Genomic DNA, 115,343 nt, shown 5'->3' with positions numbered 1-115,343 from the left:
CGTGATTTTTTCTAAAGAAGAATTAAATTCAGGAAAAGTACTACAAAATGTAATTCAATTTGAACCGGATTTAATTGTCTTAGCGGGATTTTTATTAAAATTTCCAGATGATTTAATTAAAACTTATCCAAATAGAGTCATAAATATACATCCTGCCCTGCTGCCAAAATTTGGCGGAAAAGGAATGTATGGAATGCATATTCACAAAGCAGTAGTAGAAAATAAAGAAATTGAAACTGGAATTACTATTCATTATGTGAATGAAAATTATGACGAAGGGAATATTATATTTCAGCAGCATGTCAGTCTTTTTGAAAGTGATACACCAGAAACGGTTGCTGCAAAAATCCATGAACTGGAACAAAAACATTTTCCTGAAGTTATAGAAAAACTGCTTCTTAATAATCTTTAATTACCGCTCTTGAATTACGACGTACATATATATACAGACGGCGCTGCTAAGGGAAACCCCGGAAATGGAGGTTACGGTGTTGTTATGGAATGGGTTGGGAAACCTTATAAAAAGGAGTTTTACGAGGGTTTCAGGCACACAACCAATAACCGGATGGAATTGCTGGGAGTAATTGTTGGTCTTGAAAAACTAAAAAAAGAGAATACAGCCGTTCTGGTTATTTCGGATTCAAAGTATGTTGTGGATTCGGTTCAGAAAAAATGGGTGTTTGGCTGGGAAAAAAAAGGTTTTGCCGGAAAGAAGAACCCTGATTTGTGGAAACGCTTTCTGCTTGTTTATAAAAAGCATCAGGTTGATTTTAAATGGATAAAAGGGCATAATAATCATCCTCAGAATGAAAGATGTGATGAACTGGCTGTTATGGCTTCTATGCAGAAACAGCTTTCGATAGATGCCTTTTATGAAAAAGAAGAGGGCAAACTTTTATGAAAACTTTGCAAAATACACCCTTTGCAATATTGCAACTTATAAACTATCTTTGCACCCTAATTCGAAACTCATATAATGAATAAATTATTGATTGTTGGAACAGTAGCTTTCGACGCAATTGAAACTCCTTTTGGGAAAACAGACAAAATTCTAGGCGGAGCAGCAACTTATATAGGAATATCGGCTTCTTTTTTTAATGTTAAATCGGCAGTAGTTTCTGTTGTTGGAGATGATTTTCCACAGGAATATTTAGATTTGTTAACAGATAGAAATATTGATATTTCTGGAATCGAGGTTGTTAAGGGAGGTAAAACTTTCTTCTGGAGCGGATTGTACCACAACGATTTGAATTCAAGAGATACTTTGGCAACTGAATTAAACGTTTTGGCAGATTTTCAGCCGAAAGTGCCTCAGGATTATAAAAATGCCGAAATTGTAATGTTAGGTAACCTGCATCCATTGGTACAAAGCAGTGTTTTGGACCAAATGGAAACCAAACCAAAATTAGTAGTTCTTGATACTATGAATTTTTGGATGGATTGCGCCTTGCCAGAATTATTAGACATCATAAAAAGAGTAGATGTTATTACTATAAATGATGAAGAAGCGCGTCAGCTTTCTGGAGAATATTCTTTAGTTAAAGCAGCAGCAAAAATTCACGAAATGGGACCAAAATATGTGGTAATCAAAAAAGGTGAACATGGAGCTTTGTTGTTTCATGGAAAAGAAATTTTCTTTGCACCGGCATTACCGTTAGAAGAAGTTTTTGATCCAACTGGTGCTGGAGATACTTTTGCAGGAGGATTTTCAGGATATATAACACAAAGTGAAAATGTTTCTTTTGAGAATATGAAAAACGCAATTATTTACGGTTCGAATTTAGCTTCTTTCTGTGTAGAGAAATTTGGAACAGAAAGGATGATTGGTTTAGAAGAGGATGAAGTGGTCTCAAGACTTAAACAGTTTAAATCTCTGACCCAGTTTGATATAGAATTATAATGTTCTAAAGCCTCGATATGAGGCTTTTTTTAATTAACACAGTTAATATTTATAAGAAACAGTACGAATTTGCTTCGTATTTGGTTTAAAGAAAAGTTATACAGACACCAATAAATACCAACAACTACAAACAACAAAACAATGAGCGACGCTTTAAAACACGAATGTGGAATAGCTTTAGTCAGACTTTTAAAACCTCTTGAATTTTATAAAGAAAAGTATGGTACCGCATTCTATGGTATACAGAAAATGTACCTGATGATGGAGAAACAGCACAACCGCGGTCAGGACGGTGCTGGTTTTGCAAGTATTAAAATGGATGTAGAACCGGGTGAAAGATACATAAGCCGTGTCCGTTCTAATCATGCACAGCCTATTCAGGATGTTTTCAAACAGATAAACGAAAGAGTAAACGAAGTGATGGCGGCTCATCCTGAATATTCGGATGATGTTGCACAGCTGAAAGCAAATATTCCTTATATAGGAGAACTGTATTTAGGACACGTCCGTTATGGAACTTTTGGTAAAAATAGTATAGAAAGCGTACATCCGTTTTTGCGTCAAAGCAACTGGATGCACAGGAATTTGATTTTGGCTGGAAACTTTAATATGACTAACGTTAAAGAACTTTTTCAGAATCTGGTTGAATTAGGACAGCATCCAAAAGAAATGGCAGATACTGTTACTGTAATGGAAAAAATCGGCCATTTTTTGGATAAAGAAGTAATGCAGTTATATCAGGACTGTAAAGCCGAAGGTTATTCTAAAAGAGATGCTTCTCCAGTAATTGCAGAGCGTTTGGATATCGCTAAAATACTTATGCGTTCTGCCAAAAATCTTGATGGAGGATATGCTATGGCAGGTCTTTTGGGTCATGGAGATGCATTTGTATTTAGAGATCCTGCAGGAATACGTCCGGCTTATTATTATCAAGATGATGAAATTGTGGTGGTAGCCTCTGAACGCCCTGTGATTCAGACAGTCTTTAATGTTCCGTTTGAAAAAGTAAAAGAAATTGATCCTGGTAATGCTTTAATCATCAAAAAAAATGGAGATATTTCGATGAAAGAAATTTTAACTCCAACTGTAAAAAAAGCATGTTCATTCGAACGCATCTATTTCTCAAGAGGAAGCGACGCAGAGATTTATCAGGAAAGAAAAGATTTAGGGAAATTGATTTTGCCTGCAGTATTAGAGTCTATTGATAACGATACTGACAACACTGTTTTTTCATACATACCAAATACAGCAGAAACTTCCTTTTATGGTCTGGTAGAAGCGGCTCAGGATTTTTTAAATCAAAGAAAGAAAAATTTTATTCTTGAAAATAAGGATACATTAACAGTTGATTCTTTAGAAAAATTACTTTCAGTAAAAATTAGAACTGAAAAAGTTGCTATAAAAGATGCTAAACTTAGAACTTTTATTACCGAAGACAGCAGCAGGGATGATTTAGTGGCTCACGTTTATGATGTAACTTATGGAGTAATCAAGCCAACGGATAATCTTGTTATTATTGATGATAGTATTGTAAGAGGAACAACTCTTAAAATGAGTATCATTAAAATGATGGATCGTTTAAAACCAAAAAGAATTGTAATCGTTTCGTCTGCACCGCAGATACGTTTTCCTGATTGTTATGGAATTGACATGGCAAAATTAGAAGGACTTGTTGCATTTAGAGCAGCTTTAGAGTTATTGAAAGAAAGAAATCTGTATCATATTGTTGATGAAGTGTATGCTAAATGTAAAGCGCAGGAAAATTATCATGATACAGATGTTGTAAATTATGTTACAGCAATATATGATTCTTTCACTTCCCAGGAAATCTCAGATAAAATTGCCGAAATGCTTAGTTCATCAGATATTAATGCTGAAGTAAAAATTATTTTCCAAACAGTAGAAGATTTACATGTAGCTTGTCCAAAAAACCTAGGAGATTGGTACTTTACAGGTGATTATCCTACTCCAGGCGGTAATCGTGTAGTAAATAGAGCTTTTATGAATTTTTATGAAGGTAAAGACGCCAGAGCATACTAAATTGTCCGATTATCGGGTATGTAGGTACTTTGTCGAATTTATTTTAAAAATCATTAATATCAAATTATGTTTGCTCTACCATAATTTAGTAGGTTAAGTTTATGGTAGATTTGGGGCAAAAAGGGTGAAAGTAACATTTCACCTTTTTTATTGGAATAAAGTCAGGTTTTTGCTTTTTATGATTCTGTTTTATATTGTACAAATAGAATATTCAATAATAAGATTTACTGAATATGGGTAAATTCTTTAGTTAAACGACTTTATTGGGCATTTATCGAGAATAATTTAGAAATACATTTTTACAAAGTACATTTGAGTACCATAATTTTTAGTAGGTTAAGTTTATGGTAGATTTGGGGCAAAAAGGGTGAAAGTAACATTTCACCTTTTTTATTGGAATAAAGTCAGGTTTTTGCTTTTTGTGATTCTGTTTTATATCGTACGAATAGAATATTCAGTAATAAAATTACTGAATTCTGGCAAATTCTTTAGTTAAACGACTTTATTGGGTATTTATCGAGAATAATTTAGAAATACGTTTTTATAAAGTACATTTGAGTACCATAATTTTTAGTAGGTTAAGTTTATGGTAGATTTGGGGCAAAAAGGGTGAAAGTAACATTTCACCTTTTTTATTGGAATAAAGTCAGGTTTTTGCTTTTTATGATTCTGTTTTATATCGTACAAATAGAATATTCAGTAATAAAATTTACTGAATATGAGCAAATTCTTTAGTTAAACGACTTTATTGGGTATTTATCGAGAATAATTTAGAAATACGTTTTTATAAAGTACATTTGAGTACCATAATTTTTAGTAGGTTAAGTTTATGGTAGATTTGGGGCAAAAAGGGTGAAAGTAACATTTCACCTTTTTTATTGGAATAAAGTCAAAAAAAGAAAATAGAAATAAAATTAAAAGTGTCTTAAAAAAAAATAGACGAACAAACTCTAGGTTCGTACGTCTATCATGTATTGTATGTCCTTTATTCTATTTTCTTACTTCTCTAAAGCAAAACGTCTAGATACTTCAGTCCAGTTAATTACACTGAAAAAAGCTTCAATATAATCAGGTCTTCTGTTTTGATAATTCAAGTAATAAGCGTGTTCCCAAACATCCATACCTAAAATTGGAGTTCCTCCGCAGCCTACTTCAGGCATTAATGGATTGTCTTGATTTGGAGTACCGCAAACGTCTAATTTACCTCCTTTTTGCACACATAGCCAAGCCCATCCAGAGCCAAATTGTGTAGCACCAGCTTTAGCAAATTTTGCTTTAAATTCTTCAAAAGTTCCAAAAGAGCTTTCGATAGCCTCTAACAGTTCACCAGTTGGTAATCCGCCTCCATCAGCTGACATAACAGTCCAAAATAAGTTATGATTGTAAAAACCACCACCATTATTACGAACAGCAGCATTAGATTTATCTAAGTTAATCAAGATATTTTCAATTGTTTTTCCTTCCAAATCAGTTCCTGCGATAGCTGCATTCAAATTTGTAGTGTAAGCGTTGTGATGTTTTGAATGGTGTATTTCCATTGTACGGGCATCAATATGTGGTTCTAATGCGTCATACGCATAAGGTAATTGTGGTAATTCAAAAGCCATAGTATAGTTGTTTAATGATTTATAAATAATTTCAAAATTAAACATTTAACTTTGGAATTGAAAATTCTATTTTGTTATAATTTTATCAAATAAAATGATAGTTCCTTTTGGCGGTCAAAAAAACAGTAATTTGGAGCTGTTTCCCGCTATTCGTTTCAATCTTTTTATCTCGTCCCAAAAGCCGAGACAAAAAGGATTTCCACTTCTATCGGGGCTTGGGATTTTGTGATTTCAACAAAATTTGTTTTCAAAAATAAAAACAGTACTTAATATATGGAAAGACCATCTTTCGCCATTTATGATGCCTCAGCAGGTTCCGGAAAAACATATGCACTTGTCAAAGAATATCTAAAAATTATTTTAACGGCAAACAAGAATGATGCCTATCGAAATATTCTTGCCATTACTTTTACCAATAAAGCGGTTCATGAAATGAAAAGCCGTATTGTAGGCAGTTTGTCCGAATTTGCTAAAGATGAACCAAATGCAAAAGCATCAGATTTAATGCAGGATTTATCCGTAGATACCGGACTTTCTATAATTCAGATTAAGACCAAATCACAGCAGATTATCAAGCATATTATTCATAATTATGCAGCTTTTGATATATCCACGATTGATAAATTCACCCACAAAGTGATTCGGGCTTTTGCACACGATTTGGGACTGCCTATGACTTTTGAGGTGACTTTGGATACCGAAAATTTATTAATCGAAGCCGTGGATGCGATAATTGCACAAGCGGGCGAAGATGAAACGCTAACCAAATTACTTATCGATTTCACAATGGAAAAAACCGATGATGATAAATCTTGGGACATCTCGCGTGAAATTCTGGAAACAGGAAAATTAGTACTCAATGAAAATAACCGAAACGAAATTGTCCATTTTCAAGATAAATCAATAAGTGATTTTATAGCTGTAAAAGATAAATTAGTTCAGGTCTGCAAAGATTTGGAAAAAGAAAATGCGGCGTGTGCTAGTGAATTGCTGCAATTAATTGATAAAAACGGAATTGATTTGAAATCATTCTCCAGAGGAACTTTTCCTAATCATCTTCAAAGCATAACGGATGGAAGATTTAATTCCAAGAATAAAATGTTTCGGGAGTTTGATGATATTGCAATTAATAAAACGGCAAAAGACCGCGCTTTAATAGAAAATATTATTCCTGATTTACTGCAGAGTCTTTCGGGAATTTACAAAAACTTCGAAAAACGAAATTTCTATAAAGCTTTCTTGAAGAACATTACACCTTTGTCATTGTTGAATACGGTAAGTAATGAATTGACAAAAATTCAAAACGAGCAAAATACGTTGTCTATTACCGAATTCAATGCTATTATTCACCGTGAAATCCAAAATCAGCCGGCTCCTTTTATATATGAAAGATTGGGAGAGCGCTACCGTCACTTTTTTATTGACGAATTTCAGGATACTTCCGAAATGCAGTGGCAAAATTTGATTCCGCTTATTGATAATGCGCTTGCTGGTCAGGATGATTCCGGCCAAAAAGGAACTTTGATGATAGTTGGTGATCCAAAACAGTCTATTTATCGCTGGCGTGGCGGTAAAGCCGAACAGTTTATTGAGCTTAGTAAAGATCAAAATCCGTTCAGTAATCCTGAAAAAAAATTAGAACATTTAGATAAAAATTATAGAAGTTATTCGCAGGTAATCGAATTTAATAATAGTTTTTTTAAATTGTTATCAGGTGAATTCGATAATCCAGATTACAAAGATCTATACGAAAACCATAGTCATCAAAAGATAAATAATAAAGTAGGCGGTTATGTGAATATTTCATTTTTACCCGAAATAGAATCTTCGGAAGATGATGAAGAAACTCTCGATAAATCAGAACTATATGTTTTGGCGACATTAAATACGATTCAAAAAGTATTAAAAGAGGGTTTCGAATATAAAGATATTGTAATCCTGACTCGAAAAAGAAGTCAGGGAATTGCAGTTGCCAATTATTTGACGGAACAAGGGGTTCCGCTTTTGTCTTCCGAAACACTGATGATTCAAAATGCAACTGAAGTCCGGCTGATAATCCATATTCTGAAATATTTAAAAAACAGCTCCGATTTAGAGTCGAAAGCCAATTTTTTGCAGTATTTGGCACAAAATAAACAAAATGAATTGCCTGTTCATGATTTCATCGCCAAAGGAATGGAATTGAAAGAAGAAACAACTTTCGAAAAATGGCTCGAGAACTGTAATATTGAACTCTCTTTTCAAAATATTAGAAAAAAATCTTTGTATGAAGCAGCTGAAGTTATTATTTCTAAGTTTCTAACAATGAATAAAAATGAAGCAGATCAATCTGTAGGGACAGCTTATGTTCAATATTTTTTGGATATTGTTCTTGAGCGTGATGTTCGTAATCAGGCAGGGATTTCAGATTTTTTGAATTATTGGGATAAAAACTCCGAGAAATTCAGCATTCCTTCTCCCGAGGGAACAAATGCGGTAAGGATTATGACCATTCATAAATCGAAAGGGTTGGAGTTTCCGGTCGTGATTATGCCTTTTGCTGAAGAAGATTATAATAGAAAACCAAAAGACAAGTTATGGCTCAATTCTGAAGAGCAAGATCTTAATATGCCGAAAGTATTGGTAGATAACAGCAGTGCTATTGAGGAATTTGGTGAGGAGGCTTCTGCTGTTTATAATTTAAAAAAACAGGAAGAACTGCTGGATAATATTAATGTGCTGTACGTTGCTTTGACAAGGGCAGAAGAACAATTGTATATTATTTCTCAAAATGTAAAGCCTAGAAAAGATGGTGAATATCCAAGTAATATGGCTTCTTTTTTTATAAAATATTTGATGCAGCAAAGACTTTATGAGGAGAATAAATTAGAATATCAATTTGGTAATTCAACAAAGTTATCAGATAAAGAAATACATATTGAAACTACCAAAAATATTCCTGCAGTTTTGGAAGTCCTGAATCCTAAAAACATAAAAATAGCTCAAAGAGAAACATTAATGTGGGGTACTCATCAGTTGGAGGCAATTGAGTTTGGTAATGTAATACATGAAATACTTTCTTTTATATCGACAAGAAACGATGTTGAATTGGCAATTAATAAAGCAATCGAAAATGGGTTAATTACGATACTTCAAAAGGAAATAGTTTATAATGCAATAACTGAAATAGTAAATCATCAGGATTTAGCTGAGCATTTTGCTGAAGGGAATGAAGTTTTAAATGAAAAAACGATTATTCAAAAAGAGAGTGGTACTATTAAACCTGACCGGATTGTGATTAATAAAGCAAAAGAAGTTTTTTTGCTGGATTATAAAACAGGGCTTCCTAATCAGAAATATAAATATCAATTAGAAAATTATCAAATGGCTATTGAAAAAATGGGCTTTAAAGTATTAAAAAAAGCACTGGTATACATTGGAACCAAAATCGATATAGTACATTTGTGAAAAACAAATAATTTATCAAATAATTAAATTTAAGACTTATTTGTCTTTAGATTTTTAAAAATTAATAAAAATGTACGGTAAAATTCAGCAACACTTGCAGTCGGAGCTTCAAACTATTGAAGAAAACGGAATTTTTAAAAAAGAAAGAATTATAACTTCTGCACAAGGAGCAGAAATTACCATTTCGACAGGAGAAACTGTTCTAAATTTTTGTGCCAATAATTATTTAGGACTTTCTTCTCATCCCGAAGTGATTCAAGCCGCAAAGGATGCGATGGATACTCATGGTTTTGGAATGTCATCTGTTCGTTTTATTTGCGGAACGCAGGATATTCATAAAACATTAGAAAAAAAGATAGCGGATTTTTATGGAACAGAAGATACTATACTATATGCTGCAGCTTTTGATGCAAATGGAGGTGTTTTTGAGCCTTTGTTTGGAGAAAATGACGCTATTATATCAGATAGTTTAAATCATGCTTCTATTATAGACGGAGTGCGTTTGTGTAAAGCAGCTCGGTATCGTTATGAGAACAGCAACATGGAAGATTTAGAACAGCAGTTAATTAAGGCAAATGAATCAGGAGCCCGTTTCAAAATAATTGTTACTGATGGTGTTTTTTCTATGGACGGATTGGTAGCTCCATTGGATAAAATTTGCGATCTGGCTGATAAGTATGATGCTTTGGTTATGGTTGATGAATGCCATGCGGCAGGGTTCATCGGAGCGAAGGGAAAAGGTACTCTCGAAGCTAAAGGAGTGATGGGTCGCGTTGATATTATTACTGGTACACTGGGAAAAGCTTTGGGAGGTGCTATGGGAGGTTATACAACAGCCAAAAAAGAAATAATTGAGTTGCTGCGTCAGCGTTCCAGGCCGTATTTGTTCTCAAATTCATTGGCGCCAGCTATTGTTGGTGCGTCTATAAAAGTATTTGAATTATTGGAAGAGAATACAGTTTTAAGAGATCAATTAGAGTGGAATACTAATTACTTTAAAGCGGGTATGAAAAAAGCTGGTTTTGATATAGTAGAAGGAGATTCGGCTATAGTGCCAGTAATGTTATATGATGCAAAATTAGCTCAAACTATGGCTAATGAGCTGCTGAAAGAAGGAGTGTATGTAATTGGATTCTTTTTTCCTGTTGTTCCTAAAGAGAAAGCGAGAATACGAGTGCAGTTATCAGCAGCACATACAAAAGAACATTTGGATAAAGCAATAGATGCTTTTATAGTCGTAGGACAAAGACTTGCTGTAATATAATTGTTAAAATTTCAATTTGAGAAGCGTTTTATTTAACAAATTATTTTGATATTACAGAAAATCATGCTATTTTTGTTTGAAATTAACTAATTGTAATTAAAATAACAAAGTATGAAACATCTTAACAAACTTTTAGTTGCTGTAACGATGGTGATGGGGTTAAGCTCTCAGGCACAGGACAGTAACAATAGATGGGCAATCGGTTTTGGAGTAAATGCGGTTGACTACAGATCTAGTGCTGGTGATGGCTTTAAGAGTCATTTTGATCAGCCATTTAATGTAAGTGATAACTGGAATATCCTTCCTTCTGTTTCTTACATAAACGTTTCTAGATATGTGGGGAGTAATTTTATTGTAGGGCTTACAGGTTCAATCAATAAGATTGATAAATTTGTAACTGCTCCCAATGTTGTTGTAAATCCTGGTGATTTGATGTACTATGGTATTGATGCAACAGTTACATATAGCTTTATGGAGTTGATTAAGTCTAAAGTATTAGAGCCTACATTAAGTGTTGGAGCTGGATATACTTTCTTAGGAGATGAGAGCTACGGTACAGTTAATCCAGGAATTGGATTAAATATTTGGTTTACTGAGAATGTTGGTCTTTCATTGCTAGGTACATATAAAACATCTTTCGGAGACAGAACGTATGCTGACGGAAAAACACCGGACTCTCCATCTTATTCTCAATATTCTGCAGGTCTTACTTTCAAGTTTGGCGCTAAAGATACTGACGGTGACGGAATCTATGATAAAGATGATGCTTGCCCAGAAGTTGCTGGTTTAAAACAATTTAACGGTTGTCCAGATACTGATGCTGATGGTATCGAAGATTCTAAAGATAAATGCCCTACGACTGCAGGTACAGCAGAATTCCAAGGTTGTGCTGATACAGATGGTGACGGTGTAGCAGATCCTGATGACGCTTGTCCTTCAGTTGCTGGTTTGAAACAATTCCAAGGTTGTCCTGATACTGACGGTGACGGTGTTACTGATGCTTCAGACAAATGTCCTACTGTAGCTGGTCCAGTTTCAAATGGAGGATGTCCTGAATTAGATTCTGATAAAGACGGTGTAATTGACAAAGAAGATGCTTGTCCTACAGTATCTGGTCCTGCAAGTAATAAAGGATGTCCAGAAGTAACTGAGCAAGTATTGCAAGAACTAAAAGTTCAAGCTAGAGCTGTGTATTTTGTAACTGGTAAAGCAGTTCTTGAAACAGCTGATAAAGGAGCAACAGATGGTAGATTAGAAGCGATTAAAGAAATCCTTAAAAACTATCCAAATGCTAAATTCGCTATCGAAGGTCACACAGATAACACTGGTAGCGCTAAAGTGAACCAAAAACTTTCTGAAGACAGAGCAAAAGTTGTTATGGATAAGTTAATCGAAAAAGGTGTTAATCCTGCTAACTTAACTTCAGCTGGTTTTGGATCTACTAAGCCAGTTGCTGACAACAAAACTAAAGAAGGTAAAGCATTAAACAGAAGAACTGAAATTAGACACATTGGTACAATATCCGAAGGTAAATTGTAATCAATTATCTAAATAATTTTAAAAAGCCATTCTTAATTGAATGGCTTTTTTTATATTTATAAAATGACAAATACTTCTTTTTTAGACAAAATAGCAACGGTAATACTACAAGATTATAATGATAAGCTAACTGAAACAGTTATAGTTTTACCTAATAAACGAGCAAAAATATTTCTTGTAGAAGCATTAAAAAATCAAACAGAAGAGAATATATTTTCACCTGAAATTATAAGTATTGAGGATTTTGTACAAGATATTTCCGGAATAAGAGCAATTGATCCCATAGAATTGTTATTTGAATTTTATGCAGTCTATTTGTCTATTACAGAAAAAAACCAACAGTCTTTTGAGCTTTTTGCCAATTGGGCAAAAACTTTACTGCAAGATTTTAATGAAATAGATCGCTATTTGTTAGATCCAGATCACGTTCTTTCTTATTTAAAAGATATTGAGGACATCAAGAAATGGGGTATTGAAGTTGAAAACAAGACCCAATTATTGGAAAATTACATTGATTTCTGGAAACTATTGCCTAAATATTATAATTCTCTCTATGATCATTTACTGGAAAAAGGCATTGGTTATCAAGGGTTAATATATAGGGAGGCAATTAAAAATAGTAATAATTTTTCAAAATCGATAACGGGCAAACAATTTATTTTTGCTGGATTTAACGCTTTGAATGCTTCTGAAGAAAAAATTATTCAGCATCTTATCGCTTCAGATCAGGCAAAAATTTATTGGGATGCTGATCAAACATTTCTCAATGATCCTTATCATGATGCTGGTTTATTTGTCCGCCGTTTTAAAGAAAGCTGGAAACATTATAAGTCAAACCCTTTTGAATGGATAGCTGATGATTTTTCGAATACTAAAAATATTCAAGTTATCGGTACTCCAAAAACAATTGGTCAAGCCAAAATAGCTGGAAGTATTATAGAAAGCATCAATAAAGATAATCCAAGGGAGTCTCTAGATAACGTGGCCATTGTTTTGGGTGAGGAGAATTTGTTAATTCCGCTGTTATATTCATTACCTACTACAGTTAATGCGTTAAACATTACTATGGGTTATTCCGGTAAAAATAATCCTGCACAAATTTTAATTGCCAAGTTGTTCAAAATGCATACCAATGCACTGTCCAGAACAAACAGCAGTTATGTTTTTTATTATAAGGATGTTTTGGATGTGTTAACCCATCCCTTGATCGAGCCTTATGCAAATACAAAAGCATTAGTTGGAATTATCAATTCAAATAACTATACGTTTATCAGCCATCACAAATTATTGGACTTAAACAATAATGCTAATGATTTATTTTTGCTTTTATTTCAAAAATGGGAGAACGGTTCAATTGCCGTTCTTGAAATTATTTCTAGTTTGCTGTTAAAGGTTAAGAATAATTTAAATAATGAAAATGAAGAGGAAAAAATAGCCAAAACTTTTGTGTATGCTATTTTTAAAGTGATTAACAAACTTATTAATTACTTTTCCAAATACAATGTAATTGATTCAATCGAGACACTTTATGCAATTTATAAACAAATAATTGATTTAGCAGAAGTCTCTTTTGAGGGAGAACCTTTAAATGGATTACAGATTATGGGTGTGCTTGAAAGCAGGGTTTTGGATTTTGAAACCGTGATTATAACTTCGATGAATGAAGGGAAATTTCCAGCGGGTAAATCGCAAAATTCATTCATTCCTTATGATGTAAAGCGAGAGTTGGGCTTGCCTACTTTTAAAGAGAAAGATGCCATTTACACCTATCACTTTTATCATTTGTTACAACGAGCTAAAAACATTTATTTGCTTTATAATACGGAAAGTGATGGACTTGATGCAGGAGAAAAAAGCCGTTTCATTACCCAATTGGAAGTTGAAAAACAGCCAAAACACAATTTGTCTCACGAAATCTACAATGCAGTTTTACCAGAAACAGCGTATTCGCCAATGGTGATTCCAAAGTCTGAAAAAGTAATGATGCGTTTGAAGGAAATTGCCGAAAAAGGATTTTCGCCTTCAGCGTTGACGAGTTATATACGTAATCCTATTCAGTTTTATTTTCAAAAGATATTACGGATCAGTGAAGTCGAAGAGGTAGAGGAAAATATTGCGCTGAATACTTTGGGGACAATTATTCACGAGACTTTGCGTGTTTTGTATGAACCTTTTATTGGCAAATTTATTTCGGAAATCGATATTAAAAATTGTATCGAGAAAATTGATTCCGAAGTTTTGATTCAATTCAAATTGGTTTACAAAGAAGGTGAAATAAAAAAGGGGCGAAATTTATTGGCTTTTGAAGTGGCAAAACGCAATGTCTTCAATTTCCTGAAAATGGAATTGGAAAGCATTAAAAGTGGAGATGCCATAAAAATTCTCGAGCTTGAAAAGACTTTTGAAAGGAAGTTAGAACACCCAAGTTTGCCATTTCCGGTTTTGATAAAAGGGAATGTGGACAGAATTGAAGAACGCAACGGAAACATCAGAATCATTGATTACAAAACCGGTAAAGTTGAAAAAACGAATGTTACCCTTAAATCTTGGAAAGGATTGGCAGATGATATTAAAAACGATAAAATTATCCAAGTTTTGGCTTACGCTTACATGTATGAAGCAAATGCTAATGGGAAACCAATAGAAGCCGGAATTGTCTCTTTTAAAAATTTAAAATCTGGTTTTCTGCCTTTTAATATTAAAGAAGAAAAAGAAAGCACTGCTATTATCAACAGTGAAATTCAATCGAATTATTTGGAGCAGATTGTTTCGTTATTGAGTGAAATATTGGATCAGACGATTCCTTTTGAGGAGAAAATTGTATAAAAAATGAGTAAGAAATGGTTCAACTTATTTGAGTTTTTCAAAAGCACAATTTCAATTAATCTTGTGGCTAGTTTTTTTGTTTTTCTTTTTGGAGGATCTATCGCTTTTAATTATTCAATTCTCAGTTTTGGTTTTGTTTTAAGTCTGCTTTTTAAAGAAGTATATTCTAAAAATGAATACGTGTTTTATTTTAACAATCAAATTTCCAGAATACAGCTTTGGGTTTCATCATGGTGTATTACGTTTGTCTTTTTATTGATTTCTGTGTGTGTTTTTAATCTAATAAAGCTATTGTTTTGAAAAAGCATTTATTGGAGATAGACAGTGTTCAGAAAACTTTTGAGAATAAAAACATATTGTCAGATGTTTATTTGAAATGCGGGACAAGTGATATCATTGGCCTTTTGGGCAGAAATGGCTCAGGCAAATCAACTTTGCTAAAAACCTGAACTCGATTAATAAAATACAGCCAATTGGTTAGTTTTAATCGTTTCGTATTTCAAAGAAGGTTTTTTAGGCAGAAAATTATAAGCAATTATTCCAGCGATAAGATTTGACAAAAAGTTGGTAAATGAACGATGTCTAGAATGTTCAACTTGGCAAATATTTTTAAGTTCATCGTTAACCGTTTCTATTATTGAACGTTTACGGAGTAAAATTTTATCACTCATTTCCATCAAACTATTTTTCATATTATTTCGAATACTTGTAATTAATTGGATTCCATCAACAAATAATAATTGAGAGAGTTTCTCGCTTATATATCCTTTATCACCAAATAGTTTTCCGAAAATAGCATTCAAAAAGCCCTCATTTTTCAGTGGCTCTCTATCATCTACGTTGGCTTGAGTTACAGCAAAACTTAACAATTCTCCTTTGTCATTAATGATGATGTGGAGTTTAAACCCATGAAACCAGCCCATTGTAGATTTCCCTGTAGTGGCAATACCTTTAAAAACTTTGTTTCTACTGATTCGTTTGTTTTTACAAACTCTAATTGGTGTTGAGTCTACAAACGAAATGCCTGTGCAATTGCCTAAGCAACAGGTTTTGGCAAAAATTGTCATTGGCAAAAGAACACTTTGCATTAGTTCTAAAAAGCGATTATAAGAAACTGTATTAGGAAATTCATTTTGCATATGCTTTTGGACATAAAAAATGTAATAATGCTTGAAACAGCGAAAACCACTCAAATGAAAAAGTAAATAAATTGTAATTACTTCTGATTTTGACATAATCGAAGGACGTTTGGAAGGTTTTCCTAGCAGAAAAGACTGTGTGGTTTTATCAAAATCTTTGCAAAATTCATCAACAATAGAAAAAATATCTGTAATTTTATCAAAACAAATCATAAGGTAGAGTTTAGTTAAATATTTAATTGTCAGAAATTTAAATATACTAAATTTTACCTTTTTCTACAAAATTTTCAACCAAAATTATTAATCGAGTTCAGGTTAAAAATTATTTTCGGAATTGAATCTGCCGATTTTAAATTTGTTAGAATTGATGGCAGTGTAAAAACTAAGACCAAGGATTTGTTTAACGAGATTAGTTATTTGCCACAGGACAATTATATTCCTAAAGTATTTTCAGTAAAAAAAGCAATAGAACTGTCCGTTACCAAAGATAGGATTTCTGAGTTTTATACTGATCAATTGATTAATACGATGGTAGAGAAGAAAATCGCCCATTTATCTGGTGGTGAATTACGGTATTTAGAAATTAAAATTATTCTCAATAATTCTTCAAAATTTATTCTGCTCGATGAACCTTATAATGGGCTATCACCTTTAATGGTCGAAAAGGTAAATGAATTGATAATGGAGAATTCAAAAATAAAAGGGATAATCATTTCCGATCATAATTATGAAAATGTAATCAAAGTGTCAAACAGATTGATTTTGCTCAAAGAAGCCAAAGCACACCATTTGCTTTGCAAAGAAGAATTGATTGAAAAAGGATATCTAAAAAAAGGAATGCTTTAGATTGTTTTGATAAAAGAACTTAAAACTGCAAGTAATTCTTCTCGGTTTTCTATCGAACTCATGTGACCATCACCAAAAGTCACCAATTCGATATGGGTACCTTTTATTTGCTCGAGATTTTCTTCATAATTGAGAACAGGATCTTTTTTTCCTAAAATCAATAATTTTGGATAAGTGGTTGTATGCAGCAGAAATTCCCTGTCTTTACGGATTTTCATTCCTTCTAGAGACGCTACTATTCCTTGTAAAGGTGTTTTTAAAGCCTGAATTTTTACTTCTTCGATTTTTTTGATTAGTTTTTCTCTATTGTCTTCACTGAATAAATTAGCGATGGAAAGCCTGATGAAAGTTTCGTAATCTTTTTTGACCGCTTTGATGGCACGGTCTCTGTTTTTCTTTCTTTCGGAGCTGTCTTCTTTGGAAGTGGAATTGAGCAACACCAATCCTTTCATTTTCTCCGGATACAATTCGGCGAAAGCCAAAGAAACATAGCCACCCATCGAATGTCCTACAAGAATTGCTTTTCGAATTTTTAATTTGGATAAAACGGCATGAACCACATCGGCATTTTCTTCCATGGTTTGGATGTAGCCCAAACTTTCGGTTTCTCCGTGACCTAATAAATCGATGGTTATGATTCGGTTTTTTTTACTTAATTCGGAAACATAAACATCCCACATCGTTTTATTTTCCAAAAATCCATGAAGCATGACTACTGCAGTGCCTTTTCCGTTATCAGTATAGGATATTTGTGTGTTTTTGTAGAGAAGCGTTTCCAATGGAATGAGAATTATGTTGAATATTTCAATTGCAAAATTAATTCTTTATAATCCAAAATACGATTTTGCGTATAGCATTTTATAAAATAATTACGGCTCACCAATAAGTAAGCCGTAATTATTTTTAAATTTAATTTATTTTAAAACCTATTATCACCATCCAATAAATTCCCCAATCCGCCAAGTAAACTTCCTTCATCACGACTGTTTCCGCCTGCTCTTGGTGCTGAAGCAATAATACGATCCGCCAATCTGGAGAAAGGCAATGATTGTATGTAAACCGTTCCTGGTCCTTTTAAAGTTGCATAAAACAAGCCTTCGCCTCCAAAAATCGAATTCTTGATGCCACCTATAAATTCGATATCATAATCAACATCTTTGGTAAAACCAATGATACAGCCCGTATCGACTTTTAGGACTTCACCATGAGCTAATTCTTTTTTGGCCATTGTTCCTCCCGAATGTACGAATGCCATTCCGTCTCCTTCTATCTTTTGCATGATAAAACCTTCCCCGCCAAAAAGACCACGTCCTAGTTTTTGAGAGAATTCTATTCCGACAGAAACACCTTTGGCAGCGCAAAGGAAAGAGCTTTTTTGACAAATAAATTTCCCTTGAAACTGCGTTAAATCAATAGGAAGGATTTTTCCGGGATATGGCGAGGCAAATGAAACTTTGCTTTTAGTGTAGCCTTGGTTTAGGAATGCCGTCATGAACAAGCTTTCGCCAGTAAGGACTCTCTTTCCTGCGTTTAAAAGCTTGCCAAACAAACCCGAACCCTGCTGTTGTGAACCATCGCCAAATATGGTTTCCATTTGTATGTTGTTTTCCATCATCATAAAACTTCCCGCTTCGGCAATTACTATTTCCTGCGGATCCAGTTCTATTTCGACATACTGCATTTCTTCCCCAAATATTTGATAATCTATTTCGTGTGCTTGCATGATTTCTGTGTTTTGATTTTATGAATGAGTCGGGAATGAATTTATAATGTTACAAAACAGCATGTGAATTAATTTCAAAATTTCTTATGATGAAATTATTTCACAGAGACACACAAAGAAAAATGAAGATTCTCAAAGAAAGGCTTCTTTAAAATATTCACATTAATTCTTTGTGTTTCTCTGAGTGTTCTTTGTGAGACTTTGTGAAACAAATAATACAGCAAATAGAAAAAGTGGTTAATTCAAATGAAAAATTTGGGTTTATTGAAAAAAAAACGGCTCGCATTACCGCAAGCCGTCTATTATCTAAAATCTATATTCTATTTTCTATAAAACTAAGAATTCATCAAACTTTCGATTTCTTCCACTTCAATCGGAATATTTTTCATCAAGTTGAAAGGTTCACCTTTTTCCTGAACAACCACATTGTCTTCCAAACGGATTCCGAAGCCTTCTGCCGGAATGTAAATTCCTGGTTCAACCGTAAAAACCATATTAGCTTTCATTGGTTCGTGCAACAGTCCGTAATCATGCGTATCTAAGCCCATGTGGTGCGAAGTTCCGTGCATGAAATATTTCTTGTAAGCCGGCCAATCTGGGTTTTCATTTTGCACATCAGCTTTATCAATCAATCCCAAACCAAGCAATTCCGATGTCATGATTTTACCCACTTCTACATGATATTGTTTCCAGAGTGTTCCCGGTGTGAGCATTTTGGTCGCTTCGTTTTTAACTCTCAAAACCGCATTGTAAACCGCTTTCTGTCTGTCAGAATAACGTCCCGAAACTGGAATTGTACGTGTTAAATCACTCGAATAATTGGCGTATTCGGCGGCAACGTCAAGTAATACTAAATCACCTGCTTTGCATTGCTGGTTATTTTCGATGTAATGCAGAACATTGGCATTGTTTCCAGAAGCAATAATCGGCGTGTAGGCAAAACCCTTGGAACGGTTACGTATGAATTCGTGAATTAATTCAGCCTCAATCTCATATTCGGTTACGTTTGGTTTTACAAATGAAAGTAATCTTCTGAATCCTTTTTCGGTAATATTACAGGCATTTTGAATTAAATCTAATTCTTCCGATTCTTTTACAGAACGAATGCGCTGTAATATTGGATTACTTTTCGCAACCTGATGCGCAGGATATTTGTCTTTCCACCATTTTACAAAGCGTGCCTCACGGGTTTCCGTTTCGACCGAAGCACGGTAGTGTTCGTTGGTATTGATGTACATTATTTCTGCGTAAGTCATCATTTCGTTCAGAATTTTCTCGAAATCCTGCAGCCAATAAACCGTTTTAACTCCCGAAACTTCAAAAGCGCGCTCTTTGGTTAGTTTTTCGCCCTCCCAAATAGCAATATGCTCACTGGTTTCTTTTAGGAATAAAATTTCTCTTTGGTTCTCATACGGAGCATCTGGAAAAAGCAGTAAAACGCTCTCTTCCTGATCAACTCCCGACAAATAAAATATATCGCGATGCTGTGCAAAAGGCAGGGTGCTGTCGGCAGAAACTGGATAAATATCGTTAGAATTAAATACAGCTACACTATTAGGTTTCATTGCAGACATGAATTTTGCTCTGTTTTTAATAAAAAGAGCAGAGTCAATTTGATGATATTTCATAAGAAAATGATTTTGGGTATTTAATCTTCAAAAATAGAAACTTTTATAACGAAATTAGTTCTTTGAGTGATTTTTTTAAGGTTTTTATAACGGACTTTTAATAATGACAATAATTTGATTGTTAATTTTTTTGAAGCAGAAAGCTTGGGTCATTTTTAGGAGATATGGTTCCCGCTGTCCGCTGCAATCTTGTGGGCTGAACCCCAGCCCACAAGGATTTTCACTTCCATCGGGGCTAAAAATCAACATTTTGCTTTTTTAGAATTTGAAAAAAAAGCAATGATTCGAGTTCGTAATCTGCCGCCAGATTTAAAGAATTTCCATCAACTAATCTGTGGCGACTATTTTTAGAATCCAAAATATTTAATTTTATAAGCCGATTGCTTTTTTCTGTTCACTGCTTTGAATGGAAGCCTCGATAATCTGCATTACACGTGTGCCGTCCTGCGCTGTGACAGGTTCGAACGAATCATTTACAATCGACTGATAAACACCATCAAAATAATCATAATAATTCCCTTGAAGTGTTGGAACTTTTTTCTTAATGATTTCGCCATTAATTTCGGTATGCAAAAAGCCTTCCAGTTCCTTTGGTTCGGTTCCCCAAGTATCCAAGTTTGGTTTTTTGCCCAATTTCAATTCGTCTTCCTGCACATCACCGCGAGGTTTCAGGAACGAACCTTTTTTGCCGTGAACAACATAGGCCGGATTGGCTTCTCTAACAAAAAAACCAGCTTTTAATCTCACTCTAAAATCCGAATAAAAAAGCAGAATATCAAACCAATCATCTACCAACGAATGTTCTCTCGTTATGCGGATATCGGCAAAAACACTTTTTGGAAATCCAAATAAATACAATGCCTGATCAATGATATGCGGTCCTAAATCCTTTAGAATTCCAGCTCCAGCATTAGCTGTTTCTTTATGCACTTTCGGACTCAAAATTGGATTGTAACGATCGAAATGAAACTCGGCTTCGACTAATTCTCCAAGAACGTCGCTCGAAACGATCTGCCGTACGGTTTTTAAATCACTGTCCCATCTACGGTTTTGAAATACCGAAAGTTTCAATCCTTTTTCTTTGGCTATATCTGCCAATTCCTGAGCTTCGGCAACCGTAGTGGTAAATGCTTTTTCGACAATGGCGTGTTTTCCTGCTAGTAAAACCTGTTTTGTGTAATCGAAATGAGTGCTGGTTGGCGTATTTACAATAACCAAGTCAGCATCACTTTGAAGCACTTCTTCAAACGTGGCAAAACTTTTTACATTTGGGTAGTCCAATTGTATTAATTGTTTGCTTCTTTCCCAAGAACCAAGCAACTCAAATCCTTCATGCAGTTCTAAAAATGGCGCATGGAAAACTTTTCCAGACATCCCGTATGATAATAGTGCGGTTTTTATTTTTTGCATATATTTTATTATTAGTTTGCAATCCTGCAAGGTTTTGGAAACCTTGCAGGAAAATTACTTATTGCTTTTTTGCTCGTTCGTATTGTTTCGGCCATTGAACATCAACTCCTAATTCACGGGCAAAATCCAAGCCTATATTTGGGTTTCTTAATGACTCTCTGGCAAACAAAACTAAATCTGCTTTACCGCTTGCTACAATATCTTCAGCCTGTTGCGAAGTAGTAATCAAACCAACGGCTCCTGTCATTATTTTGGATTCCTTTTTTATTTGCTCGGCAAAAGGAACTTGGTAACTTGGTCCTAAAATAATCTGCTGATGCGACACCAATCCGCCTGAAGATACATCTATTAAGTCGACTCCCTTTTCTTTTAAGATTTTGGATAATTCAATAGATTCTTCGACATTCCATCCGCCTTCAGCCCAATCGCTAGCGGAGATTCGTACAAGTAATGGTAATTCTTTCGGCCATTCTGATTGTACTGCTTTGAGAATTTCTAGTGTAAATCGGATTCGGTTTTCAAAACTGCCTCCGTATTCATCAGTTCTTGTATTTGTTAAAGGAGACAAAAACTGGTGCAGTAAATAACCGTGTGCTCCATGAATTTCCAATACTTGATAACCTGCAACAACTGCTCTTCGGGTGGCCAGTTTGAAATCGGTGATTACTTTTTGAATGCCTTCTTTGTCCAAGGCTGTAGGAGCCGGCACATTGTCATGATAACCAATAGCACTTGGAGCAAAAGTTTCCCACCCGCCTTGATTTTGAGCTAGTTTTTTATTACCGTACCAAGGTGATGAAACACTGGCTTTTCGGCCGGCATGAGCGAGTTGAATTCCGGGAACGGAGTCCTGACTGATAATAAATTTGGTGATTTTTTTTAACTTTTTGATGTGGTCATCGCTCCATAAACCCAAATCGGAGGGAGAAATTCTGGCTTCGGGAGAAACGGCTGTCGCTTCCTGAATGATTAAACCCGCACCTCCTGTGGCACGGCTTCCAAGATGTACTAAGTGCCAATTGTTGGCAAAACCCTCATCGGCGGAATACTGGCACATTGGGGAAATTGCTATTCTGTTTTTGAGCGTGATACTCTTTATTTGCAGTGGAGAAAATAATTGTGATGCCATAAATGAAATTATAGTTAGTACTTAAACCTGAATTTAATTGTAATTGTAGATACTGGCAAAAAGGCAGTATGTTTATCTTTAGCCCCGATCGAAGTGGAAATCCTTTTTATTTTTTCTTTAAAAATAAAAAGATTGTAACGAAGAGCGGGAACCATTATTCCTAAAATGCCAAATCTTTCAGCTCCTAAAAAAATATAAGAGCCCAGTTGTAACAAAGTTATTGCACTAACGCCAAATTAAAAATGAAAAATACATTAATTAACAAAGTTTTAAAGCGATACCAAAAAATATTGCGTAATTAATAAAATAGAAAACAGTACTTTTGTCCGTCATTAAAGAACCGAAAATTAAAAAATGGAAATAGTTATCAAGCTTTCTCAATTTTTATTGAGCTTATCATTACTTATTATACTTCACGAATTAGGGCATTTCCTTCCCGCCAAAGCATTTAAAACCAGAGTTGAAAAATTTTATTTATTTTTTGACGTAAAATATTCACTGTTTAAAAAGAAAATTGGTGAAACCGAATACGGAATCGGATGGCTGCCTCTTGGTGGTTACGTGAAAATATCGGGAATGATTGACGAAAGCATGGACAAAGAACAAATGGCCCTGCCTGCACAGCCTTGGGAATTTCGTTCTAAACCGGCTTGGCAGCGTTTGATTATTATGCTGGGCGGGGTAACAGTAAACTTTATACTGGCTTTCATTATATATATAGGTATGGCTTTTGTTTATGGGGATTCCTACATTGCGAATGCTGATATGAAAGACGGTCTTTTGATAGAAAATAAAGCCTTGATAAATGCAGGATTTAAAACTGGGGACAAAGTTGTTGCTGTTGACGGTGAAAAAATTCTAAAGTTTGACAGCGATATGCCTATGAAAGTCTTGACTGCAAAACAAGTTTTGATTGAAAGAAACGGTGCAGAGCAAACGATAAAAATGCCAATCGATTTGGTAGATAAATTATCGAAAGAAGAAAAAGGATCATTGTTTTCTATTAGAATGCCATTTGTTATTTCGGATGTTTCATCATCACAAAATAAACAATTGAAGGAAAAAGACATTATGCAGACATTAAATGGCAAACCAGCCAGATATTATGATGAAGTCACTTCAATTTTAAAGGAAAATAAAGGAAAAACACTATCAGCAACGGTTTTACGAGACAATAAAGTAGTTCCAATTGAGGTGAAGGTTACCAAGGAAGGTAAACTGGGCGTTATGCTAAATCTTGATTTGGATTCTCTAAAAAAATTAGGTCTATTTAAAGTTACTAAAATAGAATATAGCTTTGCTGAATCAATTCCTGCAGGATTGAAAAGAGGAAAAGATCAATTCTTAGGATATGGGAAACAATTAAAAATGATGTTCAATCCAGAAACCAAAGCTTATAAACAAGTAGGCGGTTTTCATGCTATTTACAAAGCTTTTCCAGACACATGGAGTTGGGAAATTTTCTGGAAATTAACAGCATTTTTATCTATTGCCCTTGGTGTAATGAACTTATTGCCTATTCCTGCGCTTGATGGCGGTCATGTAATGTTTTTATTGTTTGAAATCGTAAGCGGTAAAAAACCAAGCGACAAATTCCTTGAAAATGCCCAAATGGTTGGTTTTGTACTTCTTATCTCATTGCTTTTGTTTGCTAATGGGAATGATATTTACAAGGCAATCGCAGGCAAATAAAAATATTTAAAAAAAGAGTGAAAATATTTTTGGAGAATTAAAAATTCGACTATATTTGCACTCGCTAAAAAGAGCAACAACTTCCTCCTTAGCTCAGTTGGTTAGAGCATCTGACTGTTAATCAGAGGGTCCTTGGTTCGAGCCCAAGAGGGGGAGCAAACTTTTTTAGCAAACATACATACCTTTAAGGTGATTCCTCCTTAGCTCAGTTGGTTAGAGCATCTGACTGTTAATCAGAGGGTCCTTGGTTCGAGCCCAAGAGGGGGAGCAAAAAAGACTATCAGAAATGATGGTCTTTTTTTTGTTTATAATTGAACGAAAAAAAAATTACCTCCAAATTCATATCCTAAAAACAGATACTTAATATCATAGTTAATCAAATACAGTTCCAATTTTTTTTCTCTAAACTCGGAATTGAAATACATTAAGTCTACAAATTTAGCATCCAATTTTTCAAATACGACAGAAGCCTAATATTGAACATCTGATTAAAAAACATATTCTCATGGTCAAATATCAAGCTTTTATAACATTTTTTCATATTGCAGCCCTATTATTTCAACAATTTTGAATTATCCAATGACTAGAACAATTTCAGCCCTATAAATTATTCGGCTGATAAAACAGAACCTAGTCTTTGAATACACTATTAATTCTAAAAAATAATATCATGTTAAAACGTAAAGACTTTGCTGATGAGATAAATTTACCTCAAGTAGCCAAAAATTTGGATATAAACAAAAAGGAAGCATTATTTGAAACTGCCCAAGACAGCACAGGTATATTAGAAAATCTGATGTCAGGATATACAAAACTTGTAATTGAAGATCCTATAAGGCCATTCAATGAAGACAAACTACAACAAGTAGTAAACAATGTGGATTATGGTATTTTAAATGCATTAGAAGGTACATGGGTCAGCTACAACCACAATGGACAAAATAATAATAAATCAATCGGAAGCGGCATCCATACTACCATTCTGCCTTCTCCAGGAACAAGCCAAGGCACCATTCCTGGGAAATATAGTTTTGCATGTGAGGAATATATAGAAAAACTAACTTTTGACTTAGTCGAAGGAGGAGTTCGCAATCGTGGGGGTGCAAACGAACAATTTTGCGGTGCGGTAAAGTACGAACAAAGCATTAAAAGCGTAAATAAGGTATCAGACGAAAATTCCTTAAAATACACCCCAATCCACGAAGAAAACGGAATGTATTTATGGCTTAGTGATGTGTTCAATTATGCAGCTACCAATAAAACGATTACAGAAGACCGCGGTATTCATCCGATAGCACCAAATAATCCAAATAAAGATTTATATAAAAGCGGTTTCCAAGATGAAACACTTTTCTTGATTGTAAATGATAAAGGTGAAAAAGAATATGTAACTCTGGAGAATTTAAACGGACGGGAATATCTTGAAATTATTGCAGCCAAAGAGCTTAAATCCGGAGCTGGCCAGACAGGACCATATTTTATACCTGATTATTCTATTTCCCGAAGTGGGGTAATTCCACATGGAAGCACAATAACTTTATTGGGAGATTTGGTTCAATTAGGACCAACGTTTTTGAATGAAGGCTCTCCACAATTTCCTAAAGGTGATGCAGCCTGGAAATACGACCATCTTTCGATTTCAAGAACTATGGGTGGAGCCGGTGCAAGTGAAACTCATCCCATAAATCTTGACAAACCAGCACCAGCATGGGTGTTTGAAGATCTTAACGATGAAAATGATCCAGGAGAAAATAAAATTTATACACAACGGATACTGGCCCATCCTTTATATCCTTATTCCGTGAGACCAGATTTACGCCTTCGCGACAACAACACTGGAGAAAATATAAAAAATTATGTACTTATTCAGATGTCATCCAAAAACAAAACGGGAGCACAAGGAGGTATTTTAAATATTCCTTTTGTAAATCGATTTGTTCCCACAGTGGAAATGAACATGAAAATGTGGATTGAAACGGTTGTAGAAGACGGAAAGGAAATCCTTCAGCTGCAATACGAACAAATCATATTTTTTGAATTTGATTTTGGAGATGACGGTGGCACGACAAGCTGGCCACACATACAGGTAAATACGCTTCGTAAAATTGAAGATGTTTCCTTGGATCAGAGACGTTTAATAGAGGAACAGTTTTGCTCAAATAAAACTAAATCTTCTGCACAGGCTTCAGGATGTCCTTATCATAAAGAATAAAAAAAAGCCACAGTGTTTTTTGTGTTGAAACACTGTGGCTTTTTTGGTATTTACCAATTACTGATTTAACTAAATAACGTTCAATGTAATAAGTTTTACTTGCTATCAAGCACCATTTTTATTATTGACAAACAAGTATCCAAATCTTTATTTATCTCATTAGTCCAAAAGCGAAGCACTGTCCATCCATTTTCTGTGAGGAATTTGTTAACCTCTAAATCTCGTTCCATATTACGGACAATCTTCTTATGCCAAAACTCGGCATTTGTTTGAGGCTTCTTGATGGTTTCTCAATCTTTGCAATGGAAAAACTCGCTGTCTACAAATATTGCAATCTTCCTTGTTTTGAATGTAATGTCTGGTCTGCCAAAAACAGTCTTATTGTTTTTGCGGTAACGGTATCCTAAATGCCACAAAGCTTTCTGAATCCTTATTTCAGGTTTTGTTCCCGTGCTTTTTATGGCACGCATAATCTTTGAACGCTGTTGTGGAGTCACGATATCCATTTGAAAAGTATTTTTTTGGATTAACCAAAATTACAATACTTTCAAAAAAACATGTTTCAAGATACGGCAGTAAAAATTCAACATTATAACATACAAGTAAATAATATACTTCCTGTTTCATTTCTCTTGTTTCCTGGTAAAAACATTGGTCCCAAAAATATATTCCATTCGTTTATTAAAACAAAAGATCTTCTGGTTTCCAAAACTTTATAATGCGAATTCTAAAAAAAATGCAATCAAAAAAATTAGAATTATTAAAAAAAAACAGCTTAAAACACAAAACAACATAAATTAAAAAATAATCACACAAATATCATTTTTACTAATAATAATTTAATAACTTAGACCAAAGACTAGGCAAAATAGACCCTTTTACACAAAATTGTTAATTATTTAATACTAGGGAAATATGATGAAACTGATGCCGCAATTAAACCCAAAAGGCTGGGACGAAATGTTCTCTAATGAAGGAGTAAGAAATTCTTATACTCAAGTACTGCATACTCTGCAAAACTTAAGTCAGGAAAATTTAAATGACAAACAGCTGCAAGCTTCAGATTTATTCATGAACCAAGGGATAACATTTACTGTTTACAGTGATGACAACCAAGGAATAGAACGAATTTTCCCCTTTGACATTATTCCCAGAATCATCACAAAAGCGGAATGGAGCGAAGTAGAAGCAGGAATCAAACAGCGGTTAAAAGCACTTAATTTATTTTTGGAAGATGTTTATAACGGACAGCATATTATAAAAGCAGGAGTAATTCCCGCTTCATTAGTTGCCTCGTGCCCACATTATATACAAGAAGTTCACGGAATAAAAGTGCCTCACAATATACACGTCCATATCGCTGGAATCGACTTAATACGCGGTGCCAAAGGAGAATTCTATGTTCTGGAAGACAATCTCAGATGCCCAAGCGGTGTAAGCTATATGCTGGAAAATAGAGAAATTACAAAACGTATTTTCCCTGACATGCTTGCAACCAATAAAGTAAGCACTGTTGGAAACTATCCAAATATTTTCCACAACATATTGATTTCGCTTTCACCTCGAAATGTATCTAAACCCAATGTGGTGCTGCTTACGCCTGGCGTTTATAATTCGGCATACTATGAACATACTTTTCTGGCAAGACAAATGGGAATTCCGCTTGTAGAAGGAAGGGATCTAGTGGTTAATAACAATAAAGTCTATATGAAAACCACTTCGGGCTTACAGCAGGTGGATGTGATTTACAGACGTCTGGATGATGATTATCTCGATCCATTGGTTTTTAAACCCGAAAGTACACTGGGAGTCCCAGGACTAATCAGCGCCTATCGTCACGGAAATGTAGCTCTGGTAAATGCTGTAGGCAATGGTGTTGCCGATGACAAGGCTGTCTATGCTTATGTTCCGGATATGATAAAATATTATCTCAACGAAGAACCCATTCTTAAAAATGTTCCAACATACCAAATGGAAAACCCAGAAGAAAGAGAACTAGTATTTGCCGACATGGAAAATATGGTAATCAAAGAAACCAATGGAAGCGGCGGATACGGAATGATTATGGGAAACAAAGCAACACAAGAAGAACTTGAAAATGGAAAAACTGCCATTCTTGCAAACCCTAGAAATTTTATAGCACAACCTATTATTCAGCTTAGCACTGTCCCATGTTTAATCGACGGCCAATTGAAATTACGCCATGTTGATTTAAGACCTTACGCTTTATGCGGACCCAATGGAGTAGAAATTGTACCTGGAGGCCTTACTCGAGTCGCACTAACCGAAGGTTCATTGGTCGTAAATTCTTCGCAGGGAGGAGGGAGTAAAGACACTTGGATCATAAAGTAATTTCGTTTTAATTTTTTAAAATGAATCAAAATGGAAAAGAATACAACAAACACAGAAAAAAAAGACAAAACAATGTTTGCCTTTTTACCAGAGATGGTTATTGAACATATAAATCATCCTGAACCAAAAAAAATTAAAGTCATCACTAATGATGCAAAAGATGATGAAACCTCAAATGCAACATTATCACAAAATATAGTTTTTGATCCTCTTGCAGATCCTTTTGACGGAATAAATATAGAAATAGAACCGCGCAAAAAAAAAGCAAAAAAAGCAAAAAAAATAAAAAAGCAGAAAATAAAGTTTACTGAAACGGTAACTGTACCAAAATTGGAAACTATCACAACCACCACTTCAGAAAATAAAATCATAGAATTTGTAAAGAAAATCAAATGCAGCTTTTTTAATTTTTAAACAGCAATAAACCAAAACAGTATTTCAATATAAATTATAACCAATAAATTTTTTATCTATGAAAACAATTATGACAAGCGGAGCTACAAACGGGATGTTTTTACTCAACACAGAAACCTCAATCATTTCAAATCATTCGATGAAAAAAGAAATAACAGTTAAAATGGAATCGCATAATCCAATTATAGAATCCATTATCGAAACTATAGTCGAACCGATTATATACAAATGCTAAAGCAAAGGATTGGTTTTAGCTTAATTTTCTTCTGATGAATCTAGTTTGAAACATCAGAAGAAAATACAATCATACGATTTCTAAAAATCTAACGCAATTTATCCCAATTTTAAAAATCGATTCTAATGAAAGCAAATATGCTAAGCCGTGTTGCAGACGGAATGTTCTGGCTCAACAGATATATGGAAAGAACTGATGGCATGCTGCTTACTCTTAACACAAGTTACATACTGTCATTTGACAAAGAAACCGATGATTGTCAAGGTTACAAACCCCTGTTAAACTATTACACCAATTTAACGTACAATCAGATAGAAGAAGTACAAAACGATACTGCCTTTATTTTAAAATATATTATTTGTGACAGTCAAAATCACAATTCGGTTAAAAATCTGGTTGTAAAAGCACGTGAAAATGCAAGAGGATCACAGGATAAAATTACCAAAGAACTTTGGGAGCATATCAATTCGCTCTACCATTATATGAATTCACCCGATCTTCCTAGAAAACTGGAAAGCTCTGACGCTTTAAAGGTTGTAAACAAACTTAATAAAGAACTATTGCTTTACAACGGTATTTTCCATGTTACAATGCCTAGAGGACTTGGCTGGAGTTTTTCGAATATTGGAAAACTAATTGAACGATGTCTGCAGACTATTTCCATGACGCAGGCCTATTATATTCCTATCAATTACAATCTGGACGGAAACGAAGATGTAATGTACTGGAAAAGGCTCTTGCTTTCATTATCTGGCTATGAACTGTATCTGAAGAGCTACAGCAACATTAAACATAACCGAAAAATAGTTGAACATGTTATTTTTAATTATGATTTTGCACATTCTGTAATTTTTACATTGGACTTGATCAATAAATATTTGGACAACCTTGTAAAAGACAGCGAAATAAGTGAAGCCCGAACATTGTACAATCAATTTGGAAGGTTAAAAAGCTACATCGTTTATACGGATTATCATCACATGACCAACAAACAATTAGAAGAGGTTTTAGAAACTACCAAAACACAGCTCAATCAGTTTTCTGTCGATTTTTCAAAATTATTTTTCTCCTATACTTAACATTTTATGGCAATATTTAAAATAACACATATCACTAAATATCAATACAGCTTGCCTATAAAAGAAAGTATAAACGAAATCCGTTTATTTCCTCATCATTTTAAGGATCAGGAAGTACTTGACCATCAGCTCTTGATTTCACATGATCCCGAAATAGCTTATTTTAGAGATTATTACGGCAACCTAGCCGCTAATTTCAATAATCTGGAATCTCATAATGAAATGGCTATCGAATCCCGAATGACTGTCAAGGTAAACCATTCGCTCAAAATTCCCGAAATCGATGCCATTACTGTAAAAGATTTAGAAGAAGAAAAAAATAACGACATCACCTTATTAAGACTCAGCTATCCCGAAACGATCACAAAACAACAGGATATAGACACTGTTTTGGCAGGTTTTGATCTCGCCAACAGCTCAATTATTACCGTTGCCCAGTTGTGCAATGAATATATATTTAACCATTTTACCTATACCAAAGGAATCACCAATATAGAAACAACTATAGATGAAATTTTGGAGTTAAAAAAAGGTGTCTGCCAGGATTTTGCTCACATCTTACTGCAGTTTTTAAGAACTGCCGGAATTCCTTCCCGATATGTAAGCGGTTATGTATGCCCCAACGAAAGCGGGCTAAGAGGTGAAGGTGCCACACATGCCTGGGTCGAAATTTATTCCCCAATCCAAGGCTGGCTTGGACTGGATCCGACCAATAATATCTGGACAATGGACAACCATGTTAAACTATCTGTGGGCAGAAATTTTTATGATTGTACTTTAATCAAAGGGACTTTCAAAGGATTAGCAAGACAAACCCTGTCCGTTAGTGTTTCAATAGGATACGAAGACGGGCGTCATTATGAAGAAATGAATGATGTTCAGCTCGAAAAAATCCCGCAGGAAATAAACGAGCAGATAAGTTATATCGAACAGCAGCAACAGCAATAAAGAAATTCACAGCTTCGGCTAGAAATCAAATTTAAGCTGTACCACAATTGTTTTCTTGATTTCAGTATTCAAATTGCTCAAAGAAATACCTAACAGCCGTACCGAATCCTTCATTCTTTCCTGATACAATAACTCTTTGACTGTTTCAAAAATCAATGATTTATCAGAAATAAAATAAGGCATGGTTTTACTGCGCGTCTGCTGGGTAAAATCGCTGTATTTGATTTTGAGAGTGACTGTTTTTCCTGAAATTTTATGCTTTTTTAAACGGCGTTCCAGTTCAGATGCTATTTTCTCGAGTTTTTCCACCATAAATATCTCTGAAGAAAGGTTGCTGTCAAAAGTGTATTCGGCCGCAACCGATTTGGCGATACGATTGGATTTAACTTCACTGTTGTGAATGCCCCTCACTACATTATAATAAAAACTTCCCGATTTGCCAAAGTGCTTTTCTAGAAATTCGATAGGTCTGTTTTTAAGATCCAAACCGCTAAAAATACCAAGCTGAAACATTTTTTCGGCCGTGACTTTCCCTACTCCATAAAATTTTTGAATAGGCAGCTGTTCTAAAAAAGCAATAACTTCATCAGGATTAACCGTTTTCTGCCCATTTGGCTTATTATAATCACTTGCTATTTTGGCAACAAATTTATTAACCGAAATCCCAGCCGAAGCTGTTAAACCGACTTCATTAAATATCCGCATCCTAATTTCCTGTGCCAATAATGTAGCACTGGGATTTCCTTTTTTATTTTTGGTTACATCCAAATAAGCTTCATCCAGAGATAAAGGTTCTATCAAATCTGTATAATCTTGGAAAATCTTATGTATTTTTTTTGAAATTTCTCTGTACCGATCAAAACGGGGTCTTACAAAGATAAGTTCAGGACAGTTTTTTTTGGCCAAAACACCGCTTATAGCACTCCGAACGCCAAACTTCCGAGCTTCATAACTTGCTGCCGAAACTACTCCGCGGTTTTCTTCACCTCCAACAGCAATAGGCTTTCCACGCAATTCAGGATTATCCATCTGCTCCACCGATGCATAAAACGCATCCATATCGATGTGTATAATCTTTCTATGTGGAATTGGTTCTGGCATATCACAAATTTAGAAACGTTTTAAACGAAATAGAATGATAAAACTGTTAAAAAATAAATGAATACCTTTGAGCTTTTACACGGCATTCGCATTTAAAAAAGATAAACACGAATTTCACCAATTAACACTAATTCTTATCAAAATTGAAACCGAATTTTACAATTTTTTACAGTTTTGAATATTTTGTGTAATTAAACAGCAGCCTTAATTCTGTAATTCGTGTCAGAAACTTTTAAAAGCGAATGCTCTGGAACTTTTACTAGTCCAGATGCAAAATTGCTTTCGCAATTACCTTTTTATTTTAAAAAAAAAGACATAGTGTACAGCTGGATAAAACTCCTAAAAAAATATTCAAAATGATAGAAATAGAAAGAAAATTTTTGGTTACATCAGACGCATTTAAGGCAGAAGCTTTTGCTCAGAACCGAATAAAGCAAGGCTATTTGAGTTCTGTTCCCGAAAGAACTGTTCGGGTACGTATAAAAGGCAGTAAAGGTTTTTTGACTATAAAAGGAATTTCTAATGAATCTGGCATGTCACGTTTTGAATGGGAAAAAGAGATTCCTGCAGCCGATGCCGAAAAATTATTGCTATTATGCGAAACAGGCGTAATCGACAAAACCCGATTTGAAGTAAAATCGGGCAGTCATATTATAGAAATTGATGAATTTTATGGTGAGAACGAAGGTTTAATTATGGCCGAAATCGAATTAAGGTCAGAAACTGAATCTTTCAAAAAACCAATCTGGCTGGATAAAGATGTTACCAGTGACAAAAGATATTACAATGCTTATTTGAGCAAAAATCCGTTTAAAAGCTGGCTGCATCCTTAGTAATTAGTTTTTCATAAATCACTAAAAAACTATCATTTTCGTAACTCTTCAATTTTTACGATTACGGCTCCGCTGCTTTTATTGGATGCAATTTCCATAAAAGCTCTTTTGCTTAAGTCGATTTCTCTTCCTCTTGCAAAAGGACCTCTGTCAATTACCTCCACAATTACAGATTTACCATTGGCTTCATTGGTAATCCGCAGTTTGGTTCCAAAGGGGAATTTTCGATGTGCAGCTGATAACTTTTGGTTATCAAACCGTTTTCCGCTGGCCGTTTTTTTACCATTAAATTTATCATGGTAATAAGAGGCGTGGGCATCTTTTTTAAAAAATACAAACTTTCCAGTTTCAACAATTACAGTATCTGGGGCGATAGCAACTGGTTCAATAACTTTTTCTGCAACTTTTACAGTTTTTTTTACAGTGTCTTTATTAATGGAAAATTTTTTGCTTGTAATAATAGTACTTTGACTGCTTACTACCCAAACATTGGCTAGTAAAAATGAAAGTGTGATTATTTTTTTCATTTATAGTTTATTAGGTGAAACTTTGAAAGGCAAAAAAAATATGGGTAAAAAAAAATCCTTTTCAGGATTTTTAAATTTGGTTTATAACCACAATGACCAAGGAATCCTGCTTAAAATAAGCAACAATCCTAAACCATAAAAAATAGAAAAGGTTTTAAATTTTGATTCGCTTGAAGTTAATTTTTTATGTTTTGACCAGCCAATTGTAATTAGGGCGACTGCAATTAAGTTGATCAGCGGGTGTTCTAAAGAAGTTAAGCGTAAAGCTTTGTCAGACATTTGTCCAAAAGATGCCAATCCTAGCGGAGAAACAAAATAAAGTATTATACCAGCTAGTAATTGAACATGTATTCCAATTAATCCGAATAAGCCAATTTTTCTGTCTTTTGGGGTAAATTCTTTTTTGGATGACATTCCTATTATAGCATTAACAACTGCAATAACAAGAACTAACAATGCAATATAAGCCCAGCCTGAGTGAAATTTTTGTAAAATATTATACATAAAAAGTTTTTTAATTTAAACAAATATAACAAAAAAAGCATAAAAAAACCACGTTTTGCAACGTGGTTTTAAAATCTAGCCATTCTAAATAAATATTATTTTCCAAATATATATCTAAGTGTAAACTGTGCTTGCCAAACATCTGAAACTGAAGTATTTTTTTGGTAAGTATCTTTAATCAAGAATCTATTTCCATCAGCATCTGTTTGTGTAGCAAGAGTATACTGGGGAACATTTGCTGTTGTTGCAGAAGAAAAAGCTAAAACGTTAGAATTTGTTGCTCTTTGAGATACTCCCCAATCTTTATTTAGCATATTTGTAAAGTTTAAGATATCTGCTCTAAACTGGAAACTATTCTTTTTACCTGCTATTTTTACATAAAAATCTTGAGTTACAGACAAATCTAATCTATGTAACATCGGCAAAACAGATTCATTTCTTTGAGCATATTGACCTCTTCTTGTACGTAGATACTTGTCTTGATCGATATAAGCATCAAATGCAGTTCTTTGTTCCGCCTCTGTATAAGTTCTAGTTGTTGTAACTCCAGTTACGGTATTAGTACTAGTTACTACAAGAGGAACAAAACGAAGCTCATTTGCACTATTTGGCACATAGATTAAATCATTTGCACTAACTCTATCTCCATTCATATCACCACTATATGTGTAAGAAAACGGATTTGCTTGTTCTCCAATATATCCTAAATTTATCGAAGTTGCACCACCTAGACCTTTACCATATTCAATTCTATAACCAATAACACCTACTAAACGATTTGGCGTATTGTTATTTGAATTTGACACTTCTAAATCATTATTACCATTTACAGATCTAGCACCAGTCCAAGAACCAGAAGCAACTGACCCTGGAGAAATTAAATCAGTAGCTTTAGAATGAGTATAGGCGAATGATCCCCAAAGTCCTTTTTGGTATGGATATTCTAATTTAAATGTAGTAGAATAAAAATATCCTTCATTAGAGTTTGTTAAAACGATTCCATTTGAAACATTATCATTTACACGTACACCATTATCATTACGAGCATATCTTGGTCTGTTGTCAGTACCACTGAAAGTTCCTACTGGAGCATCAAAGTTGGCATTGTAATAGTGAATAGCATTAATGTTTTTTTGAATAATTGCCTCAACAGTACCTGTAAATCCATATAGAAGCTTTTGATCAACAGCCAAAGTAGTTTTCCAAACCTGAGGAGATTTAAATTTTTTATCATTAAAAGATAAATCATAAAAAGATGGAGCAGTAGGTGTTGCTGGAGTAAAATAATCAGCAGGTCTTGGAGTAAAACCATATCCTCCCGCTACCAAAGCAGCACCACTAGCATCTACTGAACCTGTAAGTACACCATTATTACCAACTTGATTTGATATATATACTGCAGGAGATCTACCAGTAAATATACCCGAACCACCTCGAACTATTGTAACAGCATCTCCTTTTAAGTCAAGATTGAAACCAACTCTAGGTTCAAATAAATATGCTGCATCCGGCATATCACCTGTATTCAATTTTTCACCATTAGCAAAAGTCATCGCAGTTACTGTTGGATTCTCTAATGCTGTATCAGCATACCAAACTCTTGAAACTCTTAAACCTACCGTAAATTTGAATTTGTCACTTAACTTCATTTCATCCTGAGCATATAAATCTAACTTGTTAGATTTTAATATTTGCCAAGGTTCTGCACCACCTGGTAAGGCAGAATATTTGTATTGAAAACGTGCAGGTGAAGTAAGACTTACAGATGATGGAGCACCAGCATTTGCAACAGACTGATTAGCAGCCGCGTAAAAATCAGTTAACGAGTTAAAGATGTAAACACCGTTTGATCCTGAGAAAAATAAATTTTCAGATTTAAAATATTCGAAATTTGCACCAAATACTAAAGAATGTTTTCCGATAGTTTTAGTCAAATTATCAGTGAAGTGTAAAGTTGAATAATTAAGTTTATTCCCTTGAGTAAAAGGATCTAAACCAACTGAAATGTAAGTTGCCGATCCTTGTTTAATATCGATAGTTGGGAACAGACCTCCTCCTTGTAAACCTCTGTCTTCTATCTGCTTGTCGTAACCTCCAATAAAGTTATTGTACCAAGAATTGCTTAATTTACTGTTTAACTCTATTACAATAGATCTAGTATTGTCTAAAATAGTATAACCGCTATTTTGGAATGACATAGCCAAAGAACTTGTTCTTCTATTTCCAAAACCTAATGAATTTGAATTAGATGTTAATTCATCAGACGAAGAATCATGATGAACGTATCTTGCAGTAAGCTTATGATTATCATTAATATTCCAATCAATTCTACCTAAGAATTTTTTTGAACTTTTTTTGGCATCATAATTTTCCCATGCGCCTGTATCATAACCAAATTTCTCTTTCATAAAATTAGAAAGAGTCTGCATTTCAGTATACGTTGGAAGAGAAATTTGTCCACTTGGATTAGGAGATCCTGTAGATGTCCAGTTTGTAGCAGGGCTAATATTTTCAATTTTTTCAAAATTTCCAAAAAAGAATAATTTATCTTTAATGATTGGCGCTCCAATACGAGCTCCCCATACCGTTTCGTCAAATTTACCTGAAGTTACTTTCACATCACCAGCGTGATTCCCAATATAGTTTTTACCATTATTTCTAAATGAGTTATAAACAGATCCTTCAATTTCATTTGTACCACTTTTAGTCACAGCATTAATTCCTGATCCTAAAAATCCTGACTGACGAACATCATATGGCGCCACACTTACTTGCAATTGTTCAATAGCATCTAATGAAATTGCCGTTGAACCTGTTCTACCTCCAGCTTGAGAATCGCTCCCTAGTCCAAATCCATTATTAAATACCGAACCATCAATAGTAAAGTTATTTAATCTTGAATCCTGACCACCAAAAGTTCCGTTTGCACCTGCATTAGCATTATATTTAGTAACCGAATTTATAGAACGAGCTCCTAATACTGGTACAGCTGAAATCTCTCTATTAGAAAATTGTTGTGATGCACCTGTTTTTCCTTTATTAAAATTGCCTTTTGTTTTTGTAGTAACCACAACTTCTTTAAGGGCACTTGATTCTTGTTGAATATTTACATTCACAGTAAGGTTATTACCTAAACCTACATTGACATCAGTAATCTCAGTTGTCTTATAACCAATATAAGTAACTTTAACTGTATAAGGCCCTCCTGGTCTTAAACCTTGCGCAGCATAACCACCGTCATAACCTGTATTTGAAAAGTATTTTGTCCCTGTTGGCTTGTGAACAATTTCAACAGTTGCTCCTGGGAGTCCTTGCCCCGTTTCTGATCTAACTGTTCCAGAAATTGCCGAACTCGTAACTTGAGCCTGACCTAAAACCGAGAGAAAAATAATCAAAATAAAAATAATTTTTTTCATTTTCTTGAATGTTTGTGTTTTGTTTTAGTTTAAATATTTTTGGCAAAATTATAACATTTAAACGAATAAATGTTAACAATGCTTTAAGAAATTGCTTCTTTTACTATACATGCATACTAAATAACCATATCCGTATTTATTAATTAATATTTTAGTTTTTATCTATAATTTAACTAAAATAAACAAGAATGTCATAATTAAAATTTCAATAACAATCGTTTTGATTTGAATTATTTAAAAAAAAACTCTTTTGAAACCAATAAAAAAAGCCCCGATATTCGAATATCAGGGCTTTTTAATTTCTTAACGTGATACTAAAGAATCTACTTGTTTTTTAAAAAATGGTTAAGTAAAAAAGTAGTCGAACTATCATGGGTTTTTACCGTTTTAGAATTAATTTCCTCTAAAATAGAATTAGCTAACTGCTTCCCTAGTTCAACTCCCCATTGGTCAAAACTAAAAATGTTCCATATAATTCCCTGTACGAAAATTTTATGCTCATACATGGCAATCAATGAACCTAAAGATTTTGGCGTCAGCTTTTGAATCAAAATTGTATTAGTTGGTTTATTTCCTGTAAATACTTTGAAAGGCAAAAGTGCACTTGCCTTTTCTGCGCTTAATCCTTGTTTATCAAATTCTGCCTGAACCTGTTCTTGAGATTTTCCATTCATCAAAGCTTCTGTCTGCGCAAAAAAGTTCGACATTAATTTGTCATGGTGATCTTCATCTCCGTATAATGGTTTTACGAATCCAATAAAATCCGAAGGAATCAATTTAGTCCCTTGGTGAATTAACTGAAAAAACGCGTGCTGTGCATTGGTTCCTGGTTCACCCCAAATAATGGTCCCTGTTTCATAATTTACAGGCTTCCCGTCACGGCCAACACTTTTACCATTACTTTCCATTGTTCCCTGCTGTAAATAAGGAGCCAGTTTCTGTAAATATTGTGTATAAGGAATCAAGGCTTCACTTTCGGCTCCAAAGAAATTATTGTACCAAACGCTTAACAATGCTAATATTACTGGTATGTTTTTGTCAAAATCAGCTGTTTTGAAATGCTCATCCATTTCATTAGCTCCAACCAACAAATCATTAAAGTTATCAAAACCAACTGCCAGACTTATTGAAAGACCTACTGCACTCCATAAAGAAAAACGTCCTCCAACCCAATCCCACATTGGGAATACGTTTTCTGGGTTGATACCAAATTCAGTTACTTTTTGAATATTAGTAGAAACAGCCACAAAGTGTTTAGCGACATCTTCCTGCTTAGCTGATTTTAAAAACCAAGCCTTTATAGTTTCTGAGTTAGTTAAAGTTTCCTGAGTTGTAAAAGTTTTAGAAACAATAACAAATAAAGTAGTTTCAGGATTTAGTTTTTTAATGATTTCATTTACGTGATCTCCATCAACATTCGATGCAAAATGTACGTTTAAATGATTTTTATAGTATTGCAGAGCTTCAACAGCCATAACTGGCCCCAAATCAGAACCGCCGATACCTATATTAACAACATCAGTAAATGCTTTTCCTGTATAACCTGTTCTTTGTCCTGAAGTAACTTCGTTAGTAAACGATTTTACTTTATTCTTTACTTCATATACTTCTGGCATCACATTCACGCCGTCTACATTGATTACAGCAGATGCCGGAGCTCTCAAAGCAGTGTGCAGAACAGCTCTGCCTTCCGTTTGATTGATAATTTCTCCGCCAAAATAATCAGCAACAGCACTTTTCAAACCAGTTTCATCTGCTAATTCAAGCAGCAAATCAATAGTTTCTTGACTAATTCTGTTTTTAGAGTAATCAACTAAAAAATCATTCCATTTCAAATGAAACTTTTCGGTTCTTGATGAGTCAGCTTGAAACATTGCTGCCATTGAAGCATTTTGTATTTCAGTATAGTGTGCCTGAAGTTTTTTCCAGGCAGAAGTTTCGGTTGGGTTTATTGTATTTAAAGCCATTTTATTCTTATTTTTTATGTTGTGCAAATTTACTGAATTAAGTTTGAATGGACTAAAATCAGACAATTATATAACAATAAAAAAACAGCCTCAGATACACAAATTTTAAATCCTTTTTAATCTGTGAATCTGTGGCTAAAATATTTTTCGAAAGTGAGAACACTTAAACCCCCTAAAAATAAATTCAATTTGAGAATAACAATTTAACTCTTGAAATACCCTGAAATTTTTTATTACAAATTAGATACGCTATCCAATTCAAATTTTAAATGCTCTATTTTCTTCAAAAATCTTGCTTTATTTTTTGGATTCATTGGTTCTCCATTAGGCAATTTTAATCGTAAAGCATCGACTTGCACTCCATTTTTCCAAAAACGGTAACATACATGCGGTCCTGTAGCCAGCCCTGTACTTCCTACTAAACCAATAGTCTGTCCTTGAGTCACATGTTGTCCGCGTCGCACTAATATTCTGGACATATGTAAATATTGAGTCGAATAGACCTTATTATGCTTCACTTTTACAAAATTTCCATTACCCGCAGTATAACCTGTTTGCTCTACAATACCTGCTGCTGTAGTTGAGATAGGTGTTCCATATGGTGCTGCATAATCAGTTCCTTTATGCGCTTTCCAGATCTGCTGTACAGGATGAAAACGATTAGCACTAAAATGAGAGGTAATGTGACTAAATTTAATTGGTGTCTTAAGAAAGAAATTCTTCAGTGTTTTTCCATCTTCATCATAATAATCGACACTTCCTGACCCTTGATTTTGTTCGAATGGAAAAGCATAAATAATTTTGCCTTTATATTCAAAAAAAGCTGCCTGAAGACTGTCAACACCGTCATAAATAGAATCGTTAATATAGCGCTCAGTAAAAGTCAAACCAAAACGGTCTCCTTTTTTAACTTTAAAGAAATCAATAGACCATGCAAAAATCTTAGAAATTTTACTCGCTAGAGCACCTTCCACTTTTGCGTTATCTAAAGTTTCAGATAAGGACCCTTTTAATACACCGCCAATGGTTCTGCGTTTTAATGTTAAAGGTTTTGTTTTTTTAGAAGCTTTTGCAATTGAATCCCTTAAATCTATTACATAATAATGAAGCGCATCGGGCTGGTAGATAAAAACATTTAAAGTGTTCGTTTTATTCTTGGAACGAAGCAGTGTATACTTTTTATTAATTCTAATGGTACGCACATCAAAAGTATCTTTTACCTGAGCTACAATATCAAATACTTTTTTATCGCCAATATTTTGATTCTGCAGAATGCTTCCAAAAGTATCTCCAGGTTTTACCGAATCCAGAACAACATTAAAATCCGAAAACTTAAATCCAAAATCACTTTTTTTAGATTTTGGAATCACATGATTTTCTACAGCTTCCTTATCTTTATCACAAGAAATTAAGGAAAAAAGGACTGCCGCAATTACAATTATCTTTTTCAAATTATCTCTTTTTATCTTTAGTTTTCTACACCCCAATTAGCTAGTTCTTCCTTACTCCAAAGCTCAGGAAAAAAAATCCTTCTTTGGTATCTAGGGTGCATATATTTTTTCCAATCGCTCCCGCCGGTGGCTTCACCGTCTCCTTTACCGTTATCAATATATTTTCTGGCAGCATTCAGATGTCCCATAACCCAAGTAACATTTACTGTATGGTCATAATGACGCATCGCCTTAACTAATTCGGGATTTTCACGGTCAGTATCTGGCAGCTGTTTGAATTTCTGCCAAAGGTTTATCGTGTTGTATTCTTTCATTTGAGTTATAAATGCCGCTTTGTATTTACGTTCAAATTCTAAAAGTAAATAGGACTTCTCGCCTGTTTGATGATCCTTTCCTGCAGCCTGCCAATACATATGATCCAAGGCGTGTTCATAAGGCGTATTTCGGTCAATAGTGGAACGAAAACGGTAATCGATAAGATTAATTAAATCCGTGGAAGCAATCTCTATCATTCTGTACTGTGCGCTTTGAAAACCGCTTGCCGGAGTCAGCGTATTTCTAAACTTCATGTATTGCTCTACCTCCATTCCATCGCCCATAATATCAAAAGAAGTGGTAAGCATATCAAAGTATCGGCTGATTCTCATTAACCTTTCGGTAAAAAAAACTGCCGTCAATTTTTCAGCATAGGAAATCTGATGCATTTCCCAAAGTATCATTTTAAAAAGCAGTTCATTGACTTGATGATACATTATAAAAACCATTTCATCGGGCAGTGTTGTTCTCTGAATCTGCAGATTCAATAAAGCATCTGTCTGTATATAATCCCAATATGTTATTGGTTTTGACCAAAGCAATCCTTCAAGATGGGTTTCCGTTTTTTGATTAATCTGCTGGAATTTTTGATCAATTTCATCTAAAATTGATGCTGTGGTATCATTTATTGTCATTTTGCTTTTAATTTAAACGGATTATTTAACCCTTTGTAATCTTCCAAATCCGCTTTTAAAGACCCTACCAAAAGTGTTGCTTTTATCCGAACGGGGATCTTATTATAGTCGTCTGAAATCCATAAAGTTAAACTTTCCTCTTCTTTAAATATACGTCCAGACTGCACCAAAGGTCTAAAAATCATGGTCGAAACGACTCCAAATTTAGTTTTAATATCTTCTCTACCTATAAATTTTAACTTAAATTTTGTAATCTCTCCATCAAAAAACATGTCGATAATAACAGATTCTCCAGCTTTTATTTTATTGATATTGGGATAATTGCGCAGATAATAAAATGAGGAAAGAATATCCTGCGCGTTTTTGGGAAAATCGAAAGCCTTTTCTGTTTTGTGTTTATAATCTTTTACCAATATCCTGTTAGTTCTCTGATTGAAAAATCCTTCCTGATTTTTGGTATAACCGCCTTCATTGATTTTTCGAACAAAACGATACGGGTTCCTGGTTTCTTTGTCTATATAGCTTTCATAAACATCCTCAACTTCAAAAAAGAATTTGGTCATACCTGTAGAAAAGCCTTTTCCTATTACATGAAAAACTGGCTCATTATTCAGTGTTTCATCCTTAACTTCGATAGTTGCATAACCTGCATTTATAATACCGTAATGAACTCTAAACTTTAGAAATTCGCCTGCAGCAAAAGCTTCCTCCTTTTGTGTATCGAAACCTAAAGTGATAATCACTAACAAGAAAATTATAATTTTTTTCATTGGATTTCGATATATTATAAAAAATAAATCTCAAATGTATTAAAACAAAAAAACTCAGTCAAATTAATGACTGAGTTTTTATGCTATTAACTAACCAAAAAACTATAAATTATGAAAATTTATATGAAACTAAGAAGGAAACCACCCCTTCGTTGTTTACAGGTGCAAAGTTATTGCATAAATCGAATTATTTTTAGCAAAAAACCAAGTTTAACACAACATTTGCACCTTTAAGGGTTCTTTAACTATTATTTTTTTTGATAATGTAAAAATAATTGAATTTTACAGAGTTCCTCGTAATTCCTGTTCACGCTCAATAGATTCAAAAAGTGCTTTAAAGTTCCCCGCACCAAATCCTTTGGCTCCCATTCGCTGAATAATTTCAAAAAACAAGGTAGGACGGTCTTGAACAGGTTTGGTAAAAATCTGCAATAAATAACCGTCTTCATCGGCATCAACCATAATCGCCAGTTTTTCTATTTCATTCAAATCTTCTTTCATCATACTCATGTGTACGCCCAATCTCTCGGGAATAGCTTCATAGTAAGCGTGAGGAGGGGACGATAAAAACTCCACTCCTCTCGCTTTCAACTCCGAAACTGTTTTTATAATATCGTCAGTAGCAATGGCGATGTGCTGAATTCCTGGTCCTCCGTAAAAATCCAGGTATTCTTCGATTTGCGATTTTTTCTTTCCTTCGGCTGGTTCATTGATAGGGAATTTGATTCTTCCGTTGCCATTGGACATTACTTTACTCATCAAAGCTGAGTATTCGGTATTGATTTGTTTGTCATCAAATGACAGGAAATTCACAAATCCCATCACATCTTCATAAAATTTAACCCAAGTATTCATTTCGTTCCAGCCCACATTTCCTACCATGTGATCTATATATTTAAGCCCCGTTGGTTCTGGATTATAATCGGATTTCCACTCTTTGTAACCTGGCAGGAAAACACCTTTATAATTTTTTCGTTCCACAAAAATATGAACCGTTTCTCCATACGTATAAATTCCAGAACGCACTACTTCTCCATACTCATCCTGCTCTACTGTTGGTTCCATAAAAGAACGAGCGCCGCGTTTCATTGTTTCTTCATAAGCGCTTCGGGCATCTTCTACCCAAAGTGCGGCTACTTTTACGCCGTCTCCGTGCTTTTTCAAATGATCATGGATTGGAGAGTCCTGCGTTAAAGGAGTTGTCAAAACAATTCGGATTTTGTCTTGTTTCAAAACATATGAAGCTTTGTCTTTTACGCCCGTTTCCAGTCCGGCATAAGCCAATGACTGATAACCAAAAGCGGTTTTATAATAATGAGCCGATTGTTTTGCGTTGCCTACGTAGAATTCTACATAATCGGTTCCTAATAACGGAAGGAAATCCTGTGCTCCTTCAAATATTTTCTCTAATCCGTATTCTACTGATTTTATTTCTTTACTCATGATGTTTATTTGTTTAATCGGTCAATCGTTTATTTGACGAACCGAAATATTGTTGTAGATTGTGTTTTTCTTACCGCAGAGAGCGCAAAGTTTTACGCAAAGTTCCGCAAAGCTTTGTGTTCTTTGCGTGAACTTTTCTTGAGTTCTTTGCGGTAAAATATTTTTTTTATTCTGTCCAAGATTTATAATACTGTCCGTCATCAATTCCCATGGCTTCTTCGGTCACCATAAGCGGGTGAAAAGTATCGACCATTACGGCTAATTCCTGAGTTTCCTTATGTCCGATGCTTCGCTCCATCGCGCCGGGTGCTGGTCCGTGAGGAATTCCTTTTGGATGCAGTGTAATGTGTCCCTGCTCGATATTATTTCGGCTCATGAAATCGCCGTCTACATAATACAAAACCTCATCGCTGTCAATATTGCTGTGATTGTATGGCGCCGGAATGGATTTTGGATGATAATCGTATAATCTTGGCACAAATGAGCAAACCACAAAAGTTCCCGTTTCAAAAGTTTGATGAACTGGCGGCGGCTGATGTACGCGTCCAGTTATAGGCTCGAAGTTGTGTATACTGAAACCGTATGGAAAATTATAACCATCCCAGCCCACAACATCAAAAGGATGCGTGGCATAAACCACTTCGTGCATCATTCCTTCCTTTTTTATTTTGATAATAAAATCTCCTTTTTCGTCATGAGATTCTAGTTCGTTAGGCAAAATAAAATCGCGTTCGCAAAAAGGCGAATGTTCCAAATGCTGTCCCGATGCATTTTTGTAACGTTTTGGCGTGTAAAACGGAGAATAGGATTCTACATAAAATAAGCGGTTTTCTTCTGTGTCAAATTCAATCTGGTAAATAATACCGCGCGGAATAATCAGATAATCGCCGTACTCAAAAGGAATATTTCCAAGCATAGTGCGGAGTTTTCCTTTGCCTTTGTGAATGAAAATCATTTCGTCGGCATCAGCATTTTTATAGAAATATGCGGTTAGGGATCTTCTAGGCGCGGCCAGTCCGATGATGCAGTCTCTATTGACCAGCATGGGCTTACGGCTGTCCAAAAAATCGTCTTCGGGTTTTAATTCGAAACCTTTTAATAATAGTGATTTTATGTTTTTCCCAATGGCTATTTTGGGTTCGACTGAATATGATTTTAAAATTTCCTTGACCTGAGTAGGTCTGTGAATATGATATGACAATGAAGAATTGCCATGAAAACCCTCTGTCCCAAAAAGCTGTTCATAATACAGTCCTCCTTTTGGATTTTCAAATTGGGTGTGCCGCTTTGGAGGGATATTTCCCAGTTTATGATATATTGGCATGACTTTTTAAATTAGAAAATTAGAAAATGTGTTAATTAGAAAATTATAACAATTACTATATCATTGAAAAAAGAAATGAAAACAATTAAAAACTGTTTTTACAAATCAGATCTCCTTATAGAATTATCTAATTTTCTAATTGAAGAATTAACCAATTAAAAAAAATCACTCTGGATTTCTCTTGATTAAGAATTGAAGATATTCTAATAAACCTTTCCAATTTGCTTTCATAATTACAAATGTCGTAATTTTTTTTAATAAAAAATGTAAATCAAAAAATAAATCCAACAGAAAACCAAAGATAAGAATTGGAAATTTCCGGTGACCATGAATATTTTATCTCAACTGGTCCAATAACAGTTTCCAATCCATAACCCAAAGCATATCCTGAATACTTTGGCAAAGAAATCCAATCTAACGATTTATAAAGATCATCGCCTAGATTAGCATAATTAGCAGAAAAATTAATATGGTTTTTTTTGAAAACTTCATAATCAAATGTAATGGTTGATTCCAAATAACCGCTTCCTGAAATACTTAAGAAATCATAACCATAAAAATACTTGAAATTGTTGGTATTATAATATCCATAACCCCCTAAAATAAAATCGAAATAAGGTATGCTTTTATCACCAACAGGTGTTCCTGCCTCGGTTTGAAATTTAATGGTTGCATTTTTAAAAACTGTTTTTGCAATACCTGCTTCGCCTTTTACTATAAAAAAAGGATTAAAATTAGCATCACTCTCTGAAGAAAACATATAAAACTGAGGGTTTGCTGAGAAATACCATCCCTTTTTTGGGAAGTATTTATTATCGTAGGAATCGTATTTAATATACCCGAAAACACTGCCGTATGTACTCTTTGTAATATTTGAATTCAGCTCAAGTGTTTCCGAAGAAATGTCCAGATATTCGAACTCTGCTCCAACACCAATAAGAAATTTTTGCGCAAATAAGGATTGAATGTATACTTGATTTGACAAATTTAAATAATCAATATTTATAGAATTTATACCGTTAATGTTGTATGTTATTACGCTGACAGGTACATTTTTATTAAACTGGTTCAATTGTGATTTAAAACCATAACTCAATTGAAATCCGTTATCAATATAATAATCAAAATAATACCTTAGGTTATCTCCCAAAACCAAATCGGCAGATAAAAAGTCATTTTTGAAAAAAGTTTTTTTATTGGTAATATTAGCAAGAACAGCACTTTTGTACAAGCCATCGTAATGCAGTGCAAATTTTAAATTTGTCTTTACAGGACTTTCCGTTAAAGTAAGAACCAAGTCATCGTATTCTCCGTTTTTGTCAAAATAATAACTGACATTGCTAAAATTCTGTGTAGCATTCAGGTTATTTATTCCTGTTTCCAAATCTCTAAAGCTAATTTTAGACTTGGGCTTAAAATTTAATTTACCAATAATATAATCCCTTGAATAATTTTTGAGTTCATTTATTTTTATGCTGACAATATTCAAGCTGTCGGTCTGCACTTTCAGTTTGGGTTTGTGATATGGATTAGCCTTATCTACCAAAAGATCTATTTTTTCATATATAGAAAAAGCAGCGTCCTCGCCTTTTTTAATAATTTCTGCCGCTTTTTCAAAAGATACTACTCCATAATTTTTAACATCAGGCTTTATATAGATTTCAGTCAGATTTGCATTTGTTTTCATTCTTTCAATCATCTGCAGATTGGTAATCTGAAAAAAAACTTTTGAGGCACTTCTAAGTTCATCTTTACTCAATAATCCAGATTGAACATCGACTCCTATTATAATATCAGCACCCATCTTACGAACCTCATCAATCGGATAATTATTAATTACGCCTCCATCAATAATTAGATTGTTATCAATGATAATAGGCGCAAATATGGAAGGAAGGGATGCACTGCCTGTTATGGCCTGAGACAAAATTCCTTTGTCAAAAACCACCTGCTCTCCTAGAGCGATATTGGTTCCAACACATACAAAAGGAATTGGCAGCTCATTAAAATTACGAACATGCCTTACAGGAAATGTCAAACGGCTCAATAAATTAAAATTGTACATTCCTTTGGACAATCCCTCGGGAGTACCAATACTAAATTTATTGAATGGAAGTATTAAAGCATACAATTCATCATTTCGTTTTTCATAGAAATTTTTGGAAGATCGAGGAATAAAGTCATTAATAACATTACTAAAATTAGTAGTATCAATAATAGAATCAATCTGTTTTGCATTATATCCCATAGCATAAAGACCTCCAATTACAGCCCCCATACTGGTCCCGCCAATGTAGTCTATTTTTATTCCGGCATCTTCCAATACATTTAAAACTCCTATATGTGCAAATCCTTTGGCACCTCCTCCACTTAGCACCAAACCTATTTTAGGTCTTTTGGGTGCATCCTGAGCGTTTGAGGCAATAGGCAATAAGCAATAGGCAATGAGAAAAAAGGCTTTTAATATAAAAAACAGGCTGCTGCCAACCTTTGCCCATTCAATGCAGACAAAATCAATTTTTACTTTTGGCTGTTGCCTTTTGGCTGTTGCCTCAATTCTCATATTAAGTATTTTTATTGTAAAAGTCGGTAATTTTTTTGGCTTTTGATACACCTACAACCTCCGAAATTTCTTTTTCTGTCGCCAGTTTCAATCTTTTTACACTTTTAAAATGCTGAATCAAGGTAAGCATTGTTTTTTCGCCGATTCCCGGAATGCTTTCAATCGAAGAATTTAGTGCCGATTTACTTCTTTTATCCCTATGAAATGTTATCCCAAAACGGTGTGCTTCATTTCGCAGCTGCTGAATAACTTTCAAGGTTTCCGACTTTTTATCTAAATACAATGGAATGGAATCTCCTGGATAGAATAATTCTTCAAGTCTTTTTGCAATTCCTATAATAGCAATTTTACCCCGCAGTCCCAAAGCATCAATACTTTTTAAGGCCGATGACAATTGTCCTTTTCCACCGTCAATGATAATCAGGTTAGGCAAAGGTTCACTTTCATCCAGCAGTCTTTTGTAACGGCGATAGACAATTTCTTCCATCGAAGCAAAATCGTCAGGACCCACTACGGTTTTCACATTAAAATGCCTGTAATCTTTCTTACTGGGTTTTCCGTCCTTGAACACCACACAGGCAGCAACAGGATTAGTTCCCTGAATGTTCGAATTATCAAAACATTCTATATGTCTTGGTTCTACCGGCAAACGCAGATCGCTTTTCATCTGTGCCATTATTCTGTTGGTATGACGGTCTGGGTCTACTATCTGTAATTGTTTCAGCTGTTCAATTCTGTAGAATTTGGCGTTACGAATCGACAAATCCAATATTTGTTTTTTATCCCCCAGCTGCGGTACCGTAATCTTTATTTTTTCACCTAAATCTACTTCAAACGGAACAATAACTTCTTTGGATAGTAATTGGAAACGTTCTCTAAGTTCAATAATTGCCAATTCTAATAATTCTTCATCCGTTTCTTCAAGTTTCTTCTTGATTTCCATTGTATGGGATCGAATGATTGAACCATGTGATATCTGAAGAAAATTGACAAAAGCTGCACTCTCATCCGAAACTATCGAAAAAACATCAATATTGGTAATCTTAGGATTTACAATAGTAGAACGGGATTGATAATTCTCGAGAATTTCTATTTTTTCCTTTATTTTCTGTGCTTCTTCAAATCGCATATCCTGCGCCAGACTGGTCATCAAACGTTTAAAATCTCTCATGCTCTCCTTGAAATTTCCTTTTAGTATTTCACGGATGGCATCAACCTGCTTTTGATAATGTTCTAATGTTTCAAAACCTTCACAAGGTCCTTTGCAATTACCGATATGAAATTCCAGACATACTTTGAATTTACCATTGTCAATATTACTCTGATTCAAATCATAGTTGCAGGTTCTTAACGGATAAAGTTCCTTTATTAAATCCAGAATCGTGTGCACTGTTTTGAAATTGGTATAAGGTCCAAAATATTCCGATCCGTCCTTGACCATTCTTCGGGTGGCAAAAATCCGGGAAAAAGGTTCTTTCTTGATACATAGCCAAGGGTAGCTTTTATCATCTTTCAATAGCACATTATATCTTGGCAAAAGCGTTTTTATCAGATTATTTTCTAATAAAAGCGCATCTGTTTCTGTAGGCACAACTATGTGTTTGATAGTAACAATTTTCTTTACAAGCACATTGGTCTTTGCCGTATCATGAATTTTATTAAAGTAGGAAGCAACCCTTTTTTTAAGATTCTTGGCTTTTCCGACATATAAAATTTTCCCTTCCTTGTCATAATATTGATACACCCCGGGACCATCGGGCAGGGTTTGTATTTGCAGGGCTACATTAGAGTTGATCATTGGATTTTATGAATGCAGATTAACTTTCAGTATACAAATATAATCATTAATCTTTTTTGGTTCGAACTCTGACTTTGCCAAAACATTCATAAGATGTTTCAGAAAGATATATCAATAAATAACGCCATTTTTTAATTTTCATTATTAAAATATTATTAATCTTATTTAAAATTTTAATAATAAATTTCAATTTTTTAATATCTTAAATTAAAAATTTAGTTACTTTATTTAAAATTTTTAATTATAAACAATAAATATTATAATGTAATATTAAAATTTTAAATAATTTTTATAATTTTAGATAAAATATTTAAATTCAATACAGTATGCCGATAGATAATTTAGGCAAAGTTCATTTTTCGAATACACAGATTGAGGATATAAATCAAGCCTTGGCAGTCTTAACGGCTGCTCTAGAGAATATGTCTGTAAATCTGAGCCCATCAGAGCATCAAAAATATGGACGCATAAAAGAGAAAAACAAATTACTCATTGACAAGGTAAAAAACTACCATGATAACGAACCACAATTGAGCTCTCCCGAGGTGGACTGGGATGAGTTTAATCGTGATTATAACAATCGTTTCCAAGTTTCGCAGATGCTATCCAAAATTAAATCTATCGAAAACCAGCTCATAAATATTAAAATACTGGGCGATTACGACAATTATAGTGATGCCCTGAGAGATTATCAATATGCCAAATACAAAAACAGGTTTGCTTCTGAATATGGCTATGAAAGAAAAATTGAAGATATGATAGGTTTTTTCCCCCGGACAGGAATAACCAAAAAGAAGATCTAAAAGCTCCTATGACAATCAATTCCTTGCCGGAGTTCATATTTTTTAACTTTTTTAAATATTTATGTTTCTATCTGTAATCTGGTAATTTGGCCTAAAAATAATTTCTATATTTAGGCTTTTATTTTACAGGATGAAAGACACAAAACCATTAATAATTTTTGGCGAAATTGTTTTGCCGGGAGAAAGCAAAACCATTCAGCTGGAAATAGCCCGATTGCATACCACTACCAAACTGACGATTCCAATAATTGTAAAACGTTCCAAATTAGAAGGACCTGTAGTGCTTTTTTCGGCAGGGATTCATGGTGACGAGTTTAATGGGATCGAAATCGTGAGACAGCTCATTACAAAAAAAATAAATAAGCCCAAAAAAGGAACCATCATTTGCATACCCATTGTAAACATTTATGGCTTTATCAACAAATCCAGAGAGTTTCCGGATGGAAGAGATTTGAACCGTGTTTTCCCTGGAAGTAAAAAAGGATCACTGGCCAGCCGGTTTGCCTATCATATTCTTTCCGACATTATGCCTCTTGTAGATTATGCTGTCGATTTTCATGCTGGCGGTGCAGGCCGCTTTAACGCCCCTCAGATCAGGCTTACGCCAAATAACCCCAGCGTGCAGCTATTAGCCGATGCTTTTAATGCGCCTTTTACCTTATTCTCAAAAAATATAGCGGGTTCGTTTCGAAGTGCAAGCGAAAAACTGAATGTGAAAATGCTGCTGTTTGAAGGCGGGAAATCATTAGACATAAATCATGAGGTGGCACAGGAAGGCATCAATGGAGTAAAGCGTCTTTTGAAACATTTAGATATGCTGGATTCAAAACATCATGCTCCCACACAAAAAAAACCAACAATTTATATTGAAAAATCGGGCTGGCTGCGTGCTAAATGTTCGGGTCTGCTCATCGATAATAATCTGGTTGGAGAATTTGTAAAAAAAGGAACCGTTTTAGGAATGATAACCGATCCTTTTGGAAAATTTGAACGAAAAATAAAAGCTCCAAATGACGGTTATGTACTCAATGCCAATCACTCACCCATCGTGTATCAAGGAGATGCTATTTACCATCTTTCGAACACTGCCGAAGAAGACAGCGAGTAAAACCTAACAATTATCATATTTTTCAACAGTCAATACTCTTATTTTTGAATAAAAATAGAGATTATGCTGTATTGGAAAAAGTTATCCCAAAAAGAAAGACAAGCCCGAATCGAAAAAGCCCTTGAAGAAAACGTAAACTTTACTTTGGATACTTCTTTGGGTTATCCAGCTTCAAAATTAGACAGTAAGGTATATTATGAGGAAGCCTCATTCTTAGCCGATGCACCTACTTTAAAAACATATGTGGCCAATCCAAACCATATTGGATGCCACACTTTAGGCAGTTCAGAAAAAGCATTCAAAGGCACTCAGGAAATGGAACGCGAAGTACTGGATGTCCTTGCAGCAGATATTTTTAAGGCTCAGCCAAAATCCTACGATGGGTACATTTCACCAGGAGGAACCGAGGCCAACATTCAGGCCGTCTGGATGTACCGCAATTATTTTATTGACAAACTTGGCGCAAATCCTTATGAAATTGCGATTTTAGCATCTGAAGACACCCATTACTCCATCCCAAAAGCATCTAACATATTGATGCTGGACTGGCTGAAAGTACCTGTCGATTTTGAAACGAGAGAAATTGATACTTTTCGATTGGAAAACATCATCATAAAGGCAAAAAAACAAGGAAAAAAATATTTCATCATCATCTCAAATATGGGAACTACTATGTTTGGGGCAATTGACAATCCAAATGATTATGTCCAGGTTCTGGAAAAACACCATCTCATTTATAAAATACACCTTGATGCGGCCTATGGCGGTTTTATCTATCCTTTCAGCAATCGGGATTCAGAGCTGAATTTCGAAAATCCAAAAATCAGTTCCATAACTATCGATGCTCACAAAATGTTGCAGGCACCTTATGGAACCGGAATTTTTCTTTGCCGTAAAGGATTAATAGAAAACGTTTTGACCAAAGAAGCAGAATATATAGAAGGAATGGATCTAACCCTTTGCGGCAGCCGGTCAGGATCTAATGCAGTTGCAACATGGATGATTCTGTTCGCTTACGGACCCTTCGGATGGTGCGAAAAAATACGGGTTCTGCAAATGAGAACACAATGGCTTTGTGATCAATTGGACGAATTAGGCGTTGCCTATTTTAGAGAGCCATTTATGAATATCGTTACTATTCAGGCGCAATTTATCAAAGAATCTTTGGTCAAAAAATTTGATTTAGTCCCACAAAAACACAACGGAGAAAATTCATGGTATAAAATTGTGATTATGGATCATGTAGAAGTAGATCATTTGAGTACTTTTATAGACGATCTAAAAAAAACACTTTATGTTAAAAAAAACATTACGGACAAAGTATAAAACACTGCGAAATGAACTATCTGAAATTGAAATAGAAGAAAAAAGTCTGGCTATTGCCAATGAAATACTTAAACTCCCAATTTGGGACAAAACCTATTTCCATGTTTTTTTATCCATTGAAGAACAAAAAGAAGTCAATACCGAATTTATTCTTCACCTCCTTTCTGGAAAAGATAAAGAAATCGTGATTTCAAAAAGTGATTTTGTGACTAGGGAAATGACTCATTTTCTTTTGACAGATAATACCAAAATCAAAAAAAACGAATACAATATTCCCGAGCCAATAGACGGACTGGAAGTACCTGCTACAAAAATCGATGTAGTTTTTGTACCGCTTTTGGCTTATGACATAAAAGGAAACCGTGTGGGTTACGGAAAAGGATTTTATGACAAATTCCTCTCACAATGCAAACCCGAAACCATTAAAATTGGCTTGTCTTTCTTTGAACCGGAAGAATCAATTCTGGATCTTTTTGAAAATGACATTTTGCTGGATTATTGTGTTACTCCAAATGGAATATATCGGTTTTAAGGTATTATATAGTAAAATTACTCTCATTAGCTGGCCAATTAGCTATCGTACAGATTTTGTGAATTAATTTTTAAGTGATTTTATATAGGACTCATACATAAATAAAAAAATAGGCTGCTCATTACGAACAGCCTATTTTTTTTATGATTCAAAAAAGTATTTATGGATGTTTCTGAAAAGCTTTTTTATTAAATACTATCAAAATACCAACTCCAGTAGATATGGCCATATCGGCAATGTTGAAAATGGCATTAAAAAAAGTAAAATTACGTCCGCCAAAGTAAGGAACCCATTCCGGCATTGGATAGTCCTTTACAAAAGGAAAGTAAAACATATCAACTACCTGCCCGTTCAGCCAGGTTCCATAAGGATTGTCTGAAAACAGAGTAGCGAGCTGCTGATGACTGTTATCAAAAATAACTCCGTAAAAAACGGAATCAATTATGTTTCCTAATGCACCTGCAAATATTAAAGCTATGGCAACAATAAGATAATTTGAACCTTTCTTTCTTTCTGCAGAGTCCCACAGCCAATAGCCAATTCCTGTTACCGCAAAAAGCCTAAAAACAGTCAGGATTAATTTTCCATATTCTCCAGGTATTTTAGTTCCCCAAGCCATTCCTTCATTTTCGATAAAATGAATCTGAAACCAATTGAATACATGAACCTCTTCCCCTAAAATAAAATTTGTTTTTACATATATTTTAGATACTTGATCTACTAACAATATAAGAACAATAAGTAAGTATGCTTTTACTAATGACATCTATAAAAATTTAAAGGCGTAAAAATAATAAATTAAGAAAAAAAAACGCTCCTAAAGGAGCGTTAATTATTGTTAAGAACAGATACTAAGTGACTGAGATACTAAGTTTCTAAGTTTCTTTAGGTTTAACGATAGTTTTTTAAAATTATCTTCCAAAATCTTAGCAACTTAGCGACTAAGAATCTTAGCAACTTTTAAAAAGTCTTTTTTATCTCTGAAGATTTTTTGCCTCGATGCTCATTGTAGCGTGAGGAACAATTTTTAGTCTTTCTTTTCCAATTAATTTTCCGGTGATTCTGCATACACCGTACGTTTTGTTTTCTACTCTGAATAATGCACTCTTCAAATCCCGTATAAACTTTTCCTGACGAATGGCTAACTGCGAGTTAGCTTCTTTAGACATTATTTCGCTCCCCTCTTCGAATGCTTTGAACGTTGGAGATGTATCATCCGTACCGTTGTTAAGGTCATTCATGTAGGCGCTCTTAATCAAATCCAAATCAGCCTGAGCCTTTACGATTTTATTCTGAATGATTTCCTTAAACTCTGCTAAATCAGCGTCAGAGTATCTTGCTACTTCATCTACCATAATACTAATTTTTTGTAATTATTATACTTGTTGTTATTCCATCAAAGTCAATTTCCGTGCCACTTTCTATAACATTTTCGAAAACAAGCGTTTCTGTCAGTGTTTCCGATTTAATGTAGTCTTTATTGGCGTTTACTGCTATTTCCAAAGAATCATTTTTCTGCAAATGAACTTTAATTTTATCTGTAACTTCAAATCCCGCATCTTTACGGATGTTTTGGATCCTGTTCACCAATTCCCTTGCAATCCCTTCTTGTTTTAATTCATCTGAAATTGTGATATCCAGCGCAACCGTTATTCCATTTGAGTTGGCAACCAGCCAGCCCTCAATGTCCTGTGACGATATTTCTACATCTTCTAATGATAAAATTACACTATTTCCCGCAATTACAATGGTTAAGGCCCCCTCTTTATCAAATTGTGAGATTTGTTCACTGGTTAAATTCTGTATCTCTTTAGAAATCAATCCCATATCTTTTCCAAAACGTGGCCCTAAAGCTTTGAAATTCGGCTTGATCTGCTTGATTAATATACCAGAAGCATCATCAAGGAGTACGATTTCTTTTACATTAACTTCTGCTTTGATTAAGTCAGAAACTGCTTCAATTTCAAGTCTCTGATTCTCGTCAAGTACTGGTATCATTACCTTTTGCAATGGCTGACGCACCTTGATCATTTCCTTTTTTCGCAGTGATAAAACAAGAGAAGAGATTGTCTGCGCTTTCTGCATTTTGCTCTCTAACATTTTATTAACATACTTTTCAACTGAAACTGGGAATTGAGCTAGATGTACCGACTCAAATTTTTCTGTTTCAGCAGCTTTTGTCAGGTCTCTGTAAAGGGAATCCATAAAAAACGGAGCAATTGGCGCACTTAGTTTACTGATACTTACTAAACAGGTATAAAGCGTTTGATAAGCAGCAATTTTATCTTGTGCATATTCGCCTTTCCAAAAACGGCGGCGGCATAAACGAACGTACCAGTTACTTAAGTTCTCCTGTACAAATTCGGATATGGCACGAGCAGCTTTCGTAGGCTCATAATCCGCATACGCTTCATCTACTAATTTTATCAATGTATTCAATTCCGAAATAATCCATTGGTCGATTTCAGGTCTCTCATTTACCGGAATTTCCGCTTCGGCATATTTAAATCCATCGATGTTAGCATATAACGAGAAGAATGAATACGTATTGTAAAGTGTTCCAAAGAATTTACGGCGAACCTCAGCAATTCCTTCAATATCAAACTTTAAGTTATCCCACGGATTTGCATTTGAGATCATGTACCAGCGTGTGGCATCAGGACCATATTCTGCAATCGTTTCAAAAGGATCAGTTGCATTTCCTAAACGTTTAGACATTTTTTGTCCATTTTTGTCCAGAACCAAACCATTTGAAACTACATTTTTATAAGCAATTTTATCAAAAACTAAAGTTCCGATTGCATGTAAAGTGTAAAACCATCCACGTGTCTGGTCTACTCCTTCAGCGATAAAGTTTGCCGGGAAATCTTTATTCTCATCAATTTTGTCTTTGTTTTCAAAAGGATAATGCCATTGTGCATAAGGCATTGCTCCAGAATCAAACCAAACGTCAATTAAATCACTTTCACGCTTCATTGGTTTTCCTGAAGCAGAAACTAAAGTAATTTCATCAACAACATTTTTGTGCAAATCAATTAAATCATAATTTGATTCAGACATGTTTCCGATTTCAAAACCTTTGAGTGGATTTTCTTTTTGAAAACCAGCTTCGATAGATTTCTCGATCGCATTGTACAATTCTTCAACAGAACCAATAAGAACTTCTTCTTTTTTATCTTCAGTTCTCCAAATTGGCAACGGAATTCCCCAATATCTAGAACGAGATAAGTTCCAGTCGTTGGCGTTTTTCAGCCAGTTTCCAAAACGCCCTTCACCAGTAGATTTAGGCTTCCAATTGATAGTTTCGTTCAGGTCGAACATTCTATCTTTTACATCGGTTACTTTAATGAACCAAGAATCTAGTGGATAATATAATAACGGCTCATCTGTTCTCCAGCTGTGTGGATAACTGTGTACGTATTTCTCAACTTTAAATGCTTTATTTTCTTCTTTTAATCGAATAGCGATTTCAACATCTACAGATTTCTCCGGAGCCTGTCCTGCATCGTAATATTCGTTTTTAACGTATTTACCGGCTAAGTCAGCTAAATGAGAAGTGAATTTTCCTTGTAAATCTACTAAAGGGACTGCGTTTCCATCTTCGTCCAAAACCAACATTGGCGGTACTTCCGGCTTTGCTTCTTTGGCTACTTTAGCATCATCTGCACCAAAAGTCGGAGCCGTGTGTACCACTCCAGTTCCGTCTTCTGTAGTAACGAAATCTCCGGCGATTACTCTAAATGCATTTTCGGCATTTTCGTATGGTAATACATAAGGCAATAATTGCTCGTAACGGATTTCAACTAAATCTGCTCCTTTTGCTTCGGTTAAGATTTTGTACGGCAATTTTTTATCACCGTTTTTCACATTGTCAAAATCAGCGTCATCTTCACTTAAGAAAAATCCTTTTCCGAATTGTTTTCCAACTAAGTTTTTAGCCAAAACAACATTGATTGGCTCAAAAGTATATTGATTGAAAGTTTTTATTAAAACATAATCGATTTTTGGACCAACTGTCAAAGCTGTATTTGACGGAAGTGTCCAAGGAGTTGTCGTCCATGCTAAAATGTGAATATCTCCAAAACCTTGTAAAAACGAAGGCAATGTTTCAGGTAAAGTTTTAAACTGCGCTACAATTGTAGTATCCGTTACATCGCGGTAAGCCCCCGGCTGATTTACTTCGTGAGAAGACAATCCTGTTCCTGCTTTTGGTGAATATGGCTGAATCGTATATCCTTTGTACAACAAACCTTTATCATAGATTTGTTTCAAAAGCCACCAAACCGATTCCATATATTTTGGTTTATAAGTAACATACGGATCTTCCATATCTACCCAATAACCCATTTTTTCGGTCAAATCATTCCACACGTCGGTATAACGCATTACGGTTTTTTTACACGCTTCGTTATATTCTTCGATAGAAATTGTTTTACCAATATCTTCTTTTGTAATTCCTAATTCTTTTTCGGTACCCAATTCAACAGGCAGACCGTGAGTATCCCATCCGGCTTTTCTTTTAACCTGAAAACCTTTTTGAGTTTTATATCTGCAAAAAATATCTTTAATCGCACGCGCCATCACGTGGTGAATTCCTGGTAATCCATTAGCCGAAGGCGGACCTTCAAAAAACACGTAAGGCTCTGCTCCTTCGCGCGTGGTTACACTTTTTTCAAATATATTTTCTTTCTTCCAAAAATCCAGAACTTCTGATGCCACTGTAGGCAGGTCAAGTCCTTTGTATTCAGTAAATTTTGTGCTCATTTTATCCTTTTCTTAATCGAGGTGCGAAAGTAATAAAATTAAGTCGAAAGTCGAAAGTCAGAAGTCAAAAGTTACACTTTACGGCTTTTTATTCCTTCCTCACAATTTTAAGAAGCTTTACATTAATTAATAATAATACTTATAATGAATTCACACAAAGCACTTTACGTATCAAAAAACAGGTATTTCTACGCTCATTTGATTTTTAAAATATTTGTAGGTTTGAACCTCTTAATCAGCATGTTAAACCAATAACAACTCATGAATTTAACTAAGATACTAGACAAACTTTGCAAAAAAATCACTACTGAAATTGCTGTATTGAATAATGGAGTTGCCGTAAGTATCGAATTGACAAATGTTGCCACATTAAATGACGGAGATAATTTTATACAGGAAAAATCTTCAATGATCCTTTCTGTAGTAAATATTGAAGAAGACAAAACACTAAAAAATCAAAGTCTATACAAAGAATATTCTGGAAATGGCAGCTCCATTGAAAAATACAAAAAACCTGCTCAAAATCTGATTTTGTCTCTATTGTTTACTTCGTACAATAAAGATCAGGCAAAATATGCAGAAGGTCTTGACAAATTAGAATACATCATCAAATGCCTTCAGTATAACAATGTGTTTTATTATGATACTACTAATTTGTTTGAACAAACCGAAGTTTCTGAAAATCAGGCTAAGTCTATGAATAAAATCATATTAGATCTGGTAAGCCTGAAGCCAGAACATCTCAATCAGATGTGGTCTTATCTGGGAAGCAGATATATGCCCTCAGTATTATACTCCATGCGGATGATCCGCATACAAAATGAAAACAGCCTGCCAACGGATCCTGTCATCAACAATGCAAAAGCCCAATTATGGACTAATGACAAAAGTGATATAACGGGGGAAATAGAAGCCAGTTCCTTTCTATTAGATTAAAATTAATATTCCAATAATTTTTAAAAACCAATAAATAATAAGTCATGAATATTAGCTCTATCAAAACACCTGGAGTCTACATCAATGAGATTGATGCATTCCCGCCTTCTGTTGCTCAAGTAGCGACTGCAGTACCAGCATTTGTGGGTTTTACTGAAAATGCACCCACTCCAAACATTCCAACCAGAGTATCTTCTTTTTTGGAATTTGAACAACTCTATGGCGGAGCTCCCCGACCAACTGGTATTACAGTCGATTTAGATACTAATCTGCTTCCAACCGATAATTCAACGGTTCTGGAAAGCCAGTTTAAACTCTATAACAGCTTACAATTATTTTATGGCAACGGCGGTGGAGAATGTTATATTCAATCTATCGGGCTGTATTCAGATGCTCCTGCTTTTGACGCTGCTACCAAAACAAAATTCATTGCAGGTGTTGCTACTCTGGAAAAATTTGATGAGCCAACATTGCTTTTGTTCCCCGACGCTGTGAATCTGAACGCTGCAGATCTTGGCGAGGTTCAAAAACAAGCATTAATGCAATGCCAAAAGCTCATGGACCGCTTTGTTATTATGGATGTAAAATATGATAAAGCAAAAACAGCTCTTGCTGATAATGCTGATTTTAGAGAAAATATCGGAACTAATAATCTAAAATATGGCGCTGCTTATTATCCGTATTTGACATGCAGTTTTCCGCAGTCCTTTAGGCTGTCCGATATTAGTACTGCATTAGCTTCTACAGGCGGTTTCAAACAATTTTACCCTAATGACACAAATCTTAAAGCGAACATCACTTCATTCGAAGCACTTCATACAGATGTTTCTGGTTTAAAATCAAGTCATAAAGATGCAATTAGTGCCAATAAATTATTGGATTGGACACCAACAGTAAATGCAGCAAAACTGAATGCCAACTTAATAAAAAGCTGGAATCTCATCAAAGTTTTTGCAAAACCAAATGATTATACTAATTCAGATTTGGTCACTTATGTCAATGCAGATTTGGTTTCGATTTCTTTGAAACCAGTGGTTCAAAAATTAATCGATTTTAGAAAAGCATATGAAAAACTAAAAAAAGTCGATGGTACCACTAATGTTGATCCTTTGCCATTAGCAACAATTCTTGATGCAAACTTTAATGGCAATTGGGGTGCCATTACGGCAATTACAGAATCTCCAGTAAACGAGTATGATGGCAAATTGAGCAATCTGATTCCCGTAGCCGGACCAGTTCCAGCTCATAATGAACCTGACTTTATAAAAATTCAGGCTGAGCTTAATAAATTACATACTCTCGTAATAAATACATTAGACACTGCTGTAAATGCTGTCTACAAATACGAATTAGTGCAAGAAAACAACCTCATCGCACAAATGCCAATTTACGGAAGCATTATTTCTAAATTATCACAAAGTATGAATACGGTGCCTCCAAGTGGTGCCATAGCTGGTATTTATGCACAAACCGACGGCACTAGAGGCGTTTGGAAAGCACCAGCCAATGTCAGTATCAATGGAGTTATTGGATTGACCAGAGATATCAACGACTTTGACCAGGAACCTATGAATATTCATGAAACTGGTAAATCCATCAATGCCATACGCAAATTTACTGGCAAAGGATTTTTGGTTTGGGGCGCCCGCACACTCGATGGAAACAGCAATGATTGGCGATATATAAATGTAAGACGTCTGGCCATTATGGTTGAAGAATCGGTAAAAAAAGCCTGTATGCGTTATGTTTTTGAGCCTAATGTTTCTCAAACATGGGTCAACGTAAAAGGTATGATTGAAAATTATCTGACCTTGATTTGGAATGATGGTGCATTGGCTGGAGCCAAACCAGAACACGCTTTTTTTGTAGCTGTGGGAATCAACCAGACAATGACTGCCCAAGATATTCTGGAAGGACGATTGATCGTAAAAATAGGATATGCTCCATCCAGACCTGCAGAGTTTATTATTCTTGAATTCAAGCAGATGCAGCAAAAATCATAACGCCTCACAAAAGAGAAATCATTTCGGAAAATAGTTTTTTACTAATTAATTTAAAACATAAAATCATGCCTAATACAGACTTTCCAATACCAAAGTTCCATTTTAGTGTTGAATGGGGCGGTACCAAAATAGCTTTTACCGAGGTTTCGGGTTTAAATAAAGAAATGGATGTTATAGAACACCGAGTGGGTTCCAGTCCTGAATTTTTCAAGAAAAAAATGCCTGGCTTACAAAAACTAGGTAATATTTCCCTTAAAAGAGGTGTTTTTGCTGGTGATAACGAGTTTTATCAATGGTACAATACCGTAGCTATGAACACTGTCGAAAGACGAAATATTACCATTTCTCTTTTGAACGAAGCTCATGCACCAGTTGTTGTTTGGAAAGTGAAAGACTGTTTTATTGTTTCATTAAAATGTTCCGACATGAAATCTGATGCTAATGAAGCAGCAATAGACACTGTTGAAATTGCCAATCATGGTTTTACGATGGAACATGTAGCTTAATCCTATGGCGAGTTCAAATCCTATAGTAGGTTTTCATTTTTCGGTAATTTTTGAACTGCTACCCCAGTTTAGTATCGATACCAAATTTCAAAGTGTGGGCGGTTTAAAAGCAACTCTGGAAATGGAATCGGTAAAAGAAGGCGGCCAAAACAGGTTCACACATCAATTACCCATACGATCTGGATATCAGGATTTGGTACTCAAAAGAGGACTGACTTCGGATATGTCGGGTGTATCGATGTGGTGCCTGAATGCTATCGAAAATTTCAATTTCAGTCCGGCTAATCTGGTGGTTTCCTTATTAAATGAAAATGGGAATCCAGTAAAAGCATGGTATGTATCACATGCCATTCCATTGTCTATAGATTATGGGGATTTTAATGCCGAAGAAAATAAAATTGTCATTGAGACTATCTCTTTAAAATATAATTTTTTTAAAGAGATTCCGATTCCGAACTTTTAGAAAAATCAACTGTTTGTTCATCTTTAAAAATTATGCCAATAGAAATCAAAGAATTGCGCATTGTCGTGAAAATTGAGGAGGAAAAACAATCTTTCCAATCTCAGGCGCCTTTGGATAAAGTGCAGTTAGACTCTATAAAATCAGAGCTTATCCGTGAATGTACCACTAAAGTTTTAGAAAAAATAAAAGAAAAATCCGAACGATGATACAGGCAGCTTTAGGTATAATAGACAAAATGAGAATTGAGGTTTTTGAGACCAATGAGTACGACAAGGATCCCAAGAATACCATTTTTGTACAGCTCAACCCAGAGAAGTACACCATGAAACAGAATGTTGTTTTTAATGAAAGCCAGCCTATGGGTGCCACCGGCAACGATTTGAAATTTAACAAAATTGAAGGCGAAGAGGTGACTTTTGAATTCCTTTTTGACAGTTCGGGTGTTGTTCCTCCAGGTAAAATTAAAGACGGGAAAGGAGAAATGTCATTTTTGGATAAAGCAGGCGATGTTTTGGATGCACTAAAACCGGCAATTGTAAACCCTTTTGCCGAAGTAAAATCAGTAGAAGAAGATTTGGAAAAATTTAAAAACCTGCTATTAGGTTACAATGGCAAAACTCATCATACCGCATATTTACAGCTTTTATGGGGCGGTTATAGTCTGCAATGCCGTTTGAAAAACATGGAAATTGAATATTATTTATTTCGAAAAGACGGAAGACCCATTCGAGCCAAAGCCAAATGTACTTTTAAAGGAACAGTCGCTTATAAAATAATGGTCAAGGAACAAAAGAAGAGTTCTCCAGATCTTACTCATGAACGCGAATTTGAAATGAATGACAAACTCACTCTTATATCCGAAAACATATATGAAAGTCCCAATTATTATATAGATGTAGCACAATCTAATAACATATTGAGTTTTAGAAATATCCGCTTAGGTAAAAAATTGATTTTCCCGCCTATAAAATAATTTAGTATGCCTATTAAACCTTATATAGACGAAGATGAAGTCCTAAAATTGGAAATCCTGGTGAAGGACAAAAACGACGGACTGGATACCTTACTCAAAGAAGCACACGTTCATTTTGAGCTCAATAAAATTCCATCTGCCAAATTCACATTTATTGCTTCCAATAGGGATGTCGACAAAAAAGAAACTTTTCCTAGTGATGCCTTAAAAGAAAATGATGAAATCACTTTTAATGTTACTATTAAAAAAGAGAAAAAAACACTTTTTAAAGGAGTTATAAAAGCTACTGAAAAAGTGCAGAACGGCAATTTTATCGATATAAAAATAGAATGCAAAGACATTGCCTTTGATATGACATTGCCCAGTACGGAAGCTGAGACCAACAATCAGACTTTTGAGGATAAATTAAAATTATTTACAAAAAAGTTAAAACTCAACGATGAATTATCTGGAAAAGATTGGGGGAAAGAAAAAATAACACACAACCCGGCTACGCTGCCATGGGATTTTGTTTTGGGTTATCTGGACTCGGTTGGGGTTTTCGTTTCCATAAAAAATGGGGAATTTAATGGTGTAGACTTATTAAAATCGCCACCTACAGAAAAATATCTGGCCGAAAACGGAATTAATGTTTTCTCCTTTACAGGAAAATCAGATGAAACAAAAAAATTAAAAAAAGCAATTATTGAGCATTGGGATCCCGCTACTCAAAAAATAGTGAAAACAGAAGAAACACAGGAAGCCATAAATCCCTTTGAAAAATTAATAAAACTCAATGAAAACAGATTTAGCGAGGGCACTGTCAAAAGGATGCTCAAAGCTATTCTCAAAAAAAGCGAACTCCAGACCATCAATGGCAAAATCCAGACTTTTGGCAATCTGGAAGCACATACAGGAGATTTTATAAAATGCAATAAAGTAAATGAAAAAATAGATGACAAGGCTATTATCATTAGTGCCATAGAACATACAATTGAGAATGGCAGCTGGAAAACCGAATATACTTTGGGTTTTGAAGGAGAACCTTCATTTGCAGAAAATGCCAGTAAACAAACGGCAAGCCCTCAGGCACAAATGGGTCAGACCAATTCAATCAGCGGATTGCAGATAGGTGTTGTGGTTCAAATTGAAGAAGACCCAAATAAGGAGTTCAGGATCAAAGTCCGAATTCCTACACTCTCTGAAAAAGGAGAAGGAGTATGGGCAAGGCTTGCTACTCTAAATGCTTCAAAAGACATGGGCAGTTATTTTATTCCCAGTTTAGATGATGAAGTCATATTAGGCTGTTTGGGAAATAATCCTGATACTCCGATTATTTTGGGAAGTTTATACAGCAGTGCCAAACCAATGCCTTTTCCCATCGCAAAGGAAAATTATCTTAAAGGTTTTGTAACCAAAGAAGGCACTAAAGTGATTCTGGATGATGAAAAAAAAGCTATTGAACTAAGCACGAAAAAGGGAAATAAACTTCTTATAAGCGATGATGAAAAAGGATTCGTTCTGGAAGACGAAAACAAAAATAAAATTACTATGAACAAAGATGGAATTACGATAGAAAGCAGTAAAGATTTTATAGTAAAAGCATCTGGAGATGTAAAAATAGATGGAACAGGCTGCAGTGTCAGTGCTTCGGGAAATATGGAATTAAAAGGAGGTATCATAAAAATAAATTAATAAAATATGCCAGCAGCAGCAAGAGTATCAGATATGCATGTTTGCCCTTCGGTAGGACCAGGCTCAGTTCCTCATGTAGGCGGACCAATTTTACCAGGAGGAAATAGTACTGTCCTCATAGGCGGCATGCCTGCAGCTGTTGTTGGAGATAACTGTGTGTGTACGGGTCCGCCCGATTCGATTACAAAAGGTTCGGGAACAGTTACCATTGGCGGTAAAGCGGCCGCACGAATGGGAGACTCAACAGCACATGGAGGAACAATAATACTAGGTTGTTCAACAGTTTTAATAGGAGGTTAGAAAATATGAACGACGAAACATTTATAGGAACAGGCTGGAGTTTTCCGCCCACATTTAATTCCATTTCCGGTTCAGTTGAAACGGTAAACGGAGCCACTGATATCAACCAAAGTCTGCAGATTCTTTTGGGAACAAAACTTGGAGAGCGTATTTTAAGATCTGATTTTGGATGTAATCTTTCCCCTTTATTATTTGAAAACATTACAGTAACACTGCTTACTAAAATAAAAGAGATTGTAAAGATGGCAATACTCAAATATGAACCCAGAATAGATCTCAATAACGTTTCTTTTGGTTCTGAAGAAACATCACAAGGACTTATAAAATTAGAAATAGATTACACAATACGAACTACCAACTCAAGACAGAATTACGTTTATCCTTTTTATCTGGAAGAAGGAACATACATTAAATAAAAACTGATTTTTTATTGCTGAACTATTTATAATAAAAATAAAAAAATGGACGATTGCTCATCAAACATATCAATTCATCAAGGAATGGGAACTACCCAGGAAGAGCGATTTTTGGTGGCCCTTAAGCCCGATCATTTTCTTATAGATGAAAGAAAGGAAATCGATTTTATTGCATTTGCTCAAAAAATGGCCAGTCATATAAAATTTTATAATGATTCGAATGTTGAAGACGGAAATTGGGCTAATTTTTTTCAATGGGAATCGACTTCCATTCTGGTACAACTGTATTTGTGGGATGTCCAAAAACTGCAGGAACAATATAAAATTACCAAAACCGAAGTCAAATCTGCAACAATTGTAACAGATCAAAAAGACATACTCTTATCTTATTTTGAAACCATCAACAGCCAGTTTTTAGATTTTACCCGAAAAATAAATTTTCTTGATTCAGCTATTTCAGTCAAAGAAACATTACAGGGAACTCAGCCTTATTTTATTCAAAAAATAAAGGATTTGAAAGACAAAATAAACGCAGCATCAAATCCATTAGCATTATTCTCGAATAGTCAGTTTGACAAAACGGTACAACAGCTTTATGGATTAATTCAAAACTGGAAACAGATTTCTGGAGAAAGTATCGACAATCAGCTGGAAAATTATTCCAATCACAAACCTCATTTTACATTATATCTTTCGTTTTTGAAACTTTTGGGTATTGCACAAACTCAACTCAACGAATTTACAAACAGACATCTTGATTTTTATTACAAAGACGTTTTACAAATACAACCTGCCAATGCATGTCCTGATTATGTACATCTGCTCTTTGAACCTAATCCGGATAAAACGGTTCTGATTCCAAAAGGCACTGTTTTTCCTGCGGGCAAAAATAGTCTGGGCAAAAATAAATTCTATGCTTCAACATCAGATCAGGTAATCAACAACGGTGTCCTGCATTCTTTTTTAAGCAATTATAAAACTTTGGATTTTCCTTGGAAACAAAATGATTTTATAAAATCGAATGCACAAAATAAAGCATTCAGTGCGTTTTCCGATACAGCTACAATGGTAGAAACAGGATTGCTTATTGCCAGTCCTTTATTTTTCCTAAGTGGCGGTTACAGAAAAATTGCACTCAGAATTAATGATGAAGAGTTAGATTTAACGCACTACAGGTTTTTTATGACTGGTGAAAAAAAAGTAATAGAAATTACTAATATCACTAATCGTGAAGGATCCATATTAATAGAAATTCCGCCATCCGAAAAAAAAATAATCGCTTATAATCCAGAAATTCATAACACTATCAAGATAAATACCAATTATCCGGTTCTAAAAATTGTATCACAAAATGAAGCAAAACAGATCGATATAAACAAAATAGAAATTGGAATCAGTGCTTACGGTTTAAAAAACTTTGTTTTAGGAACTGATACCGGATTAGCTGATACCAGCAAATCATTCAAACCTTTTGGTGATTTTCCAAAAAATGGTAATGCATTTGTGATAGGCTGTAACGAAGCTTTTGTCAAAAAAAGTTCTCAAATATACCTTGATATCAATCCCAGTTTATATAATACTGTAACGATGCAAACATCAAATCTGGCTGATGGACTATGGACATCCCCGGAAGATTTTTATTATTATATTGAAAATACAAACCCCATACCGGAATATCAGGAAAAAAATACATTACCAGACTCTTCTTCTGTTTCTGGTTATACCAAAATTATACTAAACGATACCGATTTTGCAGGAGAAAAATTTCTGCAGGACTTCATTGGCGCAAGCAAGAGTACTACCCTTCCTATCGTTTTGCCAGCTGCACCCACAATTAACGACATCAGTTTGGGATACTTTGTGGATGACACTTACAGTAATGGTGTTTCCAATAACCCAATTGAAGTATATCACATTCTGCCTTTTGGATATAAAAAAGATGAATTGTATGATTCCAGATTTCCACATGATGCACCTCTGGGCGGGGAAATTTATTTGGGTTTTGATATAGTAATTCCAGGAAATGGATTATCACTTTTGATTCAGCTTGCAGAGGGAACTGCCAATCCCAGACAAGAACCGGCAAATGTAGAATGGTTTTATCTGAATCATAATTCATGGACTCTTATTAATGCTCACGAAATGGGAGATGAAACAAATGGATTGTCCCAATCTGGTTTGGTTCAATTAACGATACCCGAATTTGACACCAGTGACACTACTATTCTGGAAAAATCACTTTTTTGGGTAAAAATTACAATAGACCGGATCGATGCTATTTGTCATTTTATAGGTATTCATACCCAGGCTTTAAAAGCAGTTTTGACAGATTTCGAACAAAATGGGAATGTTTTTATTGAAAATACAACCAAAGAAACTATCTCCAAATGTAATGAGCCAATAAATTTTATAAAAAAAGTAATTCAGCCGTATGCTTCTTTTTCGGGCAGGAAAAAAGAAGATGACCTGTTGTTGTATCAGCGCTCCAGCGAAAGACTAAGACACAAAAAACGAGCGATTACTTTATGGGATTACGAACGCCTTGTTTTGGACGAATTCCCCGAAGTGCATCGCATAAAATGCCTGAATCATTATCGCTATAATACCTCAATTTTATCAAATGTTTCGGCGGGATACATTACATTAATTCCCATAGCAAAATCAAATAATTATCAAAATCCTGTTTCCTGGAAACCGCTTTTGAGTTTGGGAATTATGAAAAAAATCCAGCAGTATATTGCCAAAATAGCTTCGCCTCATGCCAGAATTGCTGTAAAAACACCAACATTAGAAAAAATAGAAGTCAGATTTAAAGTTAAATACCACGAAATTCCGGGTGCCGATACAATTATGTATGCAAAAGAACTGACTAAAATCATCAATTCTTATTTGAGCCCTTGGGCATTTGAGAATACTGAGCTCGTTTTTGCCAATGCTATCGAAATATCGAAGCTGATTCAATTAATAGACAATCAGCATTTTGTCGATTATATTACTGATTTTGAGGTCAATCAAATTATTCTCAATGATACGAACGACAACATAAAAAATATATTTTATAAAGTAAAAGAAATTACCCCGATGACCGATTTTACCTTATTTGTACCCAATGAGTCTCATTTTATAGAAGAAATAAATAATTGATCCTATGAGAACAGATTATTTTATAGCAAAAGACCGAAAGCTTCCTCTCTCTCAGGATTATGAATTTTTGAGAAAAGAGGGAATGAAATATATAGAAAAACTGGGAAACAAATTCTGGACAGATTACAATGCCCATGATCCGGGCATTACCATTCTTGAAGTTTTGTCTTACGCTATTACCGAGTTGGGATATCGAACCACTTTTGACATCAAAAACATTTTATGCAACAAGTTTGGAGAAATTTCAAACAATAGTTTTTTTCCCGCCAGCACTATTTTCTCCAATGCGCCCCTTACCGAAATCGATTATAGAAAATTGCTCATTGATATCGATGGCATTTCGAACGCCTGGTTTTTGGCTACCAGAAAAACTGCTGATTCTTCAGGCTTTCCTGCTCCGCATGATAATGAAATTCCAATTTATATAAATCCGGTAGAGGATAAATTAAGTTTAAAACCGGTTGATAAAAACAATACCGCTTTACAAAAATTACCCCTTAGAGGTTTGAACAAAATAGTGCTGGAACTGGAAGAAGATCCGATACTTGGCGATTTAAATTCGACGCTTCTGGATTTTGAATTTTTAAATCAGGATCAATGGATTCAGGTAAATATCAATCCGATGTTTGACACGTGGAGCAGTCCAAAAGCCAATCTGCTGGAAGCATTAAGCAAGCCCGCCAAAATAAAAAGTAAAAAAATAAAGAAAATTGATAACAAAGTTGTTCTTACTCTTTTTAAAACTCCAAACGGAACAGAATTTTTGACTTTTACGATTAGCTGTTATGATCCAAGTGAAATAGATCTTGTATTCGCTCATTTTTCTATTTCAAAAAACTATCTTGATTTAGTAACACTTTTTAAAGATAAAAAAAATAAGGTCGATACTGCTTTTCAAAAAGTACATCAAAAACTGCATCAAAACAGAAATTTCACCGAAGACTATTTATGTCTCTCCACTATCGAGAGTATTGAAATAGGAATTTGTGTTGATATTGAAATAGAGGCTCAAAGCAATGTAGTTGATGTTATGGCACAAATTCAAATTGCTATTTTTGATGTCATCAATCCTCCTATCCGTTTTTACACATTAACACAATTACTCAATGAAGGGTATCACTCAGAGGATTTATTTTTAGGTCCAAAACTCGACCACGGATTCCTAAAAGATGAAGAATTAATCCATTCTTCGTTACCAACGGCGATTCATTCTTCGGATATTATTGCTGTATTGATGGATGTAAAAGGAGTGATTTCGGTAAGCAATCTTTTGCTGACAGCTTATGACAAAAATGGCAAGCCTGTGCCTGGAAGTTCCAGTCAGCCCTGGAGTCTGAATCTTTCTGGGGAAGTCAATCCTGTTTTTACTCCCAAAAAGTCCAAAATACTTTTGTTTCAAAAAAAGATTCCATTTCTGCTTTCTGAAAATAATCAGATGCTGGTAGATCAAAAAATAGAAATATATAAGTCACAGCAAAAAAAATATAAATTACTCAATACTAATAATGAACTTCCTTATCCGTCTGGAACTTTTTATCAGCTGGATGAATTTTACAGCATTCAGGATGAGTTTCCTCAAAATTATGGTTTAGGAAAAAACCAATTATCAGATAAAGAATCCGATTTGCGAAAAGCACAGGTCAAACAGCTCAAGGGTTACCTGCATTTTTATGATCAGATTTTGGCTGATTTTTTCAATCAGTTATACAACTCCAAAAACATTTTGGACACAAAGACAATAGACCGGACATACTTCCCGAAGTTTCTTTCCAAAAATGACTGGAACGGAGGAAAATTTTATTCTAATGAATTGTACACCAGTTCCTTTGAGGAGAATTTGTGGATTCCAACTGATGATCATGTAACTATTTACGAAAACAAAACTAATTTTTACGAGCGACGCAATCGCGCATTGGACCATTTGATGGCTCGTTTTGGAGAAAGCTTTAATGAGTATGTTTTTATGATGTATCAGGTCAATCAGGATGCAAAAGGTTTGGGTGAACTTAGTTTTCAATACGAAGATTTAATTCAGGACAAACAGAACTTCATTAATGCTTATCCCGAAATAAGCAGTAAACGAGGCGTCGGAATGGATTACATACATCCAAATACGCTGACTCCACCCGATTTTTGGAATTCCAATTCCCGTGGCGGATATGAAAAGCGAGTTGCCAAATTATTAGGCATCAATAGTATTATTTTGAGAGATATTGTCCATGATGATACTCCTCAATCTCAATTATCGATCCCTACAAAACTGGGAATAATTCATTTTAAAATACAAAACCCTGCCACCGATTTGATAATTAAATGGAACTGGCTGCAAGAACATATTTTTGAACCCAATGATTATGCAATTCATAAATCGGGTTCCAAATATTATCTCTATCTCGAACAGGACACCGCTAAAATTGCCAAAATTGACAAATCATTTAACTCATTTGCAGAAGCGTACAACTATTACAATTCATTACTGCAAGCTCTCAATGAAACTTTCGAGAACTTTTATTCGATAGAGCATATATTGCTTCGGCCTTTTTTGGCAACCCACACAGACAGTGATTTACTCACCGTCTGTTTACAGGATGACTGCAGGGATGAAGCCAATAATGATCCTTATTCTTTCAAAGCGACGATTGTTTTACCTGGTTATTTAACCCGTTTTCGGAATTTGACTTTTAGAAAATATGCAGAGAAAATTTTTAGGCAGGAAGCTCCTGCTCATGTGTTGCTGAAAATTTGCTGGGTAAATGCAAGTGATATGATTCAGTTTCAGAAAGCGTATAAAAACTGGCTCGAAAGCTATCGGTATTTTAGGATCAGGCAATGTTCTAAAACACTCTTGCCAAAAGACGAAACCAGCTTTTTACTCTGTCATAAACAAATGATAACTGCTCTCAATGAATTGAACACTATGTACCCCGAAGGAAACTTATTCGATTGTCATCTGAGTGAAACAACCAACCCGATATTATTAGGAAATACAGCATTAGGAACACTTTAAAAATAGCACTATGAAATCGCCAATATTAACAAGTTTGTTAAAAACAAACACCGATAAATAAAAAAGCGATACCATATTTGACTTCTAATAAATAAATTTTACAGATATGAAAGCATTTAACAACTCCAAATATCCCGTTTTTGAGGCCGATCAAGTCCTAAGCCAAAAACATCTTAATACTGTTGTAAGTTATCTTGAGGAGCAGGATCGTTTATCAAGAACAGGCCTTTTAGGGATGGGAATTGTTTGTGGATTAGAGATTTCGCATCCACAACCCAATCAAATAAAAATAAGCTGCGGAACAGCAGTTACTTCGTTGGGTTATGAAATAAACTGGGAGGAAAAACTGTTTACGTTTTATCATAATTTAGAACTTTCGGCCAATTTTTTGGGAGCCAATTACAGTAAAGAGCCTTTTTTGGAACCCATTTTGAAATACGGATCCAAATATCTGCCATTCAAAAATGCCATTGAATTACTGGAATCTGCCACTACCGAGCCATTAAAAACAGCAATTCCCAACGGCTTTTTCAATGATAAAACAGTTTTGTTTATTTTGGAAACTGCATTAATAGACGAAAAAAACTGTGTCAATACCAACTGTGATGACAAGGGCAAAAGACTTGAGTTTAACATTCGGCCACTGGTTATAAACAATGCAGATATTGCACCATTGTTACTGCAGGGTTTTGATATTAAAAAAACTTCCCAAAAACTCGTTAGTCCCAGATATAATGTCCCATTCAAAAACTTAATAACGGGTCAGCAAGTGCTTAATGGTTTTAAAAACTGGTATGATGATGCTTTCCTGACTACGCTTTCTAACCAAATAAATGAAATTTATAATACGAATAAAAATGTACTCAAACCCACTTCTGATTTTTCTTCATTAAATAATTGTAAAACGCAATTATTGCAGATCATCAATGCAAATAAAGACAAATTGCAAGTTCAATACGTATGTGACTGGATTGCCGATATTGTATCTGCTTACAATGAAATTGTAGATTTCCAGAATCAGAATCCAACTTTTTGCTGTTTTGACGAAAGTCAGTTTCCATTTCATATCATTTTAGGAAATATCAATTTCGAGAATAATTTCAGAACTCCTTATATAAAAACAGGAAATACTGATAAAGAGATTCTGCTAAGAAACAAACTCAATATATTGTTTGAGCGATTGGTTCTTATGATAAAATCATGGTCAATTTCGGATACTGTTTTGCGGATAACTCCCACTATTTATGGTAAAAATCCTTTGTCGCAAAAATCTATTCCATACTATTACTCTAACTTTTTGGAACTCAATAAAAAATGGAATCCAGATAAAACAGTAAAAAATAAAACCAACGAAATTCTTTCTTATCAATCCGAAAAACCAAATTATACCAATTTACAATGGGTCAAAAAACCATTGTTATATGACTTGGAACCTTATAATTTTTTTAGAATAGAAGGGCATATTGGCAAAAATTATCTGGAAGTACTTACCGAATTGTCTTCGTTAAAAGATACTTACAATCTGCCTTTTAAAACAATTGCACTCAATGCAGTAGATTTTACGGGTAAAGATGTAGATATTACAAAACATCAGGGCGATTGGTCCGATCTGGAAGTTGATTACGATCTGGCCCGAAAGAAAGTATACAATATTACTGAGTTTGTAATTAACTGGATAAGTTCAAACAAAACCGAAATTGTCAAGCAAACCATGATGACTGATGCCACAATTACTTCTCTTAAAAATATTTTGAATGAAGTAAAATCATTGCTGACAGATGATTTAAGTGAATTTTTGCCTAATTATAAAAGCTTTTATGAAATTTTCAAAAACCTGAATGTGCTGTTTTTGTTTCATCGCTTTTGTTTGTTGTGGAATAAAAAAGACATAACCATTTTGGTTGAAGATCTGATAGACCATTTGGATCAGATTAATGAATTATTTCTGGAAGATGCCTTCACAGTAATTTATGATGAAGCTGTAAAAAGATGGAATTCCAGTTATAAAGATTTGTTTTTATCCTCTTTTTTACAAAAAAACAAAGGAATGGAACACCATGCAGGAGTATCTGTAGGCGGGACATTTATTTTGATATACTCGGATACTACCATTTTCAAACCACAGCAAACTGCGCCCAAGTATCAGGTGCTTCTTAATTCGATAAAAAATTATACCAATAGTTTTTCTTTTGGAACAGTTGAAGAAACCAAAACCATTAAGGACGATCTTACCAAAAGTGTATTATTAAACAAAACAAAATTCACCGCTATCGATTCCTATGATGCAAATGCGCTCAAAGATTGCAAAAATGAAACGGAGAATCTCAAAGCGAACTTGATTAAGGTGGCTCAGCAAAATCTCTCTGCAAATTATCCAGCACATTTACAAGAGTTTTTCCTTACAAATATCACAAGCTTGTTTCAATTTGAACCATTAGTTCTTATAGAAAATACCGCTCCTCAAAAAGTAGTACTTGCCGATTTTTTCCTGCCTTACATTCAGAGCCCGGACGGCAATAATATAAACATCATTATAGGCAGTAACGAAACAAAAATTGGAGATTTTGAAAAAGCAGACTTTAATAATGATGATTTTAACACCTAGACAATAATCCTAAAAAATAAAACTATGGCAACCAAACAAGAAATAATTACAGCAATTGACGGCAAAATTATTGCAAAAGGAAATATAAGTGCTGTTGATACCAACAAGATTCTTAAAGACATTTTGGATTTTTCGGATAAACCTTCAACGGCAATTAATAGTTTTGATTTTGGAAATATTGATAATCCTTTAAAAACTGAACAGCTTGCATCAGTAAAAGTGAATTTTACCGGAATCGAAAAACTTTCATGCTCACTGTACCTTTGTATTGAAGCCATGCTGCGTGATCCCCAAAAAGAAGGAAGAGATAATCCCGAATGGCTTTTTATTCCTATCAAAGAAGAGGAATATAAAATTTTGCTGTCTTTTTTACCCAACATCAATAAGAAACAAATGTATCTCACATTTATCGTTCCTTTTTTTGAAGCTCAGGACAAAATAAGCAGTACCGCTCCTGCAACTGGGGACATTAAAACCAATCTAGAAACTAGGTCAAACTCAAAAAGCGGATCTGATTTTCCAATGATGATTATCGGAGTGGGTTTATTAGTAGACAGACAAAAACAACCCGGAGTTCATATCATTTTGCCTTCGGCAGGACATATTTCTACATCAATGGCTTTGCTGTATAAACCAAATCATTTTGAATATGGTCTATTCTCTAAAGAAATGCAAGAATCCTTAGATAAAATGCTTAGCAGTATTATAGAAGATAATGATTTAATTTTCGAAGAAAAATAATGCACTTGGTTCAGCAACATACTTTACAAATCAATTGTACTTCTGCCGATTTCGGGAAAGAAATACAAAATACTGTTGCGATGTTATTAGAAAAAGAATTTTATCCAAAACTTGAATCATTACTCAATATTTATTCTTTGCCAGACTATATCTGGAAAATTGACAAACTGGAAATTGAACTTCCGCCATTATCCAAAAAAAAATGGAAGGAAGAAATCGTTACGCATTCTTTACAACAGATTGATGCCTATTTAAAATTACATTTCGAGAATATGGAACAGCATTTAAATGTAACTGATAACCTGCAGACACTGTTTTTGCAAGAAATAATAGCTGAGAATTTATTTTTTGATTTTTTAAAAAAAGGATTTATTCCAGAAAATGGACAGTTCCAAAACATTGAAGAATTAATTATCAAGTTAGAGATAAATGATTCTTTGATGCAGAAACTGCTGTCACTTTTTCTTGAAAACCCAAATAGCTTAATTCGTTTTATATACACTTTTTCAGAATTGTTTAAATCGAAAATAGAAAACCGGCTTGAAGGTTTTCAAAATGGTTTCAGAGAGTTATTACAATCGGCACTGGTTTCAAAAGCAACTTACTTTCCTCAGACAATTTTAGAAACCTGGATCGAATTTATGGCCTGGCAATTTTATTTTTTTAAAGAAAAAAAAATTACACGCTCTGAAATTTATAATACAATTAAAATTATTTCATCAGAATATTGGGATATAAAAATCAGCTCTTTTTTGGTGTTGAAAGAACTGTTAAATCCAGAAATCATCAGTTATAATACTCAGCAAAAGTTTATGAATTCTGAGTTTATAGCTTTTTGGGAAGCGGTTTTAAACGATTTTGCTTCTTTAAATAAAAATAAAGAATCAGCAGTCGAAGAAAAAAACACTTTAGAAATTCTAGGAAACGATGAACTGGAAAGTCCCAATTCTAAAACCGAAAATCTGATATATGTTGAGAATGCGGGTCTGATATTATTTCATCCTTTTCTGGAACGTTTATTCGAACAATTAGATCTTATTGAAAATGGAAACTGGACAAATAAAATCAATCAGCATAAAGCCATTTTATTGACACAGTTTTTAATTAACGGAGAAACCAAAATAGGAGAAAATAAATTGGTTCTCAATAAGATTTTATGTGGTTTTCCTATAGAAAATGCCGTAAATACAAAACTCAAAATTAGCCAGAGAGAAATAGAAAAATGTGAAAGCTTACTATTGGCAGTTATCGGGCATTGGAAAATTCTTGGAGATACCTCGATTGCCGGTTTACGGGAAACATTTTTACAGCGAAAAGGAAAAATCCTGCTGACCGGGAATAAAAAAATAGAATTATGGGTAAAACAGGAAGGTGTCGATGTTTTACTGAATCAATTGCCATGGGGAATCGAAATGATCAAAACCCCATGGATGGAAGATTTTTTAAACTGTTATTGGAATTAAAGAAAACGATCACAATGAATTAATACCTTAATCATTAGATAAAATGTCTAAAACAGGACTTCAATTTAAACCAGTTAAAAAGCCACAGCGAAAAACAATTCCCTTTTTTCCTTCTGCAGTAAAGAAGAAAAAGAAGGTAAATGCTCTTGTGCCCGCAGCTGTAAAGGTTAAAAAAGAAGCGCCAGATCCTGTGATTAATCTAAAAAAAGCATCTATTCTTGATATTCAGAAAGCCAAAATTGCCAAAACCGCAAAATCTCAAAAAAAACACGGAACCCCAGCCGAGAAAAAAGAGGAAATGCAAAAATCGGTTGCTATAGATCCATCATTAGAAAAATCAAGTGTGGCCAAATCCAATCAGGTGGATGACATGGCAAATCAAAAAACTAAAAAATTTGATTCCAAAAAATTCTCTGATGCAATTCTGGAAAACATTAAAAAAGTGATTCCCAAAAACAAAGAAGAAATGGAGAAAGACCAGACTTCTTCTGAAAAAATGGGCAATGCACAACAAGGTATTACAGATACTTTAGAAAAAGAAAAACAAAATACAAATGGCGATTTATCTAATTCCGTTAGTGCTAGTCCAGATCAGAATAGTGTTGTCACAAAAGTCGCTGTTCCATTACCCAAAGAAGATATTGGAGCCTATCCAACTGTTTCCAATCCTGGTTTTGCGCCACCGCTAAAAACTGCACAGGACAACGATCTTTCTTCCGATTCTAAAAAGATAGATGATGAATTGGCTAATAATGATATTTCCGAAACACAACTCCAAAATGGTAATGAGCCCGCTTTTGACCATTCTTTAACCGAGAAAAAAGAAAGCCAGAAAAAAGCAGCCGGCACCCATCAGCAGTATTTAAAATCAGCAAATCCCATTGCAGGTTCTGCAAAAAGCAGTACCAATGCTCTTACTTTAGGAGGACTGGCTAAAATGAATGCAACCCGAAATAAACAATTAAGTCAGGTCGATAAAAATAAAGAACTTAAAAAGCAAAAAGAGGAAGAGATTAGAACCAAAGTCGCAGCAGATTTAAATAAAATCTATGATGACACCAAGCTTTTAGTTGAAACCAACCTAAAAAACCTGACCGAAAAAGTAAATAAGGATTTTGATGAAGCACTGGATATTGCCAACAAAGCATTTGAAAAAAATGTAAAAGAAAGAACTGATACTAACTGGCTGGAAGATTTAGCCAATTGGGCTGCCGGAATTCCAAATGATATCAAGAAAGTTTTTATAGAAGAGCAGGATAATTTTATCAATTCGCTGGCGCCTGTAGTGCGTAAAATTGGTGATTTTGTCGAAAAAGAATTGAATAAAGCTACCAAAGACATTGAAGATGGGAAGCTCAAAACTCAAAATTACTGGAAAAATCAGGATAAGGACACGCAGAGAATTGCAGGCGATGTTTTTGCACATGCCACTGATAGATTTACAGAACTTGACTCCAAGGTAGAGGAAGCTAATGAGGGACTCAAACAAAGTATTACTACCAAATTTAATGCTGCCGTTGCCAAATTAGAAGAAACTTTTGACAAAATACAAGAAGAAAACAAAAGCTGGCTGGAACGTGCTTATGATGCTGTTGTCGGGGTAATCAAAGCAATAATAGAAATGAAAAATCTGCTGCTTAACATATTAGCAAAAGTGGCAGATGTGGTAGGAAAAATAATTTTGGATCCTATTGGTTTTCTATCCAATTTACTGGATGCAATTGTTTTGGGTTTCAAAAATTTTGGCAAAAATGCATTAGAACATCTCAAAAAAGGATTTTTTGAATGGCTGATGGGAAACATGCCTCCATCAATAAAATTCCCGAAACAATGGGATTTAAGCGGAATTTTTGAATTCATAATGTCGGTTTTTGGCCTTACTTGGGAAAACATTAAAGCCAGAGCTACTAAGATGTATGGTGCAACTGTAGTAGCTGCATTAGAAACTGGTTTCGAAATTTTTCAAATCATCCGAAAGGAAGGTCTTGCCGGACTATGGAATTTTATCAAGGAAAAAATAGGCGATCTCAAAGTCATGGTAGTAGATGCCATACAAAATATGCTTATCGAAACCGTAATTAAAGCAGGAATTACCTGGGTTATCAGTTTGTTCAATCCGGTGGGCGCTTTTATAAAAGCCTGTAAACTCATTTATGATGTAATTAGCTGGTTTATCAATAATGCCCGACGAATACTGGATTTAATAAACAGTATTGTCGATAGTACCGCATTGATTGTAGCTGGAAAAATTACCCAAGCCGCCACATTTGTAGAAAATTCATTGGCCAAACTAGTTCCTATAGCCATTGGTTTTCTGGCAGGATTGTTAGGTCTTGGAGATTTAAGTAAAAAAGTACAAGCTTTACTTGATAAAATACAGGCTCCTATTAATAAGGCCATCGACTGGGTGCTCGAAAAAGCGGGGTCAGTTGTAAAAACGCTATTTAAAGCCGGAAAAGCCGGAGTAAAAAAACTGATGAGCTTTTTTAGTATCAAAAAGAAATTTAAAACCGAAGATGGGCATTCGCATAGCCTTTATTTTGAAGGTACTGAAGAAAATGCTGAATTAATGGTGGCCAGCACGCCTGCTACTTTTGCTAAATTTATAAGCAAATTAGGAAAAACAGATGCCAAAAAAACAGAATCCAAAAAAAATGCTCAGGCTGAATTTAATCTGCTGAAGGCCGCTATTTCTAAAAAGAATAAATCTGCCAAAGGGTCTGAAAAATATCAAACAGAACAAACCGAAAAATATGAGGTAGTTACAGATCATGTCAATAAATTAAGCAATCATATGATTCCGCTTTTTAATATGGAAAGCATAGGAAAATTTGAACTTACTTTTGGATCATTACAAAATGGTTTTGGAACAAGCATGGAGGTGAAGAATCTTCATAAAACAACAAAACCTCCTACAGGATCTGTACCGGGAGTTACCAATGCTGGCTATGAAACATTGAAGAAAAAACGAAATGGAAGTTCGACTTATTACATTTTAGGGCATTTGTTAAATCATAATCTGGGAGGCAGCGGTAATGATTTTAGGAATCTAACACCTCTAACCAGAAAAGGAAACAAAGATCATAATGTTGGTATCGAAGAAACTGTAAAAAAAGATTTAGCTGATGATAAAGTAATCAATTATAAAGTAACTCCTATTTATGGCGGAAATACTGTAAAAAATCAACCTGCTAATTTGTCTGCCAAAAGAAAAAAAATTATCGAAATGGAAGAAAAAACACCATCGGTAATAAATTATGAATTCTCTTCTTGGAAAAAAGAAGATCCAAATACTAAAGTTACAAAAACCGACCATTTTTCTAATGGATTGGATTATAGTCATGGCGATTACACAGAGTAGTTTCAAAATTATAGATTTAAAAAATAAAACATGCCATTCCAAATTCTGAAATCATTCCTTATCCAGTCCCTTCGTCCTTTAGAAAGTGTCGAAGAACCTGTTTCCTATAATTTCGACAACTCTTTTTCCGAAGCTTTAGGTCATACAACGACACATGAGGAAGCGGTCATTTTACTTTTGGCATTAGTGCCAAATATCCTCCCTCATTTTTTTGACGAAATCATAAAAGAAATTTATCCTGATGGTGGTGAACTCCCTGAATTGGGAGGAATCCGACTTGAGAATCATAGAGGAATGCTTCCTACAGGCGAAACTGCACAATATGTTTTAGCAAAAGAAGATATCAATTATCGATTAGAAATACAGCAGTTATTTTCACCTTCACATTGGTTTTGCAAAGAGAATATTTTATTTCTGGAAGATGTAAAAGAAGGAGAACCCTTAATGAGCGGCCGTATTATTTTACCTCCAGAAGTAGTACATCTTTTGTTTTATGGCGAAAAATTAAAACCAAAATTTGGCACAAACTTTCCTGCTCAGGAGATTACAACACAAATGCAATGGGAAGACTTAGTTGTAAATCAGAATACACAGGATCAGATCAGCCAAATTAAACTTTGGCTAAAACATCAGGATCAATTGCGTCATGACTGGGGAATGTCCAAGCAGATTGCTCCTGGCTACCGGTGTTTATTTTATGGTCCATCGGGAACTGGAAAAACACTTACTGCTACTTTATTGGGAAAAGAATTCGGGAAAGAAGTCTACCGCATCAGTTTATCACAAGTCGTGTCCAAATACATTGGCGAGACAGAAAAAAATCTGGAAAAAATATTCGTTCAGGCCGAAAACAAAAATTGGATTCTCCTTTTTGACGAAGCTGATGCACTGTTTGGCAAGCGGACACAAACCAAATCTTCAAATGATAAATATGCCAATCAGGAAGTTAGTTACTTATTACAAAGAGTCGAAAATTTTAATGGATTAGTAATACTGACATCCAATTTCAAAAATAATATTGATGATGCTTTTTTAAGAAGATTCAATTTCATTATTCATTTTAACAAACCTACAGCCGAAGAACGTTTGCAATTATGGGAGAATTGTATGCCTAAGAAAACAAAACTAAAAGATCATAACATTCTAGAGATAGCTGCTAAAAATTATGAACTCAATGGTGCCCAAATAGTTTCAGCGATGGCTTTCGCCTGCTTGCAGACACTTGACCAAAACACCACAATAATCGATTCTGAACACATTTTAAAGGGAATCGAATTAGAATACAGCAAAGAAGAAAAACTGTTTATTACCGCAACTTTGGTTTCCAAAACGGGATAACAATGAGTCGCCTTTACAGGGATCAGGAAAAAACTTCTTTCAAAACATCCAAAGATTTAGGTCTTTTGAATCCGTCGAGATGAAAACTATAATAATCAATTAAAATTTTTAAAAGCAATTGCCTTTCAATAACATGAAACGTTTTTTGATCATTATCAAATTTTAGGTTAATCAGTTTTTTGAACAGCTGTGTTTCATGTTCTGTGAGCGAACTAATAGCATGAAAAGGCGTAAAAACACCTTCAGTCATTTCGAAAAAAGACATATCAATATCTGAAGTGTCTGGATAAAATCCAAGATATTTTGTAGTTTCCAGCATCAGAATCAAATGAAAATTGGAAATCTCATCGTGCTGGTCCAGCCAATGCAAAGCAGTTTCTAGAAAAGTAAACAAAGATTCATTTTTCTCTTCTTCATGAATCGAATGATGCAGAATTTCGGAGAGAAACAAAACCATTGTACTCTTAAAAATATCCGAATGTATGGAATGAAAAGGGTACGAGATTTTTACTTCTTTGAAGTTTTCCAGAGTACCTTTGTTTTTATGAACTGCTTCAATTTCTATAATGCTCAAAGGCTGAAAATATGCTATTTTAGAGCTTCCTTTCCTGGAAGAAAAAGCATCACGAACCATATAAGATTTCAAACCATTTGAGAGCGTAAAACATTTTACAATCAAGCTTTTTTCCTGAAACTTTAAGGACGAAATTACTATGGCTTTGGTTTTGACCTGCATCAAAAAATTTTATTATCTAATTTTTCAATTTCTTTCTTAACTTCATTTATCAGCTGTTCTTCTGTTGGCAGGTATAATTGATATTTACTGGCAATAATATTTGAATTATTTTCTGGTAAAGAAATTTTCACCACAGCATCATTTTTATCGGTACACAGCAAAATCCCGATACTTGGGTTTTCAAAAGATTGTTTTTCAAATCGGTCATAGTAATTCACATACATTTGCAGCTGTCCAATATCTTGATGGGTAAGCTTACTTGTTTTTATTTCGATAATTACAAAACATTGCAGCAAACGATTGTAAAAAACCATATCGATAAAAAAATCATCCCCATCCAAATGAATACGTTTTTGTCTGGCGACAAATGCAAATCCATTACCCAATTCCAAAATAAAATCCTGTATATGAGTGATTATAGCATTTTCTAAATCTTTCTCATAATAAGAATTCTCTCTTTGTAATCCTAAAAACTCTAAAACCATAGGGTCTTTGATAATCTCTTTAGCTTCTACAGGATTTTTTTCTTCTCTGGCAACGGCCAGAACTGATTTAACATCATTACTAAGTAATAATCTTTCAAATAGCTGACTGTTTACCTGTCTTTCTAATTGTCGGGCTGTCCAATTATTTTTTTCAACTTCAGCTATATAAAAAGCTCTTTTATCATTATTATCAATACGGATAAGTGTTCTGTAATGTGTCCAATTAAATTGTGAACGCAGTGCGTTCACAATTGGAAAAATTCGATAAAATTGACGAAATAAATTTAATTGTCTATATGAAAAACTACTCCCCAATTGTGGCTCTAGACTTTCTGCTAATGATTTTATCAGAAATTCTCCGTAACTCGCACGTTCTTTTCCTTTTTGTTCCTCTTCAAAAATAATTTTACCTATTTCCCAATACATTAATACCCTTTGCGTATCTACAGAACGAATTGCTTTTTCCCTAGAGATTGTGACAATTGACAAAATCTGTTCAATAAGTTCTTTTTTTAATTCCATCATCAAATGATTTTTATTGTGTTTGAACCTTTTAACTTATAATACTTTGTTTTTCATTAATAAATTTCTGTTTTTCATATTTGTGAAACTTCTCTCTCCAATCTATTATCTATAATCTGTTTTCTACCTTATAATCATTACCTTTTTAACCTTGGTTTCACTTCCATCCTGAGCCGATACAAAAATCATATATACTCCTGATGCTACTTTGTACTTTCCAAAAGCGGTGGTGTCCCACTCTATTGTTCCTCCTTCGGATATGGCCTCGAAAACCAGATTACCAGCCACATCGGTAATTTTTACATTGGCTTTATTAAGCAATCCATTTATTTTTACTGTCCCAGTATATTCTGGACGAACAGGATTCGGATAAACATATACATTGTTTAAATTATCGCTAGCCGAGGTAGCAATTCCTTTGAAAGAAATCAAACCTTTGGAAGTCGCTATAAAAACTTCACCTGTGCTTTTATTGATACTAATGTCATTTATTGCATTACTCGGCAGTGGTGAATTCTCTGTTGTAAAATGATATTTGGTTTCCTGACCGTTTGAAGAAACCATAAATACGCCGGCATCTGCAGTTGCAATCCATTTTTCATTGGCTCCATCAACTTCGATGTCGGTTATAAATTGTTCGTAAAGCAGTTCTTGAGCCAGATTATCTTCCATAATAATAATGCTTTCGGCAGTTAACTGGCTTTCTGTTTGAAAACTGTTTACATTAGTCAAAACTCTCAATCCTTTTGTAGTTCCTATCCAAAGCTGATTCTTAGTATCAACGGCCAGCGCTCGAACATCTTGTACAGGTAAATTTCCCTGATTGGCTCCAAAAGTCATTTTTTTGAACGTATTACTGCTTTCATTAAATGCTATTACACCATTTATATTGGTAGACATCCATTTTGTCCCATACTTATCAATAACCATAGTGCCAAAATCATTACTTCCGGGCGTATTTATAATTTTATCCATGGCATAAGTCTTCCATTGCCCGCCAGAACTTAACATTTTTAAACCATTTACAACTCTGGAATTATTGACCCATAAATTTCCCGATTTATCAAAAACTGTCCCTCCGATTCTAATATCGATATAACTGGGATCTGGCGGACTGATTGTTAAAGATTCTAAACTGCTGTTGTTTTGATTGTATAAAATCGTTGGAATATCGCTTTGTATTTTTAATAAGCCTGAAAAATAAGAACTCGCATATACTTCTTTTTCATTGGCTGGATTAATTGCAATTCGGGTCATGGATTTGGCTCCAAGCACCTCAGCAAAAGGAATATTTAACCATCCTGATGTTGAATATTTGCTAATTCCAAAATCATCCAAATCATAAGGATTATAAAAAATATCATAATCACCATACACTGTCCAAATCTGATTTTGTGATGCTTGAAGAGCAAAAATATTATTGCGTGAAGGCCCGATTGGGGTTATATTATCGAATGCTGAACTGCCAGAAAGTGAAGCTGTAAGCAGCCCTTTTTCATTAGTACCCATAAAAATAGTATCTCCAATTACTGATGCACAGCTAAATCCGCCGTGCATTTCTGTAATTTGATTTTGATTTATCTGACGCTGGAGTACCATTTGTTTATTGTAAATCAAAACAGAATTAGGTATTGTTATAATCAAATAATCAGCGTTGGAACGAAAATTAACAGCTGGTTCTGATAATTGCAAAAAACTACTAAAAGTATTAGATGCCGAATCATATTTATGAACATAACCAGCTGTATTTACAGCATACAATTCAGTTCCAAATGATGTAATTCCAGACCAATTACCTGCTGTTGTTACATTCCATTGTTTGTAATCTATTAAATTCGGGTTTGTAATATCTCCTTTTCGAATACCATTAGAAGTTGATGCGTAAATAAATCCGCTGTGGACTGCTGTTTGCGAAACTTTGATTTCGGCTCCATTGTCGCCGATAAAATAGGTGTCGCCAAATTTCTGAGTGGTTAAATTGAACTGTACGATTCCAAAATCGGTGGAAACATAAACAATTCCGTTGTATTCCATGAAATGATTGATTCGCTTTATATTGGCCGGCAGACTTTTATTGATAATATCCACAACTCTAAGCATAGAACCATCGGCTTCGTTGATTACCGTTAACAAGCCGTTTTGATATCCAATAATCGTTTTGTTAAAGGCTGGGCTGTAATACAGTGCAGTGATGGTTTCCCCGGCAAGCCCGTCAATTGTTGTTGTGGTTTTTATAATACTGGTGCTGTTATCTTTAGAAAACAAGGCATTTTCAGAAGCAGCATAAATTGCTTTTGGTGATTCGGAAACTGCTTTGATCTGGGTGTAAGAAAAATATCCCTGCCACAACAAATTACTTTGGGCAAAAGTGATTTGAACCACAAATAAAAAAAACAGGTATAAAAGTCTTTTTCGCATTGAACAACAAATTGGTTCACAAATATAGCACAAGAGATTTTAGATTGCAGATTTTAGACTGCAGAATTCAGGTTTTAGATTGCAGATTGCAGTCTGGAGAAATCAGATATTGTAGAAGTACAAAAAAAATGCCTTTAATCTTATACAGAAAAAAGGCATTTTTACTATTTAAATTCTGCAGACTGAATTCTGCGATCTGCAATCTATAGTTTCTAAACCACACCTTGAGCAAGCATTGCATCGGCAACTTTTACGAATCCGGCAATATTGGCTCCTCTTACATAATCTGTAAAACCTGTTTCATCTGTTCCATATTTCACACATGAAGCATGAATGTCTTTCATGATGGCTTTTAATCTTTCGTCTACTTCTTCGGAAGTCCAGCTTAGACGCAGTGAGTTTTGTGACATTTCAAGTCCTGAAGTGGCAACTCCGCCTGCATTGGAAGCTTTTCCGGGAGCAAATAAAATTTTAGCCTTTAGAAAAACATGAACAGCTTCGGGAGTTGAAGGCATATTTGCTCCTTCGGCTACACAGATACATCCGTTGGCAACAAGAGTTTTGGCTTCGTCTTCATTTAATTCATTTTGAGTTGCACAAGGCAGAGCAACATCACATTTTACTTCCCAAGGACGTTTGCCGGCTACATATTTTGCATTTGGATATTTCGCAGTATAATCGCTGATTCTTCCTCTCAGCTCATTTTTAATCTGCATTATGTGAGCCAATTTGGATGCATCAATTCCGTCAGCATCGTAGATATATCCAGCAGAATCAGACATAGTTACTACTTTTCCTCCTAACTGCACTACTTTTTCAGCTGCATATTGTGCTACGTTTCCTGACCCGGAGATAACTACTGTTTTGCCTTCAAAACTTTCTCCTTTAGTTGCCAGCATGCTTTGTGCAAAATATACATCACCATATCCAGTTGCTTCCGGACGGATCAATGATCCTCCAAAAGAAATTCCTTTACCGGTTAAAACCCCTGTAAACTCGTTTCTCAATCTTTTGAACTGACCAAACATGTATCCCACTTCTCTTGCTCCTACACCTATATCTCCAGCAGGAACATCAGTATCAGCTCCAATGTGTTTTGATAATTCGGTCATGAAGGCCTGACAAAAACGCATTATTTCATTATCTGATTTTCCTTTTGGGTCAAAATCGGCTCCTCCTTTTCCGCCGCCCATTGGCAGTGTAGTCAAACTGTTTTTAAAAGTCTGTTCGAAAGCCAAAAACTTCAAAATACTTAAATTAACAGATGGATGAAAACGAATCCCTCCTTTATATGGTCCGATAGCCGAATTCATTTGAATACGATACCCTCTATTCACCTGTGTATCACCTTTATCGTCTGTCCAGACTACCCGGAACATAATGATACGATCTGATTCGACCATTCTTTCCAGAAGCATTTTATTCTGATATTTTTTATTTTCTTCGATGAAAGGAATTACTGTTTCAGCAACTTCTGTAACAGCCTGCATAAATTCCGGCTCATTCGGATTCTTTTTGGCAACCAATTCTATAAAATCTGTAATACTTTTTGACATGGATTAATAAATTATAAACGTTTAGCAAACGCTTTCGTTAGTTGTTACAAATATACATCTTATTAAGGTATTTTAACTTTTTTTACACTGTATTATGACAAAATTATCTTTTTATTAATCATTTATAAAAAATCAAACACATGAAACAATGTTTTCACGAAATCGATATAGTATTAATAATAATTATAAAGATACACTCATTTTTTAAAATTTTATTTTATTTTTATAATTTAATAAATCCTATCTTGTGGTTTTATTATCTTTGCTCAGTCACTAAAACACCACGGACTTATGACTCAACTAAAGAAAATTGCATTACTATTATTAATTGGTTTACCATTTAATTCTTTTTCGCAAGCAGGAATAAGCCATGAGTTAGGTGTAATAGCTGGACGAATTGAGTTTCGCTCCGATTACGGGCTGCGTAACGATACCGAAACCAATTTAAATAATATGGGGTTTGGAATTACATTTGTTGACTATATGAATTTCTCCTATACTGACTTTGTAAATAGTTATTTCGCAGAACATTTCAAAGTGAGAAACGAGTTTTCTTACAGTAAAACCGATTTAAAGCATTACGGAAAATGGGTTGAAAAAAACACTATCGGATCGAAACAGCTAAAAGCAATGCGGGGTTCGACTCAAGTGGTTAATTTAGGCTTCCAGCTTGAATACAGCTTCATTCACATTCATGATTTTGAGAGAACAATAGGGAGTTTTGCTCCATATATCGCTATAGGGCCACAAATAGGCTATTATACCGCAACTGCCACTTCTGAATTAGGAGAACTTGGAAATACAGCCACCACTCATCCAAAATATTTAGTCCCTTCAGACGGACATCCATATGGGTTTTCTAACGAAAGTAAAATGGTTTTTTCCGGAGTCCTAAATATTGGAACCCGCTATAAACTGACTCCAATGTCTGATCTTGTATTTGATATGAGGGCTCAATATTTCAATTCGGATTGGGTTGACGGTCTTAATCCTAATGCTGAATTATTTAAAGAAAATAAAAATAACGATTGGCTCACTTTTATAGGTGTGGGGTATATCTTTTACCTTGACAATTAGTAATAAAAACATATTCAAAAAAATCCCAACTCTTAATTTTAAAGTTGGGATTTTTTAGTTTTATGCTAATGCCTGATTTAAATCGGCTATTAAGTCTTCGGCATCTTCTATACCTACGCTCAGTCGAACCAAGTCATCAGTAATTCCAACTTCTTTTCTTTTTTCTTCAGGAATAGAAGCGTGAGTCATTAAAGCCGGATGATTGGCTAACGATTCTACACCGCCTAGAGATTCGGCCAATGTAAACACTTTCAATTTTTCTAAAAACTGTACTGAGTCTTCTTTTTTCCCAGATGCAAAAGTGAAAGAAACCATTCCGCCAAAACCGCTCATTTGTTTTTTGGCAATTTCGTGGTATGGATGATCTGGCAGTCCTGGATAATAAACTGTTTTTATTTTAGGATGATTATTCAAAAACTCAACTACTTTGTTACCATTTTCAGAATGTCTCTGTACTCTTAAATGCAGTGTTTTAATTCCCCTAAGCACCAAAAAACTGTCCATTGGTCCCAAAGTAGCTCCTGTCGCAAATTGCTGAAAATGCAGCTGTTTCCCTAAGTCTTCGTCTTTTACAATTAATGCTCCTGCAATCACATCTGAATGTCCGCCTAGATATTTAGTTGCAGAATGCATAACGATATCAGCACCTAAATCTAATGGTTTTTGCAGATAAGGAGTTGCAAAAGTGTTGTCCACCGCAAAAAGAATATTGTTCACTTTAGTTATTTTGGCTATTTCTTCAATATCAGCCAATTTCATTAATGGGTTTGTTGGTGTTTCCACCCAGACCATTTTGGTGTTTTCATTAATCAGGGACTTGAAATTATCCAAATCGTTCATATCGACAAAATGAAATTTAATTCCAGAATCCTTGTAAATTCGGGTAAACATACGATAAGTCCCGCCGTATAAATCGTCCATCGCGATGATTTCGTCCCCTGCTTTGAAGGATCGTAAAATACAGTCAGTAGCCGCAAGTCCTGATGAAAAAGCCAATCCGCGGGTTCCGTTTTCGATACTCGCCAAAGCATTTTCAAGAGCAGTTCGCGTCGGGTTTGCTGCACGGCTGTATTCGTAATCGGGATTTAAGGGGTTTCCTGGACTAGTCTGTACAAAAGTAGAGGTTTGATAAACGGGAGGCATTACTGCTCCAGTGCTTGGATCGTGATGCTGACCTCCGTGAATGACTTTGGTATTGAATTTCATCATTTTATTTTTTCTAATTATTCAACTTTTAAATCTGAGACAAAAAAATTAGTACACTAATTTTATTCTTTCAAACGATTACACGAACTTTCGGATGCTCATTAAAACTCCAAGATGCAAGCCTTCGTGAAAATTATTGAATTCAATAGCTCCTACAGCACTTTTTAAAATAAATCCTGTGGAAGTTGGATATTCATGATAATTTACAAAAATTCCATTATTATAGTCAGATTCCAACTTATCTACAGTTGAGAATACCAATGATTTTATAAAATCTACCTCTTCTTGGGCAGCATCTTGCTCTGGTTTGGTTCCTTTGCGGTATTTTTCAACTAATTCGTCGGAAATCACCATTGGCAAACCTGATAATTTGTAAACTAATAATTGCTGAGTCACCACAATGTGTGCAATATTCCAAAACAAATTATTACTGAATCCTTCCGGAATTTTATTTAATTGTTCCAAAGTGTAATTTTCAAAATAAGAATTCAGCATTCTTCTTCCTGTTCTGGCAACTTCAAATGTATCTTGCATAGTTTTAATTTTTGCATAAAATTAAACATTTTAAAATCAAATGTTTTCCTTTGCATTTAGAAAACAGAAAAAATAATGAACAAAATATACTATCTCGCTTCGTGCGACACTTGCCGAAAAATTATAAAATCACTGCCTGAAGGACATAATCTGGCTTTTCACGATATTAAGCAAAACCCAATAACTGCTGAAGAACTGGAGGAAATGCACAAACTTTCGGGAAGTTATGAAGCTCTGTTCAGCAGAAAGGCACAGTTATACAAATCGATGGATTTAAAGAACAAATCCCTTTCCGAGGACGATTATAAAAAATACATTTTGGAACATTATACGTTCCTGAGCCGTCCGGTTTTTATCATTGACGAGAAAATATACATTGGTAATTCTCAGCAGAATATTCATCAGGTGATGAAAGTATTGGGGTAATATGCTTTTTTGGTCTTTTATGGAGACCTAACAGGTTTTAAAAACCTGTTAGGTCTGAGATGCCTACAAAAAATACAAATGTTTCTCTTTAGCCCCGATTACTTCACTATACTTTTATTTCTATAGGAGTTCAGTGAACTTCGTTTGCAGTAAAAATCCTTATAAGCCGGGGTTCGGCTTATAAGATTGTAACGAAAAGCGGGACCAATGCCTGCTAAAAATGCCTAATCTTTCTGCTCCAGAAAAAGAATCAATTCTATCTTTTTGATAAATTAATGAAAAATTATCTGCGTTGTGACGCACTGATTACTAAAAACGGACCACTGACCACTTTTTTCTTATCTTTGAACACTTTTAGAAAAATATATGATACAATCGATGACTGGCTTTGGTAAAGCGACTTTGCAGTTACCAACCAAAAAAATTACGGTGGAAGTAAAATCCCTGAACAGCAAAGGTTTGGATTTGAGTGTGCGAATGCCTTCACTGTACCGCGAAATGGAACTAGGTTTACGCAACCAAATCGCCCTTAAACTGGAGAGAGGGAAAGTGGATTTTTCGATTTTTATCGAAAGTACCGCCGAACAGACTTCGACCAAAGTCAACGTGCCTATCGTAAAGGCTTATATCAGCCAATTGAGAGAAGTCTATGCCGATGCCGATGAAACCGAATTGATGAAAATGGCCGTGCGCATGCCGGACACGATGAAAATTGAACGTGAGGAAATCGACGAAAATGATTGGGCTCAAATCCAAACCGCAATAGAAGAAGCTTTACAAAATATCTTAAATTTCCGTAGAGACGAAGGTTTGTCTTTGGAAAATGAATTCCAATTGAGAATTGCGAACATTCGTCAATATATGAATGAGGCTTTGGAACTTGATCCGGAACGTGTTCAAGCGATAAAAGACCGTCTGCAGACTGCCATTTCTGAATTGAAAGTCAATGTTGACGAGAATCGTTTTGAACAGGAATTGATCTATTATCTCGAAAAATTGGACATTACTGAAGAAAAAGTCCGCTTGACAAACCATTTGGATTATTTCTTGGAAACCATCAACGGAACAGAAGCCAATGGAAGAAAACTGGGATTCATAACACAGGAAATGGGTCGCGAAATCAACACTATGGGTTCAAAATCTAATCACGCACAGATGCAAAAATTAGTCGTTCAGATGAAAGATGAACTGGAGAAAATTAAGGAGCAGGTATTGAATGTTTTGTAACAAAACTTGAGATGCAATATATTCAAGAAATAAAGGAAATATTAATCAAAGCACGACAACAAACGTATCGAGCAATTAATTCCGCTATGATTGAAGCTTATTGGAAAATAGGTGAAAAAATTGTTTTACAAGAACAAAACGGAAAGGAAAAAGCAAATTATGGTGAAGCCGTTTTATTAGAATTATCCAAAAATTTATCGGCTGAATTAGGAAAAGGTTTTTCATATTCTAACCTACGTAATTTTCGACAATTCTATTTGACTTATCCTGACGAACAAATTTGCTACACACTGTGTAGCAAATTGAGCTGGAGCCATAATCGATTAATAATGAGAATCGACAACTTGGAAACCCGACAATATTATTTAAAAGAAGCCAGTCAACAAAATTGGAGTGTACGAACTTTGGAGAGAAACATCAAAACTCTATACTACAATCGCTTACTATCTTCAAAAACTATTTCAGACAACAAAACAAGCAATATAAACATTAAAGATTTCATCAAAGACCCCTATGTTTTTGAATTTCTTGATATCTCTCAACCAAAAAACCATTCAGAACAAGAAGTGGAGGGTGTTTTAATACAAAATTTTCAGGTTTTTTTAATGGAACTTGGTAAAGGTTTTTCTTTTGTTGGCAGACAGTACCGTATAAGCAGTGAAACCGAACATTATTATATTGATTTAGTTTTTTACAATTATCTTTTGAAATGTTTTGTTTTATTTGATTTAAAGATTGGCAAACTCACCCATCAGGATATTGGGCAAATGGATATGTATCGCCGTATGTTTGATGATTTAAAAAAACCAGAAGGTGATTTGCCAACCATTGGAATTATTCTATGTACGGAAAAAAGTGAAACCGTAGTTAAATATTCCATTATAAATGATTCATCTCATCTTTTTGCCACAAAATATTTACCCTATCTACCAAGCGAAAAAGAATTAATAGATGAAATCGAACGTGAAAAAATACAATTAAAATTATTAGGTAACTGATTCAAAAAAACAACTGAAACAAATTCAGCATAAACAATGAAAAAAGGAAAATTAATCGTATTCTCGGCGCCATCAGGATCTGGGAAAACCACCATAGTTAGACATTTATTAAAACAGGAAGATTTGAATCTGGAATTTTCCATTTCGGCTGCCACACGCGAAGCACGCGGTGAAGAAGTAAGCGGAAAGGATTATTACTTCATGTCCCTTGAAGAATTTAAAAACCATATCCGCGCGGAAGATTTTGTTGAATGGGAAGAAGTGTATCGCGATAATTTTTACGGTACGCTAAAAAGCGAAGTGGAACGCATTTGGGCTTTAGGCAAAAACGTGATTTTTGATATTGATGTGGCCGGCGGTTTGCGTATCAAACACAAATTCCCTGAAGAAACTTTGGCAGTTTTTGTAAAACCACCAAGTGTCGATGAACTTAAAAGAAGACTAAAAGAACGTTCCACCGAAAGCGAAGACAAAATCAATATGCGAATCGCTAAAGCCCACGTAGAACTGGCCACTGCACCCCAATTTGATGTGATTATCAAGAATTATGATTTGGCTGTAGCTTTGGAAGAAGCGCATCAATTGGTTAAGGATTTTGTTTCCAAATAGTCCCTAGTAATTAGATTTTTAGTCCTTAGTTTTTCAAAAAATAATTCCTAAGAACTTTAGGTTTTTATAATACTATTTTTTTTCAAAACATTAATTTATAAATTTTATGGGCGGAATAAAATCATACAAAGAATTACTTATTTGGCAAAAAGGAATTAAAATTGTTGTTTTAATTTACAAACTCACCAAGGATTTTCCAAAAGAAGAAATATACGCCCTAACAAGTCAGTTGAAAAGAGCAAGCGTATCAATTCCTTCAAATATAGCAGAAGGTTTTGGACGTCAAACAGATAAATCATTTAACCATTTTTTGAATATTTCTAGAGGTTCATTAAACGAAATAGAAACGCAACTAATCATTGCTAAAGAATTAGAATTTATTCACAATGAAGAGATATTCAACGAACTTTTATTCTTAATTGAAGAAGAAGCTAAAATGATAAATGCTTTTTCAAAAAATTTAAAATAGTCTTTAGTTTTTTAGTCCTTAGCACATTAACTAAGGACTAAAAAACTAAAGACTAAAAAACTAAAGACTAAAAAACTAAAGACTAAAAAACTAAAGACTAAAAAACTAAAGACTAAAAAACTAAAGACTAAAAAACTAAAGACTAAAAAACTAAGGACTAAAAAATGAAAATCGGACTTTATTTCGGAACGTTTAATCCCATACATGTTGGGCATCTTATCATTGCCAATCACATGGCGGAGCACTCCGATTTGGATCAGGTCTGGATGATCGTGACACCGCACAATCCAATCAAAAAGAAAAGCAGTCTGCTCGATGATCACCATCGTCTGCAGATGGTTTATCTCGCCACCGAAGATTTTCCTAAAATAAAACCTTCGGATATTGAATTCAAATTACCACAGCCCAATTATACCGTAAATACATTGGTTCATTTAGAAGAGAAATATCCCAATCATGAATTTTCCTTAATTATGGGTGAAGACAATTTGAAGTCATTTCACAAATGGAAAAATTATGAAGCGATTTTGGAACATCACAACATTTATGTTTATCCCCGCATTTCGTCTGAATCGGAGAATCTGGAGCTGAAAAATCACCCAAAAATTCATCTGATTGATGCTCCGGTTGTTGAAATATCTTCTACTTCTATCAGAGAAAATGTCAAAAAAGGAAAAAATGTACAGCCTTTGTTACCTAATAAAGTCTGGGATTATATTGACCACAATAATTTTTACAGGAAGTAATAATATTATTTTAGATTTTCATTAAGCATTTTATAAATATTATTATATCCGTTACTTTCATCTGACACAAACCTAAGTGTTTTTTGATTTATTTTATCAAATGAAACAGGCAATTTAAAAACCTCAATAATCGCAATGTTTTTTGAGGAATCAAAAGCAAACTCTCTAAAACGATAAACGACTAACAATGTATTGTTCGAATCATTACTTGTATAATAGAAAAAATGAATATACATAGTACTATCGTTGTCGCCTTGATATTTTTGCTTTTGAGATGATTCATTTGCTTTTAAATATATTTCTTTCTCAAGCTTGTTTTTTATATCATTATATACCGCATCGCATTCCGATTTATTTCTTCCTTTTTTATTTCCGTCAATATAAAGAAATGAATATCCTGTCAATTTATTTTTAGTGTCAAATAAGATTTCTGAAACTTCCGGTTTCCCATCTTTTGGATTCATTGGAGAAATGGAAAAATTGTATCTGAGATATTTATACCCGTTTGCAAATTTTTCACTTTTTTGTTCTTTTAAGCTCCATTTTTTATTAGCAGTAATATCCTCTAAAGCCATATTTGTTTTAATGACTGCAGGAAACAAATCATAATTTGCAATTATTTTTCCGGTTTCAATATCCAATTTTTTTTCTTCCGAAAGTAATTTAGCTTTTTCATCTTCATTTGTATTTTGAGCAAAAATGCCATTACCTATTAACACAAAAAGTATAATAATTACGTTTTTCATTCTTTAATTTTTTAGATTGTTTTCTTACTGATGAAAAGAAATTTAATCAACTTATAGTTTACTGATAACTGCCGTAAAACAGCGGATTTTTTTTTCATTCGTTTTGTAAATATACTTAGAAAAAAAATTCAAAAACCATAACTGAATCAGAGTTGTTTAGCGATGCGGAATGATTGGATATATGTTGGCAACAAAACAACAATGAGGCTGTCCAAAAAGTAAGGACAGCCTTTTTTTTGCTGTTTTTAATCTAAAATAGTATCTTAGAGTTGCACAAAAAACGAGCAATGGCTAAAGTAATATTTAAATCGCAATCGATCAATACACCGGAACTTTTTCCGATAAATATTTTTGATAAAATTTCAGAAAACCACCCTGTCCGCTTAGTGGACAAGGTCGTCAATTCATTGGATATAAGCCATATACTTAAAAAATATAAAGGAGGAGGGACCTCGGCTTATCATCCCAGAATGATGCTTAAAGTTTTGTTTTACAGCTATTTGAGCAACACTTATTCCTGCCGAAAAATAGCAAAAGCACTCACCGAGAACATTCATTTTATGTTTATTTCAGGCAACTCAACCCCTGATTTTAGAACCATCAACGATTTTAGAGGAAAGGTTCTAAAAGAAAACATCAAAGATTTATTTGCAGAAGTAGTCAAAATGCTTGTGGAAATGGGCTATGTCAGTCTGGATATCCAATACATCGATGGAACAAAAATTGAAGCCAAATCCAACAAATACACCTTTGTCTGGCGGGGTTCTATAGAGAAATACAAAGAAAAACTCGAAGTAAAAATCAACAGCATCTTATCCGATATCGAAAACAGTATTTTATCAGATAATCAAGAAGTCAACAAGGAAGAATTACCAAAAAAAATAAACTCGGAAGAGCTGAAAGAAAAATTATCAGAACTCAATAAAAAACTCAAAGAGCCCAACAAGAAGATAACCAAAGAGCTTGAAAAGCTTCAGGAAGAGCACCTGCCAAAGCTTGAAAAATACGAAAAAGATTTAGTGATTTTAGGCAATAGAAACTCCTACAGCAAAACAGATCCTGACGCTACCTTTATGAGAATGAAGGAAGACCATATGAAAAACGGACAGTTAAAACCTGCATACAATCCTCAGATTTCTACTGAAAATCAATTCATTACCAATGTAACCATTCATCAGACACCTAACGACACTACGACTTTAAAATCCCATCTGGAGGAATTTGAAAAAATGTATCAAAAACAAAGCAAAACAGTTGTAGCCGATGCTGGTTATGGAAGCGAAGAAAACTACGAAATGCTTGAAAATAAAGACATAACGGACCTATGTAAAGTATAATTATTTTCACAAAGAACAGAAGAAAAAAATGAAGGACAATCCGTTTCTTGTCCAGAATTTGTTCTACAATATACAGCAGGATTTTTATGTGTGTCCAATGGGACAAAGAATGGAAAACATTGGCAGTGGAAAACGGACATCGGCCAACGGATACGAATCACAAGTATCTTATTATCAAGCAAAAAGATGTGATGGATGTCCACTTAGAAGTTTGTGCCATAAAGCCAAAGGAAACAGAACAATAGAAGTAAACCACCGCCTGAACCAATTAAGGGCTCAGAGCCAAAGAGCTGCTCATGAGCGAAAAAGGACTCGAACACCGAAGCAAACGCCCAATAGAAGTTGAAGCAGTATTCGGACAGCTAAAAAACAACAATAAATTCAGCCGGTTTACTTTCACAAGCATCGAAAAAGTGGAAATGGAATTTCTATTGATGGCTATCGGGCATAATTTCAGAAAAATGATAGCAAAGAACAATGATGCGTCGAAAACTCATCTAAAAATCTCCTTCAGAGTTCTAAATAGAGCTATAAAAGTCGAAATTCACTTTTTAAATACTGTAACAGAATATTTTTTCATTAATCAACCAACCCAAAATCGATTCCTGAAATTTGCAGCATAAAAAAAGCTGTCCTTTTCGGACAGCCTCATTAGTTTTTATAACGTTAGTTGCGGTACATTCTTTTTGACTTGATCTCGAATTTCAGATAAACTTAAATCAATTAAAAGTTTTCCGTCTCTAAAAACTTCTTTCAATTCTCCTTTTTGCTCTTCTTCCCAAGACACTTCATCTTTTAAAATATATCTGCCATCAGCCAATTCAATTTTCATTAATCCTTTGGCTGATTTTTTGGTACCGTCATCTGTAATTGGATCTTTAAAAATAGCTCTTCCCTCACCGTTTACTTCTCCGTACGTAGCTTTCATCGCAAATCCAAAAGTATCTCTTGTATTGTATTGATAAGTAAATGAACCTATTCCAAGCACTACATTGGTAGATGCAAAACCTTTCGCTTTCAATCGTTCACAAATGGCTGTTGCTCTAGCCACGGTAATACTGTCTCCATAAATAGCTCCTATTTGAGGAACTAATTCTTTGAACCCTTTTTCATTTATTGTACCTCCAAAAACATCCCAAAGCAATTCGATTACCCCTTTCCTTTCCTGCTCGGTTTTGCCATTTGGGTTACCACAGATAATATCAACCGGATCACCGCTGTCTGGACGAACGACTACTTTTCCTGCTCTGGAAACTATTTGATTTTTTAATCGAGGCAGATAATCAGTAAGTACTTTCCATAAATCCCAAGTATCAGAAACGATAGAAACTATTCCTTTTGGATACACCTCGCAGATTAATCTTTCGAAAGTTTCGTATTCTCCTTCAGTTGTACCCATACACATTACAGAATGCTCGGTTGCTGCAACAGAGCCTGCTATTAATTCAGTATCTGAATTGGCATTGTAATATTCTTCCAAAAAATCTATTGCCGGAATCGTATCAGTTCCTGTAAAACTCAATAAATGTCCAGCAGCTGATGTTACTGCAGCCTCGATACAGCCCATGCCGCGCATCGAGAAATCGTGGCCCTGCCAATCAACAAATTCGGGCATTGAAGAAGTTTCTTTGGCATATTTGTCCAATACTTTTCTATATTGTTTTGCAATTGTAGCCGAATTACAAGGCAGCCAGATTACTGCGGAAAGCAGTGTTTCGAAATAATTGGTCAGCCAAAAAAACTCAGGAATTGTATTGTACATTGTGAACATAGGCACACGGACAGGCACGCTGGCACCTTCAGGCAAAGCCTTAAATACCATAGGAATATATCCCAAATCATGCAAATCCTCTATATGTTTTGTACCTACTTGGTTTTCGCCCAAATAATTATTGATTCTACGGGCATATTTTTTCACAACAACTTCTTTTGGCTGTTTGAAGAAATACTGATCAAAATCTTGAATAATATATTTTTTAAGGAAATACTGCAATCCAAAAAATACAACTTCGTCAATGCCTTCAATCCTTGATTTTCTTGGTGTCCAATTAGAATATACTAATGTAGTTCCGTCTGGATATTGTCTTTTGTGGTCAACTTTGTAACCATCTGTTAATAGTAATGGGTTCATAATTATCGTTTTAAATTTTCGCAAATAGTATCAAATTGAGAAGCCAATTTCAAGTATTCTTCACTCCATCCATTCTGCATAGAGATTTCTTGAAAAGTTCCTGTGGGTAAAAATGACATTAGAAAGAATTCTAAACCTTGTTCGTTGTTATCTTCAAGCAATTTAGAATTAAAATCTATTTCTGCTATTAATTCTTCTATTGAATTATAATGAGTCCACATTAAATCTGTATCAGATGCAATTTTGGATTTTATTATTTCGCCTAATTTTATTATTTCAAACATATTCAAAGGTTTATCGTATTTCATCCCTAACTCCCTTCAATGCAAAACCCAATATCCAAGTTTAATTTTGTTTTACATTATTCTATTTTTAAATCAATCCTACTTATTTCTTCCTTTTTCTTTTGGATACAATGATTGTACAGCATCGCTTTGCCAGAACTTTTTAGTTTGAATGTCAAAACATGTCAGTTTTCCATAAAAACCAGCTCCCGTGTCAATATTCCAAACATTACATCCCTGCATTGGCACTTCAATATTATAATTTAACGTAGGCGTATGTCCAATATAAATCTCATTATAGATCAATAATCTTTTGGGATAAGAAAGAGAATCTTTTCTGATTCTTTTATCCATCGTCAAAGCCATTTCCCAAAGCGTTCTATCCCAAGTATAATTAGTAGCATAATGTTCTTTTTCTGGCCCATGCATTGACGAAAAACCTGCGTGAATAAACAAATTATTACATTCATCAACATAGTAATCTTTCATCTTTGCAAAAAAATCAAGGTGCTCCGCTTTTGTCAAAATATCAATATCCTGATAACTATCAATAGTCGATTTTCCGCCATGTGAAAACCAAATATCATTTATTTCTTGATTAATCAACCAATCTTGACACCATACATCATGATTCCCTTTAATAAAAACACAAGAATACTTTTGAGAAAGTTCTATTAAAAAATTTATCAATTGAGCTGATTCTGACCAACCGTCTACATAATCTCCTAGAAAAATCAATTGATCATTTTGATTAATTTTAGCTCTATCAAGCAATTGTAATAATGCTTTTAAGCCACCGTGGATATCGCCAAAAACGAGTGTTCTTTTTTCCATTTTAATAATCCCAAATTAATCCTTTTTCATTTAATCTATATTGAAATTTTTGAGTGTCTCCAAATGTCTTATAATCTTTATAGTTTCCGTTAATTATTTCATCGTAAGCTAAAAACATTTGATTTGAAGCAATATGAAATGGCATTCTTCCACAACCTGTTGCTAATCCAGGAATAGCGACCGTTTTGATTATTTTATTATTTTTACAAGCTATTAATATAGCTTTCATCGCTAAAAGGAGTTGACAGATGTTGCTATATTAAAACTCATAGGAACTCGCATAGTTGGGGCAGAAATTAGGTATGGAATTTTTTCATTTCCTGTTGCCAAAGTAATGGACTTACCTATTAATAATTCTTTTTCGTCTAAGCTTGCAATTTTTGCTTGCAATTCGTCTTGTAAATGCCAGCCAAATTTCTCAGAAATATGTAAATCCAAACCGCCATCCATAAATCCAAAAGAATTTGCAGGACTAACAATAGCATCACACTCTGTCTCTAAAATATTGCCATTTAAAATTGTTACGTTTTTACAACCAGCAAAATCATTAATCCATGCATTTCCAAGCTCTTCTTCTAAATAAACTAATTTTATTTGTAGCATTTTTATTTTAATTTAATTCGATATATTTAGTTGGTACTTCATCAATTAACCAAACATTGTTTTCGGAGAGATAGAATTTATATCCATCTAAAAACATTTTTTGGGCATTAATTTTTAAAATAATTGGCTTTCCTCTTCTGGCACCCACTTTTACAGCAGTCTCTTTATCTTTACTCAAGTGAACATATTGTCTGCTCATCTTTTGCAAGCCGTTCTCTTTTATTAAATCAATAAATTTTTCGACTGTTCCGTGATACAAAAAATCATTAGGCTCATACTCCTTTAAGTTTAAGTTTAATTCAACATCTATCGAATGACCTTGATTGGCTCTTATTTTTGTTAAATCCTCATTGAATGTAAATCGCTTTTTGTCATTGGTTTCTACAACTTCCTCTAATAGTTCAAAATCAAATTCTTTTCCAAATTGATGGCATTTCATGATTAATTCATCGACATCTGCCCAGCCGTTTTTGTCTAATTTTAATCCGATAGTTTCAGGCGAATGTCTAAGCACTAGACTCAAAAATTTGCTGACGCTTTTTGCTATTTTTTCATTCATCTTTTTCGAGCCTGTTTAAATTTTATTTAATAATAATTTTATAGTTGCAATTTTGACCATATTCTCGGATGTTTCAAAAAGTAGTTCATAATTTCTACATAATCTTCGGTCGTTGTCAAACCAAGAGAATGTTCTCTCTACAATCCATCTTTTATGTATAGGTTTAAACCCCATTTTTCTATCATCTGAACGCATTACCACTTGAATAATATAGCCAAATTTATTTTTTATGTTTTCAATCACTTCGCCTCTGTAACCACCATCGGCAAGGATTACTTTTATAGGACATAAAAAATAGTGAAGCGTCCTCATTAGTAAATCTGCCGCTTTACTATCATGGACATTGGCAACTGTTACCATTATTGCCAAAAGAAACCCATTTTTATCAACCACAATATGCCGTTTAATTCCTTTTACTTTTTTATTGCCATCAAAACTATTTAAGGAACGATTATTTCCCCATCGTACACTTTGACTATCCATTATTCCTAGACTTGGCATTGTATTTTGACCTCTATTAAACCTGACTTTTTCTCGCAATTTTGACAGTAATAAATCAAAACATTCCAAATTTGACCATTTCCAATAGTAATAATACACTAATTGCCATTTTGGAAAATCTTTAGGTAACATTCGCCACTGACAACCTGTTTTTACGAGATAATTAATCGCATTCCAAATGATTTTCAAATTATATTTCCGCTTTCTATCATCGAATTCTAAAGTCTTTTTTATAAATTGCCACTGGGTTTCTGTCAAATCGGTTGGATACATCTTTTTATGGTTTGGTCACTACAAAAAGACAAATTTCAATCGGTTTCTTTAACCCATAACAATTATTTATTTTAAATTTTTAAACAGGCTCTCTATTTAAGTCTTAATTTTTTATTCAATTTTTCATCTTCAAAAAGAAAAGGTTTTTCAGCTGGAATCAGCAGATTGTCCAATTCTTTATTCTGAACAAATTTATATTGCTCTTTTACAAAATTTGAAATATCCTCAATTAACAAAATATCTTCTTTGGAATAAGATCTTGTAAATTCGTCTCGCAAACCAATCTGAATTGCTCTTCTTTCTAATTTTTCTCCGTACGGGCTATGATCCGGATCCCATTGTAATCGTACTGAAGAGGATTTTACTTGTGACTGCCATTCTTCATAACTCACTTCAAATTCTATTGCATAAGAAGAATAAACAGCATTTTGAAGGTATTTTTCGAATGCTTCTCTTTTTAGATGGATTGCCAAAACGACTTCCTGCCCTTCTTTTGTACCCCAGCCGTTTCGATACATCATCCATAAAAAATTGGGCTTAATCCAAGTCATTCGGTCAAGACTGAAAGCACCTCCAAAAAACTGATTTTTTACGGCAAATTCGCCTATTTCTTTTCGGTATGACTGATATACTATTATTTTTTCATCGTCGTACTGAGCCATTATATGATAACCAGATTTCGGCCACTCTTTTAATTGCTCGCTATATTTTTTTAATTCTATTTTCATTTTATTACAACACAATAACGTGATTGCATTTTGTTCTTTAATTAATTTTTGGTGGCTTAAAAATCATAAACCACAACTTTTATATCTTGATTAGATAACGTTTTAAGAATAATTGGTTCTATCATTTCCCATTTTCCGCCAGCTAAACCACATCCAATTCTTGGCATATGAACTGATGCATTGTTTGTTTTTGCAAAATCAGAGACTGCTTTTAATCCTTCTTCAATAGCATGATATCGAATTGGAGCTTCGCCGTTTTCATCTTTATTGATTTTATGCTGTCCTATTAAATTAGTTACCCATAAATTTTCTTCAACCTGAACAAACTGTACTTTTCCTAATTCAAAATCATTTTTAGATTTGAACCATTCTCGATATTGCTTTTCTGGTTCTTTCCATCTTTTCGAAATAGCCATAACAAATCCTTTACCCCATCCGCCAATGTCATTACAAACGTGAACAATTATCTTATTCTCTGCTCCTTCTGGAGATGTTGCATCGCCTTTTATATATTGAATATCTTTCATCTTTTATTAATTTTATTTCAATTCATACCTAACTTCCATCAAAGCAAAACCCAAAAGGTTTAAACCTATCCATTTTTCGGGATTGTTAATGTCTTTATGATCTGTTGCCATACCAATTCCCCAAATGGAATCTACCGGACTGGCTTCGACCAAAATTCTTTCTTTGGTATTGATAAGGAATTCTTTTAAATCTTTATTTTGACTGAACTTATGAAAATTACCCTGTTTTACTATTTCATATCTATTTTCTAACCAAAGGGAATCTACATAATTTCTCACTTCTCGTCCTAATTTTTTGGCTTCAGCTGGTGAATTAGCCTGAATTATTTTTTCTAAAATTTCTTGATCATTAAACAGTTCTGCTTTCTTGGCCATCATCCAATGCTCTGCAGTTTTATAAGTTATGCCTTCTGCCACAAATGGACTAATCCACCACTGACTAAAACAGGTTTTCGTAATGGTTTCATCTTTTGACGGCTGATGTCCCCAAAAGAAAACATATTTATTTTCACTATTTTGAGCCATCAATTTTTCCAAACTGTATTTCATATCAATTGACTTAATCCTATAACTTCAACACTTTCTCCTTCAAAATCTTTGAATGAATTGGTAGTAAATATTTTTTCGAAACAATCCAAAACTTCAAATCCTTTATTGAAAATTCCGTGGCTTACCGCCAAATACAGCTTACCGGCATTCTTGTTTTTCAGTTCTTCAGCAAGTCCGACAAATGTTCCGCCTCCATCACAAATATCATCAACAATCAAACAATCTGCGCCCTGTAAATCGTCATTATACACTTTAAAGCCTGACAATCTTCCTGTTTTTACATCACGGCTTTTACTGCATTCCACCACTTCAACTCCGCTAAGAAATTCAGAAACTTTGTAAATCTTCTTTAAAGCACCACCGTCGGGAGAAATTAATTTGACGCCGTTACCTATTGCTTTTACAACTGCTTCAATAAAAGTATGGTTTGTAATTACTTCACAATTGTTTACCAATGCCGGAGTAACTTCTGAATGCGCATCAAAAACAAACACTTTGCTGAATTGCATTCCATTAATAATATCAGCATACACTTTTACAGACAGCGGTTCTCCTTTAACCATAACCCTGTCCTGTCTTGCGGCAGGAAAATAAGGAATGAAAAGTTCCGTGTCTTTCACACCCATCCTGCGCAACGCGTCAACGGCAATGCACAATAATCCCAAATCATTGAATGAATTTAGTCTGTGGGTAATAGTGACTTTTTGCGTCACGTCAAAATTTGGTTCTATTTTGATGTGAGGTTCACCGCCTGAAAAAGTAAAATTCTGAAAACTGATTACTGACTCCGTAGTAAATGGTTTGAAATTTGGATCTAAATTGAGTATCATAATTTTTTCATTTTGCGTTAATTGTACGCAAATATAAATATTAAATTTAAACTTACAAATTATTTTGTGTAAAAATTACGCAAATTTGATTTCGAAGTGAAAACCCTCGCTCAATAAAGCATTGTATTTCTGTTTGTTAAATTTGAATAATTTAGCGGGTCTTCCGCTTTTAACTGGAGAAAATCGATCTGTTTCCTCAATAATTTCGAAGCTTAATATTTTCTTTCTAAAGTTTCTTCGATCGATTTCTTTTTCCAAAATGATGCAGTATAAATTTTCGAGTTCAGAGAACAAGAACTCTTTTGGCAGTAAATCAAATCCAATGGGTTCATAAGTAAGTTTGGCTTTTAGGCGTTTAATTGCCTTGCCCAAAATAATTGTATGGTCAAAAGCCAAGGGAGGAATCTCATCAATTTTAAACCATTGCGCCTTTTCGGCATCCGTATCGGCTATAACTTTTAATTTTTCAGCATCCACCAACGCAAAATAAGCCACCGAAATAACCCGGTTTCTAGGATCACGAAATACATCGTCACCAAAAGTAAAAAGCTGTTCAAAATAATTAACCGTAATGTTGGTTTCTTCTTTCAATTCCCTTTTTACAGCGTCCTGCAAAGATTCATCGTTTTTGACCAAACCGCCAGGCAACGCCCAATAGGATTTTTCAGTTCCAAATTTTTGCTGAATTAACAATACGTACAGTTGGTTGTTTTGGTAGCCAAAAACTATAGCATCAACAGCAACCCTGATATTCTGATTTTCACTCATATTTATAAATGCGTATGATTTACACAAATATAAAAATAGTTTTACAAACTGAACTTTATTTCGGAAATTCTTAAAGAAAATCTAATTGAATGAAACACAATTTTTATAGTTCGCTTTTTAGAATTTTAAACCAAATCAACTCCCTAAAACCGCTTTCAACTCATTTTCTATATCCTCAAAAACAGCACTCAAATTACTGTTTTTACCCGACAACAAAAACACAGCTGTACTTGGCATTTCGGCGCTATTCCATATCAACTGCAACTTCTTTTCTTCGATCAAATTTTTAGCATTGATATCCCAAGTAACGGCTATTCCGGTATTTTTACTAAGGATTTCAAGCATCTCATATTCGGATGGAATGATATAATTGGCAACCATTGATGGCCTTTTTTTGGCGAAAACATGAAGCCAAAACAATTTTATATGCGGAATTCCCGCATCATGGCTGAACCATTTTTGCTCGTTCAGCCAGTTTTCAATAGCTACATAATCTTGATTTTTCTTTTTTGATTCAAAATCAGAAAGATCAAGATTGGCTGAACCGACAATCACTTGCTTAATTTCCCCCACTTTTTTCTGAATCGTATCAAAGGTGTCAAATTGTTTGGTCATTATAGCAAAATCTAATTTTTTAGTATTTACCAAATCAAATAACGCATCGTTGATATGAAAACTAAAATCGATAAAATCAAATTTTGAGACCAATGCACTCCCGATACTGCTCATCAAATGTCTTGAAATTCCAACTGAAATTAATCTGTTCGAATTAAATGCTTTAGCTCTAAAACCATTCTCTACATTTTCCAATCGGTCCAATGCATCAATAATTAAATTATTGAGTAACTTAGCGTATTCCGTTGGTTCAACCCCTTTGGACTTTCGATTAAAAAGCTTGTAGCCTACATGTGCCTCCAACATAACAATCTGCTGACTTACAGCGGGCTGGCTGATAAATAATTCTTTGGCTGCCAAAGAAAAGTTTCCGTTTTTATACACTGATTTAAATGTTCGATACCATTCTAGATTGACCATGATATAAATAAATTTATCACAAACATAATTTAAATTATTTTTACTGATACCATATTCGTCATAAATTTGCTCATCGATAATTATTAAACACATCAAATTATGAAAAAAATAAGTCTATTAACAATCGTATTATTAATTGCAGGTTCCTTTATGGCAACGGCGCAAAAACAAAATAACAAAAAGATGAAAAAAGTATTATTCGTAGTTACCAGTCACGATCAATTGGGTAACACAGGAGAGAAAACAGGATTTTGGACCGAAGAATTGGCTGCGCCATATTATGCATTATTGGACAAAGGCGTGATTATTGACATCGCAACTCCAAAGGGAGGACAGCCTCCGATTGACCCAAAAAGTGCTGATCCTTCATCAGCAACAGAAGACACCAAACGATTCGATGCCGATAAAGTTTTATTGGAAAAACTAAAAAACACAAAAAAATTATCCGACGTAAATCAAGCTGATTACGATGCTGTATTTTATCCTGGAGGCCATGGACCGCTTTGGGATTTAGTCGAAGACAAAAAATCTATCGCTTTGATTGAATCTTTTTACACACACAAAAAACCAGTTGCATTTGTATGTCATGCACCTGCCGTTCTAAAAAATGTAAAAGTAAATGGAGAATTTTTAGTAAAAGGAAAAAAAGTTACAGGATTCGCCAACACTGAAGAAGAAGCTGTTGGATTGTCCAAAATTGTTCCTTTCTTGCTAGAGGACGAATTACAAAAAAATGGCGCTATATATTCCAAAGGAGCTGATTGGGGAGTATATGCAGTAGAAGACGGCTTGCTGATTACAGGTCAAAATCCTGCTTCATCCAAACTGGTAGCTGCTAAATTATTAGCACAATTAAATTCTAAAAAGTAGTTTCTGAGTCTCTGAGATTCTAAGTTACTAAGATTTAAAAAACTTAGAATCTTAGTAACTTAGTTGCTTAGTAACTTCTTTATTAAAAAACATACATCATGCTAAACTTCGAATTATACAATCCTACCAAATTGGTTTTTGGAAAAGGACAAATTGAAAAATTAAACACACTGATTCCGGCCAATGCCAAAGTCCTTCTCGCTTATGGCGGAGGAAGCATTTTTAAAAATGGAATTCACGAGCAAGTTCGCAAAAGTCTGGAAGGATACGATATTGTTGAATTTGGCGGAATCGAAGCCAATCCGCATTTTGAGACTTTGATGAAAGCCGTTGCTATTATCAGAGAGCAAAATATTGATTTTATTTTGGCCGTTGGCGGCGGGAGCGTGATTGACGGCGTGAAATTTATCTCGGCTGCCGTTCCTTTTGAAGGAGATCCAATTGATATTCTTAAAAAAAGAATTCTTTTTAAAGAAGGAGCAAATGTCGTACCATTTGGAACAGTTTTGACTTTGCCGGCAACGGGAAGCGAAATGAACTCGGGCTCGGTGGTAACTATTGCAGCGACTCATGAAAAATTGGATTTTGGCGGTTCTGCTTTATTTCCAAAATTTTCTATCTGTGATCCTACCGTAATTGAATCACTGCCAAAAAAACAATTACAAAACGGAGTTGTAGATGCCTACACTCACGTACTGGAGCAATACCTGACGTATGTACATGAGGGATTTTTACAAGACCGAATTGCTGAAAGTATTTTACAGACTTTAATCCAAATTGGTCCAGATGTAGCAGAAAACCCAACAGATTATGCTTTGGCTTCCAATTTTATGTGGAGCTGTACTATGGCTTTAAACGGATTAATTCAAAAAGGAGTTCCAACCGATTGGGCTACACACATGATTGGACACGAATTAACTGCTCTTTACGGAATTGACCATGCCAGAACACTAGCAATTATAGGTCCTAACCTCTATAAAGTAATGTTTGAAACCAAAAAAGGGAAATTGGCTCAATACGGAAAACGCGTGTTTCAGTTAACAGGAACCGAAGATGAAATTGCTAAACAGGCCATTCAGAAAACGATAGCATTTTTCCAAACTATGGGAATGAAAACCCTGCTTTCTGAAAATGCTGAAAACATTGAAAAAACTGCCGATTTTATTGTTGATCGTTTTGAAAAAAGAGGCTGGAAAGCTTTAGGAGAAAAACAAAATATTACTTTGGAAAAAGTGAAAGAGATTGTTTTAGCAAGCTACTAATCAAAACATTACATATGTTCATAAAAAAAGGCGCTCATTTAACCACAATGGACGCCTTTTTAAAATACTAAAACAAAACTAACTAACTCAAAATTCATATTCTTACTTAAACATTTTATTTATAATCACTTACAACGTAAGTGCTGTGTAAATATTGCATGAAATCAAAAAAAATATAAATAATTTAATTTTTTGGCAAAAGACATTAAAAACCCCTGTAAAATAGACACCTAACAAAAAAATTAATTTGTGTAATTGGTATATTTTTAAGTACTTTTGGTGAAATTTTATAAAATAATGGACGATAATTTAAAATTTGCAGTGATAGGCGGCGGAAGCTGGGCAACTGCTATAGCTAAAATGTTGTGCGTTAATCTTCCCGAGATTTCATGGTATATGCGAAATGAAGCAGCCATCGAACACATTAAAGCCTACAAACACAATCCTAATTATTTAAGCTCTGTAGAGTTTGATAATAAAAAACTCAAACTTACGAACGATATTAATGAAGCTGTTGCTTATGCAGATTACATTATATTTGCAATTCCTTCGGCATTTTTAAATGCTGAATTAGAAAAACTAACAGTTTCTTTAAAAGACAAAATCATTTTTTCTGCTATAAAAGGAATCGTTCCCGAAACCAGTTTAATTGTTGGGGAACATTTTCACTATAAATATGATATTCCATATTACAATATCGGAGTAATTACAGGCCCTTGCCACGCTGAAGAAGTGGCATTGGAAAGACTTTCGTATTTAACCATTGCCTGCGGCGATCCTGAAAAAGCTTCAATAGTTGCCAAAAATTTATCCGGAAATTATATCAAAGCAAAAATATCAGATGATATTATAGGTACTGAATATGCCGCAATGCTGAAAAATATTTATTCCATTGCAGCAGGAATTGCACACGGATTGGGTTATGGTGATAATTTCCAGTCAGTGATTATGAGCAATGCCATTCGGGAGATGAAAAAATTCATCAAAAAAGTGCACAAAATGAAACGTAACATTAATGATTCTGCCTATTTGGGAGATTTATTGGTGACTGGGTATTCTGTTTTTTCCAGAAACCGAATGTTCGGAAACATGATTGGAAAAGGTTATACCGTAAAATCGGCGCAAATGGAAATGAGCATGGTTGCCGAAGGATATTATGCCGTAAAAAGTGCCTATAAACTCAACCAGGGTTACGGTGCCAGCACACCAATTATTGATGCTGTTTATACAATTTTGTACGAAGGAAAAGAAGCCAAAGCTGTGTTTAAAAAACTAACTGAGGAGCTTGATTAGAGTGCAGGTTTCAGATAAAATAAAATCATAAAAAAAGGCATTTTCTTAAATTAGAAAATGCCTTTTTTATTCATATTTAAAAACCTGTTAGGTCTGATAATAAACTTTTATTTCACTATCACTCCGTCAACAAACAAGAGCGGTACTTCTTCCACATCAGTTTCATTGATGCTGTTGGCTTTGAAAATAAATTTTTTGTCGTATAAAGTATTTCCAATGAAGTAGGTTACCATAAATTCATTGTTAAGTGCCAATACGCTTTTTTCAACCATTTCGATTTTCACCACCGAAACCGCGGGAACTTCCATAAATGCATGACGTAAAAGAGATGTTTTCTTCATTTCACCATCAATAGTTCCAAAGGCTTTGGAAACAACCATAACGCTGTCAAGCTGAAAGTCGCTGTCATTTATTAAGTAAGCATACCATACTTTTTCCATAAAATCGTCGCTCCATTCTTGAACGGCGGCAAGGAATACATTTTCTACTTCTGGGATGGTAATGTCTGATTTCATTTTGAGATGATAGATGATAGACTGAAAGATAATAGATGGATAACGTTCTTTCATCTATCCGTCTATTATCTATTTTCTTTTTATATACTTGCTTTGAATTGTTCCAAGAAACGCACATCGTTTTCATAAAACATACGGATATCGCCAATTTGGTACAACAGCATCGCGATACGCTCAATTCCCATTCCGAAAGCAAATCCGTTGTATTCGGCTGGATTGATTCCACAGTTGGTAAGAACATTAGGATCTACCATTCCGCAGCCCATAATTTCCAGCCAGCCTGTTCCTTTTGTGATACGGTAATCAGTTTCTGTTTTAAGTCCCCAATAAATATCTACCTCGGCACTTGGCTCAGTAAATGGAAAATAGGATGGTCTCAAACGGATTTTTGATTTCCCGAACATTTCTTTTGTGAAATACAAAAGTGTCTGTTTCAAGTCGGCAAAAGAAACGTCTTTGTCTATATACAAACCTTCCACTTGGTGAAAAATACAGTGTGAACGTGAAGAAACTGCCTCGTTTCGAAAAACTCTGCCTGGAGAAATAGTTCTAATTGGCGGTTTGTTATTCTCCATGTAACGAACCTGCACTGATGAAGTGTGCGTACGCAGCAAAATATCAGGATTGGTCTGTATGAAAAAAGTATCCTGCATATCACGTGCCGGATGGTATTCCGGAAGGTTCAATGCTGTAAAATTATGCCAGTCATCCTCGATTTCCGGACCTTCGGAAACGTTGAATCCTATATTTGAAAAAACATCGATAATTTGGTTTTTTACCAATGAAATAGGATGACGGGAACCAATTATTGAAGGCTCGGCCGTGCGGGTCAAATCACCATAAAATCCTTTAATTTCTTCCTTGCCTGCTAAGACTTCCTGAATTGTTTTTACCTTGTCTTCGGCAGAAGTTTTAAGTAAATTAATTACCTGCCCAAATTCCTTTTTTTGGTCGTTTGGTACGTTTTTAAATTCAGCAAAAAGATCTTTCAGCAAACCTTTGGTTCCCAAAAATTTTATTCTAAATGCCTCTAGTTCTGCTGGATTTTGAGTAGAGAAAGCCTGAGCTTCACCAATATATTCTTTAATCTTGTCTATCATTGTCATTCCGTAATTGAGAGTGCGAATTTAAGGAAAAGTTAGAAGTTAGAAGTTAGAAATTAGAAGTTTTTCTAATCATCTGTTCCAAAATCTTAAATCGTTAATCGATAAGTTCCTTTTCCAAAAAATAATTGACGATTGCTTCTTTCATCAAAACAGATTGTTCCCCAGCCTTTAGAGCGGGTAATTGTTCTTTTACGATATAATGTGGCCAGCCGTCTTCGTCAAAATAATCAAATTCGTAGAATCCATAAGGCTCCAGTAATCGGCATATGGCAATATGCATCAGATTGAGTTTCTCGTCTTTTTTGAATTCACGATGTAGTTTTCCTAATTCCTGTACTCCTATTAAATAAATTATGGCATCCAAATCCAAATCTTCACCTTGTGAAAACCGATTGGAAAGTATATCGACAAGCCGTTCCCAGCGTTCTTTTAGTTGTGTATCTCTTGACATTTTTTAGAAAATAGAAAATAGAATAAAGACCTTATTCTTGGATTTTTAAAAATTAGATTTCTGCAAAGATAGCAACTGTATCCTGACTTCTCTATTTTCTATTCTCTATTTTCTATTCTCCCCTCCTCATTCACACCAATTCTTTTATCTTTGTGGCTTTAATTTTTAAAATAAAAAAATGAGTTTTTTTGATATTATTGTAGGCGGACTCTTGTGCTATTCGCTGTATAAAGGAATCCGAAACGGACTATTTGTAGAAATGGCTTCGTTCTTTTCGCTTATTCTTGGCATTTACATTGCCATCAAATTTTCGGATATATTGAGGAATATCCTATCAGGCTGGCTGCATTGGAATCCTTACACTATTCAAATCTTTGCTTTTATTCTGACTTTTATTATTGTGGTTGCCGGTATTTATCTGATTGGCAAATTCCTGACTAATATTGCTGATTTCGCTTTTTTGGGCTGGATAAACAGTGTTGGCGGCGGTTTTTTCAGAGTGCTGAAAACCATTTTAATCATGAGTATATTTTTTACTGTTTTCGAAAAAATAAATTACCATAATTTTTTAGCCAAAAAAGAAACTTTGGACAAATCAATTTTCTTTAACCCTGTTCAAAAAATTGCTGGATTTGTTTTCCCTTCTATCGAGAAATGGTACGATAAGGCGAGGAAGTAAGATGACAGTTTACAGATGGAAGATTCACGGCATTCGCATTTAAAAAAAGATAAACACGAATTTCACCAATTAGCACTAATTCTTATCAAAATTGAAATCAAATTTTACAACTTTTACAGTTTCTAATATTTTGTGTAATTAAACAGCAATCTTAATTCGTGCAAATTAGTGTAATTCGTGTCAGAAACTTTTAAAAGCGAATGCCGTGGGAAGATTTTATACCAAACACAAATGTAAAATAATTTGTTACTTTTATCCTCACCTCAGCACTCTCCGAATGAGAGGGGAAAAGATTGGATTATTTTATATTTTCTTTGATCTTACTTGAAAATAATTTTAAAAACATCTTATGACTAAAATTACCTTCTCGCTTATAGTTTTTTTATTATCTTTTACGATATGTTTTTCTCAAACCAAATTACAACGCTCCAAGATGCAATTGAACAATGGGGCAACAGGGAATTCTACTACAGCTTCCAGTTCAAAAAAATCATCGTCTTACAATAACAGTAATAATGATGGTCTGGGGTTTATTGGAGATATAGTGGCAGGCATCGCTTATTACACCGTTGGTTTTGTCATGATAGGAAACTATCGTGGAGAATCTCATTTAAGTAATGAGGTTTCACCTTATCCCTTTTTTAGAGCAAATACCGGTAATTACTATAATCCAGACACAGTACACGTGAATAAAAACTTGGTGCGGCTGGATGTTGAAGATTGTCTAATGATAGAAAACAATAGTATTTATGCTAATCATTTTCGAGCCAAATTATATCCTTCAGCCTATTTTAATATTACAGCAGATTATCATCAATTTCTAGAAGTAGAACCCAATACAAAAAACACAACTAGTCTTTCGGTATTTAATGCTAGTTTTTGGTACGATAGAATCCGAACCAAAAACTTTAATCTGGGTTGGGGAATTGGAGTAAATTATATTTCTAATAACATTAATAAAGCTGGAATTACTTTTGGATTAAACACAGATATCTTTTTTGCCAGAAACATTAATTTATACAGCGGTGCAAAATGGAGTTCTGTAAATTCACAATCTTTAAACAACTTAGAATTGGGGCTGAAATATCATAAAGAAAAATATTTCTTTTCTTTCGGTTATGAAAACTTAAAAATTGGCACACCAAAATACAATTTTGTCACTTTTGGTGGTGGAATTACATTATAGTTACGACAATAAAGACTGGTTCATTTTAACACATTGGATCGTCTTTTACAATATTGAAGGTGAAATAGAAAGACAATTAAACCTAAAAAAACAGCCTATAGTTTTTATACTACAGGCTGTTTTTTTTTATTAAACTGTCAACACACTTGACTGCAAACTGAAATGAAATCTACCATCTGAGAACTATTACTTTACTTCTTTAATCGATTTAGCTTCAATCCAGCCTTCAGTCCCATCAGTCAACTGAATTTTTTTCCAATTTCCCAGTGTTTCTTCAACATATACTTTGGTGCCTTCATGCAGGACAAATGTAACTGAACTTGATTTTTGCGGTTCACTCCTTAGTTCAGTAGATTCAGCAAAAACAATGGCTGGTTTTTCATTGTCGAAATGGCTTTTTTCAAAAAAAGCTGCAGAAAGACTCATTAAAAGCAACAGTAATATTATAAACATTCCCAGGAAAAAAATCCTTTTCAGCAGTACTGTTTGAGAAAAATAATATCCAATAAAAAAAGACAAAAACAAGAATGCAAAAGAGATCGTTATCCAAGCCCAAGTATCAAAAGGATAAATTCCCGTAAAATCACGAAGCAGTTTAGCGAAACCTACTTTTGGCACCACTTTTATTTCATCTATAATCTGTTTTTGAGCAAATTTTATATTGTTTAAAACATTTTTATCAGACGGATTCAAAACTAAGGCCTTTTCATAATTATAAATTGCTGGTGCTGTCTGGTGCAGTTTATAATAGCAGTTTCCTAAATTAAAATACAGCTCAACTGATTCTTTATTTGCCGCCACAACCGATTCATACTCTTTGGCAGCAAGATCGTATTTCCCTTTATTGTATAAATCGTTCCCCCTTTCAAAGCCAGTTTGAGCAAAGAAAATCTGCGAAACAAATAATAATAATAATAAGTAAAAAATATTTTTCATTTTATTTTATTTTTAGTTTCTAAGAAGCTTAGTTTCTTAGAATCTTAAATTCTTAGCCTCTTTATTTAGTAACTTATATTTGTTTTTCTAATTCAGAAATGATGGCTATTGCTTTATCAAAATCGTGCTGTATTGCTGCACTTGATGAAGGCGCATATCTTGCAATCTCGCAATTCTCAGTCAGGGAGATAAAATCGCTTACCGCCTGAGGATTTGCTTTTCTGGACAATATTAATTCCTGAATATTATCTTTACTCATTTCAGAGGTTTCGATATGTAATTTCGCTTTCAGGAAATTATGCATTGCTTTTTCCAGAGCAATATAAAAAAGCTCTTTGTTATTAATTTGTTTTTTGGCTTCTGATAAATATTTTTTAGCCAATCTATTGTTCATTTTAATTCTGTTGCCAAAAACATCGCTGTCGATTGCCTCTTTTTTCTTTTTGAACAATACAATTATCGGAAGCAGTAAGAATGGCAGAAACAATAAAGCATAGAATTTATTAGATTGGAAAAAAATTGGTTCTTTGCTAGATGTAAGCGTTGTTCTTAAATCAATATATCTAAATTGCTCAACAGGTTCAATTTTATTTTTGCCCGCACTTGCAGTGTTATGTGTTTCTGCCGTTTGCGAAGGCCCATCTAAAACACTAATCTTTATCTCAGAAGAACTGATTGTTTTGTAAGTACCAGTACCTAAATCGAAATACGAAAAATGCATTGGTTTAATAACATAATCCCCTTTGTATTGTGGTACAATAGTATAGGAATCGGATATTTTACCATTCATT

At 34.4% G+C, this 115,343-nt stretch carries 99 protein-coding genes, 2 tRNA genes and 1 pseudogene (2 of these 102 running past the window's edge); 53 read left to right on the top strand and 49 right to left on the bottom strand.

Annotation, left to right across the window (positions count from 1 at the left end; translation table 11 throughout):
• The 4 genes from purN to OZP07_RS01000 form a co-directional block, all read left to right on the top strand.
• Nucleotides 1-412: the 3' portion of a phosphoribosylglycinamide formyltransferase gene (purN, locus tag OZP07_RS01015; RefSeq protein WP_281636961.1), read on the top strand. Its footprint begins 158 nt before the window's first position; the window shows 412 of its 570 coding nt (coding positions 159-570); its start codon lies off the left edge, out of view; its stop codon occupies nt 410-412.
• A gap of 9 nt (nt 413-421) precedes the next feature.
• Nucleotides 422-901, top strand: coding sequence for a ribonuclease HI (rnhA, locus tag OZP07_RS01010; protein ID WP_194640496.1), 480 nt, complete (start codon nt 422-424; stop codon nt 899-901).
• Nucleotides 902-976: 75 nt separating this feature from the next.
• Entirely contained in the window at nt 977-1,900 is a 924-nt protein-coding gene (locus OZP07_RS01005; RefSeq protein WP_281636960.1) for a PfkB family carbohydrate kinase, read from the top strand.
• Nucleotides 1,901-2,041: 141 nt separating this feature from the next.
• Complete coding sequence (locus tag OZP07_RS01000) at nt 2,042-3,940, top strand: amidophosphoribosyltransferase (RefSeq protein WP_194640498.1); 1,899 nt, start codon at nt 2,042-2,044, stop codon at nt 3,938-3,940.
• 998 nt (nt 3,941-4,938) lie between these two features.
• Here OZP07_RS01000 and OZP07_RS00995 read toward each other — a convergent pair.
• The gene (locus OZP07_RS00995; protein ID WP_115813149.1) at nt 4,939-5,547 is read right to left on the bottom strand and encodes a superoxide dismutase; all 609 of its coding nucleotides are present in this window, start codon (nt 5,545-5,547) and stop codon (nt 4,939-4,941) included.
• A gap of 273 nt (nt 5,548-5,820) precedes the next feature.
• Between OZP07_RS00995 and OZP07_RS00990 the strand changes: the two genes are divergently transcribed.
• From OZP07_RS00990 to OZP07_RS22135, 5 genes are all read left to right on the top strand, one after another.
• Nucleotides 5,821-8,994 carry a UvrD-helicase domain-containing protein gene (locus OZP07_RS00990; protein ID WP_281636959.1) on the top strand — a complete coding sequence of 1,058 codons (3,174 nt, stop codon included), beginning with the start codon at nt 5,821-5,823 and terminating at the stop codon, nt 8,992-8,994.
• A 70-nt stretch (nt 8,995-9,064) separates the two neighbouring features.
• On the top strand, nt 9,065-10,258 hold the full coding sequence (kbl, locus tag OZP07_RS00985; protein WP_281636958.1) for a glycine C-acetyltransferase: 1,194 nt from the start codon (nt 9,065-9,067) through the stop codon (nt 10,256-10,258).
• A gap of 111 nt (nt 10,259-10,369) precedes the next feature.
• Nucleotides 10,370-11,797: an OmpA family protein gene (locus OZP07_RS00980; protein ID WP_281636957.1), complete on the top strand. Its 1,428-nt coding sequence runs from the start codon at nt 10,370-10,372 to the stop codon at nt 11,795-11,797.
• 63 nt (nt 11,798-11,860) lie between these two features.
• Nucleotides 11,861-14,623, top strand: coding sequence for a PD-(D/E)XK nuclease family protein (locus tag OZP07_RS00975; RefSeq protein WP_281636956.1), 2,763 nt, complete (start codon nt 11,861-11,863; stop codon nt 14,621-14,623).
• A gap of 296 nt (nt 14,624-14,919) precedes the next feature.
• Nucleotides 14,920-15,072, top strand: a complete 153-nt coding sequence (locus OZP07_RS22135) for an ATP-binding cassette domain-containing protein (protein ID WP_349293649.1) — start codon at nt 14,920-14,922, stop codon at nt 15,070-15,072.
• A 6-nt stretch (nt 15,073-15,078) separates the two neighbouring features.
• Here the strand turns inward: OZP07_RS22135 and OZP07_RS00970 are convergent, their stop codons facing one another.
• Entirely contained in the window at nt 15,079-15,975 is an 897-nt protein-coding gene (locus tag OZP07_RS00970; RefSeq protein WP_281635207.1) for an IS982 family transposase, read from the bottom strand.
• An 18-nt stretch (nt 15,976-15,993) separates the two neighbouring features.
• Here OZP07_RS00970 and OZP07_RS00965 point away from each other — a divergent pair, with 18 nt between their 5' ends.
• Nucleotides 15,994-16,608, top strand: coding sequence for an ATP-binding cassette domain-containing protein (locus OZP07_RS00965; protein ID WP_349293675.1), 615 nt, complete (start codon nt 15,994-15,996; stop codon nt 16,606-16,608).
• Here the strand turns inward: OZP07_RS00965 and OZP07_RS00960 are convergent.
• From OZP07_RS00960 to OZP07_RS00940, 5 genes are all read right to left on the bottom strand, one after another.
• Nucleotides 16,605-17,387, bottom strand: coding sequence for an alpha/beta fold hydrolase (locus tag OZP07_RS00960; protein ID WP_281636955.1), 783 nt, complete (start codon nt 17,385-17,387; stop codon nt 16,605-16,607). The genes OZP07_RS00965 and OZP07_RS00960 overlap by 4 nt on opposite strands.
• Nucleotides 17,388-17,527: 140 nt before the next feature.
• Complete coding sequence (locus tag OZP07_RS00955; protein WP_281636954.1) at nt 17,528-18,331, bottom strand: TIGR00266 family protein; 804 nt, start codon at nt 18,329-18,331, stop codon at nt 17,528-17,530.
• A gap of 335 nt (nt 18,332-18,666) precedes the next feature.
• Nucleotides 18,667-19,959 (bottom strand): aminopeptidase P family protein, encoded by a 1,293-nt coding sequence (locus OZP07_RS00950; RefSeq protein ID WP_281636953.1) that lies wholly within the window; start codon nt 19,957-19,959, stop codon nt 18,667-18,669.
• A 369-nt stretch (nt 19,960-20,328) separates the two neighbouring features.
• Nucleotides 20,329-21,369 (bottom strand): Gfo/Idh/MocA family protein, encoded by a 1,041-nt coding sequence (locus OZP07_RS00945; protein ID WP_281636952.1) that lies wholly within the window; start codon nt 21,367-21,369, stop codon nt 20,329-20,331.
• A 58-nt stretch (nt 21,370-21,427) separates the two neighbouring features.
• Entirely contained in the window at nt 21,428-22,498 is a 1,071-nt protein-coding gene (locus OZP07_RS00940; RefSeq protein WP_281636951.1) for an NADH:flavin oxidoreductase/NADH oxidase, read from the bottom strand.
• 354 nt (nt 22,499-22,852) lie between these two features.
• Here OZP07_RS00940 and rseP point away from each other — a divergent pair, with 354 nt between their 5' ends.
• From rseP to OZP07_RS00920, 4 genes are all read left to right on the top strand, one after another.
• Nucleotides 22,853-24,190 carry an RIP metalloprotease RseP gene (gene rseP, locus OZP07_RS00935; RefSeq protein WP_194640510.1) on the top strand — a complete coding sequence of 446 codons (1,338 nt, stop codon included), beginning with the start codon at nt 22,853-22,855 and terminating at the stop codon, nt 24,188-24,190.
• Nucleotides 24,191-24,272: 82 nt separating this feature from the next.
• Nucleotides 24,273-24,346: transfer RNA gene (locus tag OZP07_RS00930), tRNA-Asn, on the top strand.
• Between the two features lie 38 nt (nt 24,347-24,384).
• Nucleotides 24,385-24,458 (top strand) — tRNA-Asn (locus OZP07_RS00925).
• A gap of 402 nt (nt 24,459-24,860) precedes the next feature.
• Nucleotides 24,861-26,402, top strand: coding sequence for a peroxidase, FMP-type (locus OZP07_RS00920; RefSeq protein ID WP_281636950.1), 1,542 nt, complete (start codon nt 24,861-24,863; stop codon nt 26,400-26,402).
• 95 nt (nt 26,403-26,497) lie between these two features.
• Here OZP07_RS00920 and OZP07_RS00915 read toward each other — a convergent pair whose 3' ends face one another.
• Both OZP07_RS00915 and OZP07_RS00910 read right to left on the bottom strand, forming a co-directional pair.
• A complete protein-coding gene (locus OZP07_RS00915) occupies nt 26,498-26,632 on the bottom strand; it encodes a DUF559 domain-containing protein (protein WP_281636949.1) in 135 nt (44 codons plus the stop codon).
• A gap of 60 nt (nt 26,633-26,692) precedes the next feature.
• Nucleotides 26,693-26,908, bottom strand: a complete 216-nt coding sequence (locus tag OZP07_RS00910) for a PDDEXK family nuclease (protein ID WP_281636948.1) — start codon at nt 26,906-26,908, stop codon at nt 26,693-26,695.
• A gap of 409 nt (nt 26,909-27,317) precedes the next feature.
• On the opposite strand from OZP07_RS00910, the gene OZP07_RS00905 reads away from it, so the two are divergent.
• The 5 genes from OZP07_RS00905 (at nt 27,318) to OZP07_RS00885 (ending at nt 31,430) form a co-directional block, all read left to right on the top strand.
• The gene (locus OZP07_RS00905; protein ID WP_281636947.1) at nt 27,318-28,754 is read left to right on the top strand and encodes a circularly permuted type 2 ATP-grasp protein; all 1,437 of its coding nucleotides are present in this window, start codon (nt 27,318-27,320) and stop codon (nt 28,752-28,754) included.
• A 30-nt stretch (nt 28,755-28,784) separates the two neighbouring features.
• Nucleotides 28,785-29,168, top strand: coding sequence for a hypothetical protein (locus tag OZP07_RS00900; protein WP_281636946.1), 384 nt, complete (start codon nt 28,785-28,787; stop codon nt 29,166-29,168).
• 58 nt (nt 29,169-29,226) lie between these two features.
• The gene (locus OZP07_RS00895; RefSeq protein ID WP_281636945.1) at nt 29,227-29,403 is read left to right on the top strand and encodes a hypothetical protein; all 177 of its coding nucleotides are present in this window, start codon (nt 29,227-29,229) and stop codon (nt 29,401-29,403) included.
• Between the two features lie 125 nt (nt 29,404-29,528).
• Entirely contained in the window at nt 29,529-30,482 is a 954-nt protein-coding gene (locus OZP07_RS00890; protein WP_281636944.1) for an alpha-E domain-containing protein, read from the top strand.
• A 6-nt stretch (nt 30,483-30,488) separates the two neighbouring features.
• A complete protein-coding gene (locus tag OZP07_RS00885) occupies nt 30,489-31,430 on the top strand; it encodes a transglutaminase family protein (protein WP_281636943.1) in 942 nt (313 codons plus the stop codon).
• Between the two features lie 18 nt (nt 31,431-31,448).
• Here OZP07_RS00885 and dinB read toward each other — a convergent pair whose 3' ends face one another.
• On the bottom strand, nt 31,449-32,531 hold the full coding sequence (gene dinB, locus OZP07_RS00880) for a DNA polymerase IV (RefSeq protein WP_281636942.1): 1,083 nt from the start codon (nt 32,529-32,531) through the stop codon (nt 31,449-31,451).
• Between the two features lie 356 nt (nt 32,532-32,887).
• Between dinB and OZP07_RS00875 the strand changes: the two genes are divergently transcribed.
• The gene (locus tag OZP07_RS00875; RefSeq protein WP_281636941.1) at nt 32,888-33,364 is read left to right on the top strand and encodes a CYTH domain-containing protein; all 477 of its coding nucleotides are present in this window, start codon (nt 32,888-32,890) and stop codon (nt 33,362-33,364) included.
• Nucleotides 33,365-33,396: 32 nt separating this feature from the next.
• On the opposite strand, the gene OZP07_RS00870 is transcribed toward OZP07_RS00875, so the two are convergent.
• The 11 genes from OZP07_RS00870 to uvrC all read right to left on the bottom strand — a co-directional run bounded on the left by OZP07_RS00870 (nt 33,397) and on the right by uvrC (nt 50,077).
• Nucleotides 33,397-33,891: a septal ring lytic transglycosylase RlpA family protein gene (locus OZP07_RS00870; protein WP_194640518.1), complete on the bottom strand. Its 495-nt coding sequence runs from the start codon at nt 33,889-33,891 to the stop codon at nt 33,397-33,399.
• Between the two features lie 81 nt (nt 33,892-33,972).
• A complete protein-coding gene (locus OZP07_RS00865; protein ID WP_281636940.1) occupies nt 33,973-34,395 on the bottom strand; it encodes a hypothetical protein in 423 nt (140 codons plus the stop codon).
• Between the two features lie 95 nt (nt 34,396-34,490).
• The gene (locus OZP07_RS00860; RefSeq protein WP_281636939.1) at nt 34,491-37,811 is read right to left on the bottom strand and encodes a TonB-dependent receptor; all 3,321 of its coding nucleotides are present in this window, start codon (nt 37,809-37,811) and stop codon (nt 34,491-34,493) included.
• 323 nt (nt 37,812-38,134) lie between these two features.
• The gene (pgi, locus tag OZP07_RS00855; RefSeq protein WP_281636938.1) at nt 38,135-39,778 is read right to left on the bottom strand and encodes a glucose-6-phosphate isomerase; all 1,644 of its coding nucleotides are present in this window, start codon (nt 39,776-39,778) and stop codon (nt 38,135-38,137) included.
• 233 nt (nt 39,779-40,011) lie between these two features.
• On the bottom strand, nt 40,012-41,229 hold the full coding sequence (locus OZP07_RS00850; protein WP_194640523.1) for a M23 family metallopeptidase: 1,218 nt from the start codon (nt 41,227-41,229) through the stop codon (nt 40,012-40,014).
• A gap of 17 nt (nt 41,230-41,246) precedes the next feature.
• Nucleotides 41,247-42,179, bottom strand: a complete 933-nt coding sequence (locus OZP07_RS00845; protein WP_281636937.1) for a tryptophan 2,3-dioxygenase family protein — start codon at nt 42,177-42,179, stop codon at nt 41,247-41,249.
• Complete coding sequence (locus tag OZP07_RS00840; protein WP_194640525.1) at nt 42,176-42,949, bottom strand: DUF3108 domain-containing protein; 774 nt, start codon at nt 42,947-42,949, stop codon at nt 42,176-42,178. The genes OZP07_RS00845 and OZP07_RS00840 overlap by 4 nt, the downstream gene beginning before the upstream one ends.
• 282 nt (nt 42,950-43,231) lie before the next feature.
• Entirely contained in the window at nt 43,232-44,392 is a 1,161-nt protein-coding gene (gene hppD, locus OZP07_RS00835; RefSeq protein ID WP_281636936.1) for a 4-hydroxyphenylpyruvate dioxygenase, read from the bottom strand.
• A gap of 166 nt (nt 44,393-44,558) precedes the next feature.
• The gene (locus OZP07_RS00830) at nt 44,559-45,716 is read right to left on the bottom strand and encodes a homogentisate 1,2-dioxygenase (protein WP_281636935.1); all 1,158 of its coding nucleotides are present in this window, start codon (nt 45,714-45,716) and stop codon (nt 44,559-44,561) included.
• Nucleotides 45,717-45,987: 271 nt separating this feature from the next.
• Complete coding sequence (locus OZP07_RS00825) at nt 45,988-48,279, bottom strand: patatin-like phospholipase family protein (protein WP_281636934.1); 2,292 nt, start codon at nt 48,277-48,279, stop codon at nt 45,988-45,990.
• A gap of 1 nt (nt 48,280) precedes the next feature.
• Nucleotides 48,281-50,077, bottom strand: a complete 1,797-nt coding sequence (gene uvrC / locus OZP07_RS00820; RefSeq protein ID WP_281636933.1) for an excinuclease ABC subunit UvrC — start codon at nt 50,075-50,077, stop codon at nt 48,281-48,283.
• Nucleotides 50,078-50,403: 326 nt separating this feature from the next.
• On the opposite strand from uvrC, the gene OZP07_RS00815 reads away from it, so the two are divergent.
• The 4 genes from OZP07_RS00815 (at nt 50,404) to OZP07_RS00800 (ending at nt 53,846) form a co-directional block, all read left to right on the top strand.
• Entirely contained in the window at nt 50,404-50,880 is a 477-nt protein-coding gene (locus OZP07_RS00815; RefSeq protein WP_281636932.1) for a hypothetical protein, read from the top strand.
• Nucleotides 50,881-51,010: 130 nt separating this feature from the next.
• Nucleotides 51,011-51,988: a succinylglutamate desuccinylase/aspartoacylase family protein gene (locus tag OZP07_RS00810; protein WP_194640531.1), complete on the top strand. Its 978-nt coding sequence runs from the start codon at nt 51,011-51,013 to the stop codon at nt 51,986-51,988.
• Between the two features lie 63 nt (nt 51,989-52,051).
• Nucleotides 52,052-53,314 carry a pyridoxal-dependent decarboxylase gene (locus OZP07_RS00805; RefSeq protein WP_194640532.1) on the top strand — a complete coding sequence of 421 codons (1,263 nt, stop codon included), beginning with the start codon at nt 52,052-52,054 and terminating at the stop codon, nt 53,312-53,314.
• Nucleotides 53,283-53,846: a 5-formyltetrahydrofolate cyclo-ligase gene (locus OZP07_RS00800; RefSeq protein ID WP_281636931.1), complete on the top strand. Its 564-nt coding sequence runs from the start codon at nt 53,283-53,285 to the stop codon at nt 53,844-53,846. Before OZP07_RS00805 ends, OZP07_RS00800 begins: the two co-directional genes overlap by 32 nt.
• Before the next feature lie 160 nt (nt 53,847-54,006).
• Here the strand turns inward: OZP07_RS00800 and OZP07_RS00795 are convergent, their stop codons facing one another.
• From OZP07_RS00795 to ileS, 3 genes are all read right to left on the bottom strand, one after another.
• Complete coding sequence (locus OZP07_RS00795) at nt 54,007-54,612, bottom strand: lipoprotein signal peptidase (protein ID WP_194641338.1); 606 nt, start codon at nt 54,610-54,612, stop codon at nt 54,007-54,009.
• Between the two features lie 208 nt (nt 54,613-54,820).
• On the bottom strand, nt 54,821-55,201 hold the full coding sequence (locus tag OZP07_RS00790; RefSeq protein ID WP_100432822.1) for a TraR/DksA family transcriptional regulator: 381 nt from the start codon (nt 55,199-55,201) through the stop codon (nt 54,821-54,823).
• Between the two features lie 4 nt (nt 55,202-55,205).
• Nucleotides 55,206-58,610, bottom strand: coding sequence for an isoleucine--tRNA ligase (gene ileS, locus OZP07_RS00785; RefSeq protein ID WP_281636930.1), 3,405 nt, complete (start codon nt 58,608-58,610; stop codon nt 55,206-55,208).
• A gap of 261 nt (nt 58,611-58,871) precedes the next feature.
• Here ileS and OZP07_RS00780 point away from each other — a divergent pair, with 261 nt between their 5' ends.
• From OZP07_RS00780 to OZP07_RS00705, 16 genes are all read left to right on the top strand, one after another.
• Entirely contained in the window at nt 58,872-59,546 is a 675-nt protein-coding gene (locus OZP07_RS00780; protein WP_194641340.1) for a Pvc16 family protein, read from the top strand.
• Nucleotides 59,547-59,590: 44 nt separating this feature from the next.
• Nucleotides 59,591-61,549, top strand: coding sequence for a phage tail sheath C-terminal domain-containing protein (locus OZP07_RS00775; protein ID WP_281636929.1), 1,959 nt, complete (start codon nt 59,591-59,593; stop codon nt 61,547-61,549).
• Between the two features lie 65 nt (nt 61,550-61,614).
• Complete coding sequence (locus tag OZP07_RS00770; protein WP_281636928.1) at nt 61,615-62,055, top strand: phage tail protein; 441 nt, start codon at nt 61,615-61,617, stop codon at nt 62,053-62,055.
• 4 nt (nt 62,056-62,059) lie between these two features.
• On the top strand, nt 62,060-62,518 hold the full coding sequence (locus OZP07_RS00765) for a phage tail protein (protein ID WP_281636927.1): 459 nt from the start codon (nt 62,060-62,062) through the stop codon (nt 62,516-62,518).
• Between the two features lie 32 nt (nt 62,519-62,550).
• Nucleotides 62,551-62,724, top strand: coding sequence for a DUF5908 family protein (locus OZP07_RS00760; RefSeq protein ID WP_194641344.1), 174 nt, complete (start codon nt 62,551-62,553; stop codon nt 62,722-62,724).
• Nucleotides 62,721-63,491: a CIS tube protein gene (locus OZP07_RS00755; protein WP_194641345.1), complete on the top strand. Its 771-nt coding sequence runs from the start codon at nt 62,721-62,723 to the stop codon at nt 63,489-63,491. The genes OZP07_RS00760 and OZP07_RS00755 overlap by 4 nt, the downstream gene beginning before the upstream one ends.
• A gap of 6 nt (nt 63,492-63,497) precedes the next feature.
• Nucleotides 63,498-65,165: a phage baseplate assembly protein V gene (locus tag OZP07_RS00750; protein WP_281636926.1), complete on the top strand. Its 1,668-nt coding sequence runs from the start codon at nt 63,498-63,500 to the stop codon at nt 65,163-65,165.
• Nucleotides 65,166-65,171: 6 nt separating this feature from the next.
• On the top strand, nt 65,172-65,465 hold the full coding sequence (locus OZP07_RS00745) for a PAAR domain-containing protein (protein ID WP_281636925.1): 294 nt from the start codon (nt 65,172-65,174) through the stop codon (nt 65,463-65,465).
• Between the two features lie 5 nt (nt 65,466-65,470).
• On the top strand, nt 65,471-65,881 hold the full coding sequence (locus OZP07_RS00740) for a GPW/gp25 family protein (RefSeq protein WP_194641348.1): 411 nt from the start codon (nt 65,471-65,473) through the stop codon (nt 65,879-65,881).
• A 45-nt stretch (nt 65,882-65,926) separates the two neighbouring features.
• Complete coding sequence (locus OZP07_RS00735) at nt 65,927-69,025, top strand: baseplate J/gp47 family protein (protein ID WP_281636924.1); 3,099 nt, start codon at nt 65,927-65,929, stop codon at nt 69,023-69,025.
• A 4-nt stretch (nt 69,026-69,029) separates the two neighbouring features.
• Entirely contained in the window at nt 69,030-72,032 is a 3,003-nt protein-coding gene (locus tag OZP07_RS00730; RefSeq protein WP_281636923.1) for a hypothetical protein, read from the top strand.
• A 106-nt stretch (nt 72,033-72,138) separates the two neighbouring features.
• Entirely contained in the window at nt 72,139-74,637 is a 2,499-nt protein-coding gene (locus OZP07_RS00725; RefSeq protein ID WP_281636922.1) for a hypothetical protein, read from the top strand.
• A gap of 24 nt (nt 74,638-74,661) precedes the next feature.
• On the top strand, nt 74,662-75,378 hold the full coding sequence (locus OZP07_RS00720; protein WP_281636921.1) for a hypothetical protein: 717 nt from the start codon (nt 74,662-74,664) through the stop codon (nt 75,376-75,378).
• Nucleotides 75,379-75,383: 5 nt separating this feature from the next.
• Entirely contained in the window at nt 75,384-76,841 is a 1,458-nt protein-coding gene (locus OZP07_RS00715; RefSeq protein ID WP_281636920.1) for a contractile injection system tape measure protein, read from the top strand.
• Between the two features lie 43 nt (nt 76,842-76,884).
• Complete coding sequence (locus tag OZP07_RS00710; protein WP_281636919.1) at nt 76,885-80,202, top strand: DNA/RNA non-specific endonuclease; 3,318 nt, start codon at nt 76,885-76,887, stop codon at nt 80,200-80,202.
• A 30-nt stretch (nt 80,203-80,232) separates the two neighbouring features.
• On the top strand, nt 80,233-81,540 hold the full coding sequence (locus OZP07_RS00705) for an ATP-binding protein (protein ID WP_281636918.1): 1,308 nt from the start codon (nt 80,233-80,235) through the stop codon (nt 81,538-81,540).
• A gap of 22 nt (nt 81,541-81,562) precedes the next feature.
• On the opposite strand, the gene recO is transcribed toward OZP07_RS00705, so the two are convergent.
• The 4 genes from recO to gdhA form a co-directional block, all read right to left on the bottom strand.
• Nucleotides 81,563-82,276, bottom strand: coding sequence for a DNA repair protein RecO (gene recO / locus OZP07_RS00700; protein ID WP_281636917.1), 714 nt, complete (start codon nt 82,274-82,276; stop codon nt 81,563-81,565).
• Nucleotides 82,276-83,283: a PDDEXK nuclease domain-containing protein gene (locus OZP07_RS00695; RefSeq protein WP_281638498.1), complete on the bottom strand. Its 1,008-nt coding sequence runs from the start codon at nt 83,281-83,283 to the stop codon at nt 82,276-82,278. The genes recO and OZP07_RS00695 overlap by 1 nt, the downstream gene beginning before the upstream one ends.
• 123 nt (nt 83,284-83,406) lie before the next feature.
• On the bottom strand, nt 83,407-85,701 hold the full coding sequence (porZ, locus tag OZP07_RS00690) for a type IX secretion system anionic LPS delivery protein PorZ (RefSeq protein WP_281636916.1): 2,295 nt from the start codon (nt 85,699-85,701) through the stop codon (nt 83,407-83,409).
• 212 nt (nt 85,702-85,913) lie between these two features.
• On the bottom strand, nt 85,914-87,257 hold the full coding sequence (gene gdhA, locus OZP07_RS00685) for an NADP-specific glutamate dehydrogenase (protein WP_281636915.1): 1,344 nt from the start codon (nt 87,255-87,257) through the stop codon (nt 85,914-85,916).
• Between the two features lie 291 nt (nt 87,258-87,548).
• Here gdhA and OZP07_RS00680 point away from each other — a divergent pair, with 291 nt between their 5' ends.
• Nucleotides 87,549-88,334, top strand: a complete 786-nt coding sequence (locus OZP07_RS00680; RefSeq protein ID WP_281636914.1) for a THC0290_0291 family protein — start codon at nt 87,549-87,551, stop codon at nt 88,332-88,334.
• A gap of 60 nt (nt 88,335-88,394) precedes the next feature.
• Here the strand turns inward: OZP07_RS00680 and OZP07_RS00675 are convergent, their stop codons facing one another.
• Nucleotides 88,395-89,540 (bottom strand): cystathionine gamma-synthase, encoded by a 1,146-nt coding sequence (locus tag OZP07_RS00675; RefSeq protein ID WP_281638497.1) that lies wholly within the window; start codon nt 89,538-89,540, stop codon nt 88,395-88,397.
• A 78-nt stretch (nt 89,541-89,618) separates the two neighbouring features.
• Nucleotides 89,619-90,074: a DinB family protein gene (locus OZP07_RS00670; RefSeq protein WP_281636913.1), complete on the bottom strand. Its 456-nt coding sequence runs from the start codon at nt 90,072-90,074 to the stop codon at nt 89,619-89,621.
• Between the two features lie 75 nt (nt 90,075-90,149).
• On the opposite strand from OZP07_RS00670, the gene OZP07_RS00665 reads away from it, so the two are divergent.
• From OZP07_RS00665 to nadD, 6 genes are all read left to right on the top strand, one after another.
• A complete protein-coding gene (locus OZP07_RS00665) occupies nt 90,150-90,500 on the top strand; it encodes an arsenate reductase family protein (protein ID WP_194641362.1) in 351 nt (116 codons plus the stop codon).
• Nucleotides 90,501-90,866: 366 nt separating this feature from the next.
• Complete coding sequence (locus OZP07_RS00660) at nt 90,867-91,727, top strand: YicC/YloC family endoribonuclease (protein WP_194641363.1); 861 nt, start codon at nt 90,867-90,869, stop codon at nt 91,725-91,727.
• An 11-nt stretch (nt 91,728-91,738) separates the two neighbouring features.
• Complete coding sequence (locus OZP07_RS00655; RefSeq protein ID WP_281636912.1) at nt 91,739-92,725, top strand: PDDEXK nuclease domain-containing protein; 987 nt, start codon at nt 91,739-91,741, stop codon at nt 92,723-92,725.
• A gap of 36 nt (nt 92,726-92,761) precedes the next feature.
• Nucleotides 92,762-93,334 (top strand): guanylate kinase, encoded by a 573-nt coding sequence (gene gmk / locus OZP07_RS00650; RefSeq protein ID WP_281636911.1) that lies wholly within the window; start codon nt 92,762-92,764, stop codon nt 93,332-93,334.
• Nucleotides 93,335-93,440: 106 nt separating this feature from the next.
• On the top strand, nt 93,441-93,803 hold the full coding sequence (locus OZP07_RS00645) for a four helix bundle protein (protein WP_281636910.1): 363 nt from the start codon (nt 93,441-93,443) through the stop codon (nt 93,801-93,803).
• A 164-nt stretch (nt 93,804-93,967) separates the two neighbouring features.
• Nucleotides 93,968-94,549 (top strand): nicotinate (nicotinamide) nucleotide adenylyltransferase, encoded by a 582-nt coding sequence (gene nadD, locus OZP07_RS00640; RefSeq protein WP_281636909.1) that lies wholly within the window; start codon nt 93,968-93,970, stop codon nt 94,547-94,549.
• A 5-nt stretch (nt 94,550-94,554) separates the two neighbouring features.
• Here the strand turns inward: nadD and OZP07_RS00635 are convergent, their stop codons facing one another.
• The gene (locus tag OZP07_RS00635) at nt 94,555-95,295 is read right to left on the bottom strand and encodes a hypothetical protein (RefSeq protein ID WP_281636908.1); all 741 of its coding nucleotides are present in this window, start codon (nt 95,293-95,295) and stop codon (nt 94,555-94,557) included.
• 287 nt (nt 95,296-95,582) lie between these two features.
• Here OZP07_RS00635 and OZP07_RS00630 point away from each other — a divergent pair.
• Nucleotides 95,583-97,255, top strand: a pseudogene (locus OZP07_RS00630) (IS1182 family transposase).
• A 35-nt stretch (nt 97,256-97,290) separates the two neighbouring features.
• On the opposite strand, the gene OZP07_RS00625 reads toward OZP07_RS00630, so the two are convergent.
• The 13 genes from OZP07_RS00625 to OZP07_RS00565 all read right to left on the bottom strand — a co-directional run bounded on the left by OZP07_RS00625 (nt 97,291) and on the right by OZP07_RS00565 (nt 106,347).
• Nucleotides 97,291-98,763 (bottom strand): nicotinate phosphoribosyltransferase, encoded by a 1,473-nt coding sequence (locus OZP07_RS00625; protein ID WP_281636907.1) that lies wholly within the window; start codon nt 98,761-98,763, stop codon nt 97,291-97,293.
• A gap of 2 nt (nt 98,764-98,765) precedes the next feature.
• Complete coding sequence (locus OZP07_RS00620) at nt 98,766-99,047, bottom strand: hypothetical protein (protein WP_281636906.1); 282 nt, start codon at nt 99,045-99,047, stop codon at nt 98,766-98,768.
• Between the two features lie 99 nt (nt 99,048-99,146).
• Nucleotides 99,147-99,881, bottom strand: a complete 735-nt coding sequence (locus tag OZP07_RS00615) for a metallophosphoesterase family protein (protein ID WP_281636905.1) — start codon at nt 99,879-99,881, stop codon at nt 99,147-99,149.
• Nucleotide 99,882: 1 nt separating this feature from the next.
• On the bottom strand, nt 99,883-100,110 hold the full coding sequence (locus OZP07_RS00610; protein WP_281636904.1) for a macro domain-containing protein: 228 nt from the start codon (nt 100,108-100,110) through the stop codon (nt 99,883-99,885).
• A 2-nt stretch (nt 100,111-100,112) separates the two neighbouring features.
• The gene (locus tag OZP07_RS00605) at nt 100,113-100,484 is read right to left on the bottom strand and encodes a macro domain-containing protein (RefSeq protein ID WP_281636903.1); all 372 of its coding nucleotides are present in this window, start codon (nt 100,482-100,484) and stop codon (nt 100,113-100,115) included.
• Nucleotides 100,485-100,491: 7 nt separating this feature from the next.
• Nucleotides 100,492-101,043, bottom strand: coding sequence for an RNA 2'-phosphotransferase (locus OZP07_RS00600; protein WP_281636902.1), 552 nt, complete (start codon nt 101,041-101,043; stop codon nt 100,492-100,494).
• Nucleotides 101,044-101,058: 15 nt separating this feature from the next.
• A complete protein-coding gene (locus OZP07_RS00595) occupies nt 101,059-101,817 on the bottom strand; it encodes an IS5 family transposase (RefSeq protein ID WP_281636298.1) in 759 nt (252 codons plus the stop codon).
• Between the two features lie 92 nt (nt 101,818-101,909).
• Nucleotides 101,910-102,545: a DUF4291 domain-containing protein gene (locus OZP07_RS00590; RefSeq protein WP_281636901.1), complete on the bottom strand. Its 636-nt coding sequence runs from the start codon at nt 102,543-102,545 to the stop codon at nt 101,910-101,912.
• A gap of 56 nt (nt 102,546-102,601) precedes the next feature.
• Nucleotides 102,602-103,072 (bottom strand): macro domain-containing protein, encoded by a 471-nt coding sequence (locus tag OZP07_RS00585; protein ID WP_281636900.1) that lies wholly within the window; start codon nt 103,070-103,072, stop codon nt 102,602-102,604.
• A 12-nt stretch (nt 103,073-103,084) separates the two neighbouring features.
• Nucleotides 103,085-103,621, bottom strand: coding sequence for a riboflavin biosynthesis intermediates N-glycosidase (ybiA, locus tag OZP07_RS00580; RefSeq protein WP_281636899.1), 537 nt, complete (start codon nt 103,619-103,621; stop codon nt 103,085-103,087).
• Nucleotides 103,618-104,451, bottom strand: coding sequence for a ribose-phosphate diphosphokinase (gene prs, locus OZP07_RS00575; RefSeq protein WP_281636898.1), 834 nt, complete (start codon nt 104,449-104,451; stop codon nt 103,618-103,620). Before prs ends, ybiA begins: the two co-directional genes overlap by 4 nt.
• Before the next feature lie 75 nt (nt 104,452-104,526).
• Nucleotides 104,527-105,219 carry an NUDIX hydrolase gene (locus tag OZP07_RS00570; RefSeq protein ID WP_194641375.1) on the bottom strand — a complete coding sequence of 231 codons (693 nt, stop codon included), beginning with the start codon at nt 105,217-105,219 and terminating at the stop codon, nt 104,527-104,529.
• A 135-nt stretch (nt 105,220-105,354) separates the two neighbouring features.
• Nucleotides 105,355-106,347 (bottom strand): LysR family transcriptional regulator, encoded by a 993-nt coding sequence (locus OZP07_RS00565; protein ID WP_281636897.1) that lies wholly within the window; start codon nt 106,345-106,347, stop codon nt 105,355-105,357.
• A gap of 6 nt (nt 106,348-106,353) precedes the next feature.
• On the opposite strand from OZP07_RS00565, the gene OZP07_RS00560 reads away from it, so the two are divergent.
• The 3 genes from OZP07_RS00560 to OZP07_RS00550 all read left to right on the top strand — a co-directional run bounded on the left by OZP07_RS00560 (nt 106,354) and on the right by OZP07_RS00550 (nt 109,679).
• Nucleotides 106,354-107,124, top strand: a complete 771-nt coding sequence (locus OZP07_RS00560; protein WP_194641377.1) for a type 1 glutamine amidotransferase domain-containing protein — start codon at nt 106,354-106,356, stop codon at nt 107,122-107,124.
• Between the two features lie 98 nt (nt 107,125-107,222).
• A complete protein-coding gene (locus OZP07_RS00555) occupies nt 107,223-108,386 on the top strand; it encodes an iron-containing alcohol dehydrogenase (protein ID WP_281636896.1) in 1,164 nt (387 codons plus the stop codon).
• Nucleotides 108,387-108,683: 297 nt separating this feature from the next.
• A complete protein-coding gene (locus OZP07_RS00550; RefSeq protein ID WP_194641379.1) occupies nt 108,684-109,679 on the top strand; it encodes an NAD(P)H-dependent glycerol-3-phosphate dehydrogenase in 996 nt (331 codons plus the stop codon).
• A 107-nt stretch (nt 109,680-109,786) separates the two neighbouring features.
• Here the strand turns inward: OZP07_RS00550 and OZP07_RS00545 are convergent, their stop codons facing one another.
• The 3 genes from OZP07_RS00545 to OZP07_RS00535 all read right to left on the bottom strand — a co-directional run bounded on the left by OZP07_RS00545 (nt 109,787) and on the right by OZP07_RS00535 (nt 111,751).
• Nucleotides 109,787-110,194, bottom strand: a complete 408-nt coding sequence (locus OZP07_RS00545; RefSeq protein WP_194641380.1) for a hypothetical protein — start codon at nt 110,192-110,194, stop codon at nt 109,787-109,789.
• Between the two features lie 80 nt (nt 110,195-110,274).
• Nucleotides 110,275-111,294 (bottom strand): phenylalanine--tRNA ligase subunit alpha, encoded by a 1,020-nt coding sequence (gene pheS, locus OZP07_RS00540; protein WP_194641381.1) that lies wholly within the window; start codon nt 111,292-111,294, stop codon nt 110,275-110,277.
• 100 nt (nt 111,295-111,394) lie between these two features.
• Complete coding sequence (locus tag OZP07_RS00535) at nt 111,395-111,751, bottom strand: hypothetical protein (RefSeq protein WP_194641382.1); 357 nt, start codon at nt 111,749-111,751, stop codon at nt 111,395-111,397.
• Between the two features lie 178 nt (nt 111,752-111,929).
• Between OZP07_RS00535 and OZP07_RS00530 the strand changes: the two genes are divergently transcribed.
• Both OZP07_RS00530 and OZP07_RS00525 read left to right on the top strand, forming a co-directional pair.
• Complete coding sequence (locus tag OZP07_RS00530; RefSeq protein WP_194641383.1) at nt 111,930-112,430, top strand: CvpA family protein; 501 nt, start codon at nt 111,930-111,932, stop codon at nt 112,428-112,430.
• Nucleotides 112,431-112,779: 349 nt separating this feature from the next.
• On the top strand, nt 112,780-113,616 hold the full coding sequence (locus OZP07_RS00525) for a hypothetical protein (RefSeq protein WP_281636895.1): 837 nt from the start codon (nt 112,780-112,782) through the stop codon (nt 113,614-113,616).
• Between the two features lie 186 nt (nt 113,617-113,802).
• Here OZP07_RS00525 and OZP07_RS00520 read toward each other — a convergent pair whose 3' ends face one another.
• Together OZP07_RS00520 and OZP07_RS00515 are read right to left on the bottom strand one after the other, a co-directional pair.
• Entirely contained in the window at nt 113,803-114,552 is a 750-nt protein-coding gene (locus OZP07_RS00520; protein WP_281636894.1) for a tetratricopeptide repeat protein, read from the bottom strand.
• 73 nt (nt 114,553-114,625) lie between these two features.
• Nucleotides 114,626-115,343, bottom strand: the end of a protein-coding gene (locus tag OZP07_RS00515) for a BatD family protein (protein ID WP_281636893.1). It continues 1,031 nt past the right edge of the window; 718 of the gene's 1,749 nt are visible here — the last part of the coding sequence; its start codon lies off the right edge, out of view; the stop codon is at nt 114,626-114,628.

The organism is Flavobacterium marginilacus, assembly GCF_026870155.1.
In the GTDB taxonomy this organism is placed as follows: Bacteria; Bacteroidota; Bacteroidia; order Flavobacteriales; family Flavobacteriaceae; genus Flavobacterium; species Flavobacterium marginilacus.
The sequence above is the reverse complement of the archived record's forward strand: the minus strand, read 5'-3'. Positions and strand labels throughout refer to the sequence as shown.

Bases quoted from the DNA above. Each gene is read 5' to 3' on its own strand.
- OZP07_RS00990 (WP_281636959.1), top strand. From the start codon at position 5,821: ATGGAAAGACCATCTTTCGCCATTTATGATGCCTCAGCAGGTTCCGGA.
- OZP07_RS00725 (WP_281636922.1), top strand. From the start codon at position 72,139: ATGAAAGCATTTAACAACTCCAAATATCCCGTTTTTGAGGCCGATCAA.
- OZP07_RS00535 (WP_194641382.1), bottom strand. From the start codon at position 111,751: ATGTCAAGAGATACACAACTAAAAGAACGCTGGGAACGGCTTGTCGAT.
- OZP07_RS00800 (WP_281636931.1), top strand. From the start codon at position 53,283: ATGTTAAAAAAAACATTACGGACAAAGTATAAAACACTGCGAAATGAA.
- OZP07_RS00565 (WP_281636897.1), bottom strand. From the start codon at position 106,347: ATGTGTTTAATAATTATCGATGAGCAAATTTATGACGAATATGGTATC.
- OZP07_RS00680 (WP_281636914.1), top strand. From the start codon at position 87,549: ATGACTCAACTAAAGAAAATTGCATTACTATTATTAATTGGTTTACCA.
- OZP07_RS00910 (WP_281636948.1), bottom strand. From the start codon at position 26,908: ATGGATATCGTGACTCCACAACAGCGTTCAAAGATTATGCGTGCCATA.
- uvrC (WP_281636933.1), bottom strand. From the start codon at position 50,077: ATGATCAACTCTAATGTAGCCCTGCAAATACAAACCCTGCCCGATGGT.
- OZP07_RS00710 (WP_281636919.1), top strand. From the start codon at position 76,885: ATGTCTAAAACAGGACTTCAATTTAAACCAGTTAAAAAGCCACAGCGA.
- OZP07_RS00755 (WP_194641345.1), top strand. From the start codon at position 62,721: ATGATACAGGCAGCTTTAGGTATAATAGACAAAATGAGAATTGAGGTT.
- OZP07_RS00770 (WP_281636928.1), top strand. From the start codon at position 61,615: ATGCCTAATACAGACTTTCCAATACCAAAGTTCCATTTTAGTGTTGAA.
- OZP07_RS00525 (WP_281636895.1), top strand. From the start codon at position 112,780: ATGACTAAAATTACCTTCTCGCTTATAGTTTTTTTATTATCTTTTACG.
- OZP07_RS00765 (WP_281636927.1), top strand. From the start codon at position 62,060: ATGGCGAGTTCAAATCCTATAGTAGGTTTTCATTTTTCGGTAATTTTT.
- OZP07_RS00620 (WP_281636906.1), bottom strand. From the start codon at position 99,047: ATGTTTGAAATAATAAAATTAGGCGAAATAATAAAATCCAAAATTGCA.
- OZP07_RS00625 (WP_281636907.1), bottom strand. From the start codon at position 98,763: ATGAACCCATTACTATTAACAGATGGTTACAAAGTTGACCACAAAAGA.
- OZP07_RS00895 (WP_281636945.1), top strand. From the start codon at position 29,227: ATGAAAACAATTATGACAAGCGGAGCTACAAACGGGATGTTTTTACTC.
- OZP07_RS00635 (WP_281636908.1), bottom strand. From the start codon at position 95,295: ATGAAAAACGTAATTATTATACTTTTTGTGTTAATAGGTAATGGCATT.
- OZP07_RS00745 (WP_281636925.1), top strand. From the start codon at position 65,172: ATGCCAGCAGCAGCAAGAGTATCAGATATGCATGTTTGCCCTTCGGTA.
- OZP07_RS00750 (WP_281636926.1), top strand. From the start codon at position 63,498: ATGCCTATTAAACCTTATATAGACGAAGATGAAGTCCTAAAATTGGAA.
- OZP07_RS00845 (WP_281636937.1), bottom strand. From the start codon at position 42,179: ATGACAATAAATGATACCACAGCATCAATTTTAGATGAAATTGATCAA.
- OZP07_RS00720 (WP_281636921.1), top strand. From the start codon at position 74,662: ATGGCAACCAAACAAGAAATAATTACAGCAATTGACGGCAAAATTATT.
- OZP07_RS00695 (WP_281638498.1), bottom strand. From the start codon at position 83,283: ATGGAATTAAAAAAAGAACTTATTGAACAGATTTTGTCAATTGTCACA.
- OZP07_RS00790 (WP_100432822.1), bottom strand. From the start codon at position 55,201: ATGGTAGATGAAGTAGCAAGATACTCTGACGCTGATTTAGCAGAGTTT.
- OZP07_RS00670 (WP_281636913.1), bottom strand. From the start codon at position 90,074: ATGCAAGATACATTTGAAGTTGCCAGAACAGGAAGAAGAATGCTGAAT.
- OZP07_RS00730 (WP_281636923.1), top strand. From the start codon at position 69,030: ATGAGAACAGATTATTTTATAGCAAAAGACCGAAAGCTTCCTCTCTCT.
- OZP07_RS00830 (WP_281636935.1), bottom strand. From the start codon at position 45,716: ATGCCAATATATCATAAACTGGGAAATATCCCTCCAAAGCGGCACACC.
- OZP07_RS00775 (WP_281636929.1), top strand. From the start codon at position 59,591: ATGAATATTAGCTCTATCAAAACACCTGGAGTCTACATCAATGAGATT.
- pgi (WP_281636938.1), bottom strand. From the start codon at position 39,778: ATGGCTTTAAATACAATAAACCCAACCGAAACTTCTGCCTGGAAAAAA.
- OZP07_RS00945 (WP_281636952.1), bottom strand. From the start codon at position 21,369: ATGCAAAAAATAAAAACCGCACTATTATCATACGGGATGTCTGGAAAA.
- recO (WP_281636917.1), bottom strand. From the start codon at position 82,276: ATGCAGGTCAAAACCAAAGCCATAGTAATTTCGTCCTTAAAGTTTCAG.
- OZP07_RS00660 (WP_194641363.1), top strand. From the start codon at position 90,867: ATGATACAATCGATGACTGGCTTTGGTAAAGCGACTTTGCAGTTACCA.
- OZP07_RS00915 (WP_281636949.1), bottom strand. From the start codon at position 26,632: ATGGAACGAGATTTAGAGGTTAACAAATTCCTCACAGAAAATGGATGG.
- OZP07_RS00950 (WP_281636953.1), bottom strand. From the start codon at position 19,959: ATGAAATATCATCAAATTGACTCTGCTCTTTTTATTAAAAACAGAGCA.
- OZP07_RS00655 (WP_281636912.1), top strand. From the start codon at position 91,739: ATGCAATATATTCAAGAAATAAAGGAAATATTAATCAAAGCACGACAA.
- OZP07_RS00995 (WP_115813149.1), bottom strand. From the start codon at position 5,547: ATGGCTTTTGAATTACCACAATTACCTTATGCGTATGACGCATTAGAA.
- OZP07_RS00920 (WP_281636950.1), top strand. From the start codon at position 24,861: ATGTTAAAACGTAAAGACTTTGCTGATGAGATAAATTTACCTCAAGTA.
- gdhA (WP_281636915.1), bottom strand. From the start codon at position 87,257: ATGTCAAAAAGTATTACAGATTTTATAGAATTGGTTGCCAAAAAGAAT.
- OZP07_RS00645 (WP_281636910.1), top strand. From the start codon at position 93,441: ATGGGCGGAATAAAATCATACAAAGAATTACTTATTTGGCAAAAAGGA.
- OZP07_RS00665 (WP_194641362.1), top strand. From the start codon at position 90,150: ATGAACAAAATATACTATCTCGCTTCGTGCGACACTTGCCGAAAAATT.
- OZP07_RS00840 (WP_194640525.1), bottom strand. From the start codon at position 42,949: ATGAAAAAAATTATAATTTTCTTGTTAGTGATTATCACTTTAGGTTTC.
- OZP07_RS00810 (WP_194640531.1), top strand. From the start codon at position 51,011: ATGAAAGACACAAAACCATTAATAATTTTTGGCGAAATTGTTTTGCCG.
- OZP07_RS01000 (WP_194640498.1), top strand. From the start codon at position 2,042: ATGAGCGACGCTTTAAAACACGAATGTGGAATAGCTTTAGTCAGACTT.
- hppD (WP_281636936.1), bottom strand. From the start codon at position 44,392: ATGAGTAAAGAAATAAAATCAGTAGAATACGGATTAGAGAAAATATTT.
- gmk (WP_281636911.1), top strand. From the start codon at position 92,762: ATGAAAAAAGGAAAATTAATCGTATTCTCGGCGCCATCAGGATCTGGG.
- OZP07_RS00825 (WP_281636934.1), bottom strand. From the start codon at position 48,279: ATGAGAATTGAGGCAACAGCCAAAAGGCAACAGCCAAAAGTAAAAATT.
- OZP07_RS00805 (WP_194640532.1), top strand. From the start codon at position 52,052: ATGCTGTATTGGAAAAAGTTATCCCAAAAAGAAAGACAAGCCCGAATC.
- OZP07_RS00550 (WP_194641379.1), top strand. From the start codon at position 108,684: ATGGACGATAATTTAAAATTTGCAGTGATAGGCGGCGGAAGCTGGGCA.
- OZP07_RS00570 (WP_194641375.1), bottom strand. From the start codon at position 105,219: ATGAGTGAAAATCAGAATATCAGGGTTGCTGTTGATGCTATAGTTTTT.
- OZP07_RS00885 (WP_281636943.1), top strand. From the start codon at position 30,489: ATGGCAATATTTAAAATAACACATATCACTAAATATCAATACAGCTTG.
- OZP07_RS00815 (WP_281636932.1), top strand. From the start codon at position 50,404: ATGCCGATAGATAATTTAGGCAAAGTTCATTTTTCGAATACACAGATT.
- OZP07_RS00760 (WP_194641344.1), top strand. From the start codon at position 62,551: ATGCCAATAGAAATCAAAGAATTGCGCATTGTCGTGAAAATTGAGGAG.
- OZP07_RS00605 (WP_281636903.1), bottom strand. From the start codon at position 100,484: ATGCTACAAATAAAATTAGTTTATTTAGAAGAAGAGCTTGGAAATGCA.
- rseP (WP_194640510.1), top strand. From the start codon at position 22,853: ATGGAAATAGTTATCAAGCTTTCTCAATTTTTATTGAGCTTATCATTA.
- OZP07_RS00705 (WP_281636918.1), top strand. From the start codon at position 80,233: ATGCCATTCCAAATTCTGAAATCATTCCTTATCCAGTCCCTTCGTCCT.
- OZP07_RS00905 (WP_281636947.1), top strand. From the start codon at position 27,318: ATGATGAAACTGATGCCGCAATTAAACCCAAAAGGCTGGGACGAAATG.
- OZP07_RS00555 (WP_281636896.1), top strand. From the start codon at position 107,223: ATGCTAAACTTCGAATTATACAATCCTACCAAATTGGTTTTTGGAAAA.
- ileS (WP_281636930.1), bottom strand. From the start codon at position 58,610: ATGAGCACAAAATTTACTGAATACAAAGGACTTGACCTGCCTACAGTG.
- OZP07_RS00520 (WP_281636894.1), bottom strand. From the start codon at position 114,552: ATGAAAAATATTTTTTACTTATTATTATTATTATTTGTTTCGCAGATT.
- ybiA (WP_281636899.1), bottom strand. From the start codon at position 103,621: ATGAAATACAGTTTGGAAAAATTGATGGCTCAAAATAGTGAAAATAAA.
- OZP07_RS00865 (WP_281636940.1), bottom strand. From the start codon at position 34,395: ATGTATAATATTTTACAAAAATTTCACTCAGGCTGGGCTTATATTGCA.
- pheS (WP_194641381.1), bottom strand. From the start codon at position 111,294: ATGATAGACAAGATTAAAGAATATATTGGTGAAGCTCAGGCTTTCTCT.
- OZP07_RS00740 (WP_194641348.1), top strand. From the start codon at position 65,471: ATGAACGACGAAACATTTATAGGAACAGGCTGGAGTTTTCCGCCCACA.
- porZ (WP_281636916.1), bottom strand. From the start codon at position 85,701: ATGCGAAAAAGACTTTTATACCTGTTTTTTTTATTTGTGGTTCAAATC.
- nadD (WP_281636909.1), top strand. From the start codon at position 93,968: ATGAAAATCGGACTTTATTTCGGAACGTTTAATCCCATACATGTTGGG.
- OZP07_RS00735 (WP_281636924.1), top strand. From the start codon at position 65,927: ATGGACGATTGCTCATCAAACATATCAATTCATCAAGGAATGGGAACT.
- OZP07_RS00970 (WP_281635207.1), bottom strand. From the start codon at position 15,975: ATGATTTGTTTTGATAAAATTACAGATATTTTTTCTATTGTTGATGAA.
- OZP07_RS00870 (WP_194640518.1), bottom strand. From the start codon at position 33,891: ATGAAAAAAATAATCACACTTTCATTTTTACTAGCCAATGTTTGGGTA.
- OZP07_RS00530 (WP_194641383.1), top strand. From the start codon at position 111,930: ATGAGTTTTTTTGATATTATTGTAGGCGGACTCTTGTGCTATTCGCTG.
- OZP07_RS00795 (WP_194641338.1), bottom strand. From the start codon at position 54,612: ATGTCATTAGTAAAAGCATACTTACTTATTGTTCTTATATTGTTAGTA.
- OZP07_RS00590 (WP_281636901.1), bottom strand. From the start codon at position 102,545: ATGAAAATAGAATTAAAAAAATATAGCGAGCAATTAAAAGAGTGGCCG.
- OZP07_RS00890 (WP_281636944.1), top strand. From the start codon at position 29,529: ATGAAAGCAAATATGCTAAGCCGTGTTGCAGACGGAATGTTCTGGCTC.
- OZP07_RS00675 (WP_281638497.1), bottom strand. From the start codon at position 89,540: ATGAAATTCAATACCAAAGTCATTCACGGAGGTCAGCATCACGATCCA.
- OZP07_RS00600 (WP_281636902.1), bottom strand. From the start codon at position 101,043: ATGAATGAAAAAATAGCAAAAAGCGTCAGCAAATTTTTGAGTCTAGTG.
- OZP07_RS00780 (WP_194641340.1), top strand. From the start codon at position 58,872: ATGAATTTAACTAAGATACTAGACAAACTTTGCAAAAAAATCACTACT.
- OZP07_RS00980 (WP_281636957.1), top strand. From the start codon at position 10,370: ATGAAACATCTTAACAAACTTTTAGTTGCTGTAACGATGGTGATGGGG.
- kbl (WP_281636958.1), top strand. From the start codon at position 9,065: ATGTACGGTAAAATTCAGCAACACTTGCAGTCGGAGCTTCAAACTATT.
- dinB (WP_281636942.1), bottom strand. From the start codon at position 32,531: ATGCCAGAACCAATTCCACATAGAAAGATTATACACATCGATATGGAT.
- OZP07_RS00940 (WP_281636951.1), bottom strand. From the start codon at position 22,498: ATGGCATCACAATTATTTTCTCCACTGCAAATAAAGAGTATCACGCTC.
- OZP07_RS00975 (WP_281636956.1), top strand. From the start codon at position 11,861: ATGACAAATACTTCTTTTTTAGACAAAATAGCAACGGTAATACTACAA.
- prs (WP_281636898.1), bottom strand. From the start codon at position 104,451: ATGATACTCAATTTAGATCCAAATTTCAAACCATTTACTACGGAGTCA.
- OZP07_RS00585 (WP_281636900.1), bottom strand. From the start codon at position 103,072: ATGAAAGATATTCAATATATAAAAGGCGATGCAACATCTCCAGAAGGA.
- OZP07_RS00560 (WP_194641377.1), top strand. From the start codon at position 106,354: ATGAAAAAAATAAGTCTATTAACAATCGTATTATTAATTGCAGGTTCC.
- OZP07_RS00595 (WP_281636298.1), bottom strand. From the start codon at position 101,817: ATGTATCCAACCGATTTGACAGAAACCCAGTGGCAATTTATAAAAAAG.
- OZP07_RS00900 (WP_281636946.1), top strand. From the start codon at position 28,785: ATGGAAAAGAATACAACAAACACAGAAAAAAAAGACAAAACAATGTTT.
- OZP07_RS00955 (WP_281636954.1), bottom strand. From the start codon at position 18,331: ATGCAAGCACACGAAATAGATTATCAAATATTTGGGGAAGAAATGCAG.
- OZP07_RS00610 (WP_281636904.1), bottom strand. From the start codon at position 100,110: ATGAAAGCTATATTAATAGCTTGTAAAAATAATAAAATAATCAAAACG.
- OZP07_RS00860 (WP_281636939.1), bottom strand. From the start codon at position 37,811: ATGAAAAAAATTATTTTTATTTTGATTATTTTTCTCTCGGTTTTAGGT.
- OZP07_RS00875 (WP_281636941.1), top strand. From the start codon at position 32,888: ATGATAGAAATAGAAAGAAAATTTTTGGTTACATCAGACGCATTTAAG.
- OZP07_RS00615 (WP_281636905.1), bottom strand. From the start codon at position 99,881: ATGGAAAAAAGAACACTCGTTTTTGGCGATATCCACGGTGGCTTAAAA.
- OZP07_RS01005 (WP_281636960.1), top strand. From the start codon at position 977: ATGAATAAATTATTGATTGTTGGAACAGTAGCTTTCGACGCAATTGAA.
- OZP07_RS00545 (WP_194641380.1), bottom strand. From the start codon at position 110,194: ATGAAATCAGACATTACCATCCCAGAAGTAGAAAATGTATTCCTTGCC.